Consider the following 115343-nt stretch of genomic DNA (forward strand, 5'->3'; position numbering starts at 1 on the left):
ACGCCCTCAAGATATTCCGCCACCTCTACATACTCATCAATGCTCGTGCCGGCCACATTCACAATTACTGGCGTCTCCCAGGAGGCCCAGACAGGTGCATATTTCTCCACAACTACCCGAACCCCTGGATTTTGCAAACCAATTGCATTGATGAGACCCGAAGCAACTTCTAGCGTTCGAGGAGATGCATTCCCGGCGCGAGCATGGAGCGTCGTTCCTTTGCAGATCACGGCACCCAGGCGCTGTACTTCGGCAATACGGACCAGTTCAACCCCATAGCCAAACGTGCCAGATGCCGTCATCACCGGATTTTTCAGCAGCAATCCAGTTTTATGGCGGGGTGCCAGTTCGACCTGTAAACGAACGAGGCCATCATCCGCCACGCCTCACCTCATTGATTGCATCTCGCAACTCACGCGCTTCGTGTGCCGGATCAGAGGCATACAAGACAGAACGTGATGCTGAAATAATAGCCAGCTCTCCCTGAGCATCGACGCCAGCTTGCACCGACGCCTTCAGATCTCCTCCTTGCGCTCCCACACCAGGAATTAAGATGGGCATCGTCGGACAGATTGCACGCAACTCACGTAACTCTTCTGGATAAGTGGCACCCACAACCAGGCCACAATTATTGTCTTTATTCCAGGATTGGATACGTCGGGCAACAGCTTCATACAATGGCTGCTCCCTCCCATCATCGCCCTGCACACGCAGATCTTGAAAATCACGAGAGCCAGGATTAGAAGTACGGCACAGCAAAATGATACCTTTATCGGAATACTCTAAAAAAGGTAAGACCGCATCGTACCCCTGATAAGGGTTAACCGTAACAGCATCAGCATGGTACACTTCAAATACAGCTTTAGCATAATTACGAGCCGTATTACCCATATCCCCTCGCTTGGCATCAAGAATCACGGGGATATGCGCGGGTACAGCCTTGATGACCTCTTGCAACACTTGTAGTCCCGCTGGTCCCAGCACCTCGAAAAAGGCACTGTTCGGTTTGAAGGCGCAGGCATAGGAAGCAGTCGCCTCAATAATTGCCAGACAAAATGCTCGCACAGCCTGCTCCGGCGACATACCTGCATATTGGGCGGAAAAACGCGAAGGTTCGGGATCTAACCCGACACACAACAGACTGTCATTCATCCTTGAAGCAGCCAGCAATTTTTCAACAAAGCTCATGATATATCCCTCACGCCGTCTTTTTCTTCGCCAGGAACGCTCGACCTTTACCCAGTTCAATATTGATGGGTACATTTTGCTGGCAGAAAGGACAATCTTCTTCTGTGTACGTCTCAAGCGAGACCGTAATCAGCGTTTGTATTGGCACGTTCCCGACATCTTCCGGCTGCACGTTGCCGCGATTACACAAAGCAGTCAATCCCAACACGTTGCCGCCGTGTTGCCGTACCAGATCTATCACCTGACGCGCCGAGCCACCAGTTGTGAGAATATCTTCAACGACCAGCACATTTTTTCCTGCCAGATAGCGATCATAGCCACGATGAAAGGCAAAATGTTTGTCGGGGCCATCGCTCTCTTTTTCGGCAAAGACCGCCAGCGTTTCACCGCTTGAGCGCTTCTGATTCAAATAATAAGCCACCCATTGTGAGAGTACAATGCCTCCCAGAACCGGGCCAACCACCACATCAATCTGATCGGCAGTATAGGAGCGAACCATCAGACGACAGAGCGCCGATATGACGTTGGAATGCACATACAAGGCATCCTTATTGATATAGACCGAACTATGGCGACCAGAGCTATAGACAAAATGACTATCGCTGACTACTGCACCAACATCAGAGAATATCTGCATAATCTTTGGATCGTTCATAATGACACCTCTCAATCCGTTTTCCCAGTGGATCTCCAATTATCTTGCCGTCGCAGTAGGCAAGATTTCCTCGCAGGAATGTTGCTACAGGCCGTCCAATAAACTCCATTCCTTCGTATGCAGACCATTGATTCTTTGTGAAAAGATCGCTCCTTTTCACCTTCCACTGCTGCGTGGTGTCAACGACAACAATGTCAGCGTCTTTCCCTGCCATTAATCCACCCTTCTGTCCAAAGCCAAAGATACGTGCAATATTTTGCGAAGTCACCTGCGCAATACGGATCAACCCTTCTTCAAGTGTCCCGTGACCGAAACGCCTGACCCAATGGCTGATCAGTACAGGCAATGCCTCCTGCAAACCCGGCACGCCCGATGAAACCTCCCAGGCGCTCTCGCGCCCTTTCTCATCAAGAGTATGAGGAGCATGATCTGTCACCACCGTATCGATTGTCCCGTCCCGTAACATCTGCCACACCTGATCCTGCACCTCCGGCGAACGAATGGGAGGCGCAATATTGACCATGTGCCCATACTTCTGATAATCAGTGGTGTTAAACGCGAGGTGAAACGTCGTCACCTCGCCATAGACATCCACATCTATTTTTCTGCCATACTCGATGGCCGCAAACTCTTCCGGCGTCGAGAGATGAAGCAGATAGAGCTTGACGCCAAACTGTCGAGCCAGCGCGATCATCTCCAATACCGAGGTCAGAGCCACCGCCAGATTGCGGGCCTCGCTCCAGGCAGCGGGATCGCTCCGTTGCAGCACATCGCGATAAGTACGCGTAAAATAATCCACCAATTCCTGATTCTCGGCGTGAACTATTGCCATGATGCCGCGACGACCCAGGATCTCAAAAATCCTGGCCTGATCGCTCAGTTGCGCAATCGTCGTCAACGCGGTGCCATGACCTGCCGCGAACATCTTGACCCCGGTAATCTTCTCGACATCCACCCTGTTTAGCTCGTCAATATCGTCACGCGCGACACCCATATTGATCGCGAAATCGGTATACGCCCTGCCGCTATACCGGGCGATCTGTTCTTCCAGGCGAGCAACGGTCGTGGTGGGAGGCTTTACGTTGGGCATATCGAGAATCGTTGTATAGCCTCCAGCCAGGCCAGCACGCGTGCCGTGAGGAATATCTTCTTTATATTCCAGACCCGGCTCACGCATATGACCATGTACCTCGATTAAACCCGGCAGCAGATAGCGACCACGAAAATCATAGCACTGCGATACATCAGCCGGGAAGCCTTCCTCGACCCGCTCGATTTTGCCCTCCGAGAGAGAGAGCGTTCCCTGCACGATACGATCTGGCAAGACAATAGACCCTAGCAACTTCGTTTTCATTTGTATTCCTCCCCCGATGATACTAGTTATACTCGCTCCATGCCTTGATGGAAACCGTCTCCAGATCTTTCTCCACGATAGCTTTCGCAAACAGACGCGCCTGTTTAATCTTCGTGAAGAGGTGAATATTGTGATCGATAGCATAACGACGCATGAGGTAGCCGTCATCAACCTCTTTGGTTGTATGTTGATCGACGACGTTAATTGCCAGATCAACCTTATTCTCACGGAAGTAGGTCAGGATATTTGGCTCTTTGTGCTCATGCAACTTATATAGCATGGTAGCATCAATTCCATGAGCTTGCAAGAACGCCGCAGTCTTTTCTGTTGCATAGAGCGGCACGCCAAGCTTTGCCAGCAGCTGCGCGCCTTCAAGGAAGCGAGCCTTTTTATCGTCGCCGCCCAGACTGATAAAGATGCCCTTCTGGGGAACGCGACCGCCAGTAGCAATAATCGCTTTGAGATAAGCATCTTCTAGATCTTCGCCAAAGCAGGCCACCTCGCCGGTAGAGGCCATCTCGACCCGCAGAATGGGATCAGCTCCGGTCAGGCGGGAGAACGAGAATTGAGGAGCCTTGACTGCAGTAAAATTAAGCGGCGGCAGAGTAACGGTGGGAACCTCCTCAAAGAGCGCATCAACAAACAGCTCGATAAAGTTGACCCCCGTCACCTTCGAGATAAACGGGAAGGTGCGCGACGCCCTGAGATTGGCCTCGATGACATAAACCTGATTATCTTTGGCGAGGAACTGAATATTGAATGGTCCCGTGATCGATAACGCTTTAGCAACCGCGCGCCCAACCTCTTCGATCCGCGTCTTTGTGACATCATTCAGCGTCTGGGGAGGCAACATAATGGTCGCATCGCCAGAATGCACGCCCGCATTTTCGATATGCTCAGAGATTACAAACGCCTTGACCTCACCCCGTTGCGCCACCGCATCCAGTTCAATCTCCTTGACTTTCTGAAAGAACTTGGAGACCGTGATAGGATGCTCTGGCGAGACAGCTGCAGCCTCTCTGGTATAGCGTTCCAGTTGCTCTCGCGTATAACAGACGTTCATCGCGCTGCCAGAGAGGACATAGGACGGACGCACCAGCACAGGATAGCCCACGCGCTCGACAAAGCGCGAAAGCTCCTCCATATTGGCAAGGGTAGCCCAGGCGGGTTGATGAATGCCAAGCTTATCCAGCAACTGCGAGAATTTATAGCGATCTTCCGCCCCATCGATATCGGTCGCCGACGTACCCAGGATGGTAAACCCATAATTATACAGCGCCTTGACCCGGTTATTGGGCGTCTGTCCACCAACGGAGACCACGACGCCATGAGGCGACTCGAATTCACAGATATCGGCAATACGCTCAAAGGTTAGCTCTTCAAAATAGAGCCTATCTGAAATGTCATAGTCAGTCGAGACGGTTTCAGGGTTACAGTTCACAACAATAGAGCGCTTCTGATGCTTCTTCAGAGCTTCGACGGTACTCACGCAGGTCCAGTCGAACTCGACCGATGAGCCGATGCGATACGGGCCAGAACCGAGGATCACCACGCCCTCATCATGTAACGGCTCAACATCGTTGTGCTGCCCATTATAGGTCATGTAGAGATAGTTGGTATTAGAAGGAAACTCGCCAGCAAGCGTATCGATCTGGAAGATGGAGGGAGTCACCTCCAACGCCTTACGCAGCGCCCGTATTTCCAGCCCGGTATGGCCCGTCAGTTCGCCAATACGCTTGTCGGACAGACCCGATTGTTTGAGGGCAAGCAGTCGGGAAGCCGAAAGATCGCCATTGACTTGCAGATCTTGCTCCATATCAACGATATACTTGATCCGCTTTAAAAACCAGGGATCGATCCCGGTGATATCGTAAATTTCTTCAATCGGAAAACCCTGACGCATCGCTAATGGCAGAGCAAACATGCGCTTGGGAGTCGGCGTATAGAGGTATTTCGTGATGATATCGAGTGGCGACTCGCCCTGCGTAAAGAGCTTTTCAGAGGTCACTCCTTCCAGGTCCAGATCGAGCATGCGAATGGCTTTTTGATAAGCTTCCTCAAATGTACGACCAATGCCCATAACCTCGCCAACCGATTTCATGCCAGTGCCAATTGTCTCGTCTACACCCTTGAACTTTTCCAGATCCCAGCGCGGGATTTTTACCACCACATAGTCCAGGCTGGGTTCAAAACAGGCCTGAGTAACGCCAGTTACTTTATTGGTCAGCTCGGTCAGTCCGTAACCCAGTGCCAGCTTCGCCGCGACATAGGCCAGAGGATAGCCAGTAGCCTTACTTGCCAGAGCAGAACTACGAGAAAGGCGAGCATTGACCTCGATTACATAATACTGCGATGTCTGGGGGTCAAGAGCAAACTGCACATTACACTCGCCCACGATACCCAGGCTGCGCACAATCGAGGTTGAGGCCGAGCGCAACATATGATACTCATGGTTCGTCAACGTCTGGCTAGGAGCGATGACGACGGACTCGCCGGTATGAATACCCAGCGGGTCCATATTTTCCATATTACAAACGGTGATGCAATTGTCATAGGAGTCGCGCACCACCTCGTACTCTACTTCTTTATAATGGTGCAGGTACTGCTCGATGAGCACCTGTGGTGCGAAGGCCAGGGCGCCGCTGACAATGCGCTTCAGATCCTCGCGATCCTGAGCAATGCCAGAACCCTGTCCGCCCAGCGCATAGCCGGCGCGAACCATCACGGGGAAGCCGATCTCTTCGCCGATTTGCAACGCCTCATCCAACGTTTCAGTGCTACGACTCTGTGGAGTAGGAATGTTGATACGATGGAGGTGTTCAGCAAACTCCTGGCGGTCTTCGGTCAAGATAATCGCGGAGATCGGTGTACCCAGAATCTCCACGCCGTACTTCTCCAGAACTCCGCTCTGGAAGAGTGCAATTCCACAGTTAAGCGCCGTCTGTCCACCAAAGGAGAGCAAGATACCGTCGGGGCGTTCTTTCTCGATGACTTTGGCGACAAAGAAAGGCGTCACGGGCAAAAAGTAGATCTGGTCAGCGAGTTGTTTTGAGGTCTGAATGGTTGCAATATTGGGGTTGATCAGAATAGTGCTGATACCCTCTTCGCGTAAGGCTTTGAGAGCCTGTGAGCCGGAGTAATCAAACTCTCCGGCCTGCCCAATTTTCAGTGCCCCAGCTCCCAACACCAACACTTTACGGAACGTTTTCACCTTAGTTTTTTCCCTCTCTGGTCTCATTTACACGCTGCAAAAAGTAGTCAAAAATCCACTCGGTATCCATCGGCCCAGGGGTTGCCTCTGGATGGAACTGTACGGAGAAGAAAGGAAGCGTATTGTGCTTCATCCCTTCATTACTGCCGTCATTGGCATTGATAAACCAGGGAGAAAACTCAGGAGGCAGCGTGCCAACAGCAAAGCTATGATTTTGAGTTGTGATGTAGCACCGTTTCTCATTGGGAAGGAGGCAGGGCTGGTTCTGGCTTCTATGCCCAAACTTCAGCTTATAGGTCTCACCGCCAGCAGCAAGGGCCAGCAGTTGATGGCCCAGACAGATACCCATCGTGGGGATTTTGCGCTCCAGTGCCGTCCGTATCGTCTGAACGGTCGTGTCTACCATTTGCGGGTTGCCCGGCCCGTTGGAGATCAAGATGCCATCGAAATCGAAGTTATTCGTGGGAGAGAAGAGATCCCAGTCCCAGGGAACGGTAATCAACTGCACATTTCTGGCGAGAAGGCTACGGCGGATATTGCGTTTGGCCCCGCAATCGATCAACACGATGGTCGTCTCACCAGATCCTTCACGTAACATTTGTTTCACTGAAACCTGTTCAACCAGGTTATCGAGATCGGGATCGTAGAAAGGGATGTCATCGTCAAAAACAATTTTGCCCAGCATAGTCCCATGCGTTCGGATATGTTTGGTGAGGAGACGCGTATCTTTAATTTCCAGGGCCGGAATCCCTTCCTGCTGCAACCATGTAGCGAGCGTCATGGTACTTTGAGCATGTGAAGGGGTATCAACATAGTCAGAAACAATCAGCCCGGCCACATGAATACGGTCATCTTCCCAGGTGGAGCGGTCCTGCACCCCATAGTTCCCAACCAGGGGATAGGTCATGGCTAAGATCTGCCCTCTATAGGAGGCGTCGGTCAAGGTCTCAGGATAGCCAACCATACCCGTACAAAACACCACCTCGCCAGCAATCGGCCCTTCATACCCAAACGAAATGCCCTCGAACACCGTACCATCTTCCAGCAGGAGCGCTCCCCGTGACCTGGCAGGACGATGATCAGTGAACGCTTGAGGGGCTGATTCGGTAGAGTTTGCAATAAGCAGATCACTATGCACAGTATTATGCTGCATTGTCATCCCTTTCAATGTACGTTTAAGCCTTCCCTAGAATCAACGCCAGCAGCGCCATGCGCGTATACAATCCATTGCGGATCTGTGAGCGCAAGTACACCGCCCGCTCATCATCATCGACTGCCGGATCAATGGTGCCAACTCTGGGTAACGGGTCCATCAAGATCGTGTTTTTGCTCGCATAAGTATCGAGCAAAGAAGGTGTTACAGTAAAATTTTTTGCAACGATTTCCGCATAAGCATCTAAAGAAGCAAAGCGTTCTTTCTGAATGCGTGTCCAGTACCAGAACTGACAGTCGTGCGGAATATCCTTTTCGCTGTCGATCTCAATAATTCTGAGACCTCTCTTGACAAATTGTGCCAGATCTGAACGGTCCAGGCGCAATTGTGGTGGTGAAAGTAAGTATACAATATTATTATTGAAGAGTGAGAGACCTCGCATCAATGAATGCAAGGTACGACTATTGAAGACATCGCCTGCCAGCAAGCCAGTTAAATGATCGAGCCGTCCAAACTGCTCATAAATCGTGTACATGTCAAGCAGTGTTTGAGTTGGATGCTCATTATTCCCGTCACCAGCATTGACGACTGGAATATCCTTTGCAGCACGAGCAGCGGCACGTGCCGAACCGGGTACAGGATGGCGAAGCACAATCGCGCTAGAGTATGCCTCGAAGACGCGGATCGTATCTTCAAAAGACTCCCCTTTACTCACGGAAGAGACGGTCTCCGGGTTTTGAATTTCGATAGTCTGTCCTCCCAGACGTTTCACGGCAGCTGCGAAAGAGGAGAAAGTACGACTGGAAGGTTCAAAGAAGAGCAACGAGATCAGATGTCCGGCCAGGAGATGGGATACCTCGTGATTCACCGCCAAATTTTTCATGTGCTGGATGACGGGCAAAAGGTATTCTATGTCCTGTCTAGCAAACTGGTCCAGAGAAACAATATCTTTGCCACAAAAATCACCGTTGATCATTGCAAGCTCGTTGCGAATGCGAAATGCGACCTGGCTCATATAACCTCCAGCATTGTCTGATGGACCTGCTCATCACGCCCTGCGGCAAGTTTGATAACGATAGGTTGACAGGTCATCATTCTCATCTTTACCGTCCCAAATGGGAAGCTCAGCAAGAAGACCCGCCCTTGACGCGTTTATTGAACGAAATCCGCAATCACCAGATTAAAAAAAATCCTCACCCCCGAATCAATGGGGTGAGGAAGAAACACTCTTCCTAACGAGAGAACACCAGGCCCATCCTGCATTTGAAAGAGACAACACCCCCACGAGGTTTGTATTATCTCAATCCACACAGTCAAGCCCATGATGATGCTACACCTTCTCCAGTGTCTGAAAATTATCGGGAAACTTGTCTCAAATTGCTAAGAGTATACCCCCAGATTTTTTAAAAGTCAAGTACAAAATACACATACAAAGGGATAAAGCAGCGTGCAAACGCCGCAGAACAGCCACGCTGCTTTATTTTTCTACAAACAATCACAAATCCCTATTCCTCAGATGATGCAGGCGATTGCACCACCCTCTCTTCATCAGGGTTGCGACCGACAGCTGCATCAGCACTGACCGCCTCTTCCGGCTGGGGATAACGCTCACGGAGAATCTGATAGAGGATAATGGCGGCAAACGTTACCACACCGATACCACCAACTGTCAAATTGCCAATAGTTATTCCCAAATTGCCAACCATGCCAGCACCGATGGTTAACGAAACAGCGGCAGTAATTAAATTACGGCTCTTTGAAAAATCGACCTGATTTTCCACCCAGATGCGGCCGCCGGTAGCGGCAATGAGGCCGAAAAGCACAATCGCCAGACCACCAATCACGCCCTGTGGGATTGTTCCGATCAATGCGCCAAATTTCGGACAGAGGCCCAGTAGCATTGCCACGATACCTGCCACGACAAAGACCAGCGAGGAGTAAATGCGGCTCACAGCCATAGCGCCAATATTCTCTGCATAGGTCGTGACTCCCATACCGCCCCCCAGCCCAGAGATAATGGTAGCAACGGCATCGCCCAAAAAGGCCCGACCAAGATAGCGATCCAGATTGGAACCGGTCATGGCGGCAACCGCTTTGAGATGACCAGTATTTTCGGCGACAAGAATTACCGCAACTGGGGCAATCAGGCTCACCGCGTTCCCTGTAAATGTCGGAGATGCAAAGGTTGGCAGGCCAACCCAGGCAGCTTTTGCAACAGGGGTAAAATCGATCTGTGGGCCTAGGCCAGCCAGTCCACCAAGCCAGCTGACAATATAGCCAATAATGCCACCAAGCAAGATCGGAAGACGACGCAATGTGGCAGGCAAATAGACCGCTACACCAGCAACAGCCAACAACGTAATCAGCGCCATCCAGCCGTTAAACGCGCTACTACTCGCATCGGCAATTGCCGTAGGTGCCAGATTCAGTCCGATTGCCATCACAATAGCACCCGTGACGACAGGTGGCATCAATACCTCAATCCACTTATAACCAACGAGCATGACGATCACGGCGATAATAGCATAGACGACACCAGCGGCAACAATGCCACCCAGAGCTACATCTATATGAGGATTTGGCCCCTTTCCTGCATACTGTGTGGCCGTCACGACGACCGCGATAAAAGCAAAGCTGGAGCCAAGATAGCTCGGCACACGCCCTCCAACGATAAGAAAGAAGAGCAGGGTGCCAATCCCTGAGAACAAAATGGCAGTATTAGGATCGAACCCAAGCAGCAGGGGAGCCAGCACCGTTGAGCCGAACATCGCGACGACATGCTGTAAACCAACCAGAATGGTCTGTCCCCAGGGAAGCCGCTCATCGGGAGCGATCACCCCTTCAGTCTTAAGCTTCCAATGGGGGAAGTAGGATTGAAAGAAGGGCTGTCGCGCATCAGAGTTGTTTGTTACGCTCATCAATAATACCTTTCTTGAGAAGTTGACCGATAAGAGCACAAAAAAAAGCCTCATTCCCTGGCATTGGAACGAGGAAAAAATAAGGAGCGCGCTCTCAAAGATGGAGGAATAGACATAGCACGACAAAACAACGTGCCGTCATCTCTTCGTATCCAATTACAGAGATACATGAGGAGAGACCTCCTTTTTACTCAAGCATACGTAGAATCGGTTGAAATTGTTGAAAGTATACTGAATAGGGCAGGCAAAAGTCAAGGATTCTACAAGCCATCACGTGATTGTGAGAAGCATCAAGGGCGAGGAGCACAAAGAGCATGCCAGTCCATTTTGTACTGGCATGCAAACAAGAGGAAAATCCAGGCGAACCATACGGCCCCCCCCAGAAGCTTACCGGTTATAAGGCTGATTGATGAAAATCATGCCTACTTCACAGCAATCACGGTCACATCAAAGATGAGCGTGGCGTTGGCAGGAATGACGGGAGGAGATCCAGCAGCACCGTAGGCCAGATCAGGACCGATAATCAAACGACGCGTGCCACCCACTTTCATGCCCACCAGACCTTTATTCCAACCAGGAATGACCTGAGCCTGTCCAAGAGGAGTCACATCAAACGGTTGCGCGCCCCGATCATAAGAGCTATCAAATTTTTTCCCATCGCTTTGCAACCAGCCAGTATATTCCACTGTAACTGTGCTACCCTCTTTCGCCTCCGCACCAGTTCCCTGTTTAATATCTATATACTGCAAACCGTCTGCCATTTTGATCGGACTACCAGAGACAGACGGAGGAGTCGCGGGACCGGCTGTAGGAACCGGGGTTCCGTTTGTCGCCGTCAGGATCACTTTAGCAACGGCAGTCCCCGTCGCATGCACTTCCGCCGTCGCTTTCGCATTGGCCGCGCCGGTAGCAGTAGCATCGACAATCGCCGTTCCCGTCGCATGGACATTTGCCGTCGCGGTCGCATGTTGATCGCGAATCTTGTTGGCAGCCTCTGTTTGTTGAGCTGTATAGCGCTCATAGCTCACAAGCCCGGTTACGCCAGCTGCAATTAACACGACAGCCGCAATGCTGGTGATCCATATTCGCCTCCGCCGGTTCCGACGTTCCTGACGCATGAGGCGTTCCTGCTGACGCTGACCAGGACGGCTGCGTCTCTGTGGCGTCTTATTTTGACCATTCACCGTCTGTGTCATAGAAAATGTTTCTCCTCTTATTTATTTATTTCGGGCAAAATTATAGCAGGTCGAGGTTACCATCAAATTCATATTCTGGCAAGAGGGGTAAGACTCAAAGACAGTTTTAGCAGCGTAGTGGCAAGCGTCACATTATATGTTATTCGTTCGTGCTCTTTCTATGCTCGACATAATTGTATGGATGTGATACAATACTACCCAATATCTAAGGTAGTATCAGTATCTTGATACGACAAATACTGTATATCTTCTCCTATAAGTGATCCTGCCCCATGTACTACACAATAAGTACCAAAGGGTAAACACACAAAGAGTCCTCAAATATACAAGGAGGCAGTATGCCATCGCAAGGGTATGTGCGATTCCCTACTATTCATCAAGACCAGATCGTATTCGTATCAGAAGATGATTTGTGGGTAGTGTCGTGTGAGGGTGGACGTGCAGAACGCCTCACGGCTGGAGTCGGTAGGGCCAGCCATCCCCGTTTCTCTCCTGACGGTCAACTCCTGGCCTTTATTGGGCGCGAAGAAGGTGCTAGTGAGGTCTATGTTATGCCAGCACAGGGTGGTCCTGCGCAACGTCTCACATTTCAAGGCGATTCTTCCTGCATCGTGCTAGGTTGGTCGCCGGACAGTACCACAATCCTCTATGCCAGCAGCGCCGGGCAATTCACTCACGACTACAAAGTGATCTACACGATCAGTCTACAGGGAGGCTTGCCTCAACAGCTCCCAGTCGGCATGGCAAACGCCATCTCGTACGGCCCTCAAGGTGGCGTGGTACTGGGAAGAAATATCGAGGAGCCAGCTTATTGGAAACGCTATCGTGGCGGGACAGCCGGGCATTTATGGTGTGATAGCGATGGTAGCGGCACATTTCAACGCCTGTTGCGTTTGCAGGGAAACCTGGCAGATCCATGTTGGGTTGGAGAGCGTATTTACTTTGTATCCGATCATGAAGGTATTGGAAATATTTATTCTTGTACACCTCATGGAGAAAATTTACGTCGTCATACACAACAAAATGATTTTTATGCCAGACATCTTTCAACAGATGGAAATCGCCTCGTCTTTCAAGCAGGCGCAGATCTCTATCTCTTTGACCCTCAAACTGATGAGGTGCATCAGATAGAGGTGATCCTGCCGAGCCAGCGCACTCAATTGAATCGTAAATTTATCTCTGCTGATTATTATCTCGATACGGTTGCACTGCATCCCCAGGGACACGCCATCGCATTGACAACGCGCGGCAAAGCATTCTCGATGAGCAACTGGGAGGGTGCCGTTGTGCAGCATGGAGAGTCGGACGGAGTACGTTATCGTTTTCTGGAATGGCTCAACGATGGGAGACGACTGGTAGCAATCTGCGATCAGCCCGGCAGGGAGGCGCTGGTCATCTTTGATCCCGATAAAGATGATGATCCACACATCTTAACGGACGTGGAATTTGGCCGTGCGGTGGAGATGGAGGTTTCGCCAACCGATGATGTGGTTGCGATCGCCAATCATCGTCAGGAACTGATCGTCGTTGATCTGGCAACGGGACAATCAGGCGTGCTTGACCGTAGCGATTATGAGCGCATCCACGATATCGCCTGGTCTCCCGATGGACACTGGATTGCCTACAGCTTTGCCTGCACAGATCAGAAAAGGGCGATCAAGCTTGGTGATCTGGAAAATGGCGAGACCTATTTCGCCACTGAGCCGATTCTGGAAGATGTCTGCCCCTCGTTTGATCCCGATGGCAAATATCTCTACTTCCTGGGCTACCGCATCTTTAATCCGGTTCCAGATAACATGCAATTTGAATGGAGTTTTCCTCGCGGCGTGATGCCATACGCTATCCCGCTACGACGCGATATTCGCTCACCATTTATCGTCGAGCCAAAGCTGCTCGCGGATAGAGGTGAGAACTCGGTCAGGAAGAAAGAAACAGCAACTGAGGAATTTGCGACATCGGATGCGGTTGTTGAAAAGAGTGCGAACGGCGCAAGAGAAGACAAACCCGAGAAAGAGGATGATTCCAAAAAGTCTCGGTCACTTGTGATCGATTTAGAAGGTATTACCGAACGCGCAATCCCCTTCCCACTAGGCGAGGGACGCTATGGAGCCATTTATGGGATACGTGGCAAAGTTCTGCTCATGATCTTTCCCGTCAGCGGTACGCTTTCACATAGCGGTTCATCGCAAGGCTGGGTTGAGTGCTATGATCTTGATACGCAACGTACCGAACGCATCATTGATGGGGTCAATAACTGGAGCCTCTCGCGCGATAACAAGATGTTACTATACCGTTCCAGTCGTCGTTTGCGCGTCATCAAAGCTGGCGAGAAACCGCCACGTCCAGAGAATAGCGACCATTGGCGCGATACCGGCTGGATAGATCTGCATCGCGTGAAGGTCTCAGTCCAACCGGCAAGCGAATGGAAACAGATGTTTGCAGAAGCCTGGCGTTTGCAGCGAGAACAGTTCTGGGCAGAGGATATGTCCGGCGTAGACTGGGATGCCATCTATGCCCAATATGCGCCGCTGCTGGAACGCGTCAGCTCCCGTTCAGAGCTTTCCGATCTGATCCATGAATTGCAGGGCGAGCTTGGCACCTCACACGCTTATGAATATGGCGGCGATATTCGCCAGGGACGCTTCTATCGCCAGGGCTTCCTGGGTGTTGATTGGGAGTACAATACCGAGACAGAACACTATCGCATAGCACGCATCGTGCGAGGTGATCCGGCCAATAAAGAGGCTACCTCGCCGCTGACCTCACCAGGACTCAATATCGAAGTCGGCGATGCAATTCTCGCGATCAATGGGCAACGCGTGGGACACAAGCGTAATCCACAGGAACTACTAGTCAATCAGGTAGATTGTGAAGTGCAGCTGACCATCGAAGCGGTAAAAACCGGCGAGACGCGTATTGTCATAGTAACCGCTATCTCCTATGCAGATGAGAACAGCGCACGCTATCGCGAGTGGGTGGAAAGCAACCGCCGCACAGTTCATACGCAATCAAATGGGCGGGTGGGCTATATCCATATCCCCAATATGTCAGATAGAGGCTATGCCGAATTTCACCGTAGTTACCTGACGGAATATGACTACCCGGCTCTGATTGTGGATGTGCGCTGGAATGGCGGTGGTCGTGTGTCTGGTTTGTTGTTGGAAAAGCTGGCACGCAAGCGTATCGGCTATAAGTTCTCGCGTTGGGGACAACCAACGCCCTATCCGCGCGAATCACCACGCGGCCCGATGGTGGCATTAACCAACGAACACGCAGGCTCCGATGGCGACATTTTCTGCCACAGCTTTAAATTAATGGGTTTAGGCCCACTGATTGGCAAGCGCACATGGGGCGGTGTGATCGGTATATCACCGCGCCATCGTCTGGTGGACGGCACCTATACCACACAACCAGAGTATGCGAACTGGTTTAAAGATGTTGGCTGGGATATCGAGAACTACGGCACCGAGCCAGATATCGAGGTTGATATTGCGCCGCAAGATTATATTCATGCGTTCGATCCGCAGTTAGAGCGCGCCATTGCCGAAGCACTGCATCTGGCTGATGAGTGTCCAACCCTGGAACCAAAGCCCGGCGAACGACCACATCGAGGACGCATTCCTCATCCGCAAGCATAAGTCAAAAGGAGGTCATGAAAGCCATCACTTGCTTTTCATGACCTCTTTTTAGTTTTCAGACACCCAGGCTTTGCTGCTGCCGAAACTGGACGATTTGATCGCAATGCTCACAGGTATGTTGATAGAGTATGCCGATAAAATCCTTCAGGCAATGCTCTGGACCATACCAGGGCAATGTACCCACCTGCTGCACAACATCGGCGGGAATTTGCGCCAGTAACGATGCACTCTGCACTTCGGCGTCGTGATACTCGTTCATGATCTGTTGCGCCGTGAGATATTTGCGCGCCTCCACCTGAGCTTTGTTGAACTCATCATTATCAGCAAAGTAGCGCAGCAGATAAGGTGTTGGCTCATCGCCCTGGAACGTCTTCAGCACATCAATGACCACGCGCTCATATGAAGCCAGGTGAGCTACGATATCCTTCACCGACCACTCGCCACAAACGCCCGGCACATCCCATAGCGGTTCCGACAGATCATCTAGCGTCTCAAGTACTCTTGCATGGCTACTCTCCAATATTTGCACGGCATCCATAACAATCCCCTCTTTTCTTCTTTGTCAAAAAGTATGTGTCTAGTAACTTACACTGTGGAGAGAGGGGAAACGTAGACATGCAAGGCGCGATCACAGTGTCTTTCAGGGCTATTGAGCTGGCTCATCCTTGATCCGAATAGCCACCTCAGTCTCCCATTTTGCCTGATCTGGCTCGTCTGCGGGATCGGTAAGGAAAGACTCGACACGCGCACCGAATGCGTCGCCCTTTTCCGTTGTCCACTGATCCCACACAAGTCTCTGCTCTGCTCCCCAGTTGAGCAGCGCAGCGTTTAGATGCGTCCCCACATATTTTGTCCGCTCAATGTACCATCATATGTCTGTAATACAACTTCTAAATTTGTCGTTCTCTCCGCCACCCAGTGCAACAGATGTTCACCTTCCGCTCGTAGCACCTCACAAGTGCTGTTTGTCAACTGCTCAAATGGTTGAATCAATAGCTTTGCTCCTGTTGTGGTGCGTTCGATTTTCCATACACCACGCACAAAGCCATCAATGAGAAAGGTTGGCAGCACCATCGAATTGCCAGGAAAGACAAATGGACGGTATGTATCCGCTATAATACGCCGGCGGTCATGATGGGCGAGGAGGAGGTTGTCAAAATCTGGCATGAAGCGAACAGGAACGGGCGTCTCGGCCGCGGGCAGCGGAGCGCCTGGCACGTCAAAGAGTTCGCGCCCCTGCTCATCGCGCAAGACCATCAGTTCTGCCCTCAGCGCATCGACGGCTGGCTGAAGTCTGGTTAATCCCGACCAGCTCTGGATATCTTTGACGCTGGCGGGGCCAAAAGCCGTCAAATAGCTCAGAATAAGAGAGCGCAGGCCCATCTCTGAGGAGGCAAACGAGCGCCCGAGCCAGGCCGGGGCTTCCGTATAGGCCGGACTACCGCCAACGCCCCAGACACCACCGGGAAAGACCTGAATCAGTGGAATGCTCATACGCACTATATAGAGCAGGCGCTCATCCATACCGGGGGCCATCTCCGCAAGTTTTGCGCGTAGATCAACATTTGTGCGTGGCTTTTCTTGCAGGTACGATCGCATGGTGACCTCCAGATGTTCCTTTTCGCAATCATTGATGCGGTACTTGCTAAAGTAGGTGTGCAGAAGGCGGTGATACATTATCTGGAGGGCAGGACGAAAGTGCATGTAATCCTCTGCCGTCGTCAGATGGAGGGTTCGACGCATCATCGACGTTCTTACCACCAATCGCTGCTCAAGCAAGCGAGTTAGATCGTCGCGCTGAAAAGAGTGCAAGCGGCTCCACAGGCCAATATATGGGGGATTGGCTAACTGAGCTTGCAAGCCAGCAATCTGCTTGATAGCATCTAGAGTGGTTAATGATGCTCGCTCCAACAACAGTTGACGGGCAAGGGTGGCGCGGTTGAGTTCGTGCAGCGTCAGAATCCGCTCTGCCATACTGTCCTCCTCATTAATGATGTATTTCACATATCCACCAACAGAGAAAGTATACTTCTGAAGAAGGACAGAATCGGTCACTCTTTTAGTCGAATAAGCTCACTATCAACTGATCTGATCGGCTTTCAGTTGAGTTCACAGCAGATGATAAACGATGTGATACCATAGTAGAAAAGATATTCAATTTGGGGAGAAGAGATCATGCCGGAAATCGATAGCGATCATATCTTTGGCTTCGACACCCTCTCAGTCCATGCTGGGCAGCGACCAGATCCGACGACGGGAGCGCGTGCTGTGCCAATTTATCAAACCACCTCATTTGTTTTTGATGATACGGAACATGCGGCCCATTTATTTGCACTACAACGTTTTGGCAATATCTATACACGAATTATGAACCCCACAACGGCTGCTTTTGAAGAGCGTGTCGCAGCATTGGAAGGTGGAACAGGTGCCCTCGCAACCGCTTCCGGTATGGCTGCACAGATGGCAACGATGATGACGCTCCTGCGACCGGGCGATGAAATCGTCTCCTCCAGCAGCCTCTATGGTGGCACCCATACTCAGTTTGACCTGACGCTGCGCACCTGGGGAGTCAATACCATTTTCGTTGACAGCACCGATCCTGAAAATTACCGCAAGGCAATCACGTCACGCACACGCGCCCTCTACGGTGAAACGATTGGCAATCCGCAGGGAGATATCCTCGATATTCGCGCTGTCGCCGATATTGCGCATGAAGCCGGGGTTCCCTTGATCATCGATAACACCTTTGCCACGCCGTACCTCTGCCGCCCATTTGAACACGGGGCAGACATCATTGTGCATTCGGCAACCAAATTTATTGGTGGACATGGCAACTCCATAGCGGGCGTCTTGATCGAATCGGGCAAGTTCCCCTGGGATAATGGCAAGTTTCCACATATCGTTGATCCTTCGCCCGGCTATCATGGCGTACGCTTCTACGAAACCTTCGGGGATTTCTGTTTCTGTATGAAGGCCAGGTGCGAGACAGTGCGCGATACAGGTGCCTGCCTCAGCCCCTTCAATGCGTTCATGCTGCTACAAGGCCTGGAAACGCTCTCGCTCCGCATGGACCGGCACTGTCAAAATGCTCTGCGCGTTGCTCAGTTTCTCCATGAGCATCCCGCCGTCAGTTGGGTTCGCTATGCTGGTTTGTCCGATGATCCCTCCCACGAGCGAGCGAAACGCTACCTACCGCGCGGGGCTGGCTCAATCTTTACCTTTGGGGTCAAGGGAGGCTATGAAGCAGGAAAGGCGCTCATTAATAGCGTTCAGCTCTTCTCCCATCTCGCGAACGTCGGCGATGCCCGCAGCCTGATTATCCATCCGGCCAGCACGACGCATCAACAGTTGTCAGAAGAAGATCAATTAGCGGGTGGCGTAACTCCTGATCTTATCCGTCTGTCGATAGGCATTGAAAATATCGAGGATATTTTGTGGGATCTGGATAAAGCGCTGCATGCTGCCTCAAAAGCATAGTCACATGAAGGATAGTTGAATGGGTATAGAAACATCGCCAACTCCGCTCACGCCTGATATGTATGAGCGGCTGAAATTGTTACAACGCTATCGACATGTTGCCATTGTCGGCATCTCTGCGGATCAGTATCGTCCCAGCCACTTTGTCGCCATCTATCTTCAAGCAGAGGGCTACAATATCGTGTTGATCAACCCACGCTATGCAGGGCAAACGATTCTGGGCAAACAGGTATATGCTTCGTTGAGCGAGGCAAAAACTGCCGGGGAAGAGATCGAGATTGTCGATGTCTTCCGCAAAGCCGAAGACACACTTCCAGTTGCAGAAGAAGCCATAAAGATTGGTGCAAAGGTTGTCTGGCTGCAACTGGGTATTCGCAATGATGAAACCGGAAAAAGGGTACAGGATGCGGGATTGATCTTTGTTCAGAATAGATGCATAAAAATGGAGCATGCTCGATTCTTTGGAGGATTGCATACGGTAGGGCTGAATACCGGGGTGATTTTGTCGCGCAAATTATAGTCATGCAGATTTGCTCTCATGCAGAATAGCGAGCCAACAATATTACTCAGTTATATATTGCTGACTTGCTATTCCGTATGCAGTGGCTTCAGAGAAAGTTTGGTACAACACGAGCCACAAAATGTTTTAACGACTCCATATCCAGAATGCGGAACATAAAATGAGAAATGCCAAGCGCACGAAATTGCTCTATCTCCTGCGTCACTTCGGCGGCATTGCCAGCAATATAGTGCTTCTGTGGATGTCGTTGCACTTTCGTAGGATCTTCGGAGACGCTGATCGTACTCAGATAGGTGAGCTTGATCTCAGCAGGATCGCGGCCAATCTGCGCACAATGCTGCTTGAGAATCGAAAGCTTGTGAGCATATTGCTCAGGTGGACAGGAATTGAAATTCCACCAATCTGCATAGCGAGCAACCAGAGCCAGAGTACGCTGCTCGCCGCCGCCGCCGATCAACAGTGGAACAGGGGCCGCTGGCTGAGGAGCGCAATAGGCGTCCTGAATGTGATAGTGATGTCCTGCAAACGTTGCTGGCTGGCTACTCCACAAAGCACGAATGATCTGGATGGTATCCTCCAACTGTTCCATGCGCGTCTTAATGGAAGGAAATGGATAGTCATAAGCACGATATTCATCCTCCTTCCAGCCGGCTCCCAATCCAAGAATGACGCGGCCCCCGGAGAGAGCATATAAATTGGCGACCATCTTTGCCAGCAACGCCGGATTACGATAAGATTGTGCAAGCACGAGAGATCCAACTTTGAAGCGCGGATACTGAGCTGCGAGATAGCTAAGTGTCGTAACACACTCCAAAGCATCGGTAGTTCCCACCTGTAAATGATCCTCCAACCACAACGTAGAGAAGCCCGCCGTAAGAGCTTCAATACAGCTCCGGTTGAAATCCATCAGTTCATTGAACGAATACTCAGGATCATTTTGTCTGAGCATCAAGCCGAAATCGATGCTGTTCACCAGAAAGCTTCCTTATTTCAATAGTTACTTGTCGTCCCGCTCGATAATAATACGCTCTATCTCCGGGTCGGTATCGCGTGATACGTCCTGCAACATATCGCGCTCGCGCTCCTGAAGAAAGAGCAACGTCTGACGATAGGCGTTAATGAAATCAAGCAGCCCTAATGTCTCCTCCGGCGTCAAATCAAAATTGATGCCCGATGCATGCCTGAGAACAAGCCCACTCTCTTCCATACGCGCTCTGTACCGTCCAATGATTGCATCCATCATACAGCCCTCCTGCAAGGAATACTTCACTGCCCCATCCAGGCAATGAAGACCTCTACACTAACAGTACACCCAACACTCCTTTAGAAGTAGAAGCCAGGTGCGCCAACGTCAACGAACAAACGAAAATAGCCGTGATGAGAAGCCCGACCGCAAAATATGGTAAAAGTTTGTCATCGGTTACACGCTATGGCCGATACTTTGGTACACATACTTTGCACTAATGAGAAGCTGTTCAGGGCAATCCTCTTTCTACTAAGAGAACGTCCCTGCTATATTCGTAAAATTGCAAGCCCTACTATCTAAACGATGAAAGCAGTGACATCGTCAATAAAAAACCTGCAAATTTGAATGGAAGGGTTAAAAAATTGCCTAAACAATAGGCCATTCATGACCAGCCGCCTGATAAATAGCCTCAATAGTTGCCATATTTTCCAACGTTTCGCTTAAACGCCGGGCTGGTTCCTCCTGAGAACGGATGCAATCGGCAAAATGCTCTACTTCCAGTTGATATTGATCGATAACAGCGAATGTTTGTTCGTTCATTTGTCCATTTTTTGTCACGAAGACAGTTGTTTCACGGATACCTGGTACAAAAGGAACAGGAATAGTGATCGTTCCCAGTTCACCGATAATTTCAGCCGATTGCCGACCTGTTAGCTCAAAACTAGAGTCGATCAAACCAAAGCGACCATCGCCAAAATCTAACACGGCATTTGTTGCCATATCGACGCTACCAACTCTGGGGACATGGACGCGAGCAGCGACCGCCTGTGGAGGGTGCCCATACACAGCACGACACAGGTTGACAGGGTAACAACCAACATCCATGAGAGAACCGCCAGCCAATTCCGCATTCATGCGAATATTCTCTGGATGTGAGCGCAGATCAAAAGAGAACGAAGCTCGCACAAGCCTGATAGGACCAACAACGCCGCTATGTGCCTGCTCTAAAGCCCATACAATTTGCGGATGGAAACGATACATAAACGCTTCCATCAGCAATACATTATGTGTATGCGCTGCCTCTACCATTGAAGTGGCCTCCCGTGCCGTTACAGCAAGAGGCTTTTCACATAAGACATGTTTTCCCGCTTGCAATGCCCTGATAGTCCATTCGGCATGCAAACTATTGGGTAAAGGATTATAAATAGCTTCTATTTCTGGATCTTGAATGACTTGTTCATAATCACTATAAATACGCACCCCAGGTGCAAAAGCATATGCCTCTGCCGCCCGTTTCTCATCACGGCTAGCAACGGCCACGAGTTGACCATTAGAGGAGGCTATAATAGCGGGTGCCACAGCTTTGACGCCAATGTTGGCCGCACTCAAAATGCCCCAACGTACAGGGTTGCGATGAATGGCTTGAGAGCCTTGCATGCTACACACATCCTTTCATCTCTCAAATATGCCTCTCATTATAGCACAATCCCCTCAGAAAATATCTCATCAAGCACTCGCCACACGTCATTTTACCGGGCTTACCTCACTCACTCCACTAAAAACAGACTTATAGAAATATGCATACAAATACCGGTAAGATTTGACAATTTCATGTTTCAAGAGTATCTTTATTAAAGGCCGACAGAATAGATTTTTAGTCTATTTCTATTCGTTCAAGTATTTTGAGGGACAGGTGGAAGTAAGGAAAGGTTTATTACACATGAGACGGCTTCTCATCCATTGGAAAAGCGTCACAGGTATTTTGCTGATGCCTGCGCTGTTTTTCGGTTTTCTCACCAGCATCGCCCTGCCACATACAATTGTCAACGTCCAGGCAGCTGGATCTGAGCAATCAACAAACACCTATCAAAACTACGTCTCTTTGATGGCAAAACAGCACAAAGCTCCGTTCTTTTCGCAACAACTGGTGACAGATGCAACCATGCAGGCATTTGCCAGGAAGATGCAGCACACGCCAGCCAAAAAGCCCGCTACGAACGCAACGACAAATATCAAAGTGAATCAAGACCATAATGGATGGCCGAAAGCGGGAGTAAGCGCTGCCATCGACCCCATCAATGGCAACAATATGGTAGTTGCCACCAGCGATTTTCGCCAGAATTTTAACCATGTGTATTACCATATCACAACCGATGGTGGACGGACATGGAGCGACGATACGATGGCAGCCGGCATAGATACAGCGACATTTGCTCCATACGACTATCAAAGCAATCCAGGAAGCGCATTTGATCGTGAGGGGCATGTCTTTTTCAGCAATATATCCGGGAATACATTCTCTGACGCCACAACAGGATACTTTAACTTCGATAGTGAAATTGAAGTGGTACAGGGAACCAATAATGGAAACAACACCAGCATCGTACCAACCAGTATCGATTACGCTCCCTGTCATGGCATTGGCGCGCTAACAACAGATAATTGCGCTGCCGCAGTCGATAAGCCACTCATTACAGTTGACACAGTCAACAGCAGTCCGACAAAGAATAGCATCTATGTCTATTACACCTACTTTTGTCACGCGGCACAACCATGTAAGCATGATACGATCACCGTTCCAGCTTACTCTTCGGTTATCCTGGAATCTGATGCCGCAGGAGTGAATCTGCCCTTTTCTCCCCCTAAACTGGCGAGTGGCCCATTCACGCAAGCACAATTTGCCGATATGGTCATCGATAGTCGCGGAATGGCGCATATTTTCTTTGAGGATTTTACTAATTATCCCACCATTGCCATGTACGAGTCATCGCTCGTCGCAAATACCTGGACGGTTAACCCGACTCCAGTAACCACCTTCCAGTATTCAGGGCTGAGCAATCCTAACTGGCAGTTTCGCGACCGAGGAACGATCGCTCCAGGATGCAGCATCTTTAAAAATACCGCCTATTGTGCTTTTTCTGCCACTCAAGTTGGTTCGGGCAAGGTGAGCGGAGCGCCAAGCGTTTATCTGGCTACCGTGAATACAACAAATAGTGCTGCAACTATCGCACGCGTCAATAACGATGCTTTCGATAGCGGGAAAGACCACATTTTTCCCTGGGCCTCAACCGATACACGGGGGAACGTCTATGTAGGCTGGTATGATGGCCGCAAAGATCCGCTTAACATCAAGCTGGAATACTTCGTGGGCAAATCGACAGATGGAGGACAAACATTCCCAAAACAGCAAGCTGTCAGCGCGACGCCGTTCAATCCCTGCATTGGCACGCCCAATTGCGTCTTCTTCGGCGATTATAACCAGCTCGTCACCGGGCCTGATGATGTTACTCATGCAATCTGGTCTGACACACGCGATAGTGCCAGCATGCAGATTTATACTCAGGCGCTTAAATGGAACTGATCATTAGCATAGACCTCTCTGACGAATTTAAGCATAGGGGAAGCATGTTTTCCCCTATGCCTCACTTTCTACCAGCTTTACCTGCTGCATCGCGGGGAAGCGGATGCTAAAACAACTGCCTTCGCCGGGGACGCTTTCAACCGAGACCATTCCACCCATTGCCTCCACCCACTCCTTCACCAGCGCCAATCCTAATCCGCTGCCGCCCCCCATCCCCGTTCGCGCACTTTCGGCCTGATAAAAACGTTCCCAGACATGAGGAAGATCATGTGGAGCAATTCCCTCGCCAGTATCCTTCACCTGAATAACCACAACCTCTGCTTCTACCAGCACAACGACCGCAATAATGCCGCCAGGAGGCGTATGACGCAAGCCGTTATGCAGCAGGTTTTGTATTGCCTGTTCCACGCGAACAGGATCAACGAAAACAACGGGAGTGTCGTCTGGCACTTCAGCCACCAGATCAATCTTGCTCTTTGTCCAGGCTAAGGAGACGCTGGCATCCACAATACGCCGAATCATATTGCCAACATCGGTAGGCTTACATTGTAATGCAAGCCTACCAACCTCCGATCGAGCCAGCGTGAAGAGATCCTCCACCAGCTTTTGCAGATGTACCACTTCATCTTCCATCACCCGCAAATCATGATGCAACGTCGCAAGAGAAATGTCGTCCCAATGAATCAAGGTTGTTTCCAGATAACCACGTAAAGTTGCAACGGGCGTTCTTAACTCATGGGAGACGCTGGCAATCAGTTCACGACGCGACTGCAAGAGCGAGGAGACGGTGTCGCGTTCTTCCTGCAATTCATGCATAGCGCTTTCAAGATTGGCGGCCATCGTATTGAAATCTGCCTGTAACTGTGCCACTTCGTCTTCTCCCTTGACGGAGACACGCACGGCATAATTGCTATCGCGCAGCGAGCTGGTCGCCATAGTGAGCGCCTGCACGCGGTTAATGGTACGATGCATCGCGAAGTATGAGAAAAGCGCTGACGGCGGCACAATGGCAATCATCGTGATGACGCTGACGATCAACAGGCCCACCGTCGTAGATATGATCCTGAAACCGGGTCCACTGTGCGTCAAAATCAGGATCAGGTCGGCGGCAATAATCAACACACCAGCGCCAAACGCCACTACCATGACCTGAGCATGAGTCAAGGCCCAGATCAAGCGTGTACGTCTGAGTTGATCCCAGAACATGAGTATGCGCGGCCCAATACGTCCGGCAAAATAGGCTCCAAAATTGAGGAGGATAATAGCAAATGTAACGGGAAAAGCCAATTGAGCATACTCGCCTGGAAAGCGAGCATACGTTTTATCAAACAGAAATCTGAAGACGGCGGCGAGAGCAAGGCTCATACCACCACCTATCAAGAGTGTGATGATGGTCTGTCGCCACCAGTGCCCTTTAAAAGGTCGTAAACGCAGGGCAAACCAGAAGAGAAAAAGAGGATCAGCCAGCACGTGAGCGTTCATAAAAGGCGCAATCCCCTGTCCGCTCCCGGCAAAGACCGATATGATCCCCCAGACAAGGAAGCTTAATACAAGCGCTTCGAGTAGCGCTCGTATAGGGCCAACTCGAAAGAACAAAGAGGACCAACGACGCATCATGATGACCTTTCAGGGCGTAATCGATAACCTATTCCCCATACGGTCTCTACTGCATCGCCAAGCGCGCCCAACTTTTTGCGCAGGCGCAGAACAGTGTTATCCACTGAGCGATCACCACCAGCATACGTTTCACCCCAAACTGTATCGAGCAAATATGAGCGGCTAAAAGCACGACCAGGACTCCGCAAGAGTAAGTGTAACAATGCAAATTCGGTGGGGCTAAGATCCAGTTGAATACCCTCAAGTGCGACCTGATGAGCCTGGGGATCAAGTTGCAGAGCACCATAGGTTAACATCGATACAGAACCGCTATGGTCAGCATGGAGGATCTGCTGGACCAGTTCGGCTCGACGCAACAATGCACGCACGCGCGCAATGAACTCGCGCATGCTGAACGGCTTGGTCAGATAGTCATCGGCTCCCAGCTCCAAACCAACCACGCGATCAGTCTCCTCGCCACGAGCCGTGATCATCAGAACTGGAGTAGGGGCTGTTTGACGTAAACGACGCAATACTTCCAATCCGTCCATCTTAGGGATCATCCAATCGAGAATAACCAGCGCGGGACGCTCCCTGGAGTGGAGCCGCAATGCCGTCACACCATCAGTGGCGTGCAACACATGATACCCACTCGCTTCTAATTCTCGTATGATTACCTGTGCCAGATCATAGGTATCTTCTACCAGCAAAATTGTTGTCATACCCAGGTCTCACCTGAAACATGCATCGAACATAAACAATAAAGTTCGGATTACAGTGTATCGTACCATAGAATACATCTGTCACCCAAACTCTCCATGTCTATGTCAGGTCTATTCACTGCTTTTTCATATATTGTCTTTCATATGTGAAAAAGCCTGTTTGTATTATTTTATCGTATTCCAGTTCATGCGCCTTGTTACATATTCGCCAACAAAAGGCAGTTTGTAATATGTACCTCTCCCAGCCTGGATAATGCCCACAAGCCAACCAACGAAACCGATGAGATTCACCACCATCAGGAAGAAAAAACTCAGGAGAAACAGCCAGGGAGCATGCAAACCTCTCATTCCTACCCAGAGCAGAGGAACTATCATATCAAGTAAATTAATAGCTCCAAAAAACGCTATCGATTGCAATGCATGGAAGCGAATATAGCGATTTTCACCGGCAAAAAGGAAGAAAAGCAGGCCAGAAAGCCAACCCAGGCCATAGCTTAAAGCAGCGCCAAGCCGCGCTCCATCCATCGGTTGAGCCGACGCAAACAGAGGAGGATAACCCGGCACCTGTCCATTCATCTGCGCGGATTGAAACTCTGGTCGATAGGCTTCCTGTTGCTGTTGCTGCGATTGCTGCTGTTCAAACACTTGAGATGATTGTTCGTAATTACCTGTATAGCCTGAATATTCACGTTGAGTAGCGAAATCCTGTCGCGGTTCGTTATTCCAATTCATTTTATTTTCCTTTTTGATATATCTTGCAACGTGCGCAAGCAATTTGAGCGATCACCCCTCCCCTCAAAAAATACTACTGACCCTGAAACTACTGTACCAAAGACTTGTCGCAGTCACATCACGTAATTGTCGCAAATTTGTCGCAAAGAACTGAGAGGGAAAGTTGGTCGATATATTGATAAAACGCGGCAGTGTAGCCTCTTTTTGCACACAAAAAACCGGAGGCATCGAAATGCTTCCGGTTTTTGTTTGTTTCGGGGTGACCGATGGGGCTCGAACCCACAACCACTGGAGCCACAATCCAGAGCTCCACCTATTGAGCTACGGCCACCACACTGCGCCTCTCAGCACAGCGACAGTATAGCGAACTAGCAGCAACTTGTCAATAGCCAGAGCGAGCAAAATGAAATCTCTTTCGGATATATTGAAGAACATATATTTTATGAGACAGTACTAAACAATGTGTCCTATCACCTCTCTTGATCGGCAACTGTGACGGCTCGATCAGGCAGCACAACCAGAACATTCCCCTTGACAAGCATTACTCCCTGCCATACACTCGATACTAGAGTGGATGAAAGCATTACTAGCTCACGGTTGAAAAGGATAAAAGTACCCATGTCGCAGGGACCACAAAGCATTTCAGGGGAAACCGAAAATCAGATAGAGGAAACGGATCTTTCGCATCTTCCAGAACTGCCTCCGGGCGTCTTTATACCAGCCCCAGGCGAAACACCACGTCGCCGCACGCGCTGGCCCGATGCTATCGATGTTATTTTTGAGAAAGATCCTGCCTGCCACAATATCTTTGAGGCGCTGCTCTACCAGGGTCTTTGGGCAATTTTTTATCACCGCATTGCTCATGCCCTCTACAATGCCCATATTCCACTTCTACCACGCCTGATATCACAATTTGCTCGTTTTATGACGGGCGGTATAGAGATTCACCCAGGTGCGCAAATAGGGAAGCGCTTCTTCATCGATCACGGCGCGGGCATCGTCATTGGCGAGACAACGGTCATTGGCGACAATGTCATGCTGTACCACCAGGTAACGCTGGGAGCAACCGGCTGGTGGCGTCCCAGTCCAGGCAGCAAACAGAAGCGTCACCCTACCATCGAAGACGACGTACATATTGGCGTTGGCGCAGCAATATTGGGACCGATCACCATTGGTAAGGGCAGCAAGATAGGCGCGATGGCGCTTGTGCTTGAGCCGGTTGCCCCCAACTCAGTCGTTGCCGCCAAGCCTGCCGAATTGCTTGTTAAGGGTGGCGAAGCGCTCGTGAAGCACGAAGAGTTGACGCAGGGTTGGAATGGTGAGATGGATTACCAGATTTAATCATAGGTCAACAATGTCGTAATAAGCATTTCCCAGAAGCGCGGGACATCAAGAGCGTAGCCAACCTGCACATTGGCCGCCATTCCCAGTTGCCCATACACATCACAGATCGTTCTGCCCGCCGTCCATTGCCCCACGGTCTCGATCTCAACATGCATCTGATGTGATCGCAAGATGGTAGGATCGATGACGGCAGCAACAGCGCATGGATCATGGACAGGCGGAGAAGAGAAGCCAAACACATTGCGATACGTCTCTGCAAAGAACACAAGCAAATCGGCAACGACGCTGGCGATAGTGCGACCAGAAGCGCGTAACCTCTGCACAATATCTTCAGTAGCGAGGGCTTGATGCGTAACCTCCAGAGGAACCATCGTAATTGGACAGCCAGAACCAAAAACGATAGCCGCCGCCTCCGGGTCACACCAGATGTTAAACTCGGCTGCGGGAGTCGTGTTCCCCAGGCCAATCGCTCCCCCCATTAATGAAATAGCTTTGATACGCGGAATGATCTCTGGTTCCCGGCGCATAGCAGCGGCAATGTTGGTAAGCGGACCTGTAGGCACTAGTGTTATATCGCCAGCAGAAGCCATCACGAGATCAATAATCAGATCGACAGCATGTTGTGAAGTCAAGGCAAGATCAGGATCGGGAATATGTGGACCATCCAGGCCCGACGCGCCATGAATATTCTCAGCGTAACGTGCTGGCCGTAGCAACGGACGATCCATCCCCTTTGCAATCGGTACATGGCGAATATTGGCAAGAGAACAGATTTTCAGAGCATTGAGCGCTGTTTTTTCAACTGATTGGTTGCCAGCAACCGTAGTAATAGCAAGAAGATCAATGGCAGGATGATGCGCGGCAAGCAATAGAGCAATGGCGTCATCATGGCCGGGGTCACAGTCAAGAATAATTCTGTGTTTCATCATATTATTCACGTTGATAGATGTAATATTTGAGTAAAAGGCACCCGTAGTATTTATACTAACACGTCAGCAAGGAAAACCACAAGCGAAGAAGCATTTCCACTCGACGCTTATCTTCTCACTTGCTATAATGGCATTGAAAAGGCTATTTTGAATCTGGGGGTATCCATTGACACCAACACCAAGAGGAAACCTGATCATCGGGCAGTCAGGCGGCGCAACAGCCGTCATCAACGCAAGTCTGGTTGGAGTCGTTGAAGCGGCTCTGGAAGACAAACGAGTTGATGGCATTTACGGCATGTTGCATGGCATCGAAGGATTGCTTAAAGAAGATATCATAGATTTACGTCAGCAACCGGCCTCGCTCTGGCCACAGCTCCGACATACACCATCGGCAGCGCTAGGCTCCTGTCGCTATAAATTACAGGATAACGACCTTGAGCATGTTATAGAGATATTCCGTCGCTACAACATCCGCTACATGCTCTACATTGGCGGCAACGACTCAGCCGACACAGCTCATCGTCTGAGCAAGGCGGCACACCAGAGCAACTACGACCTCTCCATTATTAGCGTTCCCAAGACCATTGATAACGACCTCCCGCATACCGACCATTGCCCAGGTTATGGCAGTGCAGCGCGCTTTCTGGCTCTGGCAACGATGGATTCGACGATGAATACGATCTCCATCCCCTGGCATTACCCGGTCAAGGTGATCGAAACAATGGGGCGCGATGCTGGATGGCTCACCGTTGCTTCGGCGCTGGGGAAACGCGATGAGATAGATCCGCCGCATATCATTCTCACACCGGAGCACCCATTTAGCGCGGATCGTTTTCTGACGCAGGTCGAGGAAATTTATCGACGCATCGGATATGTTATTATTGTTGCCGCAGAAACCATTCGCGACGAAAAGGGACAGGCGCTCGGCACTGTTGGTCAGGTTGGCACCGACGCTTTTCAACACCCTTTGCTCAGTGGAGCGGCACAAAATCTGGTAGAGTTAGTCAAGCAGCACTTAAAACTGCGTGCACGTTTCGATAAACCCGGGGATCTACAGCGCATGGCTTCCACATGTATTTCAGTGACTGACCAGCAAGAGGCCTATCTGGTAGGTCAAATGGGAACGCTGGCTGCGCTCAGTGGAGAAAGCGATAAAATGGTCACGCTCGTTCGTCACGATCAGCCGTCATACCACTGTACGACAGATCTGATTGATCTGACAGAGATCGCGAACGTGCAACGTTTGCTCCCGGCAGAGTACCTGGACGAGAGCAAAACAATGGTCACGCAGAGCTTTTATGAGTATGCGTTGCCACTCATTGGAGAACCGTTACCACAGTATAAACGCTTAGAAACAACGAGGTTGACAAAGCGATGACACAATTAAGAAGAGCGATAGTTGTTGTGCTTGACGGTGTTGGCGCAGGGGCCAATCCCGACGCTCAGGTCTATGGAGACAAAGGTGCAAGCTCGCTCGAACACTGCGCTCAAGCAATTGGAGGGCTGGAACTTCCTCATCTGGGCAGTCTCGGATTAGGGAACGTCACTCCGATAGCTGGCACCCCACCACGCGCAGACACAGCAGGAGCCTATGGCAAAATGAGGGCCATAGCAGCAGGCAAAGATAGCGTTGCCGGTCATTGGGAAATGATGGGCGTTGTGCTACAAAAGCCGCTCCCCACCTATCCACATGGCTTCCCACCAGATATCGTGCAGGCATTTGAACAGGCAATTGGACGACGTGTGCTGGGTAACAAAGTGGCTTCTGGCACCGAGATCATCAAAGAGCTGGGCGAAGCACATATACGCACTGGCTCTCCCATCCTCTATACCTCAGCCGACAGTGTTTTCCAGGTCGCCGCTCACCAGGACATCATTCCACTTGCCGAATTGTATCGTATGTGCCAGATTGCACGTGATATGTTAACAGGCGAACATGCCGTTGGGCGCGTGATTGCTCGCCCATTTATCGGCACCCCCGGAGCGTTTCAGCGCACAGAGCATCGCCGAGACTTTGCCCTGGCTCCGCTGGGAACAACCTTGCTGGATCTCCTCAAGGCAGCCGGGAAAGAAGTGGTTGGCATCGGCAAAATTGAAGACCTTTTTGCCGGTCGTGGATTGACGCAAAGGGACCACACAGAAACCAATCGCGAGGGGATGGCCGCGACGTTGCGCTGGCTTGAGCGAGACTTTGAAGGGCTGCTTTTCGTGAATCTGGTAGAATTCGATATGCTTTGGGGCCATCGCCGCGATAGCGAGGGTTATGCTCAGGCGTTGCGAGATGTCGATGCCTGGGTTCCCCAGGTGCAACGTCTGATGCAGCCAACCGATGCACTCTTTTTCGCCGCCGATCACGGCGTAGACCCAACCTATCGCGGAACGGACCATACACGCGAATATGTACCGCTGCTTGCCTATGGACAACCGATACATCCAGGGGTCAATCTGAAAATACGCTCAACATTTGCCGATCTCGGTCAGACGTTGGCACAGACCTTCGCTGTGGGCACTCTCAAGGCAGGTACAAGTTTCGCGCACGAAGCGGGGTTATAATGACAGAAATACAACGCGACAAACGAGGGCGACAAACAACACAAGAGCCTCTTCACGGTGAACGGGTCTACCTGCGTCGTCCTGTCCTGAATGATGCGCCCGATGTTTTTAAATGGGAACGGGATGATGAAGTCTGGCGGTATGATCCTCATAGACCATATTCACGGACGATGAAAGAGTTCCTGCCAATATTTGAGCGCAACTATATACGCGGGAATGGCCGGCAATACTGGTTCATTATCGATGACGAACAGCACACACCGATTGGTACCATTACCTATTTTAACCTCGACTATCGCCTCGGGCAGGTTGAACTAGGATTGGGTCTGGGCGAAAAACCGCGCTGGGGTCAGGGCTACGGACCGGAAGCCATTCGCACGCTCGTACGGCACCTCTTCACCTTCCCAAATATTGTTCGCGTGTATGCAGAGACCGCGCTGGCGAATCATCCATCACGCCGCGCATTTGCCAAAGCCAACTTCGTTGAAGTTGGTCAAATTTATGATCCTCGTAGTGGTGGCGATCCCTGGGTGCTGCTCGAAATCTGGAAATCTCAGGCTCCCTAAACCGGGACGAGATCTAAACGATCAATACAAACCCTGACCACAGCATCACGTTGTAAATAGAGAAAGGAGTCGTGCATTTGCTCCGGTAACAACAATGTGGCAAGAGCAAATGCCTGATTGTAAGATGAATATACCCAGCACAAACGTTGATCCAGCTCTCTTCAAAGCCTACGATATACGCGGCGTATACGGAGAAAACCTCACAGACGACGTTGCCTATAAGATTGGGCGAGCCGCCGCGCAATATCTTAACGTGCCAGAGATTGCAGTTGGACGCGATATGCGTCTCTCATCGCCGCAGTTGGCCACCGCCCTCATTCGTGGCATCACCGACCAGGGGGTCAATGCCGTTGATCTTGGCATGGTCACGACCGACGCACTCTACTTTGCCGTTGGCAAGTTCAACTATCCTGCCGGGGTCATGATTACGGCCTCCCATAATCCGGGGAAAGACAACGGCATGAAATTCTGTCGGGCGCAGGCTGCACCTGTAAGCCTGGATACCGGCCTGGCCGATATTCGCGATCTGGCCGTTAGCGGCAACTTTAGCGAGCCGGACCACAAAGGTCAGGTCAGCAAGCGAGACATCATCGAAGATTATGTTCAACACGCGCTCTCCTTTATCGATGTCAGCAAGCTCAGGCCGCTCAAAGTCGTGGTGGATGCAGGAAACGGTATGGCGGGTTTGATGTTGCCACGCGTCTTCAAGCATCTACCATGCCAGCTCATCCCACTCTACTTTGAGTTAGACGGCAGCTTCCCCAACCACCCGGCCAGCCCGATTGAGCCAGAAAATAAGGTCGATCTGCAAAAGAAGGTACGCGAGACCGGAGCAGATGTGGGGGCCGCCTTTGATGGCGACGCCGACCGCATGTTCCCGGTTGATGAGCATGGCGACCTGATTGATGGCTCACAGGTAACGGCGATGGTGGCGAATAGCCTGTTGCATAAATATCCGGGTTCGACCATCCTCTATAATCTGATCGTCTCGAAAAGCGTGCCCGCGCTGGTCGAGGATTTGGGCGGTAAAGCCGTACGCACCCGCGTCGGACACTCCTTCATCAAAGCTGATATGCGCAAACTCAATGCCATCTTCGGTGGCGAACACTCCGGCCATTTCTACTTCCGCGACAACTGGTTTGCCGACTCCGGGCTGATCGCGCTCTTGATCGTCCTGGAACTCATTTCTGTAGAGAATAAGCCGCTCTCAGAAATCATCAAGCCGCTCGATCGAGGAATACGCAGCGGCGAGATCAATAGCAAGGTCAGCGACGCGCAGAGCAAATTGCAGGCGCTAGAGGAGAAGTTTGGCAAAGGCGCGCAATCGGTGGATCACCTGGATGGCCTGACCGTCGACTACGGCAATTGGTGGTTCAATGTACGTCCCTCCAACACAGAGCCACTTTTGCGCCTGAATCTCGAAGCCAATAATCAAGCACTGATGGAACAGAAACGAGACGAGGTACTCGCGTTTATCCGTAGCTAATGCTCCGCACGCTACTATCGGGACAAGGTGCCGCATATGACGAATAGCACCTTGTCCCTCCGCTTATTTCATCAGGCGCACCACATAATTCTGCTGTGGACCGCCAAATTGAGAGCGAAAACCAACCGTTATCGTTTTCATCCCCACAGGAGCCACAAATACCACGTTTCCACTCATCCCACGTGTTGCATGTTTGAATGTCGCGGACAACGTGCTATCGATGGGTGGCTGGCTATACCCCAGCACCACGAGCCGGATATAGTCGTAGCCCAATCCTGGCGACGCATCAACGCCGTTTGGATTGTCAACCAGGAAATGCAGCACATAAAATTGTTGTCCGGCCCTTGCCTGCCTTCCCTGATAAGCATACGCAACATCCACGCTTTTGAGATAATAGGATAAGAGGTTGCCATTAAAATTATAAGAGATAGCAAGAGATTGAGGGGAAGATTTCGTAATAAAGTGTTTGGGGTCAAATTTTGCCTTCAACGGGATAAGAACCATCGTTTCATGCAGGGCGCTGGAACCTAATTGTAATGTCAGTGTATCGAGTTGCAGGTGATCGGAGAATGGAAAATCAATCCACCCACTGTCCTCCTTCCCTGGCTGTGTGGCGGCTGAGAGATGGACGTTGAGAGGGGCAATTGGCTGTATATGGGGAGCAAGCAAACGTGCAATCTCGTAATACAATAGTGAAATTTGATTGTTCGTAGGATTAGCTACATGCATATTCAGCCGCACAACTTTAGATGAAGAGGGAACGGTATCATCTACAAAAGTTTGAGCAGATTGGGCGTTCTTAATGGTCATCTCCAATCCGGCATACAAGGAGGCACGCTGCACATCCAACGTAGCGATGATGGAGGTTGTAGCATTTGTGGAATTGGGAGTGAAGCGCGTACTGTTGAGCCAATAATTAATAATCAGGGCGATCACCCCTGAAATCACCAGGCCAACAATAATCATGAACGTAAGCGAAAACCACAGCCTCTGCACAGGAGTCCATCTGCCGGGAAACAGAGAAGCAGGTGTGGCAGCCCTTTTTGTAAAAGATGGAATGGAAGCTGCCGACGTTTTTTTCGTCATAGGCTATTACCTTTTCAACAAGGACGCTGCAATACGATAGATTGAAAGTGAAAGGCATCTGTCTTAGACACGGGAACGACTTTGAAAGAGCGTAGGATGAAGAACTTCGCCGTCATATGACGCATATAATCATCGGTATGGTATGCAAAAAAGCGGCGCGGTTCATGGTTATCTTCAGGCCAAATACCCTCGCGTTCAATGCCACCATAGACACCCAGGTAAAAGAGACCACCAGGCCGGAGCAAATCATACAGCTTTGTCAATACATCGGGAAGGGTTTTCGTCGGTACGTGCAACAAACAGTTCAGCGAATAAATAGCGTCAAAAGATGCCAGGGGGAAATCCAGGTTGAGAAAATCCATCTCGTAGGCGGTCAACCCCTTCTGCTTGCAGAGACGCACCATCTCTGGCGAAAGATCGGTACAGATGACCTCCAGACCGTGATCCTGAAAAAACTTACCATCTCTGCCAGGGCCGGAACCAACCTCCAGCAAACGCTGTTTGCCCTCCTGTTGCAATAAAGAGAGAAAGTGCTGCCGCTCTTCCACTTTCCAGGGGGCCACCTCGCCTTTGTCTCGCTCCTCCACTCGATTTTTATGGCTATATGAATCTCTTAACTTCGCAATAACGTGATCGTACATACTTCTTCCTCGTACCATCTAGCTTCAAATTGGATGTAAACAAACTTTTCTTATTATAGCAGAGTACCAACAACAAAAGAAACTATTTCGGCGCACTTTTGGATAGAAGTTGCAACTTTTACGCGTATATTTCGATTTATATTACGGGTGAACGACAGTTTTACAGAGCAATATAGTAATGAAAGCAGGAGTACATGATTTATATCTCTCCTTTCGATCCCAATGCTCAGCGCGACGAACGGAAGAAACCACCACTACGAGAAAGGCTCCACAACCTCGCACAAAGCATACGTGGTTCAATCGTTGGCATAGGACAGGTACTCAAGCTGGTCTGGGAAACCAACCAGCTGCTAACGCTCGGCCTCGGCCTCTTTACTCTTTTACAGGCAAGCACACCTGCTCTATCAATCTATATCACGAAACTTCTTATCGACACTATTACAGCAGGCATTCAACATGGGTCAGCAGCAGGAAGCTATCTGCCCACAATTCTGCTCCTCGCTATTATTCAGCTTATCATCAGTGGCCTCAGCAACCTCTTCAGCACACTCTCGAATACCTATCGGCAACTGCTGCAAACTGCTACCGCCAATCGCATCCAATATATGATTATGGAGCACGCCAACACGCTCGATCTCACCTTTTTTGAACAGGCACAATTCTATGACAAGCTGCGCAATGCTCAACAAGAGGCAGGATTTCGTCCCGTCGTTATGGTAGACGGGGTTTTTGATCTGCTCCGCAACCTCTGCACATTTCTCTCGATGGTCGCACTACTTGTACAACTTCAATGGTTTCTCGCCGTTATCGCGCTGCTGACCCCCATTCCAGCCTTCATCTCCGATGCCAGATATGGACGCGAAGGGTTTAAGCTCACGCAGAAACAGGCAACAAGCCAGCGATTAATGTATTACCTTACTCATCTCATGACCACAGACACCTACCATAAAGAGATCAAAATCTTCGATCTGGGCGGCTTTTTTCTCGAACGCTTCCAAACAACCGCAACACGCTTTTACAATGAGAACCGCAACCTGCTGACCCGACGCTCTCTCAGCGGCTTTCTCTGGGGTTTGCTCACCGTCCTGGCAAGTAGCGGCACCTTTCTCTATGTGGCAATCCGAGCGCTTTATGGTTTGATTACGCTGGGAGATGTCACGCTCTATACGCAAGCGGCCAATTCGGTGCAAAACACCTTCCAGAGCTTACTCAACGATATCAATTCCATGTATGAAAACAATCTCTATTTAAGTACCCTTTTTGAACTGCTAGCTTTTACGCCCGATATCACCAGCCCGGAGCGTCCCGAACCGCTTCGACAGCCGTTTGAGCAGGGGATCGAGTTCCGCCACGTGACGTTCTCCTATCCAGAGGCAGAACAACCAGCATTGCGCGATGTCAGCTTCGTCATCAGTCCAGGCGAGACACTGGCCGTTGTTGGACGCAACGGAGCCGGTAAAACTACTCTGGTCAAGCTCCTGGCCCGGCTCTATGATCCCCAGGAAGGACAGATATTCGTGAACGGACGCGATATCCGCGACTATGATCTGAGCGAGTTGCGCACAGAAATCGGGGTCATCTTTCAGGATTATGTGCGCTATTACCTGACGGCACAAGAAAATATCGGGATAGGTAAGCTCGCCTATCTCGAAGATCATATCGCCGTCGAGACAGCCGCCGCGAAAAGTGGGGCAGACGAGATTATCGCGAAGTTGCCCGATGGCTACCATTCAATGCTGGGCAACTGGTTTAAAGGGGTGGGTGGCAAAGGACATGAGCTATCCGGGGGCGAGTGGCAAAAAATCGCCTTAGCACGCGGCTTTATGCGCAACTCTCAGTTGCTCATCCTGGATGAACCGACCGCCTCCCTGGATGCCAAAGCTGAGTACGAACTCTTTAGCCAGATTCGCGAACTGACCAGAGGGCGAACGGCCATCTTCATCTCCCATCGCTTCTCAACGGTCCGGCTCGCCGATCACATCATAGTGGTAGAGAATGGGAGCGTGATTGAATATGGCAATCATAACGAACTCCTGGCTCTGAATGGTCACTACGCTGAACTGTTCAATCTGCAAGCAGAAGCGTATCGGTAAAGGATGCTCCTCGCTCGCTACCCGTCACGTTTGTAGCGAGCGAGGATGGCGCGCAGGGCTTTCCAATTCTCCCATCTAGCAGGAGTGCAGAGGGCGGCAGCCCTTTGCCGGGGTGCGGGGTGTCCCCGCAAAAACCTTTTTTCTTCTCTTTTGCGCGCCGCCTGCGGCGGCGCGCGAAGGAGGGAAGGAAACTGGGGACGCCCCAGGCCCCGGCAGGGAGACCCCTGCACCCCTTTGAGCGGAGAACTGGAAAGCCCTGGGATGGCGCGGGCAATCCTTGACACCCCTGCAAGATAGTGCTAGCATGGTTCCATAACTTGACGCTTCTTCTTGCCCAATAGGGGCATACAGCAGGTAAAGATGTAGCACAAGGAGCAATATTTCGGTGAAAATTCACGAATATCAGGCCAAAGAAGTCCTGGCACGTTACGGCATACCAGTTCAACCTGGCCGTGTCGCATATACGCCAGAAGAGGCCGAAGCGATAGCCCGTGAGCTTGGCGGCCCCGTTGTCATCAAAGCCCAGGTTTACGTAGGTGGACGAGGCAAAGCTGGCGGCATCCAGTTTGGAGATACACCAGAAGAGGCACGCGCAGCCGCAGCGCGCGTGCTGGGCATGGATATCAAAGGATTGAAGGTAGAAAAAGTTCTGGTTGTCTCAAAAATAGACATCAAAGAAGAATACTACCTCGGCATTATCCTCGACCGCAAAACACAAGCCCCTGTTGTCATGGTCTCGAAAGAGGGGGGTATAGATATTGAAGAAGTGGCGGCAACCACGCCAGAGAAGATTATCCAGTATCCAATCGATATGCACTGGGGGCTACGCCCCTTCGAAGCCATCGATATCGTTGCGCGCGCAGGGTTCCCCAAAGCAATTTTGCGCCAAGCAGGGGCCATCCTTGCAACGCTTGCGAAAGCCTTTATTGAGAGCGATGCAAGCCTGGCAGAGATCAACCCGCTGGCCCTGACAGCCGATGGTAAGGTCCAGGCCGCCGACGCAAAGATCCTCATTGACGATAACGCTCTCTTTAAACATAAAGAAATTGCTTCGTGGGCCGAGCCAGAAGAATCGAACCCCATTGAGTTCGAGGCCAAGGAGCAAGGGCTGACCTATGTCAAACTGGACGGCGACGTGGGCATCATCGGAAACGGTGCTGGTCTGGTTATGACAACGCTTGATATGGTTGCTCGCGTTGGTGGCAAACCCGCGAATTTCCTCGACATTGGCGGTGGTGCGAAGGCCGAAGTGATGCGTAAAGCGCTTACCTTTGTAGCACGTGATCCTCAGGTCAAGGGCGTGCTGGTCAACATCTTTGGCGGCATTACGCGCGGCGAAGAGGTGGCTCAGGGTGTCATTCTGGCCCAGGCCGACCTTCCCGCTGGTATGCCCATCGTCGTTCGCCTGTCCGGTACCGGGGCAGAAAAGGGGCGCGAGATGTTGAAAGATGCAGGACTGGACTGGGGTAAAGACATGCGCGACGCAGCACAAAAAATCGTAGCCGCATTGAGTGCGAAGGGATAGAGGGTATCAGGATGAGTATTCTATTAGATAGCACTACGCGAGTGATTGTGCAGGGCATTACGGGGCGTGAAGGACAGTACCATACTCGCAACATGATTGCCGCTGGAACCAATATTGTTGGTGGCACCACACCAGGCAAAGGCGGTCAGACCGTCGAAGGCGCACCCGTCTTTGATACCGTCTCGCAGGCCAAAGCCGCCACCGATGCCAATGCAAGTTGTATCTTTGTCCCACCAGCTGGAGCAGCCGACGCCATTGCAGAGGCAGCCACCAACGGCATCGAGCTGATTGTCTGCATCACCGAAGGCATTCCTGTAATAGATATGACCAGAGCGATGCTTGTAGTACGCGAGCACGGGGCGCGCCTGATTGGACCAAACTGCCCTGGTATGTGTGCGCCGGGCAAAGGCAAGATCGGGATCATTCCTTATCAGATCTTTACCCCCGGTCCCGTTGGCTTCATCTCACGTTCCGGCACGCTAACCTATGAGGTGGTCTCACTGCTCACAGAAGCTGGTATCGGCCAATCGACTTGCATTGGTATCGGAGGAGATCCCATCATCGGCTCAACCTTTGTCGATTATCTCAAACTGTTCGAGAACGACCCCGACACACAGGCAGTAGTGATGTGCGGCGAGATCGGTGGCAGCGACGAAGAAGATGCAGCCGAATATATCAAAACCATGAGCAAGCCTGTTGTCGCTTTTGTCTCTGGGCGCACAGCACCTCCGGGAAAGCGCATGGGGCATGCTGGCGCGATCATTTCTGGCAATACTGGCACCGCTCAGGGCAAGGTCGCAGCATTGCAGGCCGCTAATGTCCCGGTCGCCGATACCATCTTTGATATTCCAGGACTGGTCAAAAAAGTACTTTAAATCCAGGTACTCTCCGAAAGAGTACTCTATTCGTCAATCAGCGCGATTCTTTCATCACCGGGTATCTCTTTGATGAAGAGGTACCCATTCAAGGACAAGTTATGACCACCGCCCTCATTTATGATCCGATCTTTTTAGAACACATCACGCCGCACAAGCATCCCGAACGCTGGCAACGCGTCAAGGTTGTGATGGAGATGCTGGAGGCGCTGAACTGGCTCAAGCGTGATGAGCTGGTACAGCTGGCTCCACGTGCCGCGACAATCGAAGAACTGGCGGCTGTACATGAACGCGAATACATTCAAGAGGTTGAGGCGGCAAGCTATCAAGCAGAGCAGGAAGAAGCGCGCAGTGGCCGCCAGACGCTCTTCTTTGCGACCGACACCTACGTTTCTGCAAAATCCTACGAGGCCGCGCTCAAAGCGGCTGGAGCGCCACTCGTCGCTATCGATGCCGTGATGAAGGGTGAGGTAGACAATGCTTATTGCCTGGTACGTCCTCCTGGTCATCACGCCGTTGCAGAATCCGCGATGGGCTTTTGCCTCTTCAACAATGTTGCGGTCGCCGCTCGCTATGCCATCGATCACTATAACCTCGAACGCGTAATGATTATCGATTATGATGTTCATCATGGCAATGGCACGCAGGAAATGTTTTACGACGATCCACGCGTTCTGTACTTCTCGGTCCATCAGGCTCCTTTTTATCCCGGAACAGGACTGGCGGATGAGCGCGGAGAGGGCGCGGGACATGGTACTACCATCAATGTTCCATTACCTGCTCAGACAGGCTTTGATGCCTATGAGTCCATTTTCCGACAGGTGATGGTCCCGGCGGCGGATCGCTTTGATCCGCAGTTGATCCTGGTGTCGGCTGGCTTTGATGCCCACTGGACCGATCCTATTGGCGATATGTATCTTTCAACAGCCGCTTTTGCCAAGCTGAACCAGATCATTATCGATCTGGCCCGCCAGATGTGTCAGGGACGATTGGTGATGGTACAGGAAGGTGGCTATAATCTGGAGGCGACAGGCTCGTGCGCCGCAACCTGCATCAATTTGCTGTTGGGAGACGAATCAGCAGTAGATAGCCTGGGTCCGGCCCCAAAGGGCGATTATCGCCTGAATATGGATGTACTGATCGCCGAACTGCGCCGTATCCATGGATTAAGCGGCTATCGTATGCGCAATGCAGTGAAGCCAGATATTGAGCGGATACGCCGGGAATTCAAAGGGCCAGCTTCGGAAGAGGAGAAAGCCTGAGAAGGTGCAATGAGATCCAGCGTGAATGACGTGCGATTGTTGACGTATCATGATTTACCATTCATTGAACGTCTTCTGCGCAATTCCGAATACATCTATCAACGATTTACTCTAGAAGAATTGCCCCTGCTCCTTCAGCGCTATCCAGCTGTGGGAGCCTTCGCCGGGAGTTCATTGCATGGCATCCTGTTATCCCAGACGGTGAACCCGCCTATTGGCTGGATAGGCGGGTTTGGCGTCAGCTGGGCAGAGAGCAACGCCTATCTTACCATCCTCGACATGCTCCTCGAACCGCTCTCTACGCATCTCCGCGCGCAGGGAGTCCACGCGCTTCATTATTCCGGCAACGATCTGCAACAGGACTGGCTCAGGGAGCCTCTGCGAAAACGAGGGTTCAAACCGCACTGTTTACTCTATGCGTACGATAAATACGACTACAACATCCCAACCAGCGGCAATCAGGAGATCATCGTTCGCCCTGTATCCTTGCAACCAGGAACGGCAGACAGCGACATGGCGGCTCTGCTTACCATAGAGGAGAAGTGCTTTGAGAGCCTCTGGCGCTACGATACGACCGCATTTATGGACATTGCCGATACGCATCCGTACTTTGTGGTGGCAGAGCTGCATGGAAAAGTTGTCGGCTATCAATTCAATGCAGTGGACAGCGATCACGGCTACTTGATTCGTATTGCCGTCCACCCGTCATATAGTGGTCAGGGCATCGGCGCTCGCTTGATGGCGGAAGCAATACAGTTTTTTGCTCGCGAGCATGTAACACGCATCATGCTCAACACGCAAGAAGACAACATGCATGCGCATCGCCTCTATGAGTGGTTCGGTTTTATTCGTTTACAACAACAGGGCTTTGTGCTGCGAAAAGAACTGCAATCATAGCAACCTGCCTTCACCTACTCTTTGAGTGGAGTATCCGTTCCATGCACGCCCATCAGGTAGCGGACGATGAGGGGAGTTGTTTTATTCTTCACGGTCAATGGAAACGACTGCCCCGTCTGCACATAACGATACACTTGAAGGTACGTGGGATCATTAATCAGGATATTATTATCAGCCACGTTGTTCTGAAGGCGAGAGGCAACATTGACGGCATCGCCAATCGCAGTATAATTTTGTAAACGATTCTGCGAGCCAAGGTTGCCAACGGTTGCCAGTCCGGTATTGACGCCAATGCCAAAGGAGAAGAGCTTCTCTTCCCTCTCCGACTGCTGATACTGCTGTACGGCCACGCGCATCTTCCAGGCAGCACGAACGGCGCGCAGGGCATGCAACTTTTGCGGTAGAGGAGCATTAAAGATTGCCATTAGCGCATCACCTTGAAAAGCGGTCAGCGTCCCTTCTTCGTCCCAAATAGCCTCACACATGATTCTGAGATAGCGATTCAAGAGATCCATGACCGCGCCAGGGGCCATGCTTTCGCTCAAGCGTGTAAAGCCACGAATGTCGGCAAAAACAACAGAGATCTCTTTCGTCTCGCCGCCCAGCTTCAACGCCTTCGGGTCTTTCATCAACTCCCGCACCACGTTTGGGTGGACATAGCGCTCAAACACGCGCCGAACCTGCTTGGTCTGCGCCTCAGAGCGCTTCAATTCGGTACGATCATCAATTACCAGAGCAGTACCGATATAGGTTCCCTGCGTATCGCGCAAGGCCGACACATAGATATTGAGGTTAAATATACCTGGCCCACGCTCAGGGATCTCACAATCAACGGTGCTGGGAACAAAGGTGCCATGCAAATGCTGATCGCGTTGCGCCAGCACATCTCCAATCAATTCGACCAGGCCAACCTGGGGTCTCTCTTTAAAAACCTCATGGTAATGCCGCTCGGCCACCAACGCGCCATCCAGATGTAAGATCAAGCTTGCGCCATAGTTAAACGTGGTAATAATTCCATTGGCATCCGTCGTTATTACGCCATTTGCGATAGATGCAAAGATATTATCCATGTATTGTTTATCGTCCTGAACCTGCCGCATTGCCCGATTCAGGTCAGCAAAGAGACGCGCGTTATCAATCGCAATGGCCGCTTGATTGCAAAATGCTAATAGGAGATCAAGATGCTGCTGTCCAAACAGACCTGCGCTGAGGCGGCTATCAACATAGACAGCACCAATACAGGTATCGCGTACGATCAGGGGGGCGCACATAATCGAGCGGATGCCAAAGGCCATAATGCTCTCTTGAGCTTTGAGCGCATTGTCGATTTTCGCGTCGCTGGTCAGCAGCGGCTCGCGTGTGCTGATAACGCGTTTGACGGTTCCCCGGCTAATCGTTGCCTCGCTAAACGCGCTTTCAGAGATGGAGCGAGATTCTTTATCACGTGCGGTCGCAAATTCAGGTTCGCCAGTTGCCGGGTTCACAAGCATCAGATAGCCGCGCTCAGCTTTGACAAAACCGATCACCTGATCCATGACGAGACGCAATACCTCGTCGAACTCCAACGTCGAATTGAGCGTTCGGGCAATATCGGCCAGCACGCTTTGCTGGTCGCGCTCTTGCTTCAGATGGATAATGCTGGCCTCCAGGGACTCCTGGTGCTCAAACGTCGAATGATGTCCATTGTTTTGTCCCTGTAACGCTTGAGAAATACGCTGAAGCGACTGATTGAGCCGTCCCAGTTCTAGATCAGCAACCCGGCTCACATGTAATGCGTCGCTGAGCAAGCGGACGCGTGGATCGCCAATTTCGCTGGCATATCTGCCTTCAACAGCAACCTCCAGGCTGTGCGTAGATTCGTGCATCTTTTGGGAGATACGATTCAGCGTCTCGCCAACCTGTCGTAGATCGGCGCTCATTTTCAGTACCCAATCAAGAGGCTGTGTCACCGGGTTCCCTCCATCCGTCCTTCAGGATTCGAGTTGTTTGACAGCATGAAAATTGACACAACAAAAGCAAGCATCATCTTAATCAGAACAATGTCTATGTCCAGATACCTTATAATGTATAACGTGGAGAGCTGAATTTTTCATGGCATAGAGAGAGAACGCCATCCACTTTTACACATCTAGATAGACCATTACTAATAAGAGTGCAGGCAAACATACGAGAAAAGAGCTGCAAGTGCTCGTTCAGCAACGAAACTTTCTGCTCACATTATAACACGGCAGCATGAGCGATGATGAATATCAAATTTTGTGTTCGTGCAAGTAGCGTGAAAACGACTGAGGTTGAAAGCCAAAATCACGCTCCACGCTATTGATATCTGTAATATTGTCGAAAGAAAAGAGCGTCATAGCGGCCTTTGTCAGAGGCGGCTTCGGCAGCATTGCTTCCATCACAGCAGCGCCAATAGTAACGAGAGGGGTAGGAGCATACACTTTGGGGCGTTTTTTCCCGGTGGCTTTGAGCAGCACATCAAATATCTCGCGAAACGAATAGCGCTCAGGCCCACCGACCGTATAGACCTTTCTAGCGGTACGTTCCGGCTCGGCAAGCACTTTAAGAATGATCGTGGCAACATCCTCCACGTAGATTGGCTGAAATAGCGTTGTGCCACCACCAATCAACGGCAAAACAGGGGCAGAACGAATCAAATCGACCAGCCCTTTTATGAAAGGAGCATCTTTGCCAAACACCACAGAGGGCCGAATAATGGTCCAATTCAGGCCGCTATCGATCACCAGTTGCTCAGCCAGATAGCGGCCTTGCATATAGCTGCCTGCCTTACCCGGTTTCGTGCCAAGCCCGCTCAACACTACAATACGCTTCACACCAGCTGCTTTAGCTGCCTTCACCAGATTAGCGGTTCCACTAACGTTCGTTTCTTCATAGTGAGAGCCAGATTTTTCTTTGCGATCAGCCGTCACGAACGCGGCATGCACGATGGTATCAACACCCTGAACAGCAGTTTCTAGCGATGCGGGTTGAGTTGTATCGCCAGCGACAAACTCCAGTTTGCCAGCAGGTAAGACACGGGTGGCACGGTTGATATTACGCACCAGACAACGCGGTCGCTCTCCCTGGCTCACAAGGCGTGCGACCAGATGGCTTCCAATATAGCCGGTTGCGCCGGTGATGAGGATAGAACTCATAATCATTCCCCCTTGCCGTCACGATTCAAAAACTTCCAGCTATCACAGATTTTAGTGCTATCCTGACTCGAAAAGCAAACATACTTCGGCAAACAGAATAATAATAACGTGTTATCGCAACGCCTCAACAGGCAAGAGAATACGCACAGTCACACCGCCTTCAGGCCAGCTCTTCACCGCCAAGCTGCCGCCCGCAATTGCCAGCAAAGCACTATGAGTGAGCAAACCTCCACCTGTGCCTGTAGTAGTGCTGCTTGCAGCCATAATGCCTACGCCATCATCGGCTACAATCACTTCGAGATGGGGTTGGCAGGATGCAGAGAAGGTCAGGCACAATCGGCGGTGTACATCGGAGCCGCGACCATGACGTGCCGCGTTACGAAGCGCTTCCTGCACGGCAGCAAAGAGCAATTCGGCGATGGCGGGAGGCACTATCTCATCAATGCACTGCGCCGTCTCTTCAGCAACCTGCCATCGCACTTCATCAAAAGCCTGTTGAAAATCATGCTCAATCATCGTCCGAATAGCATGCATCAATCCATCGCGTTCCAGACGCAGAGGCGCTCCAGTCGTCGTGGTTCGCATCATGGCGGCAAGACGACGATGGGCATCGCTGATTGCTCCAACCACCTCGTCGAGCGCCTCGTTCGGCTCGTGAGAGCGCGATTGCTCATTCGCATGAACAAAAGGACGCAATGATTCCAGCTTTAGCAGCGCCAGATGCATATGAGGTAAAATCTCGTCGTGAAGTACGCGCCGCTGTTGCGCCCCTAACAATTTCACATCAACTGTGCGACGGCGCAGTAAACCGGCAATCGCCAGTACAGCCTCATGATCGCGCAACGTATCCAGAATACGCTGTCCGCAGGCATGAGCCAGTTCTATATCCTCATTGGTGAAGACTGCGCCGTCCTGACGTGGCCCCAGATATAACTTTGCTACCAGCCCAAGATCATCGTAGATGGGCAAAACCCAGCAGATCGTAGAGAGTCCCTGCCGCACCATTCTGATTCGATAAGCATGTACACTTGCCTCCTTCGCTTCATAGGATGGTTGCTCCTGCTGATTGGCAGATAGCACAGGTCGTTTACCCTTCACAAGCGGCGGCTCATCATCATCAATAAGATCATCGCTCGACCAGCGATAATCAAAACTGCGCTTGGCAGGCCCAGATAGCACTATCAGGCGGGCACATTGGATATCCAACACATCCTTACAGAGGTGAAAAAAAAGATCCTCCATGCTCCGCTCAGTCTTCTGAAGATCGGTGTTGAGCCAGTAACGCAGCGTCGTGCTACGCAAAAAGGGGCCAAGCAGCGCGATATAGCGATCATGAGCGGTATAACTACTCCAGGTAAACAGTGCATAAGCACCCGTCGCAAGCGAGGTAATCAACAAGAGACCGCTCAAACTGCTGCTTGTCAACTTGATAAAAACAGCAATAAACAAGGCAACTGTCGTGGCAACGATCACGATGCCGCGCCATTGCTCAAAGAAACCACGCCTTGCCAGAGGGCGCTCGATCAGGATGCCGTGTCGCACGATGGAATAGCCAAAAAGCAAGACGATCACCGCGACCAGGCCAGAGGAAAAGATATCGAGCAACACAAGGTTGGGAGGGATCATAGAGAGTGTGGCTGGAGGATGCAACAGCGAATTGGATGAAGCAGTATCATGTAATTGAAACCAGTGGATCATCGAGCGCACACTTAGCGTTCCCAGACAAACGACAAGGCCAACCATTAACAGAGCCGCCAGCAACAGGATAGGCCGTGCCAGATGCCAGGAAAGCTCAGGCTCGCCCGATAGATCGAGACTGCGCCGACCATCCCAGAAGGCATCGACCAGACGTTCTCGTAGTGATCTCTTCTCCATGCGCCCACTCAAGGCCAGCCAGAACACCTTTAAGAGCTGGCCCATGCGCCCGGGCGTAAACCAAGGTCCGATAGCACAAAAAGCCAGGTAGCACAAAAAGAGCATAGGGAGAACAAGCGGCGAGAACAGATTGACATTGGCCCCATCGACCACATCGCCAAATGCTAACAGGCGTATCGTTCCAGCAAACGTAAACGTGCTGCGATTGAAGATCAGCGAAACCAGCACAGCACACCCTAATAAGCCACTACACATTAAGAGCAAGGGGCGACGACGCCTCCATTGTTCACTGATGAGCGAGGCATAATGGAGGCCAATTACAAACCAGATGTAAGGTACACCCAAAGCAGGAAGCCAGATGAGCCGCCACAAAAAATCGGCCGACACTAATCCTGGCGTATGCGCAAAAGGGTTAGCTATAAGCAAGGCGTGAATAAAGAAAAAGAGGGCTGCCATCCCAAGCCCGACAAACCCGACACGCGCAATCATGCTGCGGCGATCACTATTGAGCCAGACAGTAAAGGTCAGCCAGAGAAACGCAACCAGATTAAACACGGAAAGTGCAACGGCCATCGTCTGGAACAGATAGGCAGGCTCAAGCAAAGTAGTCAGTGACATATTATTCTTCTTTGTAGAAAGGAACCCATTCGCCGCGTCGATCCTGGATCAGTGCAACACCATTTTCGTCCCACATAATCATACGATTATGCAGATAAATCAGAGTTGCTCTGGCACGTGCGACTTTATCATCAACGGCATTCTCGCTCAATCCCCAGGCTGCATAGATGCGCCCGTTCGTACGGCTGACCGCGCGCTTATCATGCAAATTCAGACGAGCAGCAATTTGTTCGTTGGTCATCCCCTGAGCCATTAGTTCGGCCACACGTAGCTCGTTTGGCTCTAAAAGTGCGCGAGGCGACTGTTCATCGAGGTCGCGCACCTCCTGCACTCGATCTTCAATCTCTGGATCAACCAGGCTCCTCCCATTAACGGCATCGCGCAATAGTGGAACTAGCATACCAGGCAACAAATAGTTACTTTTGCGCACATAGGCATAGTGGGTCAAAATACCAGAAGCACGAAACTCGCGATAGTACTCATCATCATCTTGAATCGAGTAAAAAACGACTGGCATGCGCGGACGTTCGCGGCGAATTGCAACGGCAGCTCCTACGCCGCTGCGCGCATTACGACCGATAAGCGGATCTTGCAACTGCACATCCATCAGGATCACATCCATATCCAGTTCGAGCGCGCGCGCGATCGCTCCCTCTCCAGTGGCCGCCTCACCTACCACCTGCACCTGCCCGGTCGCCTCCAGGCCTTCTCGTAACGCCCTGCGGAGTGGTCCATGATCGTCAACCAGCAATAATTTTATTTTTGACATGCTTATCTCGCCATATCAATAGTATTTGATCTAACTCTGTGAATAGATAGAGTAGAGCAAATTTTCTCACGAGGATTATAACACATCATAACATAGACAGGCACAGAGGAAGGATATATGCTTTTCCATTTCTTAATTTCAGGAACTAATATCCCACCGTACGTTCAAGCGCAGCCGCAATCACACCATAACCTGTGTTGGTAGCATGAATATCCTTAAAGACGCTGCACATCCAGGTGTAGGTGCAGATATGGGGGTTAGGGGTTGTGCTCCCACCGAAGGCGCTAAAGGTATCTACAACGATCCCATAACCTCTCACGTCCTTGATAATATGTTGATTGAATTGCTGCACATATGACACTGTTTGAGGACAGGTATTCTGAAACGGATCATAGTAATTGTTGACGATCAGGTCGCCTGTCACCTTGCCACCAACCAGTAGTGCATCATGTAGTTGAGGCAAAATTACCTGTGTGAGATTCATATCAAATGATGCCAGAGCCGTATCAAACACTTCTGTATCAATGCTACAATTCTGAGAATCGATCCCGGTAATAAGATCATTGGCTCCAATATCGAGCGTAACAGGACTAACAGTCCTGCTATGAGCATGCAGGTAGTTCACCGCTGCATCTAACTGCGCTCCCTGGTAGGGATATTTGCGCAGGACAGCATAAGAGCAACCGCCATGAATCATCGTGGAACTTGTCTCCCCTGGACAGCCAAGATTCACGTATGTTTGCGCCCCATGCTGTTTCAAATCCTGAAAGAAATCGCTGGCATAGCCGCGAGCGAAGTTCCAATCGGGTTGATAGCCAAAGGCCAGAGAATCGCCCAACGCCAGATAATAGCGTTTCGGTCCCACCAGCAGAGAGGATCGCAGATGTGTAGCAGCATGGACATTCGTTACAATGCAAACAAATAACAGGCAAGCGAGCAGAAATGAAATTCCACCACGCTTGCAGAACAATGATTTATTCCTCATCACCATCTCCTTCAACCAACAAAACCCATTTCCACAAAACTGCACATTTTGTTATGGTCATATGATTTATAGATTTAAAGCAAAGTATGGAAAAGCATATTCTATTTTCAGTATAAGACAATAGAAAAATCGGGCTAATAGGAGATGAAGAACGAACAAATAAGCAATTGCGAGAGATGAAGATAGCAGCCCAACCACACGATATGGTATAGTGAAGAGAGATGGTACGGTAAACCTCGAATGCTGGTCTCTAAATATGTTGCTGCTTTAGATAGATGAGGGAGAATATGACAACAGGGCGCATGAACAGTATCCATCTGGGCCTCTTACTGCACAATCACCAACCGGTAGGCAACTTTCCCTGGGTATTCCAACAGGTCTATGAAGATGCTTATTTACCCATGATCGCGGCACTGGAGCGTCATCCTGCAATCCGTCTCTCTCTTCACTACACAGGATCGCTGCTTGACTGGCTAGAAGAGGCGCATCCCGAATTTCTAGAGCGAGTGGCCGCCCTGGTACAGCGCCATCAAGTGGAGATGGTCAGTGGAGGGTACTATGAACCAATCCTGCCATCAATCCCTGATGCAGATAAAACGGGGCAGATTCGCCGCCTGACGGAGCGCGTTCATAAAGATTTCGGGGTCAAGCCTGATGGAATGTGGCTTGCAGAACGCGTGTGGGAACCCGGATTGCCGCGCCTGCTACGCGATGCCAGCATAGAGTGGACCATTCTCGACGATGTGCATTTTAAAAATGTCGGACTGGAAGATAATGACCTCTACGGCTATTATGCAACGGAGGATCAGAGCAGCGTCTTGAAAGTCTATGCCACCAGCAAAGCTCTGCGGTATACGATCCCCTGGCGTCCAGTAGCAGAAACGATAGAGACGCTTCGCAACCTGGCAACATTTGACGGGAAGCGCATTTTGGTGATGGGCGACGATGGAGAAAAGTTTGGAAGTTGGCCTGAGACCAAACCTTATTGCTGGGGATCAGATGGCAAATCCGGCTGGGTGGAAGCGTTTTTCACGGCGCTTGAGCAGAATAGCGACTGGATACATACGATCCCGCTGGGAGAATACGCGCGCACAAATCCCGCACTGGGACGCATCTATATTCCCACCTCCTCTTACATCGAAATGACCGAATGGTCACTACCTCCACAAAAAGCCTATACATTTAGCAAAGTTTATCATCAATTGGAACAGGACAGGCAATACGAGCTTCTGCAATTTATGCGTGGAGGCTTCTGGCGCAACTTCCTCGTGCGTTACGCTGAGGTAAACAATCAACACAAAAAGATGCTACGCGTCCATGACCATGTGTATGCAGCCGGAGCAACAGAGGAACATGGGCTGATCCACTTATGGAAAGCTCAGGCTAACGATACTTACTGGCATGGCCTTTTTGGTGGAATCTATATGACGCATGTACGCTCGGCCATCTATCATCACCTGCTCAGAGCAGAAAACGTTGCCGACCGTACACGCTACGGAACCGAATCCTGGCAGCACTACGAATTCACGGATTTTGATCGCGACACCCATAACGAATTGATCATTGAAAGTGATCAACAGAATCTCTACATTGATCCACAACGAGGCGGGAGCATCTTCGAGTGGGATATACGACGCAGCGCCCATAACCTGACGAGCGTTATGACAAGGCGCGAAGAGAGCTACCATCAAACGTTGCGTGAATATGAGCAGCGGCGACGCGCCTCCTCGCAAACAGGCAATACGCAGACAGGAGGCGGTGAGCCGGGATCGCCACACACCACCGTTCGCACCAAAGAACCGGGTCTCGATCAATACCTGATCCTCGACCGCTATCGTCGCAGCGGTCTGATCGACCACTTCTTGCCGCCGGGCCTGCCGCTCGAATCGTTTGAACAGATGCGCTATGAAGATCAGGGCAATTTTATCGATACTCCCTACGAGATAACTGTAGAGCAAAATAGTGATGGAATCAGCGTTCTATTATCGCGAGATGGTCAGATCAAGCGAGCCGGAGCACTCGCGCCGCTACCAGTACGAGTGCGCAAGACGCTGTTTCTTCCTATTGGTGAGGAAAAGTTAATCGTTCGCTATAACATCAAAAATAAGGGGCAGTCGCGCCTGCAAACCTACTTTGCCAGCGAATGGAACTTTAACCTGCTAGGAGGCGGGGGAAACGATCAGGCCTATTATCACATAGAAGGCCACAAACTGGAAAACAGTCACTTTGACAGTACAGGAGAAGTTCCGCTGGTCCGCTCATTTCATATTGGCAACACCTGGCTCCAACAGGATCTCGCGTTTCATGTGAACCAGGAGACCACGCTCTGGCGCTTCTCCATCGAAACGGTCACTGGATCAGAAGCTGGCTTCGAGCGTACCCACCAGGGCAGTTGTGTCACGCTTGTCTGGCCGCTGATACTAGAGGCCGGGCAGCAATGGGATGTAGAACTGACCGTTACGGGTAGCGCATCCATTTCCCGATCATGAAAGGGCCAACAACAGGATGAAACGGATACTACTACTGGAACATGAGAAGGATAACCCGGAAGGGTATATAGGAACGCTGCTTGAGGAACATCAGATTGCGACAGATGTTATCCGCGTCGATCAAGAAAGATTGCCTGCTCCCGATCACTACAGCGCGATTATCGCATTTGGTGGTGCGCAACATCTTTACGAAGCAGAAAATTATCCCTACTTTGGGCCAGAAAAGGCACTGCTACGAGCAAGCATCGAGCGCGAACAACCAGTACTGGGCATTTGTCTGGGCGCGCAATTGGTCGCCAGCGCGCTTGGTGGCATAGTCAAGCGCCATCACACATCAGAGTTGGGATTTTACGATATTCCATTGAACGAGGAGGGAAAAAAAGATCCGCTCTATCAAGGCTTGCCTGGATACCAAAAAGTCATACACTGGCACGAGGACACATTTGATCTTCCGGCAGAAGCCATCTTGCTGGCCAGCAATGAAATTACAACCAACCAGGCATTTCGTTATGGGAAGCGGACGTACGGTTTACAATATCATATAGAGCTTGATACACCGATGCTCGATAACTGGCTTTATCACTGTGGGCTACAACGTGATATAATGGACAAGTTGGGGGTCGAGGCGTATCACACTTTCTCAGAACAACTTCTGGTTCAGTTCACCATCTATCAGAGACATACACGTATTGTGCTGGAGAATTTTCTGAGAATAAGCGAACTGATCTAAAGTGATGGGACAAAACCCTTTTCTTTTTATCCTTCTATCTGCTATACTTGCATGCATAGCTTATTCTACCAGGGTGCGGGGCTTCGCTCGTCATGCTACAACACAGAGCAACGCTACAGATAGCAGGAAAGTGGACGGTTATTAAAACAGCATGTATGTACAGAGTACTATAATCTAAAGAAAATGTTGAGATTAAGCAAAGAGAATTTACGCGTCTATAGTATATGTGTTCGGGATTTCAGCAATGAAATACCCGCTCACGCAATGTCCAAACATCTTTTGAAAGGCAGCATGCGACGAAGATGCCGCAACATAGAATGAGCCGACATATTCATACCGCTCTACATAATCATAATACTACGCTTCCTCATTTCATCTTTGCGCATCGGACGCTCGCATGCGAACGTCATCCTGATCGTAACGAGGATAGCATCCTGATCGACCAGCCAGGAGGTCTGGCAGGCGTCTTTGATGGCGTCGGGGCAGCGCCGCTGGTGAAATCGCTTCACAAACGGCTGCTCATGCCACACATCAACGCTGGCGACAAATATTAGAAAAACTGCAAAAGAAACGCAAAATCCCTACCTTGCTTGAAAATTGTGACGTGCTGCATCTTTGTACCATTCTCGAAGAACTTATACGGGACGCCGACGAGCAAGTTCGCACTATTGGGGCGCAACGAGCTGGTACCGACGACCTGGCAACCACTGTGGCGCTAGCTGCGTTCAGCCACCACCCGGAGACGCGAAACTACACGATGGTCTTCGCGCATGTGGGGGATAGTCGCATCTATCTGCTCCGCAACGATGAGCCGCTTACACGACTCACCAACGATGACGGATTACTTGCCAAGCTGATAGAAAACCAGATCATTAACGAGACGGACGCCTTTCGTATCGATCAGGCGATGACCGCCGAACAATTATCCGATACTGAGATCAGCTACTTCCGTCTGCGGGGCGGGATCACTCAGGCGTTAGGAGGTCCACTTCCCCCCACGATTCATATCGATCAGGTAAGCATACGCCCCGGAGATCGCATTTTGCTTTGTACCGATGGTATTCATGATAACCTGACCGACGCAGAAATTGAAGAAATTCTGAGAAAGGGGCCACGCACAGCAACCGCTCGTTTACTCGTCGAACGTTCTATAGAACGCTCTCATGATCGTACTAATACAGTACGTGCCAAACCCGACGATATGAGCGCTATTGTGCTATCGTGTCGTTTCTAACTTCTCATTCATAAATAGCAAAACAGCGTATAGATGGTAGTATTGGCCCGAAAAGGAACTGTCATTTCAGTGAAGAATAAACTTCTGAAATTGCTTTCTCCATTGTCGTAGAAGGAATCCCAAAAGTACCAAAAAACGCCATACGTCCGCATATAGAAAAATATTATATGTTACTCTCCCTAGAGGATCAATTGTTGTTACGAAGTGCTCTAGGAGGAGTCAGGTTGTTTTGGGCAGATCTGTCTGGATTTTGCTAGTATTGCTTAGTATCGTGGTACTGTTCACCGCATGTACATCTCAGACAGGCTCATCCCCTCGTCTGCTGGGCGATGCAGTTCATAATAAAGACACACAAAACAACGCACCAACCACCAGTGGAAATGATAGTGGGAGCGGTAACAATGTGCATGTAGGGCAACAGCCTACACCGCCCCCTATCGTTGTCCAGGGCCATGAGCCAACGCCACAAACCACGCCTGCACCGACCATGCAACCGACGCCCGGGACGCCACCACCCACAAGCGCAACACCGACCAACATTCCCGCCACCGGAACTGGTGTTGCTCCCTATGGATCTCCGCCACCGCTCACTGCGGAAGAAATCCAGTTAACGCAGAAGTTGTTCGCGAAGATTAACAGCGATCGAGCGGTAAGCGGTCTCTATCCGTTCCAGTGGAACGAGACGCTCTCAGGAGGTGCTCGCCTGCATAGCTGGAATATGTACCATTGCGGTTTCAGCCATACCTGCCCCGATGGGAAGCAACAGTGTGACCGCATCGCAGCAGAAGGGTTTGCTGGTTATACGGATTGTGGCGAAAACATTGGCTACGCCGGTCCCTTCCCCACTGCCTGGGAAGGAACCGCTAAGATCCAACAAACAATGGTCGATGAGCCGCCAACGGGCTGGCATCGTATCCATCTCTTTAGCAAGACGTTGAACCACGTCGGCGTCGGCGTTTACGTTGATCCCAATGGGTACATCTGGTTTACAGAGGACATGGTTAGTTAGTCTGGCCTCAAGGAAGCTGAAGGGTATGTGGCTCGCCCCATGCGCCATCCCACTCCCATTGCTGTTCCACTGGTTCGCGAGAGAGCGCATCCAGATCAAGTTGTTGCCCATCAGATACAATGAGAGGCACAATACATTTCACCTGCATGTGATAGCGCTGTGAATTCTGAACAGTGCATGTCGTGTGAAGCTCGTATTTGCCCCAGGGAAGCGGCCCTACTTGATAAACAGCACCTGCGCGACGGAGCGCTTGTGGAAAAGCTGGAGCGAGAGTTATTTTGCCAACTTCCTCCTCACGCAACCCTATGATGTAACGCATCAGCAAATAGACGCTCAAAGCACCCCAGCCATAACCCTCAATGCCTGCGTTCACATACTCCTGAGCGCCCCATTTACCAACAGTGGCAAGTTGCCGATATTCGCGCGTTACGCCAGGCAATCCACCATGCGCGTCTATGTCGTGGCTATCAGTGCTGCGATAGGAAGCATCGATAAAACGCGCCGCGACTTCGGCAGCATCGACGGGCATGGCAGCAGCGGCGATAGATCCTGCCAGCGTCATCATAACGGGAGGCCACGAAAGAGGCATCCAGCCGCTATGGTTGGGTGGCTGCACCAGAGCCGGACGCAACTGCTCAATATGTCCCCAGCCGGCTGCGCCACAAAAGATGGGAGCCAGATGCATCGTATCCTGTTGCGTTGACCATTCCTTTGTTACCGAGTCGTAATCGCGAAACCAGCCATCCTGCCACATCAGCCGCGTTTTGACAGTGAATTCATCGGCAATCAACCTCCACTGCGCCGCCTCCGCCGCAAAATCGATCAGACTCTCGCTACCTGTAAGTGCAGCGGACGAAGCGTCTGGTGAGGCCTCAGCAAGCAATGCAGCCCAACGTGCCAGGATTGCGGCGCTCTGTACCATGCTGGCCTGGAGATCAACCGGGCGCACATGTTGAATGATAGAGCCGCCAGTCTGTTGAGGACCAAAGCGACTGGAGACATCCTGCCCGCTCTCCCAGGAGCAATTGTAAACGAGCCATCCCTCAGCATCGCGACGATGTTCCAGCCACCAGCGAATATAGGCAGCTACGCCTGGATAGAGACGACGCAACCAATGCAGATCTCCCGTTCGACGGAACAACTGATCGCAACACCAGATGGGAAAGCCCCACTCAGGCGCAGTACCACAGACCTCTCCGTCGTCGGCAACCATATTGTAGCTACCATCCTCACGCATGCAGGGCAGATTGGGGCGAGGAGCCGACTCGAAATGGCCCAGGATTACTTCAGCAGCCAGGGCGGGATCGGCATAGCTCAGAAAGAGGACATCCATCGCAGCTTCGGCCAGTACCAGGCGTGGTGCCTGTATCTGCATGCCATCATAGCTACTCCCCACGATACCGGCAGAAGGGCGCATAACCATACGCAACGTCTCCAGATCGTAAACCAGCCCACGCCGCCAGCTTGCGGGCCAATCGCCGGAGAGCTGAGGAGCACGGTGCCAGAAATCCTCGTCGTCGGCGCGATGATCCGCATCCGCACGCGCAATCTCCTCCATGCTATCGAGCCAGCGTTGATATGATTGATCCTGCGAGACACCCCGCGCCAGCACAGCATTGATGACTCGATGCGCGGAACCCGTTGTGTCGCCTTCGAGCGTCAACGTACTGGGGACAATCACCGTTCGGGCCTGCCATCCTGTGCTTTCCTCATGTTCCGTTATATTGGGCGAGGCAACCGCAATATCATGTGCCCAGATAGCAGCATCTTCCAACGCCACCACATGCCCCATTTCGCCAAATGTCAGTGGACCAGCATCGGCGGAGCGCATACCATGTACAAAGACATCGCCCTCGCTGGCAAGACCAAGCATTGCAACTCCTTGCTGCGGCCCCCTGATAGCATAGAGACCATGTTCCCAGAGGCGACTGGTGTGGGGATTGTGTGTATGCACATGAATCAAATAACAGGTAATGGGGAGCGGCTGCTTCACTTGAGCATCAAAAGCGAGAATACAGCCAAGCGCGTCCTCATTGACGAGAAAATAGCGTACCGTGAGGGTCAACTGGTATCTAGGGATGATACAGGTGTATTCAAAGCGATTCTTCGTATGTAGATGACTGATAATCGTACAGTTATGGCGTTTGAAGTCTTCCGGGGTGATCAGAACCATCTTGCCAATTTTGAGTCCAATCATGAGATGAGCCGTGTACTGAAACTGGTTGCGTGCATAGCTGCCAAGATTGGGGACATGCCACCCCATACCGAGTGGAACACGTGAGCGCAACACGCCACTGGGGTTCAGCTTCCAACTATGGTAGGGGTTATCCAGATAGCCATGCGGGGTAAAATCGTCATGCGGAACCATTGTCCGTTACTCCTCTCTGGCTCAGGTAGAATGCTGAGAATTGGCCTCATTGTATGATGCTGTGAGCAAAGAGTCAAAGTGCTTTTCTCTTCGATACTAGAAGATTCCAGAGAGAAGAGAACTTAGAATCTATTGAACAAAAACTGAATACCCCCTCGGCAAGTCCTCGTAGCCTATAGTATAGCTCCTAAAAGCGCTCGAATCACGCATTCTCAATGCATAAACGTGCAGATTTTCACAAAAAAATGGTTAACCACGCATTGACATTGCACGAAACGTGCATTATAATAGAATCATCCTCCTGAAGCAGGAGGAGCACCACTCTTCTTTCGTGAAGAAACAGCTAAGGCATAGGGAAGCGTCTTGACTGCACTTGTCACAACCTCCCCTGGCTGTTCTCAAGCACTTGCATGCCTTTTCGCTAACCATTTCTCTTGCATCCTGGCCCATATAGCCCTGGCGCAACATCGTTCCCAATGTCTTCGTCACACTTCACGACTCTGGCTTCGGAGGAATCGAGTCAGACAAACACTGATGAATGGACAGACTTATAGAAATTCTTTTCTATAAGTTGTTCTCTCTTGGAAAGGACACAAGGACGTGAAATGCTCTCCCTCATCCACTCACCGGCAGCAAGTTCGCAGTTGGAGAACCCTCCTGGCACTCCTTGCTGCATTAGGAATCATCGCAGGTGCGCTTGGTCTTGCTAGCGCACCCGTGCATGCGGCCGGATCACTACCCTGCGACATTTATGCGTCTGGCGGCACACCATGTGTTGCTGCCCATAGCACGGTGCGCGCCCTGCTCAGTGCCTACAATGGGAACCTGTACCAGGTCAGACGCGCGTCGGATAACGCCACATTGAACATCGGCGTCCTGAGCGCAGGCGGCTATGCCAATGCAGCCGCGCAAGATTCATTCTGCGCTGGCACAACCTGCGTCATCACCATCATCTACGACCAGTCCGGGCACGGCAACAATCTCACCCAGGCACCCGCTGGTGGGGCCGCCGGCGGTCCTGATAACCTCGCGAACGCAAGCGCGCTACCGCTGACGGTTGGCGGGCACCACGTCTACGGCGTCTACGTAGCCCCTGGCACCGGTTATCGCAACGACCATACATCAGGCATCGCGACAGGTGACAATCCAGAAGGCGAGTACGCAATCCTCGACGGCACACACTACAACGGCGGCTGCTGCTTCGACTACGGCAACGCTGAGACAAGTAACAATGATACTGGCAACGGCCACATGGAAGCCATCTATTTTGGAAATATCAAAGTGTGGGGCTACGGCTCTGGCAACGGTCCCTGGGTCATGGCGGACCTCGAAAATGGCCTTTTCTCTGGGGTCAACGCAGGTTTCAACAGTGGCGACCAGAGCATCACTTCCCACTATGTGACAGCAATAGTGAAGGGAGCACCAAATCTCTGGGCAATCAAGGCTGGCAACGCGCAATCTGGCGGCCTGACAACGATGTACAATGGGCCGCGTCCTAACGTCTCGGGTTACAATCCCATGCACAAGGAGGGTGCAATTATCCTGGGCATTGGCGGCGACAACAGCAAGAGTTCAGCCGGTTCATTCTTTGAAGGCGCGATGACTTCCGGCTACCCATCGGACGCAACCGAAAACGCTGTTCAGACCAGCATCGTCGCGGCAGGCTATGGGAGCAACGTCGGCAGCACTCCTACGGTGGGAACAACCCCATCACCTAGCCCAACCACTGGAACAACCCCAACGCCTACACCAACCAGCGGTAGTAGTGCCTCCTGTAAAGTGTCTTACACGGTAACTAACCAGTGGTCGGGAGGCTTCGGTGCCAACATTGCAATCACCAACACCGGCTCAACAGCCTGGAGCAGTTGGACCTTGAAGTTTACTTTCCCCGGCGACCAGCAGGTCACTCAACTCTGGAATGGTAGTGTCTCTCAAAGTGGATCGAGCGTAACCATCACCAATGCTACCTATAACGGGCAAGTGGCCGCTGGTGCCGCTGTCAGTCCCGGCCCTGGCTTCAACGGCTCTTTTACCAGCAGCAATCCCAACCCCATCTCGTTTACGGTCAACGGCGCAACCTGTACAACGTCCTGAACTGTGTTCTCCAGCCTTGACTATTAGATGGCTGGACCCTGAAACGTCATCTGACCAATAATCAAGCAATCATACAGAGCTGTAAGGTGAACGGCTCAACGAAGTGGAGGTAAGCACATCTCTCTCTATACAGGTAAGAGAAGCGGAAAGCTTGCCTCTCTTATGCATGGAAAGACGGCGCTACTCTAAACCATCTCGAGAAGAAAGGAATAAGAGAATGTCTAGCGACAATAAATACGGCTCGGAAGTCGCGCATCTACTCTGGCAGATCAGCGTGGAGTACGAGGCAGCCCAACAGGGACTCTCTGGCTTAACCCAGGGGATCAGCCAGCATCGCTTCATCACGCAGCGAATGGAGCGTATGCACGAATTACACATCCAGGTACATGATCTGGTTGGAGAAGAAGCTATGAGCCTGATCGCCGCCCACCTGGATCAGATAGAGCAAAACGCAGCAAACAGTGCTCCCACAGAAAGGGAAACAGCAATAACTCGCATACCCGAAACATAAGAAGAGCAAACAAAAAAGAAGCCTATCCAGGTTGGATAAACTTCCCTTTTGTTTTAGTTGAAAGAACCGGGTATTGTTTCAGTTAAAGAGACTCATTTTCACAGAGCAACGACTCAAATTGTTGACGATCAAGATGCTCATGTTCTAGTAATGCATCAGTGAGCCCTATCAACTGATCGGCATGCTCGCACAGAATTTGACAAGCCATCGCCTTACCCTCATGCAGTATCCGCTGCACCTCTGCATCAACAAGCGCATTCATCGCTGCACCTCCGCTACTTCGAGCCGCATAGGTAGACATAGGAAGGTACTGGCGCTGTGGCAAGGCTCCATTCAATTGTAAGCGACCATCGGCATGAGCTGCTAACGAACGAGCATGACCAGGAAAAGCATCAAGATCAATTTGTCGCATGTTAAGAGCATAGTCGCCTTCGGATGGCTGGTAGTCGGCGAAGACAACTCCGACCTGCTCGCTCATGCCCCAACGCGTGACCATACGCCTTGCAAGATCCGTCACCACCTGGAGATCATTTTCAGCCCCGGTTGTAATCCGTTCTGACCCAAACGTCAGTTCCTCAGCAACACGACCACCCAGGCCAACAGCAATACGCGCCATTAACGTCTCTCGACTGTAGTTGTATCTGTCCTCTTCGGCTGTAAACTGAGTGACGCCCAGGCTTTGCCCACGAGGAAGGATCGTCACACGATTGACAGTATCGGCCTCTGGCAAATGATAGGCAACGAGAGCATGACCTCCTTCATGCACAGCAATGATTCGGCGCTCTTTTTCGCTCATCACCAACGGACGCAGCGCACCGAGTTGCACACGGGCCAACGCATCCTCAAAACATTCGTGGGTGATGACCTCCATATCACGCCGGGCAGCAGTCAGGGCCGCCTCATTGACGAGATTCGCCAGATCAGCCCCGCTCATGCCGGTTGTCATACGAGATAGGCGCTCTAAGCTCACCTCAACATGTAACGGGGTTGTACGTGTATGCACCTTGAGAATCGCTTCACGGCCCACACGATCCGGCACTGAAACGGTGATACGACGATCAAAACGACCCGGACGCAACAATGCTTTATCAAGAATATCAACACGATTGGTCGCGGCCAGCACGACAACAGCCTTGCGCGCATCGAAGCCATCCAACTCAACCAGCAATTGATTGAGGGTCTGATCGCGCTCATCATTGCCAGTTAAACGTACTGAACGCTTGCGCCCGACAGCATCGATCTCATCAATGAACACCACGCAGGGAGCCGATTGACGCGCCTGATTGAAGAGGTCACGCACACGGCTGGCACCGATTCCCACAAACATCTCGACAAATTCGGAAGCGCTGATACTGAAGAATGGCACATGCGCCTCGCCCGCAACCGCCTTTGCCAGCAGCGTTTTACCGGTCCCGGGAGGGCCAACCAGCAACGCGCCGCGCGGAATACGTGCGCCCAGGCGATCATAGCGCTCTGGACTGCGTAAGAATTGCACGATCTCTTCCAATTCAGCACGCACTTCATCGATACCAGCAACATCAGCAAAAGTCACAGGGATCTCAGTACTGACGCGCGCGGTGGCCGATTTGGAAACTGGCGTATTCTTCAGAACTGGCCCCGACTTCTTTGCATCAGAAGCAGCACTCCCGGCCTCCCTTACGCGTTCAAAGCGGCGGGCGCGGCTTTTGCCCATTTGCGAAACACGATCATCGGTTGAACGCATCGAGCGCGTCCCGTTACGAGCAGCCAGAAAGACCAGCAGGAAGATGATCAGAAACACAATGGGCAAAAACTTCCACGCCAGAGACAACCAGGTAGCCGTTTGATTCGCCGGAAGGACATTGACAATCACATGCTTCTGCAATAAGAGAGGGAAGAGCTGAGGATCGCCATCTTTCGACATAAGAGTATAGATAGCCCGTGAAGGATCTATAGTAGAAGTACCAACCGAGGTGGCTGGATTTGCCGAAGGTGCACTACCCATACCGATATAGCGACTCCAGGCAATATAATCAGCCATAGCACTCTGACTGGTAGGCTTTTCTGCGTTAGAGACGCTCCCCTTCCCAGTAGCAGGGCTGGCTAAGAGCGCATTGACTTCATTACCGCGAGTAATAACCGCCAAAACATTCCCATTCGAGACCTGAGCCACAAAAGTACTATAGTCAACGCTGGTAACGCCGTTAGGTGCAGCATTCATAAAGGTTGGAGGCTGCAATTGGCTAAAAACACCAAATAGCAATGCTACCGATAGAAGAAGTAGAAAGCTATTAAACAATGTACTTTTATACTTTTTTGTCCATCGCCAGAATTTACGTCCGTAATGACGTGCCTGTCCGCGTCGCCGCCCCTGTACCTCTGCCCTATAGCGGCGACCAGCCTTGTCGTCCATTTATTCACCTCACCTGGAAAGGGCCGCGCTCAGTAAATTTGCGGCCCCTCATGTCCACACATGCGAAGATCACAGGAGGATGTTCTGCATAAGACCAGACGATATCCACCTACTTTGTCATCAAGAATCGCATGCAATAAGCTAACCTGCCCAAAAATGCCTTCCTTTCGATGCTCTTTGCCCCCTCTGGCAAGCTGCTATGACTATCGCTGTCACAGTCCAAACGCCGTCCTGTCACCGAAAGAAAAGCCATCCATCCCTGCCAATAACAACAGGAAAAAGACCAGTGTCCCATCTTCAAAAGATAAATAAAATAAACAGGCGCATCTTCTACGGACAATAGAAGATAGTGTACAGCTTATTGAAGGGAAGATCAGCCCGGTAAGTACTTTCTTCTCATATCACATATTATACCAACGTATATCTACAGTAATCATTATAGTCAGTCGATTTTAAAAAAACAGGGCCAGACATCATAATATATGACGGAGTTATTACAGGTTTATGGGCTATCACAATCCAACTGCTCTCCTCTGTCCCCTATTCCTATTACGCGATGCAATACCCAGCCGATACAAGATTCGCCACGTTTTAAGCAAGCCATTCTATGAGAGATCAAAAGTCATTTCCCCTAAATGGCTATAGCATGCTTTTCTATGGGCAAGCAGCCTAAAAAGAATGAAGCCAAAATCACCCGTTGGTGTGATGCATTAGCCCCTGCCACCATTTATACTTGCCTACAAACGATGCTAAAAGACAATAGTATTTTTCTTCACTTGTGGAGCATACTATGCAAAACACAACAATAGAATCGCCGCGCAAGCGTCCAACAGGAGTAACTATTATCGCAATCCTGCTAGGAATAGAGGGAATACTGGCGATCATTTTTGGCATACTGATTCTGACAACCTCGTTTCTCATCAGCCATAGAGTGACCGTCAATGGACATGCAGTTGTGGCAACAGCCGTCAATGTCGTTGGTGGATTTCTCGGAGGCTTTCCTCTGATTATAGGTATTCTTTCGCTGATTTTCACGTGGGGACTGTGGATGCTGAAGCGATGGGCATTCTGGGCCACAATAGTTATTGCGGCGCTGAATATCGTCATTGTACTGCCAGAGCTGTTTCAGGCGCACCCTAATATTTTCTCCTTCATCATCAGGGTCATCGTTCCCATTATCATCCTCCTCTATTTTCTCCTCTATCCTCAGGTTCGCCACGCCTTTCGCATGTAAGCATTTATCTTTACGAATTCACACTTTTTCTGCGGTTATTCAACTTTATTGGATAGCAGCATTTTTCTTTGAGCGAGGCAAAGAAAAGGCATCCTGCCGCTTCCTATCAAGATCTGACACAAATGTCTTCTGACTAACGTGCTAGAGAGTAGATCCATAAAAACAGGCATAATCATTGAAGAAAGGGGGCATAAGATGCCCGGTTCATTTCGCATCGGCAGTATTGCCGGTATTGACATCTACGTGCATATTAGCTGGCTGATTATTCTTGTGTTTCTGACCATTTCGCTCGCCAACGGCTGGTTCCCAACCCTCTCGCCTGGCTATCCAACATCAACCTATCTCTTGCTCGGTTTCGTTGCAGCGATCCTTTTATTTGTATCCGTCCTGCTACACGAGCTTGCACACTCGCTCGTTGCTCGCTCACGGGGATTGCCGGTTAAAAATATCGTCCTCTTCATCTTTGGCGGAGTCAGCAATATTGAACAGGAGCCACACTCGCCCGGTACCGAATTTTTTATGGCCTTTGTTGGTCCACTCGTCAGTCTCATCATCGGAGCTGTTTGCTTTGGCCTTTTAACGCTCGTACGTGGAACTCATTCGCCCACAGAAGATCTCCTCACTTATCTGGCATCAGCCAATATTTTGCTTGGCATCTTTAATTTACTGCCCGGCTTCCCACTGGATGGAGGGCGAGTTCTACGCTCCATCGTCTGGAAAATCACAGGGAACGCCTATCGCGCTACACAGGTCGCAACGATTGTCGGTCAAGTTATCGCGTATCTCTTTATTTTTGCCGGGATCTGGCTCTTCTTTTTCTCGCGCGATCCCTTTGACGGCATCTGGCTCGGCTTCATCGGCTGGTTCCTGTTAAGCTCTGCCCAGTCTGCCCGTGCGCAAGCTACATTGGAAACAACCTTTAAAGGCGTCACGGTTGCACAGGTAATGAATGCACAGCCGATGACGGTGCCAGCGAATATCTCGCTGCAAAAGCTTGTCGATGAGCACTTTTTGCCACAAGGGTTACGTTCGGCCCTTGTGCTACAGGGAGACCAGCTGGCGGGGCTGATCACGCTGAGCGATATCCGCCATGTGGCACGCGAAGAATGGCCGCAAACGCCGGTGGGCTTCGCAATGATCCCGGTTGACCGCATCCATACAGTCACCTCACAGCAAAAGCTTACCGATGCTCTCCCATTAATGACCGGCAAAGATGTCAATCAATTACCAGTTGTGGACAATGGCAAACTGGTAGGAGTTGTGACGCGTGATGCTATTATACGATCTTTGCAGGTACGGCAAGGCCTGGGATTGGAGGAACAGAAACAGCGCGTATAGTGCAGGCATAATGGGCGTTTAACGGGCCTCAAAATGCTGTGCAACTACTGGTGCCAGTTCTTCCCATTCGACGCTCGTCTGTCGCCCATTATCGAATTCTGTCATCAACCAGTCGTAAATTTTGAGCAAACGCGGATCGTCTTTGGCGAGATCCAATCCCATACGCTGGCGAATCAGAAACACCAGCCCGGCAATACCGCTCTCCTTCGTGAGAGAGACCTCCAACGGCCTGTTAAGCAGCTGCGGCACATTGAAGGGTGCGTACATCCACCAGAATTTATTCAAACCATCAGCATGCACGCCAGCACGCGTACGATGAGCATCGCGACCATATAAGGGATATTTGGGTGGAACAGGCTCATTCATTTCGGCGTAGAGATCGACCAGCTCATTAAGCGCGGTAAAATCTGGTCGCTGCTCAGGGAAATAGCCCATACCAAGCAAATGCATCAAGACGGCTTCCAATGGTGCATTCCCCGTTCGCTCTCCTTTCCCCAGCATGGTCCCGTTAATAACACCACAACCAGCGCGAATGGCAGCCAGGCAGTTTGCGAGAACCAGCCAGGTATCGTTGTGAGGATGGAACTCTAGATCCGCTGGTTGAAGCCCTAGCGCGCGCATCTCCTGAAAGAGTCGAGGAATGCTGCGCGGCAAAGCGACATCATCGTAGGGCAAGCCAAGCCCCATTGTGTCACAGATGCGAAACTTGGGACGCAACTCCGGGTCATATCCCGCGCTCATGGCAAGCACCGCTTCAATAAAAGGGCGCATAAAATCCATCGGCGCTCTTGTCGCATCTTCGAGGTGCAATCTGGGACGAATGCCAGCGTCCAGCGTCATCTGCACAGCTTCGAGATAGGTCTGAGCCGCCTGATTCCTTCCGCCCGGCTTGAACTTATGAAATGTGTGATAATCCGAAGCTGAGGCCAACATCCCGGTTTCACGCACACCCAGACTGCGGATCAATGCAACATCTTTTGCAGCGGCACGAATCCATGTTGTCGGCTCGATAGGTGCTCCGCCTCGATACCGCTCCAACGCTCCCTCAAGAGCTGCGCGATCAGAGGGACGATAGGCAAAAAACTCCGCTTGACGAATGCTTCCCGAAGCGCCTGTAAAATTGCAAAGGATATCATAGATTTTCAAGCTTTGCGCAACAGAAAGCGGCAATCCTCCCTGTTGTCCGTCGCGATGCGTGGTCTCCGTCGTCCAGACCTCAGTCGGCAAGTTTGCAGGCCGCTCAATCCAGACGTATGTGGGGAATGCATCGCGAGGAAAGCTTTCAACAAAATATTGGGGTTCCGCTGGTTCTGGAAGGGAATACATTTCATGCCTCCTGGCACCTGATAATTTATCACCTATAACGCTCAGTAGTTACTACTGTATGAAACGACATTAGTGTTGTCAAGATTGATTACAAAATCAATATGTTGTACGATCAAGCCATTGATACAGAGGAGGAAGTAGTGAAACAATCACGTTATCTCACCGCAAAGGAAGCTGCCGAAACGCTTGATGTCAACGTGGCAACAATTTATGCATATGTTAGTCGCGGCTTGATCCGTTCGGAACCTGCGGGGCTGAACCAGCGGGCACGACTCTACGTGGCAGAAGACGTACAGAAATTGCTTGAGCAGAAAGCGTATCGGCATGATCCAGCCAAAGCAGCTCATGCAGCTATGCAGTGGGGCGCGCCCATCCTCGAATCAGCCCTCACCCTCATCGATGAAACGGGCCTTTATTACAAAGGGCAGGATGTCACCAGACTCGCCACGACGCACACTATCGAACAGGTAGCGGCGCTACTCTGGACCGGCGACACGACGCAGGAAGCGAGCATCTTTTCGCTGTATCCGCAGATTGATAACTATTTAGATGCACTGAGTAACTTACAGCTACGCCAATCCGATCTCCCAGTCCTACAGCAGCTCCAGATAGCCCTCACGCTCGCAGCAGCTGACGATCTGGCCGCCTACGATCTGCACACAGGATTTCACCACTCTGGACAAACAGGTACACGCATCCTGAAACTAATGACCGCAGTAGTCGCCCACAATCACGATACAACGATGCCCATTGCCCGGACGCTACAACGCAACTGGTGCACAGACGACGAACAAACCGTCCATCTGTTTAATGCCGCACTGATCCTGTGCGCCGATCATGAACTCAACGCCTCGGCATTCGCGGCGCGTGTTGTTGCCTCAGCTGCGACACATCTCTATCAAGTGATCATAGCAGGATTGGCTGCCCTCCAGGGCTTCAAGCATGGCGGGAACACTATTCTTGTTGAGGATCTCTTCCGTGAGATAACGTCACGCGGCTCTGTACGCGAGGTGATCGCGTCTCGCCTGCGGCGTGGGGAACTGATACCCGGCTTCGGCGGACATCAACTCTATCCACATGGTGATCCTAGAGGAGCCTGCCTGCTCTCTTTGCTTGTACAGATGTACCCGAACAGTCCAGATGTTCAACAGGCACAAACGATGGTTGCCATCATGGATGAGATTACAGACAGGAAACCAAATCTGGAATTCGCGCTGGTGACGCTGGCGCAAACACTACATCTACCAGACGGAAGCGCTCTGGCCCTCTTTGCAACTGGGCGCACGGTTGGCTGGATAGGACACGCCATTGAGCAATACAACAGCGGACACATGATTCGGCCACGAGCAACCTATAGCGGTCCACGCCCCGATACTCCTACCCCATAGATCAAAGCCACAAAAATCGTGAAGATATGCCAAAGAAAATGCTGCTACTAGCGGGGAAGCTTCTACGAGGAGGTCTAGCTGCCCTCCGCTCATTTTCATTGACACATCCTGATTCACATGGTACATTATTCATACGTACGATGTAAATAGTACGTTCGTTTTTGATCAGACATATGGATTCAACTACACATGGACACACACAACAACTCCATCACAGAAGACGTTCCGGTCTTGCCAGATCACGTTCCAGTGGTTATGCCAGAGTTACCCGCGCGGTTAGCAATTACCACAATGGAGCAAATGAAGGCAGTTGCCGATCCCACACGTGATCGCATTCTTGGCATCATTCAACAACAACCAGCTACCGCCAAACAGGTTGCGGATAGGCTCAAAATGGCCCCAGGCACGATTAACCACCACTTACAGGTCTTAGAAGCAGCAGGGTTGGCAAAAGTCGTGGCACGCCGCCTGATACGTGGCATCGTTGCCAAATACTACACACGAACGGCCCGCATTTTCGAGTATTGCTTCGCGCCCGAAATTGTGGATCGTGAGTCGATAAGTTTGCAAATATTGACAAATGCCAGAAGTGATCTTGCAGAAACCCTTGCCGCAGGTGAAAATGATCTCGTCGTTGTCAATGCCGCCAGCCCACGCACACGGCTCTCACCGGAGCGCATCAAGGCATTTAACGAGCGGCTCAAAGCCTTGATCGATGAATTTATCCACGAACCCTATGATCCTAACGGGGAAGTCTATACGCTCTGCGCCGCATTCTTCAAAGCACCGCCCTATCTGCAACATGTACAGGATCCAGCAGATGTACCATCCAGCGAACAGAACACAAGAGAGGATCGCTCATAAAGGAGAGATAGTGTTATGGAAGCGACACATGCAGGAAAGTTACGCAGCGATTTCTGGAAATACTGGACGGGGCAAACGATCTCAAACCTGGGCAGTTCTATCACGCTGTTTGCGCTGCCGCTGCTGGTCTACAAGCTGACCGGCTCATCTATCAATCTTGGTATCTCCACCGCCGCTAACTTTCTCCCTTATCTACTCTTCGGGCTGCTCCTCGGTGCCTGGACAGATCGGGTCGATCGCAAACGTATGATGATCTTCACCGATGGTGCGCGTGCTGTTGTTATCGCCTTGATCCCCATCCTGGCTCTCTCAGGCAGCCTGAATGTCTGGTGGATTTATGCAGTTGGATTCGTTCACTCCATATTGACGATCTGCTTCGAATCCGGGCAGTTCGCCGCTATCCCTAGCCTTGTGAACCAGGATGATCTGGTCACAGCCAACGGACGCATCCAGGCCAGCTATTCAGGGGCAAGCATTCTCGGTCCCTTGCTAGCTGGTGCGCTGGTGACGATTATGTCGCTCCAAATGCTGATGTTCCTTGATGCTGCTTCATTTCTGCTCTCTGCCCTTTCGCTCTCCCTGATTGCAACAGGTTTCAATCAGCAACAAAGCCAGGAACGCAAACATATCTGGCACGATGTCAGTGAGGGGTTGCGTTATGTTCTGGGCCATCCAGTATTACGCAATATTTCAATCATGATGGCGCTGGTCAACTTCACCGCAGTCACAGTTGCCGCGCAGATTGTCCTCTTCGCTCAAGAACGCCTGCACGCCACCGATACACAGATCAGCATACTCTACGCCGCTGGCAGCATCGGCGTCGTCGTGCTCTCGCTGGCAGCGGGACCGTTACGCAAACGCTGGTCCTTTAGCACTGTGGCCCTGACCGCGCTGATGATCGAGGGTCTCCTGACGGTTGCCCTGGCCTTTACGCAATGGTACTGGCTAGGCGTCTTGCTCTGGGGCATAGCGTCGGGTCTGGGCATCCTCTTTAACATCAACACTAGTAGCTTGCGACAGGCCATCGTCCCCAATCACATGCTAGGGCGCGTCATGAGCATTGCTAGCGTCCTGGCGTGGTCAGCGATTCCCGTTGGCTCCCTGTTGGGAGGATATGCTGTGGGCTGGACGCAAAACATCGTGCTGGTTTATGCTGTCATTGGTATAGTGATGTTCCTCATTCCATTATGTTTTTCGTTTACAGCCCTGGGGCGCGCCAATGATTACATCCAACAGGCTACGGAACAGGAACGCACGACAGATGCCGCTGCACCAGATAAGGCTTGAGGCAGACGAGCAAAAGGAGGCTCAGGAGGATGAGCATAGAACTGAATTGGCAATGGGATGCTGTGGTTGGCAATAGAATGGTAATCACCACTATCGATGCACATGCAGCAGGTGAGCCATTGAGAATTATTACTGGTGGCCTCCCTCCATTGCCAGGTGCAACCATACTGGAAAAGCGGCGCTATCTGCAAGCCCACCTCGACACGATCCGGCAAGCGCTGATGTGGGAACCACGAGGCCATCGCGACATGTACGGCTGTGTGCTCACTCCTCCAGTCACATCGGAGGCCGATCTGGGCGTCCTGTTCATGCACAACGAAGGCTACAGTACCATGTGCGGGCATGGCGTTATCGCCCTGGTAACAACCCTTCTAAAGACAGGGGCAATAAAGGCGAAGGGGTCACAAACAGCCGTCAACCTTGATACGCCCGCCGGATTGGTGCGGGCAACTGCCCATCTCGATCAATCTGGAGCAGTCGAACGTGTCTCGTTTTTGAACGTACCCTCATTCGTCTATGCTCGCGATGTTGAACTAGCAGTACCAGAGTTGGGAAAGGTGTGTGTCGATATCGCCTTCGGGGGGGCCTTTTACGCCATTCTTCCGGCCGAGCAAGTGGGATTACAGATCGAACCGCGACAGAGAGAACAACTGGTCGCAGCCGGAGAGGCGATCAAACAGGCGGTTCATGCAAAGCTGGCAATCAAGCATCCATACGAAGAAGATTTAGGATTTCTCTATGGCACAATCCTGACTGGTCCACCTGAAAATCCGGCCCATCACAGCCGCAACATCTGTATTTTCGCCGATGCAGAGGTAGATCGCTCACCCACAGGCACCGGCGTTTCGGCACGGCTCGCGTTGCATTATACAAGGGGCGAAATCGCGGAAGGGCAGCAGATCGTCATTGAAAGCATCCTGGGAGATGTGAGCACATTTGGAGGGAGGGTGGCAGGCAAGGCGCAAATAGGACCATATGAGGCCATCATCCCAGAGGTGAGCGGGACGGCCTTCATTACTGGCCGCCACGAATTCCTTATCGATCCAGATGATAAGCTGGGTCAGGGATTTTTCCTAAAATAAAGCGTACATGTATCAAACCGAGCAGTGAAATCGTGTCCGGCATTAACTCTGCCAGACACGATTTCACCTTCTGGCCGAATAAGGTTATTGCTGAACGCCGCGCATGCTCAATTGCACGCGCCCACGCTGCATATCTACCTTCAGGACGCGCACCTGCACCACCTGACCAACCGACACCAGGCTCAGTGGGTCTTTGACAAAGCGATCAGCCATCTCGGACACATGCACCAGACCATCCTGCTTGACGCCGATATCAACGAAGGCACCAAAAGGCACAACGTTACGTACCGTTCCCTGGAGGAGCATGCCTGTTTGCAAATCCTCCATCTTCAAGACATCGTGGCGCAGGATAGGAGCAGGCAAAGCATCGCGCGGATCAAGGCCTGGCTTTTCCAGGTTCTCCAGAATGTCGTTGAGTGTGGGCAGACCAACGCCAATCTTCTTCGCAAAATCGGCCCATGCCGCCTGTTCACCGTCGCCGTTGGCGGCCCTATTGCGATTACTACGGCCAAGACTATTTTGCAGTTTGATTAACTGGCGAAACTGTGCGATGCGCTCTGAAGGTCTGGCCGATTGACCGTTCCCTGTTGGAAGCAGTTGTAAGAGCGCGCGGGTCGCAGCATAGCTTTCGGGATGGATAAACGTATTATCGAGCGGTTCAGCGCCATTGGCAATCTTGAGGAACCCAGCTGCCTGTACAAATGTTGCCGGACCCAGCCCCGACACTTTATGTAGCTCCTCACGCGTCTTGAACGGGCCGTTCTGCTCCCGGTACTTCACAATTGCATTGGCAACACGTGTATTGATGCCCGATACGTGCTTCAAAAGCGCAGCAGAAGCTGAATTGACCTCCACACCGGCAAAGTTGACGCAAGAAACTACCACGCGATCCAGCATCGCCGCCAGCTCCTTCTGGTCAACATCATGCTGATAGAGACCGACACCAACCGCTTTCGGATCGATCTTGACCAGCTCTGCCAGAGGATCTTGCAAACGGCGGGCAATCGAGATAGTGCCACGCTGCGTTGCATCCAGCGTCGGAAACTCTTCACGCGCTGCCTCAGAAGCAGAATAGACCGATGCACCCGCTTCATTGACAATGACATAGCCGATCTCGCCTTTTTTCTCGCTCTCTTGCTCCAGATCGCGGATCAAACCCGCTACCAACTGTTCCGTCTCACGCGAGGCAGTACCATTGCCAATAGCGATAACACCGATATTGTATTTGGTCAACAACTGGCGCAACAGCTGGTTCGCTTTTTCCGATTGATACAGATACATGGTATCTGAAACGATATATTTCCCGGTCTCATCAACGACGGTCAGCTTACAGCCAGTGCGAAAGCCAGGATCAACGCCAAGTACCTTTTTGCCACGCAGGGGAGGCTGCAAGAGGAGATTGCGCAAGTTGGTAGCAAAAATATTGATCGCATGCTCCTCCGCCTGACGGGTCAGCTCCACGCGCACCTCGCGCTCCATCGAAGGGGCAAGCAAGCGCTTGTAGCCATCTTCCATCGCATCGGAGAGATGATGGGCAAAGGGCGAGGTCGTTTTGACGGGATAATGGTGGGTAATCTTGGCCTGAGCCTGTTCATACGGCAACGTCGCACTGACCCGCAAAACATCTTCGCGCTCAGCCCGGTTCAATGCGAGAATGCGATGTGGCACAAGCTTGGTGATAGTTTCGTCGAACTCGTAATAGAGCTGATACACTCCATTCGGATCTTTCTCAGCCAGTTTCTCAGGATCAACGGGTTTGGCACTGATAGTGGAGTGTTTGAAGAAGGTGGTACGCACACTGCCGCGCACATTGGCATCTTCAGAAATCACCTCGGCCACGATATCGCAGGCACCTGCATAGGCTTCCAGGCTGGTAGCAACGTCCTTCTCGGCATCCAAAAAGGGGTGAGCATGCTCCTCCAGTATAGCCTCGACATCGCCGGTCGCTTCAAGCTGTTGCAAAATAAGATCAGCCAGAGGAGCCAATCCCTTCTCCCTGGCAACGCTGGCACGCGTCTTGCGCTTGGGACGATAGGGCAAATAGAGATCTTCCACTTCCTGCAAGGTTGTCGCAGCTGCAATAACAGCAGCCAGTTCCGGCGTCAACTTTCCTTGTGTATCGATCAACCGGTGGACATCCATCTTGCGCTCGTGCAATGCCCGTAAAGCCGCTGTTTTATCAGCAATAGCTTGAATCTGGACCTCATCTAGACTGCCAGTTACTTCTTTACGATAACGAGCAATGAAAGGAATGGTGTTTCCCTCATCCAACAAACCGATAGTACGTGCAACCTGTCCCTCGCTCAGGCTTAATTCAGCCCCTAGCGTTTTTGCTATATCTGTAATTGATAAAGCTTCATCAAGAGTTGTCGTCTGTTCCTGAGTAGTCAAACTGTGTAGCCTACCTTCCCTAGCAGCTTGCTATTAATAGGATTCTGCAAGGGAAATCGTACCATAGCGGTCAAGACAGGACAGCACAATTGGGACATTTGTACTTGTTTTTTGTTACAGGCCAGCATCAATATTGTTGCTGACTGGCAGCAGCTTTTTGTTGAGATGCTCTATATCTGGATTTCTTATATCTCGATTTTCCTAATATCCCACCAATCCATCCCAGTGTAAAGGCGACGAGCAGGCCACCACCCAGCCAGAACAGGAGATTTGTTGAAGAGTGTTGAGACGACGTTGAAGGGAGCAGAAAATCAGGCAGCACAGAATGCCAGACGCGGCCAGCCAGATCGGAAAAAGCGCGTGCGCCATGAGCACGAGCCAGCGCGACCTCCCTTTGCCAGCGCTGCACAAAGCTCACCACCAGGCCAACCAATAAGACCAGCCAGAATATCACAGTACTGTTGATCCCAGCCCATATGCCAGTCCAGCCTCCGCGCAAAGATGGACCACCCTGGCGCGTCGTCAAGAAGCCCGCAAACACATAGAACACAAAGCCCATCAACATCGTCAGGTAAAAGTATTCTGTTCGCTTCAACGAAAGCACAATCAGAGCGGCCAATGCTCCCTGCACAATGCCCCACAAACAGCCCTGACCAAAGGAGGTCGGCAACGGACGAACAGGTCTTTTGTCATAGCCAGACGAGGGAGCAGGAGTAGAAACCGGCGCTGGGATATATGGCGAACCAAGCGGCGATCCTGCCACTCCTGTATAAGAACGTGGAGGCGGTGGCTGCATGGTTGGGACAGCAGACGGCACAGATGCTACGGATGGAACATTTGCTGTGACGCGCACTGGCCGTACAGCAATCGTAGGGTCGGCATGAGCGGTAAAAGCAGGTGTCCGCAACGCTTGAGCGAACTCATCCATGCTTTGATAACGATCATCTGCGTATAGAGCCAGCGCTTTGAGTAGAGCACGCTCTACCTGTGGCGAAAGCGCGGGATTCAACAAGCGAGGGGCAATTAATGTATCTTTCACTGAACGAGACATCGCTGCTGGTGGCAACCTGTCGGTAAGCAGCAGATACATCGTCGCCGCCATCGAATAGATATCCGACTGTGGGCCAGTTTTCCCGAGATATTGTTCGAGGGGACTAAAGCCTTCAGAGACGGCCCGCACCATTGTCTGTGTGTCCCGATCAGGATCGTAGAGCTTGGTCAGACCAAAATCGACCAGCACCGCTGTTTGTTGCGGAGTCAAAATGATATTGGCAGGTTTAATATCGCGATGGATAATGGCAGGACGGCGGCTATGCAGTTCTTGAAGCACATCCATAATCGGCAAAAGCCAGGATAACACTTCTTGCTCGCTGCATGGTCCACGAGACTGACGATGAGGCTCCTGCTCTCCAATAAGTCCTCCCGGCACACGGCTACGCAACAACTGTACCAGGTTTTGCCCCTCGATCAATTGCATAACCAGATAGAAACGTCCTCCCGCCTCAAACGCATCATAGACAGCGGGCAAGTGTTTACTTTTCACGGTAAACAGAATCCCCGCCTCCATTAACGCCTGGCGACGCGCGGCTGGCGTCACATCATAGGTCTCTTTAATCGCACAGGGACGATTACCCTCGCTGGTATCAACGCCACGATAAATGGCACCAAATCCGCCTCGATTGATGACGGGGCCAACGATATAATGTCCACCGATTCTCGTTCCCTGAACAAGCGATAGTGGTAAGCTCATAGCAGGGTCAAATCCTTTTCTCTTTGCATAGTTCCTGCAACAAAAAGCTATCTTCTATAAGATAGACGTGCAAACTAATCTACGTTATAATCGGCAGGATAGTTACACACCCGTTTGTCGCTAGAAGCCTGCATACATCATATATAGACACACCCACATACAAATATCAATGTGTTACCATAACAATTATCTACAACATAGAGGTAAAGCGAAAAGAGGTAATACCGATGAACGAACATCACGAAACGTCATCTAACCCATATGAGGATGAACAGCAGATCCCGTATGCTTCCTGGGAAGAGAACAAAACGTCTGAGCAGGGAAAAGAGGCTGCGGCACCATCTACGCCTCAGCTTCCACCTTCAGCCGCACAGAGCTCGCCCGGAGTCGTACCGCAGGCGCAGCAATGGTACGGACACTATCCTTACGCGCCACCAATGGTCCCACAACACATTGCTCCACCCAAACAAGATAGTTACCTTCAGGGTCTCGCTATCACCACTATCATCTGTTCTGCACTACTACTCATCGTTGGCCTGGTGGGAGTTCCCATCACTCTTCTTAATTTTTTCAACTCCTACTTCTCCATTGATCAAACAAACGCAGCTGCTTTTTTTAGTCGTCAGGCATTATACCTCACAGGAACCATTGTCTGCTTAGCAGGTGGAGGACTTTCCCTCTTTCACGCCATTCGCTCCGTTTTAAAAAGACCATCTACAGCCGTTGCTCTGCCGCCAGCCTGGGTTCTGCTGATCCCGTATGTGATCGTGCTGGGAGGACTCTTCGCTATTGAGGCTATCAACGGCGAGATACCGCTGGTTCTCTTAGCCATCTTGTTCCTGGTAGCTGTCAGCCCACTGGCAGGAGCCACGTTGCTAGCCATCAGCCTTCGAGCATTACCATCCAACGCCGCTGCAATCACCTGGCGACGCCTGACGGTTTCGCTCGTCAGCGGAGCAACAGCGCCCTTTTTCCTCATCGCCCTCCTCTATTCCATTGTCAATACGGGCCTTTTATACGCTCTCTATAGCTGTACAGGAGCAAATCCTGCACCTTACTGCACAAACGGCGATCAACTACTGACAACCACTTTTATTCTCATAGCAATCATCGGGCCAATCATTATAGCTACTATCACGCCGCTGTTGCTCGCATTTTACATCCGTAAAGTGCAAAAAGCAGGAGAAGCATTGTTGCTCGGCCTGGCCTGTGGAACGGGTTTTGGCATCATGGAAGGCGCGTTTATGTCCGGCACAGCTTACCATAATTGGGTAGGAGTTTTGCTTACCAGTTTTGGGATGATTATTATCAATGGAACCGGAGCAGCACTGGTCACTCTGGGGTGGTATCATGTTCTTAATCCCGATCATCGCCATTTGCCCAAAGCCTTTGGATATTGGCTCTGGGCAGTCGTATCGCAAATAATCTTCTACCTTCTGTCGATAGCGATTCCGGTGATTGAGCCAATCGATACATTTTTGAATGCCTGGAAAGTTTCATTAGGTACTGGCATCGTCTCTTTGTATGAGATAGGATATATGGCGGTGGTAATTGTAGTAGCAGGATTGTTTTTGTATTTGATGCAAAGAGTAAGAAAGGAAGACACACTCTCAGCAGCGGTAGCACCACCATCACCCGAAGTGGTAGCACCACCATCACCCGAAGTGGTAGTACCACCATCAGAAGTAAGTAGCGACGTATCAGAAATGAGTAGCGACGTATAGAGAGAACGAGCAGAAAAACCCGAAGAAGTCTCTATCTCCCTGTCGAGAAACCCGGTTTCGCCGACAAGATGAGTAAACCCAGAAAATACGGCAGATCTATGAAACAATAGATCAAGTTGCTTGCAATAACCTATACGTATGATACAATAAGCCATGACCGAACTGATCTACGTCATTGTTGCAGGAGAAGAGAGCAAGCCCGTGGAACGAAATGTAATGTTTGACGGTGAACGCGACCGTAACAAGCCGGCTGAAACCGAACGCGAAACTATACAAGAAGCAGAGTTAAGTAGTCTGGCGCAAAGCGACAGTCTGCGTCTTTACCTTCGCGAGATTTCGCGTATTCCTCTGCTCTCTGCTGCTAGCGAATCACGCCTTGCAGAACGTGCAGAGCAGGGCGACAGAGAGGCACGTAATCACCTGATCGAGGCGAATCTGCGCCTGGTAGTGAGTATCGCTAAGAAATATGTTGGACAGGGCCTATCCCTGGAAGACCTGATTGGCGAGGGGAATATCGGTCTCATTCGTGCGGTCACTAAATTTGATTACAGAAAAGGCTTCCGTTTTTCCACATATGCTACCTGGTGGATCAAGCAAGCTATTACACGAGCGATCCTGGAAGGTACGCGTGTCGTGCGGCTCCCAGTCTACATCATGGAAGAAGTGATGCGCGTAAAACGCACGACGCGTCAACTCTACCAGGAATTAGGACGTGAACCAACACCAGAGAGCATCGGAGAACGGCTGGGCATGACTCCGGAACGCGTAAGCGAGCTGTTAATCTGGGCCGAGAAAGTCTTCTCCCTGGACGCACCACTTTCAGAAGAGGAAGAGAATACGCTTGGTGATATTATCGAAGACATCCGCGAAAGAGGGCCAATGGAGATCACCGATCAGCAATTGCTGCGCGAGGAGATCCGCAAAGTCCTCGGACAACTCACGGTACGCGAGCGACAGGTCATTGAGCTGCGCTTCGGGCTGGTGGATGACCACGATCATACCCTGGAAGAAGTGGGCAAAAAATTGAAGGTCACACGCGAACGTGTACGTCAGATCGAAGAACGTGCAATTCGCAAGTTACGTCACCCACAAGCAAGTCGTCTCCTCAAAGACTATCTCGACTAAAACCAGAGTCATTCTGCCGGTGAGGATAGCCTTCACATATGCATGAATGCACAGTACTCTATAGGATAGGTATCAGACATCTACCAGAGTACTGTGCATTCGTGTTCACTACCGATACATTTTTATCTTATAAGAAAAAAGGGGAAAAGCCTTTCCGAAACAGATCTATCCCTCAACAGAGGCTTCATACGTTCATCCATGTAAAGAGTGCTTTCTATTTCTTAATGCGCATGCATGCTGATGAGGTTCCGTAAACTATGAATGAACTGGCTGGTCAGAATCTTGGTGGATACCAACTGGAAGAAGAGATCGGCCGAGGCTCAATGGGAGTCGTCTACCGAGGAAAGCAAATCGCGCTCGGACGCGACGTTGCAATCAAAGTGCTCCCCCAAAGCCTGGCACGTGACGCTTCTTATATAGCACGTTTTATTCGTGAAGCCCAGATCATTGCGGGTCTCAATCATCCCAACATCGTCCATATCTATGATGCTGGCCAACAAAATAAACTCCTCTATTTCGTGATGGAATACGTCGAAGGGCCAACGCTCGCCAGCCTGCTCCACATAGATGGCATCATTCCCGAATATCTGGCCGCCGAATATGCCGCCGAAATCGCTGACGCTCTGGATGCAGCGTATAAAGAGCGCCATGTGATCCATCGCGATATCAAGCCAGAAAATTTGATGCTCAATCGTTGGGGCAAAATCAAAATCATGGACTTTGGGCTGGCCCGCGCCCCTGGCCTGCAACAGATTACCATAGCCAAAACGCTCGTCGGCAGCATCTACTATGCCTCGCCTGAACAGGTGTGGGGACATGCGCTGGATAATCGCAGCGATATTTACGCGCTAGGCGTCGTACTTTACGAGATGGTTTGCGGACAGCGCCCATTTATGGGACGTTCCATGCCAGAATTAACCAGAACAATTACACAGGGCATCTTGCAACCTCCTAGTGTACATAATCCTTCAATACTTCCTGAGTTAGAGACCATCATTATGACAGCACTGGCAAAGGATCGCGAACAGCGCTATGGAGAAGCCAGCATCATGGCTCGACAACTGCGCGCACTCAATTTACAGCCACCACAACTCCCGCAATTGCCACTGCTGTCACCACCTTCGGCGCTTCCACAGTCGCCACTCGCGCCACACGCCGGGAGCAAACGGGTGGTGGTTCAACCTCCCAAACGGCCAACAATGCAACAGCCACGCTATTTTGATATTGACATAGAGCGGTCGCAGCCATCACCGCTTTCCAGATCACTACCCGGTAACGATGCAACCAGCGCTGCTCCAAATCTCCCCGGCTCCACAAGCCTGCTCACATCGGCAAACGCAGAGAAGGGAGAAGTACCGCACCATATACCGCCGACTGTTAATAACAATAAAAGCCTTGTTGTCTATCAGGGAGAGGCACAAAAGACGCTCCAGAAGCGCTCTTTCTGGCAATTGCTCCAGCGTTTTTTCAAACGACCATCTCGATGAGAAGACAGCAACATTGCACAGTTCCAGCCCAGCGCCTATACTATGAACAAAAAGAGAGAGTATTTTCAGGAGATAGAGAAAAGTCGCATGAATTCATCGCAATTAAGTCTAGGAATCGCCTTTATAGCGGGGCTGGCATCGTTTCTTTCGCCATGTGTACTGCCGCTGGTCCCAATTTACCTGGGTCAACTTGTTGGTCAGAGCATCTATCAATCGACGACGAAGCAACCAGCACTATCAACACGCATGGTAACATTTTTCCATGCGGCAACATTTGTCTTTGGTTTTACACTGGCATTTGTCGCACTGGGGGCAACGGCGAGTACGCTGGGGAGTTTTTTGCGAGAGCATCAGGTCATTGTACGTCAAATTGGCGGAGTGATTCTGGTCATGGTCGGATTACATCTGGCAGGCATCCTCAAACTGCCTTTTCTCTACTGGCAAAAGCGCATTGAATATCATCCAGCGCGCCCCGGCTATCTGGCATCGTTGATTATGGGAGTGATTTTCGCCATCGCGTGGTCGCCATGCATCGGCCCGATCCTCGGCTCGATCCTTGTGCTGGCCGCAAACGCAGCAACGTTGAAGAGTGGCGTATTTCTTTTATTAGCCTATTCGCTGGGCCTGGCGATCCCATTCCTGTTGCTCGGGCTGGGATTAGACCGCGTCAGCCGCTTGCTCAAGCGACTTCGTCCCTATCTAGGGAAAATCGAGATAGCAACAGGTGTCATGTTGATCGCCGTCGGTCTTATGATCTTCTTCAACCTGTTTATCCTGCTCAATTCTTACCTGAACGTGGGCTTTATTCTCTAAAAAGCAGAAAGAAAAACCGCGATGATAGGACAGAAATCAACAGCAAATACAGGAATAACCGGTCCATCGCCCTGGCTGACGGGATTCCTGGCCGTCTTTTACCTCGGACTTCTGGCGCTGGTCATCTTTCTTCCCGGAGCCTCACTGCTTGATCGTCTCCGCTGGCTGGATAGTGGAGTATGCGCTCAGATGCCTACCCACTCATTCTATCCAGGTGGCGAGCGCCTCCCCCTGTGTTCTCGCAACACGGGCATCTACCTCGGCTTTATCACCACGCTCATACTCCTCTATAGCACAGGACGAGGACGCGCCAGACTAGTGCCCCCACGATCAATTATCGCCGTCCTCGCTGCCAGCGTACTTGCGCTGGCGATAGACGGCTTCAACTCGCTGGCACTTGATCTCGGTTTCCCTCATCTCTATCAGCCACATAACCTGCTACGACTGGGTACAGGGCTTATCACGGGGCTGGCAATGGCTTCACTAGCCCTGCCGATCCTTAATCAACTATTCTGGCGGGAAAGCAATCAGCAGAGCAGCATCCCCACCTGGAAAAGCCTGCTTCTCTTTGTCCCGGTCCTCATTCTCTGCTTTTTCGCCGTTGCATCGCAAAGTAGCATCGTCCTCTATCCGCTGGCACTGCTCAGTACGATAGGCATTCTCACAGCAATCAGTAGCATCAATTTGATCTTTATTATCGCGCTCAGCAAGCGCGGCGAAACCTTTGAATACTACCGACAATTATTGCCATTTTTCGGCCTGGCCTTTGCGCTCGCCATAGGAGAAATGCTCGCACTGGCTCAACTCAAATTTACTCTATTACAAGCACTTGGCATCCCGGGTTGATCGCTCCGCCCTTTATTCACGACTTTCGAGGTCTGCCCTAATCTCCATCATCAACTCGGGATCTAGCTTGACCCGCTCACCAACAGGCATGTGTGCAATACGCATTACCGCCTCGCGCAAGTGAGCAGGGGCATGTTCAATAGTACAGCGCTCATGGATCAACCGCTTCAACTGCTGATCAAAATGGAAGCGGCAGGTGCAACTAGGGCAATCGACCATATGTTGTTGTACAATCGAAACTTCCTCAGCGCTGAGTTCCCGATCTATATAAAGATGGAGACGAGCAGTGACTTCAACACAATTTGAACAATCCATAAAACCTTCTCCATACGCTAGCTCGCCGTTATATCTGTTTATTCTAACATAATCTGGGGGGCTTTCATTCCCGAAGCCAGTGCGATATACTGATAGTACTTTCTTATGGAAAGTACTGGCCCCGGCATGGGACCGCACAAGAGGAGAAGTTGATGTCGGAACAGTCAAGATTTGAAGATGCACCCGAACAACCAGCAAATACAGACGTAGAATTGGAGCAGACACTGCCTGAAGAGACCACACATACAACAGAGACCCCAGAACAGACACAAGCGAACCCGGACCAGTCTCAAGCCCCAACGGAAGACTTTGAAGCTGGTGTCCTGGCTCAGTTGGATAGCCTGTATCGCACAGCTTTGCGTATGACCAACAATCCGCAGGAAGCAGAGGATCTCGTGCAGGAAACGATGCTCAAAGCATTTCGTTTCGCCCACACATACCAGCCCGGCACAAATTTGCGCGCCTGGCTCTTCCGAATTCTGAATACGTCAGCGATCAACCGCTATCGTAAGCAGGCTACTCATCCTACACCTACATCCTTACCAGAAGGAGAGGAGTTTTATCTCTATAATCAGATTAGAGACCTGAGTGGACAGGAGCTAAGCCAGGGGGCAGAAGAAGAGGTACTCAACCAATATCTGGACGAGGATGTCTACAAAGCGCTCAATGATCTTCCACCTAATTTCCGCATGGCGGTCATTCTCGCCGATATTGAAGGGCTTTCCTACAAAGAAATTGCAGAAGCGCTGCAAATACCGATCGGGACGGTCATGAGTCGCATTTCACGAGCTCGGAGACAACTCCAAAAGTCTCTCTGGCAGTATGCAAAAGAGCGAGGATACGTCAAAGCCTCCTGATTCGGGCTATTGATGCGAGAAAAAAGAGTATCTCTCTGCTACATAACAAGTGGAATTACACAAACAAGGCTCCCTTACCATAGCGGAGCAGCTTGTTTATACCCGTTTTTTGTCTCTTTTTCCTCAGTTTATAGCCATCTATACAATCTCCAATCATTGCAGCATATCATCCATATTCTTGGTATGCTCCATTTCTTTCAAAAAGATGAACTCTCTAAAAGAGTCGAGGACGATACAGAATTTCTTTATCCCCTCGCACATACACAATCTCTACTGTATCCACCTCTACAAAAATTTATTGGCTAAAACGAACTGGCATATTGCAATAAGCGTAAAATGAGCAAACAGCAACACTGGATAACGCGCTATCAAGTGTCCAATGATACTATTGACGAATGAATACATTCCCTGTAGAATCAAAGAACCATGCAAGAAAGGTTTTTTATGGTAGACATCGCAACTTCCTACGACGCCGATGATGAAGACCTCTACTCATTGCCAGCCTACGACCCGGCAGGCATCTTTAGTAGCACGCGGGTAGTTCTCGAACTGGGAGAACATGTCTGGATCAATCAGAATCAGGTGGAATCGTTAGCCCAGCGATGGCTACAAGAAGAGCAGGAGGCCGAAAATAGATCAAATGAAGCCCTCTGGGATGCCCGGTATCACTTCCATGATGGTAGCGAACGGACCGTCAATTGGCTCCTGCTGCTAGATGCATTAAATTTTTGCTTCTGGGCAGAAAAGGATCAACCTCGCTGGACCATTGACTATCAAGGAGAAACCCTCAACGGTTACTGGGCAGAAGCGGCGGCTCTAAAGCGAGCTGTCGAAGAAGGTCTTCCCCTCTGGGATGCCGAGTATCTCAGCACCATTAGCAACGAAACCATTGCGCAAATCTTTCGTGGCACCCAGACTATCCCTCTACTCGAACAACGAGGCAATAATGCTCGTGAGGTGGGCAGAATACTTCTAGAACGCTTCGATGGGCAATTTACACGCGCTCTTGAACAGGCTAATCATAATGCAGTCGAGCTAGCCCTGCTGCTCGCCAATACCTTCCCATCATTTCACGATGTCGCATCCTACCGTCAGCACGAAATTCGTTTCTTCAAACGTGCGCAAATCTGTGCTGCCGATCTGCATCATGCATTTGGCGGGAAAGAATGGGGCAATCTGGCCGACCTGGATAAACTTACAGCGTTTGCCGATTATAAATTACCGCAGGTTCTCCGTCACTACAATGTGCTGGAATATTGTCCCCCGTTGGCGGAACAGGTTGACAATCAAGAACTGATCACGGCTGGTAGCGAGGAAGAAATAGAGATTCGCGCCGCCACCATCTGGGCCTGTGAATTGTTGCGCAGAAGATTATCTTCTCAAGGCCATATGGTGAATGCAGCCGAGATCGATCAAAAACTGTGGCTCCTGGGGCAACATTCAACAGATATGCGGCCATATCATCGTACACGCACAATCTATTATTAACCCTGTCAGGCATACACAGCCAAGAAAGACCGATAATGGCACGAAATCATTCATCGAGCCATTATCCTACACCATAGGCAATTATTTATGGAATTAGCAACATTACTCGCAGCGTTAGAACAAGAACCGAAACACATTTATTCATCTGATGCATTAAACATGCATAGCTCGATCACAGCGTTAGCCTATGACTCACGCAAAGTTGTCGAGGGTGGATTATTTATTGCGGTACCTGGAACGCACACCGATGGACAACGCTTTTTAGGTGAGGCTGTACGTCGGGGTGCAACTGCTGCTCTGGGTGATGCTCTTCAAGGGCAAAGCGCCCCCCTTCCATATATAGAAGTTGCGGACGTACGTATAGCATTAGCGAACCTGGCCTGCGCGTTTTATGAGTATCCAGCAGCACATCTCTGCACTATTGGTGTGACAGGCACCGATGGCAAAACCACCACCTCCAATCTGATTTCCCATCTCTTAGAAGCAACCGGGCATCGCACCGGGCTGATGACCACTGCCAATTTCAAACTTGGCGGACAGGAGTGGGAAAACACCACCCGCCAGAGTACATTGGAGGCATTGGAGGTACAACAGATGCTCCGTCAATGCTGTGATGCAGGGGTCACTCACGCCGTTATTGAAGCCACCTCACATGGTCTTGAATTACAGAGAGTACGCGGATGTAATTTCGATATCGGCGTGGTCACAAACATAACTCATGAGCATCTCGATTTTCATAAAACGCTGGCAGCGTATCGACGAGCAAAAGCCCGTCTTTTTGAGATGCTCGATCCACAGCGCGACAAAGGGATAGGCAGCCGTCCAACTGCCATTCTCAACCACGATGACAGTAGCTACGAAATCCTAAAGCCCTATTGTAGCGTGCCAATTCTCGATTATGGCATCGACACACCAGCCTCAGTCCGTGCGGTCGATCTTCAGCTTAGTGCAAATAGCACCTCTTTCCGGGTTATTTTTCCAGACGCCGAATGCCATGTAGAAACTCCACTCGTCGGGCGTTTTAATGTTAGTAATTGTCTGGCAGCTATCGCTACCGCTTACAGCCAGGGAGTTCCTCCCGCTGATATTGCACAAGGGCTGGCGACGGTAACAGGCGTTGCGGGACGTATGGAAAGTATAGATGAAGGACAATCATTTAGCGTCGTTGTTGATTACGCTCATACGCCGGACAGCCTGACAAAAGTGCTGGGAACATTGCGCCCGGTAACGCAGGGGAAATTGCTGATTGTTTTTGGATCAGCAGGTGAGCGAGATATCCAGAAACGTCCAATTATGGGTCGTATAGCTGCGGAGATGACAGATTTTTTCGTTATTACAGATGAAGATCCACGCGACGAAGACCGCGAACAGATCTTGCGCGAGATTGCATCTGGAGCGGAGGTACAGGGAAAGCGAGAGGGAAAGGATTTCCTTTGTATTGCGGATCGTAGAAAAGCCATTGAAATAGCATTGAAGCGTGCAAAGGCAGGAGATACAGTTCTGCTTGCTGGTAAAGGACACGAACAAAGTATTATTATAGGGAGAGAAAAACTGCCCTGGGATGACCGACGGGTAGCAAGGGAAGTTTTGCGAGAAAGTCTATAGGAAACACAAACGGGTACCTCTCTCCTAAACAAAGGGCACCTGGTTACTCTGTCTATCGATACCACGTTCCAAAGAATGGAGCGTTGAGGTTATCATTTTGTGTTGGGAGTATATATGAATCCTATCTGGACAAATCCTATATGGTTATTACTGATTTTTATTACCTGCACAGCAGCAAGTCTTCTTTTATGCGGCCTCGCCGGACTATTGTTCCCAAAATTCCGCAGTGGTGAACACAAACCAGGTACCCACCGACCAGATCTGCCAGCCGGGGGACGAGAGATTAAAACGATTGAACTCCCTCTAGTAGGAGGGCCGGCTTTTACATTAGCAATGATCGGCACCGGGGTTGGCGCAGGCTATCTTCTCAATTTTAATAACGATCAATGGACACTTCTCCTCATCGGCCTCGGCGCAACGCTGGGCTATGCAATCGTTGGTTTTATTGATGACTGGAACAAAGTTTATAGCAACGAAGGTCTTTCAGAACGAGCAAAATTCGCCGGAGTATTTCTCGTATCAATAGCGGCGGCGGCCCTCTACTTTTTTCTGCTCCCAGCAGGGCGCGAATCCTATAGCCCCTACATTGATATACCGTTCCTAAATAAACTCATCTGCACACCTCAACATACCTTAGCAATAGGAAACGCCTGTCAGGTGGTAGCTGGCGAACTTCCCTTTTTCGGCTGGCTGATCTTCTTAATGATCTGGACTGGCATTATCGGCAGCCTGACCTCCCTCTCAGTCGATTTCAGCGATGGACTTGATGGTCTGGCAGGCGGGCTTGTCTTTAGTGCGGCTCTGGCGTTGGGTATTGTTGTTGTAGGGTTGATTGATCCCAAACACCCCGATGGCGGCGGTATTGTACTAGAAGTCCTCTCGCTCCTTTGTGCGGGAGCAGCGCTGGGTTATCTTCCCTGGAACTGGCCTTCATCGTGGGCCGCACGCCATAGAACCTCAAAACGCCGTGCAAAACTGATTATGGGAGATAGTGGAGCGCTCGGCCTGGGTGGTATCCTGGCAATGATTGCGATTTTCTCGCGCAATGAGTGGCTTTTGCTCATGATTGGCGGCGCATTCGTGCTGGAAGGTCTCTCGGTCGTAATCTCTGCCCGAGTAATGACACGTATATTTCGTCACAAGTTGCAAATACTACGCTTTGCCAACAGCAAAGATTTTGTGCCACATACCGAATTTCCGCTCCCTTTTCTGGCAACGCCGCTCCATCATCACTTCGACCTGCTCGGCATTGATCGCCGTCGCCTGGTCTATGCAGCCTGGGCATTGGGTGCCTGCTTCGCTGCACTCGGCGTCATGGTCAGCTTCGTTGAGGTTTCCTGGCAACGTTATCTGGGCCGCATTCTGGTGCTGCTGCTGGCAGGTATCATCTGGTCGAGCGGCAGCTGGACGAAATGTTATTTTGTTGGGAAACATCCAGCGGAAAGAACACGCCGCCGCCGTCTGGCCCTCTACTATGGCTATCCCTACCGTCTGATGGGGATCAAACTATATCATCTAGTAGAGATTATCGAGGCCAGCGAAGACGTGATTGAGACCCCAGCCGAGGAACTGGCGCTGTGGCAACGAATGAATATCTGTGATGCACGCTCAATGCTGGGCCTCTACTGTTATCGCGCTGGCTACTATCCGGCGGCCCTGGCCCAATGGACCCGCATCCCCGAACGCAACCGCACGCTTCGTCCAGAAATTGCACGATTGTTGACAGAGGTAGATACACGGCTGGCATTGGAGAATCAGGCCACTCAGCCAATGAGACGAGACCAGATATTACATCAACAAGAACCTATTCTGGCTGGCAATCTTCCACCCGCTGATCTTCCCAACCCACATGAGCCGGTGCGCAGCGAAGAGACAGGAGGAGATGGACATAGCGGTTCATGGCCCGCGTCTTCCTATGCTACAATCACTGAGGATGAGGAGAATCAACGGATCACCTCGCCACTTCGTAGCGATAAATCAGCAATTCTTCACTTTAATGGACACGCTAACAATACTCCTCCTACTACCCCTTCCTCCAGGCATACCAGTCAGGAAGCATTAGCGCTCGAAACACTACAAGCTACCCAACGAACTACAATTCTGCCACGATGGTTAGCCCGCCTGCTGGGTCCATTTCTGAAATAATGCTCTACAAAAAAAGGGCAATGGCAAAAGAAAAAAGAGGGTATCAAGACAAAATACTCTCTTTTCTCTTTTGCCTACCTGCCAAACGGCTCAAGCATCTCAAATATGTTTTTAACACCGCCATTACATAATTTGCTGTCCCATTAATCCGCTCTATCCTCGTCTATCCTGTATAGATTGGCACCACTTTACAACACCAGAAGGAAAAGGTACACTAGCATTGGTATTTTCTTAATATATATTTAACGTATCTTTAAGCGAGCCATTACACAGAAAGACTGTGTATCAAAAGATAGTTATTGCTGTATGGTCTCGCTATACTTATCGGTACGTACTGATATTCCCGTTAATTAGCAAGCCAACAAGGGAGAAGCTCTCATGCGCTTCTGCTTCATCATTGAAGAAGAATACCGTAACGATCCAATGCCAATGGTCGTCGCGGATCAATTATTGCAGTGGGGACATGTAGTGGATTTGCTTGAGCCCCAGGATACCGTAACCTGTCTATCAGATATGCATCTACAAAACTACGACGCATATGTGTTAAAGACCGTTGCGGATGGACCAGGGCTGAGCATTTTAGAAGCAGCGGAGGCCGTAGGTATTCCTACCATTAACAACCCACGCGCCATTCGTCTTGTACGAGATAAGGCGGTGGCCGCTGCCTTTGCCCACGCTCACGGTCTTCCTATCCCTCCAACCTATTTTGTTGCCCATCCACGGCTATTGAAACAGATTCCACCAGAGGACTATCCTATTGTCGTCAAGCCCAGTAACGGTAGTTCTTGCCGGGGCATTTATCGGCTGGATCGCCCGGAAGATCTGGACGCGCTTGTGATAGCTGAGCCGGAGGATAGTTTCTTCCTGGCACAGCGATATGCAGAAAACACCGGCTTCGACATCAAGATCTATGTTACTGGTCAAGAGGTGTATGCCGCCATTGCGAAAAAGTCACCGCTCCACGCCGAGGTTGCAGAAGAATTCATTCCTTTGACCCCACAGCTCCGCAAGCTAACTCTGGATATCGGCAAGATTTTTGGCCTGGATATCTATGGCATTGATGTTGTGGAAACGCCACAAGGTCTGGCGGTGCTTGATATCAATGATTTCCCCAGCTTCGGTCGTGTGCCGGGAGCCGTCAGGCGTGTCGCCGAATACATTCTGCACGCAGCAAAACGAGCGGAAATCAACAGACAGGCACGCAGCAAAAAGCATGGTCGCCGTCTATCAGTACATGAAGCAAACGAGCTATCAGCGTCTCCTGGAGAGCGCCCGGGGCTGACCCCATACACGTTATCAGATCGATCAACAAACAGAGAGAAGATACATGATGAACATCTGTCTTATTATGGATAACCCTGAGACACCTCACCATCCAGTGATCGGTGTAGCGCTACAGAAATTGAGCCAGGCTCACACTGTGCGTTTGCTCGATGTGCGCTCCTCCACAGGAGAGCAGGCCATCGCTCAGGAAAAAGCCTTCCCACTGGCTGATCTCTACCTGTTGAAATCTCATGCGCCGCAGGCATTGGAAGTGGCTCATTACCTGGAACAACAGAGAGCAACAGTTGTGAATAGTTGGGCATCGTCGGTTGCCTGTCAGGATCGCGTTCTCATGGCAGAGCGCATGAAAGAGGCAAATCTCCCCTGGCCTCAAACGACCTTCTTCCCTTCACTGGAACATCTGCTCTCCCAATCTCTCTCTACCCTGACCTTCCCACTGATTATCAAAAGTCATTATAGCCATCGCGGAGATCTAGTTGGAAAAATCGATTCAGCTGAAGAGTTGCAAGCGCTGGCTCCACGCTGGAATAACGAGCCGGTGGTGATACAGGCATTTGCGGCGAGTGATGGATGGGATATCAAGCTCTGGGTCATCGATCAACAGATTTTTGCGGCTCGTCGCCGTACTCCATTAACCCCTGGAGCCTCAAAAGAAGATATTCCTCTGAGCGCCCAGGAACTTCCAGAGGAATGGGTACATATTACACGAGCAATCGGGCATGTGTTCGATTTGCGGCTCTATGGAGTAGATCTCCTTATGAGCGAGCATGGACCAGTAATTGTGGATGTAAACTCATTCCCTGGCTTTCGCGGTGTGCCAGGAGCCGATAATGCGCTGGTGGCACTGGTAGAAGATCTGTTGTCAAGTGCAGAAAGTGCATCATAAAATCGTATCATATTAAAAACGTAGCTATGCATCTGATCGGGAAAGGCAGGCTCTCTATGGATCGCTCAACCACTGAAACGCACCTGTCCATCATGGATCTTCCCCTAATACTGACGCAGCTTTTCGAGCGAGCGCAACAACCGCTCTTGCCCGATGTTCAGGGACCGCTCGGACTTTTTGTCCGCTATTTACGACGCAAGCCCGGCAGAGGTCTTGCGGTTATCTATACCGTTGATGCAATCACCACAGCTCACAAAGCCCGTGTGAACGATCCCAATCGAGCTGTGAGCTTAACCCTGGATGAACAGGCTCTTCACGGCGCACAAATCATTTTTACTGCTCAACAAACACATCAAGCCTCACTTGCTGTTGAACCAACAGGGGTGCTCCATATCGCTGATCTGGGAATCGCAGTACAAAAATTTCCGGCAGACGCCAGTTTATCCGCTCTTGCCGCAAGCTGCGATACGACGCTTCAGAGCCAGTTATTTCCCATGCTACAAACCGCCGCACAGACTCAATTACAAGATGAAGCATGGCAACTCACATCGGCTGATGCGGAACCCGTCCGCTACAAACCCGCCAGTCGTTGTGTGATCCGCTATCGCCTCTCGCTACAACATCCTATGACCGGGGAACAAAAAACGCTCACTATCTTTGGGAAGGTGTACGCGGCAGCTGAACAGGCTCAGCGCGTGCAGCTATTGCAGCAGCGCCTCCACGAGGAACAAACACAGATGGGAGTACTTCCCCTGCTCCCTCGCCCACTAGCGATCTTGCCCTCCCTCGGCTTGACCTTCAATGAGGCCATTCAGCCCTCAGCCAATCCTGTGACCAACGATCAATGGGATACGCTACGCACGGGTGTACGCGCCTTACAGCCACAGCTAGAGCGTGGACGAGGAGGAAGTGTTACGCGTATTCTCCTACCCGAGGAGGAATTACGTCTGACCGGTCAGGCGTTAGCACGGCTCCACTCCAGCACGGTTATGAGCAAAGATGCACCACGTACGGGAGCAAAGGAGGCAAAGCGGGCAAAAGAACGAGCCGCGTTGATTGCATCGCGCAATCCGACACAGGCGGAAAAGGTCCAAACTCTTTCGCAGCAACTTGCAACGCGCCTGGAGGCTTCACAACCAGACAATTACAGGCCAGCACATGGAGGCTTTAAGGCCAGCCAGCTTCTCTTTCACAGCCATCAAGTATTCGTCGTGGATTTTGATGGCTTCTGTCTGGCAGATTCAGCCCTTGATGTCGGCTATTTCCTGGCCTATCTACGTCCCAGTGGTTTATGGTATCACCAGCAAGGCATGCGTCAATGGTTTGAACAGGCAGCAGAGATTTTTAGAGCCAGCTATCGGGAAGCAATGCACGAAAAAGGGGTAGCAAGCGAAACGCTGGATGCAATTATGGAGCGTTCGCGGTTGTATGAAGGTGCGCTCATCTTCAAAATAGCTACCCGTCGTGTGAATCGTCTCAATAGTCCTAGGCCACAAGAACTCTCTGCCATGCTTGAGGAAATTACAACTTGTCTCGCGTGAGAAGCGGGGAGAAGGCAATGTTATTCCAATTTCTCTATCGCAACTTGAAAGGATATCGCGTCCTGGTTGCTCTTGCGATCATCATCACGGTCAGCCAGGTTGGTTGCGATATTATCACAGCATTTCCTCTAAAATTTATTCCTAGCAAAATTAGCAACCCGGGATCGGACCCGGCTTGTACATTTCCATTTCTGGACCCGATCCTGGATAAATTTGATACTCCAGCCCTGGACCCCTCGCTGAGACCGCTACCGAGCGATCCACCAGGGACCATCATTGAACCACCTGTAGCCCAATGTCCAGTCTCTTCAACCGATGCCAAAGCTGCGGCCAGCCCCAGGCTCACTCACCATAGCATTATCGGCGTGGTCGTCTTTTCAGTACTGATGCTGATTCTTTTTGGAGCATTAAGCGCAGGGTTGGCCTATCTCGATCTGTTTATGGCAGCCTATATTGCGCAAAATCTGACAGCAAGGTTGCGCAATCAGCTTTTTGAGCATTTGCAACGCCTCTCGCTGGATTGGCATGGCAAGCAGAAGAAAGGCGATCTGGTACAACGCATCACCGGCAACATCGCCGATATCGAGAAACTGGTCACTGATGGCCTTGTAGATCTCATGGCGGCCTGTCTAACGCTGGTGGGTGTTGCTTCTATTATGCTCTTCATCAGCTGGCAATATACCGTCATCTCCCTATCCATTGCTCCAGCCCTCTTTCTGATCGTGCTGGGCTACACACGCAATATCAAACAGGCGGCAAAAAAGGCTGCGAAAGCCGGTGGACAGGTTGCAGACGTTGCCACCGAAGATATCAATGCTCTCACGGTCATCAAGGTCTTCACACGCGAAGAGCGCGAGGCCATGCGCTTTGGGAAAAGGGTCAGCGAGCATCGTGCGGAAGGCTTGCGGGCCAGCGGACTGCAAGCGCAATTTACACCGCTGGTGAGCATTCTTGTGATTGTTGGCACAACCATTGTCATTGGTGTTGGAGGCTATGTAGCGGCAGGCAATACCTTCGCACTCGCTTCTTTTGTGATACCAGCAGGAACTGTTGATATCGGAACATTGGTCCTTTTTCTCACCTATCTGAAATTGCTCTACCAGCCCATGCGAGATCTCTCCAAGCTTGCCAATCTTTCCAGCACTGCTGGCTCAGGAGCAGAGCGCATACAGGAAGTGCTGGATCAAGCCCCAGAAGTGATAGAAAGCCAGCAACCCTATTATGGTCCAACCAAATTACACGGAGATATAGCCTTTGAAAACGTCCTTTTCGGATATACCCCTGAGAGACCAGTATTACAAGGAATGAACTTACATATCACTCCCGGGAAAAAAGTAGCGCTGGTCGGCCTCTCAGGAGGCGGAAAAACAACGCTTGTCAAGCTCATTCCCCGCTTTTATGAAATTCAGCAGGGGTCGGTAAAAATTGATGGCGTTGATAATCGCCGATACCCTCTCGCCGTACTACGTCAGAACGTCAGTATGGTATTACAAGACTCGGTGCTCTTCGAGGGAACGATCCGCGAAAACATTGAGATTGGACGTCCGGGAGCGCGTATAGAAGAGATTGTTGACGCGGCAAAAAAGGCGAATATTCATGATGCGGTTATAAACGAGCTTGGCGGCTATGAACGGCTGGTACGGGAGCAAGGCAAAGATTTATCAGGCGGACAGCGGCAACGTATGGCTATTGCGCGTGCCATCCTGCGTGATGCCCCTATCCTGATCCTGGATGAGCCAACTGCCGCACTCGATGTCGAATCCGAAGCCGAAGTTATGCACGCCCTGGACAAGCTCATCATTGGTCGAACGGTACTCATGATCTCTCACCGCCTCAGCACGCTCGGCAATGTCGATGAGATTATTGTATTAAAAGAGGGACGTATTGTTGAGCAGGGAACGTATAAAGAACTCAGGCATCGTGGCGGTGTGTTCGCAGGTTTACTGGAAGAACAAAATCGCTATAACATCGAAAAAATTGGCGAGAAGTCGATTATCCGCTCAGCGTTTGCTATTCCCGCCAGACAGATATCATCTATGCCGACAGGCCAGCAGCGAGTGGGATCGCCAATCTCACAGCCAGGCTTCGTCATGCCAGCAAATCAGCCGCCCCCCACAGGTGTCATCAATGAACCGATGATGGATGGCAAGCAGGCAATGATGCCAAGACAACCTCATCCGCATTCAACCCCTTTACGTAGTGGACGCGTCATTATCGAATTAGAAGGGAAAGTTATAGGAGAGCGCCCTCTCAACAAGTCAGTATTAACGGTTGGGCGTCTTTCCGGTAACGATGTACAGATTCCCAATCAGCGCGTCTCACGTCTGCATGCCAAGATTCGATATGAGAATGGCCTCTGGATCATCGAAGATGCCGATAGCGTCAATGGAGTCGTCTATCAGGGACTACGGGTTGACCAGCATGTCCTCTCAGATGGCGATCGAATTTATATTGCCCCAACGGTTATCTTGCATTTCCAGGCGGCAAAAGTTGGTGGACCTTCACAAGCTTAAAAAGGTAGGAAAGCAAAATACACACGACCTGACCATTATCATAACGAGAAGCAAAGAGAGATCCTCCATAAGATGTCTGAGGGTCTCTCCTTGCTTCTCCAGGCTTTTACACGCCATCAGGATGATAGAGGACGACGCGCAAGGTTGGTCTTCCTCCAATATCGGGCTGAGGGAGGTAGATTTCGTTCGTGTCTTCGTTGACCGCCAGCGTATGTGTTCCTTTCCCCATAATATAGTCGCCCAGTTTCTTCAACGTTCCCCCCTGAATATCAAACACTGAAATGCCTGCTGAGCAAGCGACAAAAAGCACATGGAGCTTGTGATCCAGTATGATCATATCCGGCTTCGCTGCCAGGGATTCGTAAGCACCAGGGATCACCTTCATGGTACGCAGATCAACACGAATGAGATTCTGGGCAAGATTCTGCTCTTCAGAAATCTCCACACAGGCAATAAAGGCGATATTATTTTCGGCATCAATGCCAAGACCATGCGGTGTCCCACACGTATCAGGTAATTGCAAGCGGTTGACAATCTTCAACGTCACCGGATCAATGGCCACGAGTTCGCCTGTGCCGGCTGGGGGATCATCTGGAGATGGGGCAACCCCTTGATCAGTTAACTGTGAAATATTCACAAAGAGACGATGCAAACTATGATCGTACTTATTATGGCCGATGTCATAGCCAAATTTCACAAGATCAGCATGTTCAGCAGGTAATCTTGGCAAACGCCCAATAGCAACTTTCGTAACCTTATGCGTTTTCAAATCGATTACCGCAATATTCTGATTATCAGGTGACGCATTAGACTGATCCTTTGCGTCCGGCGCAGGAACGCCAACATCGGAGGCGAAGATTTTATGATCATCTTGATCATACTCAATGGCATCAGGATTTTCGTTATCACCTACCTGGATCTGCGTAAAATCGAGTGTTTTCTCATCAATATCATAGATAATATTATCGTTAGAGTCGGCAGCGTAAACATGGCCCAGATCGGAAGCAACGACCATACCGGCTACCTGTGGAATATCGAGTCGTTTGATTAATTCCTTCTTCACAGTGTCGAATACCAGCACATTGCCGTCAACATCGCCATTCTTCTCGGCATTAAACCCCGTATCAAAGGTCTCTACGATGTCAGTACCGGGACCGGTATGGGCAATAAACAAGAGCTTCGTTTTGGGGTCAAGAGCCTGAAAGTCAAAATGGTCAAAGCGCACAGCAACCCCTGGTGTCAGCGGATCGGTGGTCGCAGGAGTTGAGCGTAAATCTGGTATATACTTGTATGGAAGCGAACTTGGCAATGGATAATCATGCTCAACAACCAGCCTTTGCACAGGAGGGGGGTTCAATATTTGAAACGTAACCAGTATGAGTAACAATACAAGTGAACCACAACAGACAATGCTACTCAACCAGACAGCAATCTTGCTCCCTATCCTGGTTGGCTGGTGAGATGAACTCATGGGTTGCGTAGCCATCGAAACTTTCCTCCCCGATATCCCAACAAAAGCGACTTGCTATCATGTGCCTCACTAATCATTATAATCAAAGTCTATCAGTAAATTAACGCTTGAAACCTTCATTATTCAGGCCATGAATTTATCCAATATAGAGAGGGACGTGAACGTTTAGACATCCAAAGCACACTACATATTGACACATATGATGTTGATAAGCGTAAATATAGAGAATTGATCAACCTTGACACAGATAGGACATAGACACCCATGACGGTAACACGCTCGGAGCAAAAGCCCGATGACCTTTCAGCATCGGGGAAAAGAGAATTGCAAACGTTCAAGGCGCTACGCCACCGCAATTATCGTCTCCTCTGGATCAGTCTGATTGTTTCAGCCATCGGCACATGGATACAAATCGTGGCTCAAAGCTTGCTGGTGCTCGATATCACCCATAATTCTGCCCCTGCGCTGGGAGCTGTTTCGCTGGCTCAGGCCGCTTCCTTTTTCCTCTTCGCCCTCATCGGAGGAAGCATCGCAGATAGAACAGATAAACGCCGCTTCCTTTTGATCACGCAAAGCCTCTCAATGCTCCTTGCCTTTCTCCTGGGCATCCTGACGATTACAGGAATGATACAGGTGTGGATGATTGTGGTCCTGGCATTTTGCTCTGGCACCATTTTGAGCTTCGATCAACCAACTCGTTCATCGCTTGTGCCTATTCTTGTGCCACAGGAAGATTTGATGAACGCTATTTCCCTTCAGGCCATCGTCTTTAATGGTTCCGCCTTCATTGGGCCAACACTGGCAGGCCTATCGCTTGGCCTCTTTGATCTCCTGGGCAAACAGGCGGGGTTACACGTCAACCATCTCGGCTATGCGGGTAACTTCTTCCTCAACGGGATCAGTTTCTTTGGCGTCCTTTTTGTCCTTTATCGGTTGCGCTTGCCAGAGGCAGATGTACAGGCCAGCACAGAGCGGAGGGGACCGCTCCTTAGCTCCATTCGCTCCTCTTTAGGGGTGGTGAAACGCGACGCCGTACTTCCCTGGGTACTCTCCGGCTACGGCGCACTGCTCTTTTTTGGTCCATCGACCTCGCTCATCCTGCCAATTTTTGCCAGACAGATATTACATTTGACGGCCTTTGAGCTTGGTCTGCTCTTCTCTGCTTCTGGCCTGGGCATCATCCTGGGAGCATTGATTGTCGCCTCTTTAGGGGATATCAAATATAAGGGCGTCCTTCTGTTGGCAGCTTTCCTGCTCTGGTCGGGGCGCTGATAGTCTTTGCGCTCAGCCGCACACTCTGGCTCTCAATCTTTGCCTTACTGCTTCTGGGCATCGCTCAAAACGGTGTGAGTACTCCCACTATGACGCTGATGCAAACACGCGTGCCGCCACAAATGCGAGGAAGGGTCATGAGTTTAAATTCGCTGCTCGTCATGGGCCTGCGCCCTCTCGGAGACTTCCCTGCAAGTACTTTGATGAGTTTTATTGGTGGTCCTTTCACCGTCCTGATCAGTGCAGCAATCGTCGGCTTCTACACACTTTACCTGCTACTCGCACGCCCAATCGTCCGCACGTTGCAAAATACTTGAAAGGTGAAGATTCTGATCAGGGTTCCGGCTGATCTGCCCATTTCGATGTACGAGGGAGTGGCTGATAGGTCGCAAAGCTATCAAGCAACTCCCCGGGCTTCTCTGTATGCAGGATGCTCTGGGCGTGAGCGGATGCAATAAAACCTGCCGTGCTAGAATGAGCAATAAGCGCCAACAATGGGGCAAAGAATCCCGCGACATCGAGCAGACCCACAGGTTTGGTATGCAACCCTATTTGGGACCAGGTAATGATCTCGAATAGCTCATCATATGTGCCGAAGCCGCCGGGGAGCGCAATAAAGCCATCTGCCAGATCCGCCATCATCGCTTTGCGCTCATGCATGCTCCCAACTTCGTGAAATTGAGTGAGGTGATTGTGCGCGATCTCACGCGCGAAGAGCGCTTTGGGCATAACGCCAATGACCTCTCCACCTGCTGCCAGCACTGTCTGCGCCACTATGCCCATCAAGCCCACACGCGCTCCCCCATAGACCAGACCTAGACCTCGTGCCACAAGTTCATTACCTAAATCACGTGCGGCCTGCTGATATTCCTGCTGTACTCCAACATTTGAACCGGCATAGACACAGATACGACGCACACCAGACTCCTTTCAAGAAAGCGTATAAGAAAAATACAGATTACAGACCATAGCGAACGCGCAGCTCGCGATATGACTCTTCAAGGTGCTGCTCCGCAACGAGTTGATCAATCCTCTGTTGCAGGTCGACCCGCACAGGATGTCCCAGGCGTTGATCGAGTGCAAGCGCCTGCACCCAACAATCAAGTGCCTCACAATACTTTTCCTGGAGCGTATAGAGCATGCCGCGTCGTCGCAACACAGCGCACAGTTCGGCGGGAGTATCAAGGTCCGAGGCAATTGCGGACGCTTCTTGATAACAGCGCTCAGCTTCTACAAAACGACGCAAAACACGCGCTACATCGCCCAACCCGCGCAAAGCACGACCATCAATCTGGCGCGCTCCCTGCTCATGGGCAATCATCTGAGCCTGCTCATAGAAGCCTTTCGCCGCCAGATACTCTCCCCCATCAAACACCAGGGCGCCAAGAGAATTGAGTACCCGCGCCTGATCCACGCGATCGCCAACGGCATTAAATTTTCCCAGCGCATCTTCATAGAGGGCATGCGCCTGGATAAAATCATGCCGTTCGCGGAAAATATCACCCATGGCACGTAATGCCCAGCCTTCACCACGAGGAATAGTCAACTCGCGGAACTGTGCGATGGCAGAACTGCACAGCCGCTCAGCTTTCTCCAGATCCCCCTGATCCGTGCAAACGATGCTCTGATCAGCCAGAACCCAGGCCTGGCTCGCTTGAAGATTCAATGCTTGAAAGATACGCAAAGCTGCTTCGTAATCGTTGGATGCTCTACTATATTGCCCCAATGCCTCATAGACTGTCCCACGATCACGTAAAACGGATGCAATTCCCTCTTGATCTCGCAGATTGCGGAAACTGGTGAGAGCCAGTTCAAAATGTCCCAGCGCCTCATAATACGCTCCACATCCCCGGCTCACTTCACCCACCACCGTCTGCATCCATGCTTCGCCTTTTCTATCATTTGCCTCACGAAACGCTGCTAATCCTTCCTGAGCGTAGAGGCTTGCCTGCTGAAAATTTCCCTCTTCCCGAAAGAGCATAGCCAGCTCATACAGTGCCCATCCAGCATACGCGTGTTCATGCTGCTGTCGATGATATTCCAGGCTACTGCGCAGGCAGGCCTCAGCTTCTATAGCACGACCAAGCACGCGCAAAATGGCTCCCAGGCAGCATTGTATCTGCCCCTCGCCAGTTTTATCGTTCAAACGAGATGCATGAACTCCGGCCCGACGCAACATTGCCAGCAACTCAGAAGCGTGGCCGCGCCCGTTGAATGCCCAGGTAGCCCGAACTGCCACTTGTACCGCCTCCTGCAAATCTTCCGGTTCCCCAGCACTCTCCAGGTGGTCAAATGCAGCAAGCCACTCCTCTAAAGCTGGCTGCGGCAGATTACTATAATAAGCTGCAACAACGCGATGGACCCGACAACGCTCAGCAATCGGCAGATGAGTAATGGCAAAATGGCAAATCTGAGGATGAATCGTATAGACACGCCCATCAAACTGCATAAATGACGCCTGCACCAGTTCATCGCGAGCAGCACGCCAGTTTTCAGCCAAACCGGTCATCACATCATCTTCTGAGAACTGCCTTGTCTGTGTAATCTGAACAGTCGTTTTGAGCGTCTCTGGTTTTACCAGTAACATGATCTGTTCACGACTAAATGGTAGCTTAAAGGCTGCAAGATAAGAAAGTAATAAACGAGCAAGTGGGGTTAAGCGTCGATAGGATACATCCAATACGGCAAAAATGCCAGCAAGAGGGGAGCTTCGTAGCTCGTCGCGAACCTCTTCGAGAGAACGCGTTGCAGCTTCGGGAGTAAACACCTTACCACCTATTGTACGAGCCGTCCCAAAGATCAGCTCTGCGCCTAGCGGATAGCCATCCAGCAGTGTACAGATTTCGTGGAGAATCGCCATTTGTTTTGGATCGTCCAGATGAATGCGCTGATCGAGGCCACTTTCCGCTGCTAACTCGATAAATAGCTTGAGCAGATCGGCATTGATCATTTTGCCTACACGATACTCGTACCAGCGACAATGCAACCCTTCCATCACCATCATCGTCTCTGGGTTTGAACGCGAGGAGACTAGCACCACTACCCCTTCTGGCAAAGAGCAGAGAAATTGCAGCCACGTTTCTAATTCTGCGTGATCTTTTACCTCCTCAAATCCGTCCAACAACAGGAGAGAGGGCAACTCACGGCTAGCGAGCGAGCGCAAGGTGCCAGTGACAAGACGCATGCGCTGATTGATATCTGACGTGGGAAGAATACGCGTGGGGATATGCAAATAATGCACAAGCTCGATCAAAGCGTCGCCGAATGACTTGCCATCCTGCAAAGAAATGCCAATAATTCCCCCAGGAAACTTCCCCTGATTGCGTCGCACGACTTCAAAGGCCAGGGCGCTCTTACCTATTCCGGCAGCACCCGTTAACGCAATATGATGCGTCCCCGAACGTAAGCGTTGGCGACCTGTCACCTCCCCACGCGACTCTCCCGTTGCGGCGGCGGTGAGAAGCTGATCCAGGTCTTGTATCTCCTGTTCACGGCCAACAAAAATAGACGAAGCCCCAAGATGAGCAAGAGGGTGATCATGTTCCTCCGGTGTATCATGGCTGGCAATCAAAGGAACCGGACTCTCATCTCCTTCTACCACCCGTCTATACAGCACAGGGATAAACCAGCTCTTTTGTTGCATAGGTAATAACGCCTGACGAGCGCGGGATAGCGCCTCCTCCAGCATGCGTCCATCGGCCAGAGCTTCGTAAAAATGATACATAAACGTCGGGCTAAGATCGTCTTGCAAAGAGAAAGGCATCGCCACCACTGCTGGCACCTGAGCAGTCACCAGGGCCGTTGCTAGCGTGGTATCGATAGCGATTTTCTGGCGCTGCTGACGGGTCGCCTCAACGGAGAGGGTCGCGGTTTCACAGGCCGAAAACACGGCCAGTCGCACATCGCTGCTGAGAAACAGGTCGCGCAATGACTGTGTATCAATGAAACGGTTATACCCTTCATCATCGCAAAAACAGAGATACGTCTGTGGCTTCACACGACTGAGCGAAGTTCCGCACTCAACACATTTGCGGCTCTCAACTTCGTTCACGGTCTCACAGCCATCGGCAGGACAGAGACGACCATACGCTCCATGTCCATCAAAATGCACGACATAGCAGGGAATCGTGGTATCGCTATCATCCAACATGCCAGCACCACCATAAGAACTAAGATAGCGCACAAGCTGATCAAATGTTGGTGGTTCCAGACGATCCAAAAAGACCTGTCCCGTTTCGATCAGCGGAGCTAGCCCACGCTCAAGAGCAGCAAAACTTTGCTCCGTCTCTAAGGGAGCGCAGTTGACCGGCGAGGCACCAATATAGAGGACACGCATCGGTGGGTGAACAGGGAGTTCACATCCAACAGGCATATCAGGGCGCAGGAACGCACGTGTGAGGGTAAAGATACCGGAGACCAGCAAAAAGTGATCGCCGTTATGCAGGAGTTCCCAGGGATAACGCACAAATTCATCGCAACCAGGACTGAAGCAAAACGTGAGAGCCACCGTACCTCGACGCTTTAAGGTACGCTGAATAACGCTACGCAGTACAGCCTGGACAGATTGTTCGGAAGATTCGGGACGGTTAGTGCCCGGAGTTTCTGAGCCACACAGAGCAAGGAAAAGACGCTGCCCAATCTCGCGTAGCTCCTGGTAGCTGCTATCCAGATTGTTCAGCTTTTTCAGTACTGCATTTAGCTGCTTGCTTGTATAGGGAGGAACAAAACTGCCACATACTGTACGCCCGGACCAGTTCTCCTTCACCTGTAGCTCATACGTGCCATTCTCGCGGCTCCGAAACAATAAGTTGAGTGTCTCTCCCATGTACCAGGCATCTCTCGCATTCTTAAAAATATTCCGGCGATGGCGCTACACGGTCTATCAGGCAGTACCGGCAAGTAGTACCAGAACTCGGCACCATATCTACAACTCATCCAGGCCAGTATAACACACTTTTCCTATTCTATGCGCCCGTTATCCAGAATAACACAAAATAGGTAATGATCGTAACATACTGAGAGTACGCATTTGACAACATTACCTACTCTTCACCCCAATACAATTCTACTTTTCCAAAACGCACGAAGTCACCCGGCTTGACGCCAGCCGCTTCCAATGCTTTCGTCACTCCCATTCTGGCAAGCCGCACCTGAAGACGAGCCATACCTTCTTCGCTCTCCGGGTTGGTCATACTCACAGCTCGTTCAGCCATCTTGCCGCGCACAATAAATACGCCTTGCTCTTTCGTCACCGTAAACGCATCTTCCGCCTGGGGCCGCAAGACCGGTCCTTCCATATCTATTGCCTGAGCAGCGGCTCGTTCAGCCTCTTCCTGCTGGATCTCTCGCAAGCGTTTGGCAGCATGTTGCATGAGTTCTTCTGTCCCTTGATGAGCGGCGGCAGAGATGGCAAAAGTGGTATAGCCTGCTGCCTCTGCTTTCTCTTTCAGTTCGGGCCAGCGCTCTTGAGCTTCGGGAAGGTCGATTTTATTGAACACAACGATTTGAGGACGCCCAGCCAGTTGTTCATCATATTCGCGCAACTCACGATTGATCGTTTGCAAATCCTGCCAGGGATCGCGCTCTAATGATGCGCCATCTAACATATGAATAAGCAGACGTGTGCGGCGTATATGGCGCAAAAACTCGTGCCCAAGCCCCACGCCCTGTGCAGCTCCTTCGATCAAACCGGGGATGTCAGCCAATACAAAGCTAAAGCCATCGCCCTGTCGTGGTTGCCCAACCTCTACAACGCCAAGATTAGGTGCAAGCGTAGTGAACGGATAATCGGCAATTTTAGGATGAGCCGCCGTTACAACGGAGAGCAGCGTCGATTTTCCTGCGTTGGGATATCCCACTAGCCCGACATCGGCAATCAGACGGAGTTCTAGAGTCACCCAGCGCTCCTCGCCCGGCTCCCCCTTTTGCGACTCTTTAGGTGCCTGATTGGTGGAGGTCGCAAAATGCACATTGCCTAACCCACCACGTCCGCCACGCGCGACCATTACACGTTGCTCATCTTCGATCAGATCAGCCAGTACTTGATTGGTATCAGCATCGCGGATAATGGTCCCTGGAGGAACGCTCAATACGAGATCTTCCCCCTTCGCGCCATGCATTTTTTGTCGCGCCCCTGCTTCACCAGAACCAGCCTTAAAGCTATGTTTGTAGCGATAATCAATTAAAGTATTGAGATTATGTGTGGCCTCAAAGTAGACACTACCGCCTCGACCACCATCACCACCGTCCGGCCCACCGAACGCAGCGAACTTTTCACGCCGAAAATGCATCGAGCCATCGCCACCATCGCCTGCCTTGATATAAATCTTTGTATGATCAAATAACATGACCGATCCCCAATATCTATGATAAAAAAGAAGAGTGCTTCACAAGAAAATGAAAATGCAAAAAACCAACCCGCAGCATGCATCTTGAGGGCAGTACAAGGCAGTATATCATATTGTGTACAAAAGAACCACGATCAACAGCGTGTTCGCTCAGTTCATTATGGCTGCTGATCCTCGAAGTCACACTGATTGCTCAATCATGTCCAAATCCTAGACTTAGCTGCCTCTCTCCTGGGAGTTAATCGTCACATGCCATGTGCCATGTCCACCAGCTAGATCATTACAATGACCATTTTGATAACTACAATATGTGCCTGACATACTGCCATCATTACGAATTGTCCCCTGGAAGAAGAGAGGAGAGTTGTTTTGATAACTATTTACGGTAAACTGAACCTTGTTATCAGTTGTAACGTTGCCTTGAAGATTCCCACTCCCATTGAGTTCAGAGCTTACAGAAAAATAACCACGCAGCGTGGCACCATTCTGACGCACATTCTGCAATTGCATCGTCGCTTCAACAGCAGGATTGTACGCCTGGTCGCTGATAGAACCTGTATAGGAATCAGCCAGCGTAGGATACTGGTTCACATTGGGTGTTGCTATTTGTGTTGGTGGAACAGTGGCAGTAACGGCTGAATGGGTGGGGGTGGCAGTTTGCACCGGAGAAGACGCAACTGGAGAAGCAACCCTGTGCGAAGAGGTCGTGACTGTTACCACCGTGGTTGCTCTCCCTCCAACAGTGACAGGGGGATGATGTACAGATTGTGGCATGGACAATAAACCATTCCCCAAGACGATACCACCAGCCAAAGCGAACAGGGCCAGAGCAATGAAGAGAAGAAGTAGTGCAAGCTTTCTCTTCTTTCTAGCATCATCAAATGGTTGGCGCACAACAACCGTAGGAGCATTATGCATCATGGAAGCATCAGCAGGCTGTTGAACAGGTTCAGCAGTAAGTGCTTGCCAAAACTCTTCAACCGAGGCAAAGCGATCTTTGCTATCGATAGCCATTGCCTGCTGGATCGCTGCTGATATGGATGGAGGAATAGCTGGAACCAATTGATGCACAGGGGGCAAGGGATCAGTATGCTTACTCCCCAGTTGTGTCATACGATAGACAGCATCAGTCGGTACTTCGCCGGTCAAAAGGACATAAAATGTTGCGCCCAATCCATAAATATCAGTACGAGGATTCGTGCCTTTCGCATACTGTTCTGGAGCGCCGTAGCCAGGAGAGCAGCGTCGAATAGCGGTGGTTGTTGCATCCTGATGATATTCTTTTGCGATACCCAGGTCCACCAGCACAGCTTGCCCATCATCATCCGGCACAATAATATTAGCAGGCTTAATATCGCGATGGATAAGGGGAGGGTGCTGCTGATGCATATACTTTACTGCATCAACGATGGGGGACATAATGCCGATAGCGCGGGCAAGCGAGAAACGTTTTTGCGGCTGTTGATGTCGCAATACCTCTAGATTGGAACCATTCACATAATCCATCAACATATAAGCGCGATTTGTTTTCGTGTCTTCAAATGTTCTATAGACACGAGGAAGGGCGGGATGATCTAATCGTTTCAGCACTTCGCATTCAAACCTGAAACGTTCTCGCTCTTTCTTGCTGGTATCGACAATCTCTTTCAGGGCAAACAAATTGCCTTTCACACGGAGATCTTTGACGAGATAGACGGCACCGAAGCCCCCTTTTCCCAACAGTTCTTCCACACTATAGCGATCTTGAATAATGCTTCCGATGGGAAGATTTATCTGTACATCTTGCACCCACGCACCTCGCAGCATCTTTTATGCAATGGAACCAGAATAATAAGTATCTACCTGCTGCTAATACGGCTTGCAAAACATTGGAGTTTCACAACCAGAACAAAGAGAAAAAGAGTCCCATCGCATTTATGAGGGGGTTACATACCAGTTTCCATAGCCTCCACTGGCATAATTGCAGCGATTATTCTGATAACTGCAATAGGAGCCTGAGATACTGCCATCTCTCTGAACCCGTCCATCAAAAAAGAGAGGTAAGAGGCCGCCGTAGCTGGGGACAAGAAAGCGCACTTTACTATCAATGGTGACGGTGCCTGCAAAATTTCCGTTGCCCACCAGACCCGCACCAACGGAAAAATAACCGTGAATAACCATCCCATCCTGTTGCAACTGTGACAGAGCCATGTCTGAATTCGTCGAGGGCGTTGTATATTTATTGCTGATCGTACCATTATAACTCCTGGTGAGCGCTGGATATTGAGGGGGAATTGGTGATGGCGTTGGTTGCATTGTCGGCGTGGCGCTAACCGATGGCTGTGTATGGGTGGCAGTGGCGAGTGGCGAGTGGACTGCCGCCAGCGTTGCAGTTAGCACAATTTTATTCGCCTGTTGCCCTGAAGAAAGCAAGCCCGCGCCCCAAACTGCACCACTCACCAGAGCGATCAGTACGATACAACAAAGGAGCATGATCAGTGATCGCGAGCGTGGGGAAGATAAGGGCATGCTGCGAACAGCAACAGAAGGAGTCACCAACTCGGGAGGTGTGGGAATTGTTATAACCGATGGAGTTGCTAACGGCTGAGAAGGCTCCTCATCTACTCTGACATCATTCTCGGCTTCATCAATTTTGCAGTTCTGGATCGCCTGCCAGAACTCCTCAACGGATGCAAAGCGATCATCGCCATTAATAGACATTGATCGGGCAATAATTTCTGCCAGTTCGCCAGACAGCGTGGGAACCAACTCATTCACCCGCTGAAGGGGATCGACGCCCTTGCTGCTCATCTGGGTCATACGGTGCAGAGCATCAACTGGTATCACACCAGTTAGCAGGGCATAGAAGGTTGCACCGAGACTGTAAACATCCGTACAGATATTGGTTCCTGTCGCATAATGCTCTGGCGCGCCATAACCCGGCGAGCAATGCCGCACAGCGGTTGTCGTTGAATCCTGCACATACTCTTTCGCAATGCCAAAATCAACGAGCACCGCATCGTCGTCGGTGCGAGGGACAATGATGTTGGCAGGCTTGATATCGCGATGAATGATCGGTGGCTGTTGAGTATGCAGATAGATGATGGCATCGACGATTGGTGCCATGATGGTTATGACGCGAGAAAGAGAAAAACGTTTGCCAGACTGTTGCTGACGTAATTTCTCCAGATTGGGTCCATCAGCGTAGTCCATCAGCATGTAGATGCGATGATGGGTGTGGTCTTCAAAGACGCGATAGACATGAGGCAGGGCATAGTGATCGAGCCGCTTCAAAATTGTACACTCGGACATAAAACTATCAAGCTCGTGCTTATTCGGGTCAACCACTTCTTTCAGGGCAAAAACGTTGCCCTTCACCCGCCGATCTCGCACGCGATAGACAGCGCCAAAGCCGCCGGTGCCCAACAACTCATCTATTATATAACGATTGGCAACAACTGTGCCTTTTGCGTATTTGGTCGATACGTCTCGCATCCCTTCACCTCACCAACATTGATCACACGTCAATATTATATTCAAGAGGAGGGACGGTAGCAACCCTTCTAGACAAGTTCTTTAAACAGTTCTTTATCTTTCGTTGCTGTTGGTGAATCAAAGGTAATCAGGCGGGCGCCACGCTGAAATGTCAAATACGCCCAGGCCCATTGGAAAAACACAATCACACGATTGCGAAAGCCGATCAGGAAAAAGATGTGTACAGCCAGCCAGAGCACCCAGCCCAGAAAGCCGCCAAAGCGGAGCCAGCCAAAGTCTGCAATGCCATAAGAGCGTCCAATTGTGGCAAGATTCCCTTTATTGCGGTAATGAAAGGGCCGCATCTCTGTTTTACCATCCACTCTCTGTTCGATCCGGGAGGCCACATAGTACGCTTCTTGCATAGCAACCGGAGCCACTCCAGGCAGTGGTTTATCGTCCTGCATGACTGAGGCGGTGTCGCCGATTATAAAGACGTTGTTATGATCGGGCAGCGAAAGATCGGGGTCAACCTTGACGCGCCCAGCTCGATCGGTCTCAGCCTGCAACCACTTACCAGCAGGAGATGCCGCAACGCCGGCGGTCCAGATCACATTTCTGGTTGCGAGTTGTTTGCCAGCAATCACAAGGCCATCAACATTGACCTGCTCGACCGGAGAATTTGTCCTTACCTCTACTCCCAACTGATTCAAGCCTTGTTTAGCTTTTTCAGAGAGCGATTCTGGGAATGCAGGCAGGATTCTTGGCAATGCCTCCACTAGGATGATGCGCGCGGAGGCGGGATCAATATGGCGAAAATCGGTTGCCAGCGCTTTATGAGCCAGCTCAGCGATTGCTCCCGCCATCTCGACACCTGTAGGACCGCCACCGATCAGGACGAATGTGAGCAGTGTTCGCAATTTTTCAGGATCGGTCTCCATCTCGGCGGCCTCGAATGCCAGCAGGATTTTGCGGCGTAAAGAGGTGGCATCTATGATCGATTTGAGGCCCGGGGCATATTCCGCCCATTCATTGTGACCAAAGTAGCTATGACTGGCACCGGTTGCAAGAACAAGGTAATCGTAGTGGATCGAACGATCAGGAGTAAGCACCTCCTGCCGCTGAAGATCAATGCCAGTTACTTCGGCCATCAACACGGTTGTATTCTTCTGTTTGCGCAAAATATGGCGAATGGGTGCCGAAATATCGGCGGGAGAGAGGGCAGCTGTTGCCACCTGGTACAATAGCGGTTGAAAAAGATGATAGTTATTGCGATCAATCACTGTCACCCGCACTGGAGCGTGACGTAAAGCGCGTGCAACGCGTAGCCCACCGAAACCTGCACCAACAACGACGATGTGAGGCATGATTTCCTCATCAATAACTTTATCTTTTCTCTCCTGGAGTACTCTCTTCATAAAGCAGGTCTCTTTCCTTGCTACGCTCGATTGCGCACACTATTGCAACACATCAAAAGATGTTCTACCTTTTAGACGTATCCGGGAACAGGTTTGTGACAGAGACGTATTGTCGTCTTCTGAAACACGGATCACAAAAGGTAAGAAGTTGATGACTATAGATATTTTATCGCTCTTGCTCCAGAAGTGCCAGAACTGATTGCTCTTCAGGCTGAAGGGCGTAGGACGATTGTTCTCCAGACTTCTCGTTCTGCTGAGGCTGAGCATGGTGCAGTGTGCCTGCAAGGTAAGCATCTATGATTTCAGGATGGACGTAGCTCTTGCGGCAAATGGCCGGTGTATTGCCAAGATGCTGGGCAGCGCTTTCAATAGCCTGAGCAACATTCTTTTTGGCCTCCGTCTTTGTTTCACATTCGCCACAATCGAGCAGAGCGCAGGCTGCAATGATAGTTCCAGCCCAGGTGCGAAAATCTTTGGCGGTAAATTCCTGTCCCGTCATTTGTTTGAGATATTCGTTCACGTCCTCGGAGGAGACGATATGCGCCTCTTTCTCATCATCGAGATAGTGAAACAATTCTTGTCCGGGTAGATCCTGACATTTTTTTACAATTCGGGCCAGGCGGCGATCTTTAATATCTAGCTTGAACTCTTTCCCTCCTTTGCCACGAAACTGGAAATGGATGATAGCCCCCTCAACATCAACATGGTTTTCACGCATCGTTGTCAATCCAAATGATTCGTTATCGCGCATATACTCCTCGTTGCCAATGCGAATCGAGGTCTCATCCAGCAAGCGAACCAGCGTGGCGAGAACTTTTTCGCGTGGTAGCCCGGGGAGGGCCATATCATGAGCAACATGTTCGCGGATGTGGGGCAGTGCATGACCAAAGGCTATCATGCGATCATATTTCGTCTCGTCGCGAACCTTACGCCACTCGGGATGGTAGCGATACTGCTTGCGCCCTTTTGTATCGCGTCCCGTCGCTTGCAGATGTCCGCGCGGATTGGGACAGATCCATACCTGCGTCCAGGCTGGTGGGATGGCGAGAGAGCGAATATGGTGCAACACTTTTTGATCGTGAATAGGCTTACCATCAAACCCTATATAGCTAAAATGCTTCCCAACCCGTTTACGGTGAATACCTGCCTTTGCATCAGAGACGTAGCGCAATCCAGCTGCCTTCGCGGATTCAATGGGAGAGAGGGGTTCCTGAGTATCTTTGCTATCTGTTGCAGATTGTTGATGAGACGCTGTATGTAAAACTGACATAGGTGACCTCCTGGAGGATACCGGCTGGCCAAAAGAGTATATATCAACTATTCTACGTAGAATAGATTATCTCAGGAGACTCTGCAATACACGATAAGCAATCTCCTCTCACCTCTTACATCTATCCTGCGTGTTGAAGCTCTCGTTTACCTGTCTCATATCCCATACTAGAGAACGAGAGAGGTTCTATGCTATCTGCTGCCTGTCTTCTCACAGGCAATATCATACGTATCAGAAGAAGACAATGCAAGCAAAACCCCACCTAATAGCAAATACCAGGGGTGTGTTTGAATGGAATTCTGGCTATAAGAATTCCATGGAAAGTAGAGTAGAATAATGTTTAGATTTTTCAGTAGATTGACAAAAATTATCTTCCGCCTCTTTATAGCGCTGATCAGGCGTATCATATTTGCGCAAAAACAGAGAAGAGTGCGGGCTAGGATGATCGCCTCCTATAAAACGCAACAACAGATGAATGAATTCCTGAGTATTGCCAGCCATGAATTCAAAACACCATTGACAAGCATTAAAGGGAATATTCAGCTGATTGGTCGGAGGCTACGCAACAATGTAGAAGTGCTCAGCCTTCCACGTCAGGAGCTTTTGAATAGATTGGCAGAGGCACAGGAGCTTCTTGAGCATACCGATCAGCAGCTTACTCGCCTCACCCGTTTCATCAATATATTGCTAGAAAGCACGAGAATCAGCAATAACACCATCGACCTGTTTCTTGAACAGTGCGAGTTAAACCAGGTGCTTGATGAGGTAATACAGAATAGAAAGCAGTTCTCTACCAACCGCACGATTCGTGTAGAGCATCCTGACAATAAAGAGATATCTATCCTGGTGGATATTAGCCGTATTAAACAGGTCATTACGCACTATCTCTCGAACGCGCACAAGTTCTCGCCAATGGATCAACCTATCGATGTGCTTTTACGCAAGCAAGAAGATTATGCCTACGTCTCGGTCAAAGATTATGGGCTGGGGATTCCGGCGCATGAACAGGAGCATATCTGGGAACGCTTCTATCGCGTATCGGGGATTAAAGTGCTCAATGGCAGCGAAGTTGGGTTGGGATTGGGTTTACACATTTGCCGTACTTTTATCGAGCGCCACAAAGGACAGGTCGGCGTACAAAGCGAACCCGGCAAAGGCTCCACCTTCTGGTTCACGCTCCCCCTGTTCTCACGAAACTAATATCAGGCTCTCCATAGAGCTGCGATGCTTCGTTGTATCGCTTCACACACCCCTGCAAAAAAACGCCTCTGTATTTATCAGGCTAGGGATAGGCCATGAATACCTCATTTACCCTAAACAAGCCATACATGCACAACCTCATCGATCCTCTTCGCGCCGAATTCCGTTAATCTTTTCATAAATATCCGTAATTTTAATTACGCTATTTTCATTTTAAGCATATTTTTGTTACATATGCAGTCATATCTAGTCATTAATATTAGAGTATTTCCAAACAATAATTTGTTATGTGGCCTGGAGGGGAACACAGATGTTAACACCTGGAAAACGTAAGCGTGATACCAACGCGATTGGGGAAATCAGCGAGTCAGCCATTGCCACCCGCTTCCTACAGCTTGGCTATATGCTGCTCCTGCCTTATGGCGGGAATCAACGCTACGATATGATGATCGAAGACGACGAAGGGGAAACGTGGCGCATTCAATGTAAAACCGGTCGGATCAATAAAGAAGGTACGCTCATCAAGTTTGATACGGCAAACCATAATGTCACAGGGAAAAATCGACAAATGCGGCACTATCGGGGGCAATATGACTATTTTGCTGTATATTGCGAAGCCCTAAATAAGGTTTATCTTATCTCTGTAGACCAAGTTGGCACAACAAGAGCGCACCTTAGAATAGATGCCGCAAAAAATAATCAGGAAAAGAATGTGCGGTGGGCGAAGGATTATGAAATATAAGACGAATAGCCCGACTTATCCGAAATGGGATGAGTCGGGCTATTCGGTTTTTCGCATGAAAAATGGACCCAGCTGGGATCGAACCAGCGACCTACCAGTTATGAGCCGGCAGCTCTAACCGCTGAGCTATGGGTCCGCTTGCGGAATGCATTGTACCATATCGCGTTTCTCTTGTGAAGAGGGGAAAAGGGCAAATTTGGTATTCACAATTTCTGAAAATCTATTCATATTTCTAGAGGATGTGATAAATCAGGCCACACTGTCGGTAAAGTGTGCTATAATAGCAACAGCCACATGTACGGTTCTGTTTTGAACCGCGTATGACGGGCTTGATAGGCCATTAGAGGGTACACAAGAGCAGATAGGAAACTCGTAGATCAAAATAGCGGGCTTACGAAAAATGTTTCACTGCTGCCTGGCGAGTGGAAGAAGAATAGAGACATATAGTACTTATATCTCCTCATCTACTTCGGAAGAGATATACACAGGCGCCTCTTGTGACAAAACTCTCCAATCCAGGCAACTCCCGCTACATATAAAAAACCGCGCTAGAAGAGAATGCATAGCGCGGTCTCACATTTTCAAGGGAGCATTCAATGGAGAATGAAGTAACGATCAGAATAGGAGGCGAATCGGGAGAAGGAACGATCTCCGGTGGAGACATCCTGGCACTGGCCGCCTCACGCTGGGGGTATCACGTTTATACCTTCAGGACGTTCCCTGCCGAAATTCTCGGTGGGCCTTGTATGTTTCAAGTTCGCATTAGCGACCATCCTGTCAAATCAATGGGTGATGCCGCCGATGTACTCATCTGCTTAAATAAAGAAGCATATGATCGCAACATCAGCGACTTACGGCATGGAGGAGTTCTCATTTACGATCCCTCCGACTTCACCCCTGAGACAGGTGATTGTATTACTTACGCAATTCCGTTTAACGAGATCGCCCGCAAAGAGATCCAGCTCTTCCAGACGAAGAACATGGTCATGCTTGGCGCAATCTCGGGATTGTTCGGCCCGCCATTAGAGGCGATTACTCAAGTGGTGCAGTCCAAACTTTCTAGATCGAGAAAAGCTAATGCCACATTGATGGAAAAGAATATGCTGGCATTAGATGTTGCGAAAAAGTACGTCACCGAAAAACTATCCAAACATGATCCTTATGTCCTCGGTCCTGTCGAGAAGGCGGACCGAGTCGTATTGAACGGCAACCAGGCAGTCGTGGCTGGTGCATTGGCGGCACAATGTCGCTTCTTTGCAGGCTACCCCATCACACCGGCAAGCGACATCATGGAAGCCCTGGCGAAAGAGCTTCCTCAGGTAGGCGGCACCTTTTTGCAGGCCGAAGATGAAATGGCAGCACTCGCCGCCGTCCTGGGAGCTTCTTATGGCGGCGTACGCGCAATGACCGCAACCTCCGGCCCCGGCTTTTCACTTATGACAGAACTCATTGGCCTATCATCAATGGCGGAACTACCAGCCGTCATCGTCGATGCGCAACGTGCTGGCCCCAGCACGGGAATGCCAACCAAAATGGAGCAATCCGACCTGAGCTTTGCTCTGCATGCTGGTCATGGTGATACCCCGCGCATGATCGTCGCACCGGCCAACGTTGCCGATTGCTACAACCTCATGATCATGGCCTTCAATATGGCTGAACGCTACCAGATGCCCGTACTGTTCCTCACGGACCAGTCCCTCACCGCACGTGTGGAAAGCGTCGAGAGCAGCGTCTTCCAGCCAGCAGAAATCCAGCCGCGTCTCCAGCATGAAGCGAATGGCCACGACGATGCGAACAAAGCGCTGGTTGGCGCGGGTACGGCCCACAGCTATGCGCGCTATGCCTACACAGCCAGTGGCATCTCGCCCATCTCCGCACCCGGCGTTGGCGCAACTCCATACTCGGCAACGGGATTGGAACACAACGAGCATGGTCATCCCGACTACGAGCCAGAAGACCACACAGCGATGATGGAAAAGCGCTTCCGCAAGCTGGACACAGCAGCAGAAGAGCTACCCAAACCAGAACGCTACGGCGACGAAGACGCCACAATCGGTATCATTGGCTGGGGATCGACAGAAGGAACGATTCAAGAGGCAGTGGATCGGGCACGCGCGAAAGGCTACAAAGTGGCCTCGCTGCACCCCAAGATCCTCTCACCATTGCCAGATCGTACCATTCGCGACTTCATCCGCTCGGTGCAGAAAGTAATTGTACCAGAGTGCAACTACTCGGGACAGTTAGCCAATCTGCTCGGCGCAAAATATGGTTTGCAAGCCATTCGTGTCAATAAATTTGGAGGTATCCCGTTCACCGCTGGCGAAATCCTGCGCGCCATTGAGGAGGTCAGTTAATCATGACGCAAACGATCATCAATCCTACACCGAAAGACTACAAAAGCGAGGTCAAACCAACCTGGTGTCCGGGGTGTGGCGACTTTGGTGTACTCAACGCGACAATGCGCAGCCTGGCAGGGTTGAAATTGCCTCTCGATCAAACAGTCGTGGTATCTGGTATCGGCTGCTCAAGCCGCTTCCCACACTTTCTGAAAACATTTGGATTTCACAGCGTTCACGGACGGGCATTACCAGTGGCTCAGGGATTGAAAATGGCCCGTCCCGACCTGAACATTATCGCCGTTGGTGGCGATGGAGACTTTTTTAGTATTGGTGCCGGTCATCTCGTTCATGCAGCATTGCGCAACATTGACATCACAGTAGTCGTCATGGACAACGAGATCTATGGCCTGACGAAGGGACAGACCTCCCCAACGTCTCCACATGGACACGTCACCAAATCGACCCCTTATGGCTTGATGGCCTCGCAGTTCAACCCGATTGCAACGGCCCTCTCGCTCAACGTGAGCTTTGTAGCGCGTGGCTACTCAGCCAAGCCGAAGGATCTGGCTGCCTTAATTGAACAGGGCGTCCAGCACAAAGGCTTCTCCTTCATTCACGCGCTCAGCCCTTGCCCAACGTTCTACCATACGTTTGACGCATGGGATGCCGCCGTGACCCCGATGCCAGCCGATCATAGCACCAGCGATCGGGCAAAAGCTGTCACCCTGGCAATGGAGACAGAGAAACAATACATCGGCCTCTTCTATCGTGAAGAGAGGCCAACAATGGATCAGGAAGCATACCAACTGGCCCAGAAAGCCAAACCGTTCGACATAGAGCAGTATATGAAACGGTATGCATAACAAAAAGCGGGCAGGTGTACTAATCTCTCCCAGAGAGATACATCTGTCCGCTTTTCTTTTTGTTTTCTCGCAAAGCGAAAGCTATCGCACTTGAGACAGTTCAAGCGTTCTGCTGTGGATCTAATTGCACAGCGGTAGCCGCTTGAAGCGAGTTCATCACTGACTGAGAAAACTTTTCTCCGCAAGGGCGGCAAAACATCCCGCTTTCGTTATGAAAAACTCCGCCAATCGCCGTCAACTGGCGTTCAGCAGGCTTGCCACACCACTCGCAGAGGCTCCCACGAGGAACAAAATCGACGGAGACAGGTCGGCGAAACTCATTCCATTGCATAAGATATATCCTCCCACTGCGGATTCGTTAAAATTGCGCTCATTCACGTAGCAATTACAACAGGAAATAGAAGACGGCACAGAAGAGGATTTTCGTATCTGATGGGGCAACAAGCAGGCAGCCCCGGCGATACGGCATCCATAAAACAAACACGTCATCGCCAATGAGAGCCACGTTGCTCATCAAGGAGAGAGATAACCCATAGTGATCGATTTACTGATGTAAAAATACTATAGCATACTTTTTTTCAAAGTGCGAGTTTTTTAGCGGAGACAAACTCACAGTCACCACACAGATCTTTTGCAGTAGCGGCCAAAGCATTTCATCATTTATGCAGATGGGGAAGAATCAGTAGAAGGAGTATCTTCAACCTGCTCTTTTGCACGAAAGAATTTCATGGAGAGCCGCTCTCCTATGATCCAACCGATCAGGCCAAGCCCAAGCGTCACCCCTAACCAGACGAGCAGCACTATATTCAATGCCACATTGAAGGCAGAGGCTAACACACCCGCCAGAACAATACCTACAATCAGACCAGCAGTGATACCTATCAAGCAGCCAGGATGTGCAAGGCTGCGTCCCTCAAATTGTTTTTTCATAGACCCACATGTTTACCTTTATCCAGCATTTTCTTGCATACGGATAATAGCGCGCTGAACCGAGAACGTCAAGACGGATGGTGACTTTTTTTTGCTGGCAATCGTATCACCTACACAGGCTGGAAGCTGCTTTTCTAGAAAAGATAGCATACTCACATGCTCATTTTGCACTCGCAGTGGGAAAGACTATCAGGCGCGAAATAGAAGAGAGACAATGACACGACAGAGCGAAAATACGTTAATTGTAATGCGTGGCTATCCTGGCACGGGGAAAAGCACTATTGCACGAGCACTGGCGAGAACATTACAGGCACCACTTCTCGATAGAGATATTATTCGACAGATGGCAGTTGATC

The 115343-nt window shown here is 50.7% G+C and carries 89 protein-coding genes and 2 tRNA genes (2 of these 91 running past the window's edge); 47 read left to right on the forward strand and 44 right to left on the reverse strand.

The genetic code is table 11. The annotated features are described in order from the left end of the window. The 9 genes from K3T83_RS06145 to K3T83_RS06185 form a co-directional block, all read right to left on the reverse strand. Positions 1 to 383, reverse strand: the beginning of a protein-coding gene (locus K3T83_RS06145; RefSeq protein WP_220202097.1) for a dihydroorotate dehydrogenase. 571 nt of this gene lie to the left of the window's left edge; the window shows 383 of its 954 coding nt (coding positions 1–383); its start codon is at positions 381 to 383; the stop codon falls past the left edge of the window. Continuing rightward, positions 373 to 1188, reverse strand: a complete 816-nt coding sequence (gene pyrF, locus K3T83_RS06150; protein ID WP_220202098.1) for an orotidine-5'-phosphate decarboxylase — start codon at positions 1186 to 1188, stop codon at positions 373 to 375. The genes K3T83_RS06145 and pyrF overlap by 11 nt, the downstream gene beginning before the upstream one ends. Before the next feature lie 10 nt (positions 1189 to 1198). After that, positions 1199 to 1843 (reverse strand): phosphoribosyltransferase family protein, encoded by a 645-nt coding sequence (locus K3T83_RS06155; RefSeq protein WP_236064834.1) that lies wholly within the window; start codon positions 1841 to 1843, stop codon positions 1199 to 1201. Further along, the gene (locus K3T83_RS06160; RefSeq protein ID WP_220202099.1) at positions 1809 to 3197 is read right to left on the reverse strand and encodes a dihydroorotase; all 1389 of its coding nucleotides are present in this window, start codon (positions 3195 to 3197) and stop codon (positions 1809 to 1811) included. Before K3T83_RS06160 ends, K3T83_RS06155 begins: the two co-directional genes overlap by 35 nt. A 22-nt stretch (positions 3198 to 3219) precedes the next feature. After that, on the reverse strand, positions 3220 to 6435 hold the full coding sequence (gene carB / locus K3T83_RS06165) for a carbamoyl-phosphate synthase (glutamine-hydrolyzing) large subunit (protein WP_373324468.1): 3216 nt from the start codon (positions 6433 to 6435) through the stop codon (positions 3220 to 3222). Next, a complete protein-coding gene (carA, locus tag K3T83_RS06170) occupies positions 6410 to 7561 on the reverse strand; it encodes a glutamine-hydrolyzing carbamoyl-phosphate synthase small subunit (protein ID WP_220202101.1) in 1152 nt (383 codons plus the stop codon). Before carA ends, carB begins: the two co-directional genes overlap by 26 nt. Before the next feature lie 22 nt (positions 7562 to 7583). Next, positions 7584 to 8576 carry an aspartate carbamoyltransferase gene (gene pyrB, locus K3T83_RS06175; protein ID WP_220202102.1) on the reverse strand — a complete coding sequence of 331 codons (993 nt, stop codon included), beginning with the start codon at positions 8574 to 8576 and terminating at the stop codon, positions 7584 to 7586. A gap of 490 nt (positions 8577 to 9066) precedes the next feature. Continuing rightward, positions 9067 to 10479: a solute carrier family 23 protein gene (locus K3T83_RS06180; RefSeq protein WP_220202103.1), complete on the reverse strand. Its 1413-nt coding sequence runs from the start codon at positions 10477 to 10479 to the stop codon at positions 9067 to 9069. 422 nt (positions 10480 to 10901) lie between these two features. Continuing rightward, positions 10902 to 11675 (reverse strand): FKBP-type peptidyl-prolyl cis-trans isomerase, encoded by a 774-nt coding sequence (locus tag K3T83_RS06185; RefSeq protein ID WP_220202104.1) that lies wholly within the window; start codon positions 11673 to 11675, stop codon positions 10902 to 10904. A gap of 338 nt (positions 11676 to 12013) precedes the next feature. On the opposite strand from K3T83_RS06185, the gene K3T83_RS06190 reads away from it, so the two are divergent. Next, positions 12014 to 15313 carry a S41 family peptidase gene (locus K3T83_RS06190; protein WP_220202105.1) on the forward strand — a complete coding sequence of 1100 codons (3300 nt, stop codon included), beginning with the start codon at positions 12014 to 12016 and terminating at the stop codon, positions 15311 to 15313. Positions 15314 to 15368: 55 nt separating this feature from the next. Here the strand turns inward: K3T83_RS06190 and K3T83_RS06195 are convergent, their stop codons facing one another. From K3T83_RS06195 to K3T83_RS06205, 3 genes are all read right to left on the reverse strand, one after another. Next, the gene (locus tag K3T83_RS06195; RefSeq protein WP_220202106.1) at positions 15369 to 15851 is read right to left on the reverse strand and encodes a DinB family protein; all 483 of its coding nucleotides are present in this window, start codon (positions 15849 to 15851) and stop codon (positions 15369 to 15371) included. 108 nt (positions 15852 to 15959) lie between these two features. After that, the gene (locus K3T83_RS06200) at positions 15960 to 16157 is read right to left on the reverse strand and encodes a GyrI-like domain-containing protein (RefSeq protein WP_220202107.1); all 198 of its coding nucleotides are present in this window, start codon (positions 16155 to 16157) and stop codon (positions 15960 to 15962) included. After that, the gene (locus K3T83_RS06205; RefSeq protein WP_220202108.1) at positions 16142 to 17287 is read right to left on the reverse strand and encodes a winged helix DNA-binding domain-containing protein; all 1146 of its coding nucleotides are present in this window, start codon (positions 17285 to 17287) and stop codon (positions 16142 to 16144) included. The genes K3T83_RS06200 and K3T83_RS06205 overlap by 16 nt, the downstream gene beginning before the upstream one ends. A 201-nt stretch (positions 17288 to 17488) precedes the next feature. On the opposite strand from K3T83_RS06205, the gene K3T83_RS06210 reads away from it, so the two are divergent. Together K3T83_RS06210 and K3T83_RS06215 are read left to right on the forward strand one after the other, a co-directional pair. Beyond that, positions 17489 to 18790: an O-acetylhomoserine aminocarboxypropyltransferase/cysteine synthase family protein gene (locus K3T83_RS06210; protein WP_220202109.1), complete on the forward strand. Its 1302-nt coding sequence runs from the start codon at positions 17489 to 17491 to the stop codon at positions 18788 to 18790. 19 nt (positions 18791 to 18809) lie between these two features. Beyond that, complete coding sequence (locus tag K3T83_RS06215; RefSeq protein WP_220202110.1) at positions 18810 to 19310, forward strand: CoA-binding protein; 501 nt, start codon at positions 18810 to 18812, stop codon at positions 19308 to 19310. An 88-nt stretch (positions 19311 to 19398) separates the two neighbouring features. On the opposite strand, the gene K3T83_RS06220 is transcribed toward K3T83_RS06215, so the two are convergent. The 3 genes from K3T83_RS06220 to K3T83_RS06230 form a co-directional block, all read right to left on the reverse strand. Beyond that, positions 19399 to 20283 carry an LLM class flavin-dependent oxidoreductase gene (locus tag K3T83_RS06220; protein ID WP_220202111.1) on the reverse strand — a complete coding sequence of 295 codons (885 nt, stop codon included), beginning with the start codon at positions 20281 to 20283 and terminating at the stop codon, positions 19399 to 19401. Positions 20284 to 20307: 24 nt separating this feature from the next. Then, positions 20308 to 20553, reverse strand: a complete 246-nt coding sequence (locus K3T83_RS06225; RefSeq protein ID WP_220202112.1) for a hypothetical protein — start codon at positions 20551 to 20553, stop codon at positions 20308 to 20310. Positions 20554 to 20922: 369 nt separating this feature from the next. Further along, positions 20923 to 21933 (reverse strand): Gfo/Idh/MocA family protein, encoded by a 1011-nt coding sequence (locus K3T83_RS06230; protein ID WP_220202113.1) that lies wholly within the window; start codon positions 21931 to 21933, stop codon positions 20923 to 20925. A gap of 283 nt (positions 21934 to 22216) precedes the next feature. Between K3T83_RS06230 and K3T83_RS06235 the strand changes: the two genes are divergently transcribed. Beyond that, entirely contained in the window at positions 22217 to 23857 is a 1641-nt protein-coding gene (locus K3T83_RS06235; RefSeq protein WP_220202114.1) for a hypothetical protein, read from the forward strand. Positions 23858 to 23911: 54 nt separating this feature from the next. Here K3T83_RS06235 and K3T83_RS06240 read toward each other — a convergent pair whose 3' ends face one another. The 4 genes from K3T83_RS06240 to K3T83_RS06255 form a co-directional block, all read right to left on the reverse strand. Further along, positions 23912 to 25474 carry a sensor histidine kinase gene (locus K3T83_RS06240; protein WP_220202115.1) on the reverse strand — a complete coding sequence of 521 codons (1563 nt, stop codon included), beginning with the start codon at positions 25472 to 25474 and terminating at the stop codon, positions 23912 to 23914. After that, positions 25471 to 26175: a response regulator transcription factor gene (locus K3T83_RS06245; protein ID WP_220202116.1), complete on the reverse strand. Its 705-nt coding sequence runs from the start codon at positions 26173 to 26175 to the stop codon at positions 25471 to 25473. Before K3T83_RS06245 ends, K3T83_RS06240 begins: the two co-directional genes overlap by 4 nt. A gap of 165 nt (positions 26176 to 26340) precedes the next feature. Next, entirely contained in the window at positions 26341 to 26907 is a 567-nt protein-coding gene (locus K3T83_RS06250; RefSeq protein WP_220202117.1) for a DUF4870 domain-containing protein, read from the reverse strand. A gap of 258 nt (positions 26908 to 27165) precedes the next feature. Then, positions 27166 to 27238 (reverse strand) — tRNA-His (locus K3T83_RS06255). Between the two features lie 287 nt (positions 27239 to 27525). On the opposite strand from K3T83_RS06255, the gene epsC reads away from it, so the two are divergent. Beyond that, on the forward strand, positions 27526 to 28248 hold the full coding sequence (gene epsC, locus K3T83_RS06260) for a serine O-acetyltransferase EpsC (protein ID WP_220202118.1): 723 nt from the start codon (positions 27526 to 27528) through the stop codon (positions 28246 to 28248). On the opposite strand, the gene K3T83_RS06265 is transcribed toward epsC, so the two are convergent. Then, on the reverse strand, positions 28245 to 29180 hold the full coding sequence (locus tag K3T83_RS06265) for a nucleoside hydrolase (protein ID WP_236064835.1): 936 nt from the start codon (positions 29178 to 29180) through the stop codon (positions 28245 to 28247). The two genes, epsC and K3T83_RS06265, sit on opposite strands and share 4 nt — an antisense overlap. A 166-nt stretch (positions 29181 to 29346) precedes the next feature. On the opposite strand from K3T83_RS06265, the gene K3T83_RS06270 reads away from it, so the two are divergent. The 4 genes from K3T83_RS06270 (at position 29347) to K3T83_RS06285 (ending at position 33785) form a co-directional block, all read left to right on the forward strand. Then, positions 29347 to 30558 (forward strand): 6-phosphofructokinase, encoded by a 1212-nt coding sequence (locus K3T83_RS06270; protein ID WP_220202119.1) that lies wholly within the window; start codon positions 29347 to 29349, stop codon positions 30556 to 30558. Then, positions 30555 to 31733: a phosphopentomutase gene (locus tag K3T83_RS06275; protein ID WP_220202120.1), complete on the forward strand. Its 1179-nt coding sequence runs from the start codon at positions 30555 to 30557 to the stop codon at positions 31731 to 31733. Before K3T83_RS06270 ends, K3T83_RS06275 begins: the two co-directional genes overlap by 4 nt. After that, the gene (locus K3T83_RS06280) at positions 31733 to 32299 is read left to right on the forward strand and encodes a GNAT family N-acetyltransferase (RefSeq protein ID WP_220202121.1); all 567 of its coding nucleotides are present in this window, start codon (positions 31733 to 31735) and stop codon (positions 32297 to 32299) included. The genes K3T83_RS06275 and K3T83_RS06280 overlap by 1 nt, the downstream gene beginning before the upstream one ends. Positions 32300 to 32408: 109 nt before the next feature. Beyond that, entirely contained in the window at positions 32409 to 33785 is a 1377-nt protein-coding gene (locus tag K3T83_RS06285; protein ID WP_236064836.1) for a phosphohexomutase domain-containing protein, read from the forward strand. Positions 33786 to 33848: 63 nt separating this feature from the next. Here the strand turns inward: K3T83_RS06285 and K3T83_RS06290 are convergent, their stop codons facing one another. Together K3T83_RS06290 and K3T83_RS06295 are read right to left on the reverse strand one after the other, a co-directional pair. Then, a complete protein-coding gene (locus tag K3T83_RS06290) occupies positions 33849 to 34871 on the reverse strand; it encodes a hypothetical protein (protein ID WP_220202122.1) in 1023 nt (340 codons plus the stop codon). 14 nt (positions 34872 to 34885) lie between these two features. Beyond that, positions 34886 to 35512, reverse strand: a complete 627-nt coding sequence (locus K3T83_RS06295; RefSeq protein WP_220202123.1) for a class I SAM-dependent methyltransferase — start codon at positions 35510 to 35512, stop codon at positions 34886 to 34888. Between the two features lie 194 nt (positions 35513 to 35706). Between K3T83_RS06295 and K3T83_RS06300 the strand changes: the two genes are divergently transcribed. From K3T83_RS06300 to K3T83_RS06320, 5 genes are all read left to right on the forward strand, one after another. Then, the gene (locus K3T83_RS06300; protein ID WP_220202124.1) at positions 35707 to 37605 is read left to right on the forward strand and encodes an ABC transporter ATP-binding protein; all 1899 of its coding nucleotides are present in this window, start codon (positions 35707 to 35709) and stop codon (positions 37603 to 37605) included. 385 nt (positions 37606 to 37990) lie between these two features. Then, entirely contained in the window at positions 37991 to 39130 is a 1140-nt protein-coding gene (gene sucC / locus K3T83_RS06305; protein ID WP_220202125.1) for an ADP-forming succinate--CoA ligase subunit beta, read from the forward strand. A gap of 11 nt (positions 39131 to 39141) precedes the next feature. Beyond that, complete coding sequence (gene sucD / locus K3T83_RS06310; protein ID WP_220202126.1) at positions 39142 to 40005, forward strand: succinate--CoA ligase subunit alpha; 864 nt, start codon at positions 39142 to 39144, stop codon at positions 40003 to 40005. Positions 40006 to 40106: 101 nt separating this feature from the next. Next, entirely contained in the window at positions 40107 to 41267 is a 1161-nt protein-coding gene (locus K3T83_RS06315; protein ID WP_220202127.1) for a histone deacetylase family protein, read from the forward strand. A 21-nt stretch (positions 41268 to 41288) separates the two neighbouring features. Then, positions 41289 to 42164, forward strand: coding sequence for a GNAT family N-acetyltransferase (locus K3T83_RS06320; RefSeq protein ID WP_220202128.1), 876 nt, complete (start codon positions 41289 to 41291; stop codon positions 42162 to 42164). A 14-nt stretch (positions 42165 to 42178) separates the two neighbouring features. Here K3T83_RS06320 and K3T83_RS06325 read toward each other — a convergent pair whose 3' ends face one another. From K3T83_RS06325 to K3T83_RS06345, 5 genes are all read right to left on the reverse strand, one after another. Further along, a complete protein-coding gene (locus tag K3T83_RS06325) occupies positions 42179 to 44113 on the reverse strand; it encodes an adenylate/guanylate cyclase domain-containing protein (protein ID WP_220202129.1) in 1935 nt (644 codons plus the stop codon). A gap of 300 nt (positions 44114 to 44413) precedes the next feature. Beyond that, on the reverse strand, positions 44414 to 45319 hold the full coding sequence (locus K3T83_RS06330) for an SDR family oxidoreductase (protein WP_220202130.1): 906 nt from the start codon (positions 45317 to 45319) through the stop codon (positions 44414 to 44416). Positions 45320 to 45430: 111 nt separating this feature from the next. Further along, positions 45431 to 47812, reverse strand: coding sequence for a sensor histidine kinase (locus K3T83_RS06335; RefSeq protein WP_220202131.1), 2382 nt, complete (start codon positions 47810 to 47812; stop codon positions 45431 to 45433). Position 47813: 1 nt separating this feature from the next. Then, positions 47814 to 48581: a response regulator transcription factor gene (locus K3T83_RS06340; protein ID WP_220202132.1), complete on the reverse strand. Its 768-nt coding sequence runs from the start codon at positions 48579 to 48581 to the stop codon at positions 47814 to 47816. Between the two features lie 145 nt (positions 48582 to 48726). Then, entirely contained in the window at positions 48727 to 49566 is an 840-nt protein-coding gene (locus tag K3T83_RS06345; protein WP_220202133.1) for an SGNH/GDSL hydrolase family protein, read from the reverse strand. A gap of 287 nt (positions 49567 to 49853) precedes the next feature. Between K3T83_RS06345 and K3T83_RS06350 the strand changes: the two genes are divergently transcribed. From K3T83_RS06350 to K3T83_RS06370, 5 genes are all read left to right on the forward strand, one after another. Next, on the forward strand, positions 49854 to 52055 hold the full coding sequence (locus K3T83_RS06350) for an alpha-amylase/4-alpha-glucanotransferase domain-containing protein (protein ID WP_220202134.1): 2202 nt from the start codon (positions 49854 to 49856) through the stop codon (positions 52053 to 52055). Positions 52056 to 52071: 16 nt separating this feature from the next. Then, a complete protein-coding gene (locus tag K3T83_RS06355) occupies positions 52072 to 52785 on the forward strand; it encodes a type 1 glutamine amidotransferase (protein WP_220202135.1) in 714 nt (237 codons plus the stop codon). Between the two features lie 317 nt (positions 52786 to 53102). Next, positions 53103 to 53339, forward strand: a complete 237-nt coding sequence (locus K3T83_RS06360) for a hypothetical protein (protein ID WP_220202136.1) — start codon at positions 53103 to 53105, stop codon at positions 53337 to 53339. Beyond that, entirely contained in the window at positions 53333 to 54019 is a 687-nt protein-coding gene (locus tag K3T83_RS06365) for a PP2C family protein-serine/threonine phosphatase (RefSeq protein ID WP_236065102.1), read from the forward strand. Before K3T83_RS06360 ends, K3T83_RS06365 begins: the two co-directional genes overlap by 7 nt. A 229-nt stretch (positions 54020 to 54248) precedes the next feature. After that, on the forward strand, positions 54249 to 55028 hold the full coding sequence (locus K3T83_RS06370; RefSeq protein ID WP_220202138.1) for a CAP domain-containing protein: 780 nt from the start codon (positions 54249 to 54251) through the stop codon (positions 55026 to 55028). 7 nt (positions 55029 to 55035) lie between these two features. Here K3T83_RS06370 and K3T83_RS06375 read toward each other — a convergent pair whose 3' ends face one another. Next, a complete protein-coding gene (locus K3T83_RS06375; protein WP_220202139.1) occupies positions 55036 to 57396 on the reverse strand; it encodes an MGH1-like glycoside hydrolase domain-containing protein in 2361 nt (786 codons plus the stop codon). 600 nt (positions 57397 to 57996) lie between these two features. On the opposite strand from K3T83_RS06375, the gene K3T83_RS56165 reads away from it, so the two are divergent. Both K3T83_RS56165 and K3T83_RS06385 read left to right on the forward strand, forming a co-directional pair. Next, positions 57997 to 59490, forward strand: coding sequence for an arabinofuranosidase catalytic domain-containing protein (locus K3T83_RS56165; protein ID WP_236064837.1), 1494 nt, complete (start codon positions 57997 to 57999; stop codon positions 59488 to 59490). A 217-nt stretch (positions 59491 to 59707) separates the two neighbouring features. After that, on the forward strand, positions 59708 to 60001 hold the full coding sequence (locus K3T83_RS06385) for a hypothetical protein (protein ID WP_220202140.1): 294 nt from the start codon (positions 59708 to 59710) through the stop codon (positions 59999 to 60001). A gap of 82 nt (positions 60002 to 60083) precedes the next feature. Here K3T83_RS06385 and ftsH read toward each other — a convergent pair whose 3' ends face one another. Continuing rightward, entirely contained in the window at positions 60084 to 62393 is a 2310-nt protein-coding gene (ftsH, locus tag K3T83_RS57590; protein ID WP_308441664.1) for an ATP-dependent zinc metalloprotease FtsH, read from the reverse strand. 790 nt (positions 62394 to 63183) lie between these two features. Between ftsH and K3T83_RS06395 the strand changes: the two genes are divergently transcribed. Together K3T83_RS06395 and K3T83_RS06400 are read left to right on the forward strand one after the other, a co-directional pair. Then, positions 63184 to 63627 (forward strand): hypothetical protein, encoded by a 444-nt coding sequence (locus K3T83_RS06395; protein WP_220202141.1) that lies wholly within the window; start codon positions 63184 to 63186, stop codon positions 63625 to 63627. A gap of 195 nt (positions 63628 to 63822) precedes the next feature. Further along, complete coding sequence (locus K3T83_RS06400) at positions 63823 to 64965, forward strand: site-2 protease family protein (RefSeq protein ID WP_220202142.1); 1143 nt, start codon at positions 63823 to 63825, stop codon at positions 64963 to 64965. An 18-nt stretch (positions 64966 to 64983) separates the two neighbouring features. Here K3T83_RS06400 and K3T83_RS06405 read toward each other — a convergent pair whose 3' ends face one another. Continuing rightward, positions 64984 to 66291 carry a hydroxymethylglutaryl-CoA lyase-like TIM-barrel protein gene (locus K3T83_RS06405; protein ID WP_220202143.1) on the reverse strand — a complete coding sequence of 436 codons (1308 nt, stop codon included), beginning with the start codon at positions 66289 to 66291 and terminating at the stop codon, positions 64984 to 64986. A gap of 140 nt (positions 66292 to 66431) precedes the next feature. Between K3T83_RS06405 and K3T83_RS06410 the strand changes: the two genes are divergently transcribed. The 4 genes from K3T83_RS06410 to K3T83_RS06425 all read left to right on the forward strand — a co-directional run bounded on the left by K3T83_RS06410 (position 66432) and on the right by K3T83_RS06425 (position 70912). Beyond that, on the forward strand, positions 66432 to 67679 hold the full coding sequence (locus tag K3T83_RS06410) for a citrate synthase family protein (RefSeq protein ID WP_220202144.1): 1248 nt from the start codon (positions 66432 to 66434) through the stop codon (positions 67677 to 67679). A 189-nt stretch (positions 67680 to 67868) separates the two neighbouring features. Further along, complete coding sequence (locus K3T83_RS06415) at positions 67869 to 68543, forward strand: ArsR/SmtB family transcription factor (RefSeq protein WP_220202145.1); 675 nt, start codon at positions 67869 to 67871, stop codon at positions 68541 to 68543. Positions 68544 to 68558: 15 nt separating this feature from the next. After that, the gene (locus K3T83_RS06420) at positions 68559 to 69830 is read left to right on the forward strand and encodes an MFS transporter (protein ID WP_220202146.1); all 1272 of its coding nucleotides are present in this window, start codon (positions 68559 to 68561) and stop codon (positions 69828 to 69830) included. A gap of 29 nt (positions 69831 to 69859) precedes the next feature. Beyond that, the gene (locus tag K3T83_RS06425; RefSeq protein ID WP_236064838.1) at positions 69860 to 70912 is read left to right on the forward strand and encodes a proline racemase family protein; all 1053 of its coding nucleotides are present in this window, start codon (positions 69860 to 69862) and stop codon (positions 70910 to 70912) included. Positions 70913 to 70996: 84 nt separating this feature from the next. On the opposite strand, the gene K3T83_RS06430 is transcribed toward K3T83_RS06425, so the two are convergent. After that, complete coding sequence (locus K3T83_RS06430) at positions 70997 to 73303, reverse strand: Tex family protein (RefSeq protein ID WP_220202147.1); 2307 nt, start codon at positions 73301 to 73303, stop codon at positions 70997 to 70999. 127 nt (positions 73304 to 73430) lie between these two features. Then, positions 73431 to 75053 carry a serine/threonine protein kinase gene (locus K3T83_RS06435; RefSeq protein ID WP_220202148.1) on the reverse strand — a complete coding sequence of 541 codons (1623 nt, stop codon included), beginning with the start codon at positions 75051 to 75053 and terminating at the stop codon, positions 73431 to 73433. A gap of 227 nt (positions 75054 to 75280) precedes the next feature. Here K3T83_RS06435 and K3T83_RS06440 point away from each other — a divergent pair, with 227 nt between their 5' ends. The 5 genes from K3T83_RS06440 (at position 75281) to K3T83_RS06460 (ending at position 81048) form a co-directional block, all read left to right on the forward strand. Beyond that, positions 75281 to 76777, forward strand: coding sequence for a hypothetical protein (locus K3T83_RS06440; RefSeq protein ID WP_220202149.1), 1497 nt, complete (start codon positions 75281 to 75283; stop codon positions 76775 to 76777). Positions 76778 to 76978: 201 nt separating this feature from the next. Beyond that, complete coding sequence (locus tag K3T83_RS06445) at positions 76979 to 77902, forward strand: sigma-70 family RNA polymerase sigma factor (protein WP_236064839.1); 924 nt, start codon at positions 76979 to 76981, stop codon at positions 77900 to 77902. Between the two features lie 257 nt (positions 77903 to 78159). Then, positions 78160 to 79389, forward strand: coding sequence for a serine/threonine protein kinase (locus K3T83_RS06450; RefSeq protein ID WP_220202150.1), 1230 nt, complete (start codon positions 78160 to 78162; stop codon positions 79387 to 79389). An 87-nt stretch (positions 79390 to 79476) separates the two neighbouring features. Then, positions 79477 to 80202 (forward strand): cytochrome c biogenesis CcdA family protein, encoded by a 726-nt coding sequence (locus K3T83_RS06455; protein WP_220202151.1) that lies wholly within the window; start codon positions 79477 to 79479, stop codon positions 80200 to 80202. Between the two features lie 21 nt (positions 80203 to 80223). Beyond that, positions 80224 to 81048 (forward strand): DUF2085 domain-containing protein, encoded by an 825-nt coding sequence (locus tag K3T83_RS06460; RefSeq protein ID WP_220202152.1) that lies wholly within the window; start codon positions 80224 to 80226, stop codon positions 81046 to 81048. Between the two features lie 12 nt (positions 81049 to 81060). On the opposite strand, the gene rsrA is transcribed toward K3T83_RS06460, so the two are convergent. Then, the gene (rsrA, locus tag K3T83_RS06465) at positions 81061 to 81363 is read right to left on the reverse strand and encodes a mycothiol system anti-sigma-R factor (RefSeq protein WP_220202153.1); all 303 of its coding nucleotides are present in this window, start codon (positions 81361 to 81363) and stop codon (positions 81061 to 81063) included. Between the two features lie 152 nt (positions 81364 to 81515). Between rsrA and K3T83_RS06470 the strand changes: the two genes are divergently transcribed. From K3T83_RS06470 to K3T83_RS06505, 8 genes are all read left to right on the forward strand, one after another. Next, positions 81516 to 82220 carry a sigma-70 family RNA polymerase sigma factor gene (locus K3T83_RS06470; RefSeq protein ID WP_236064840.1) on the forward strand — a complete coding sequence of 235 codons (705 nt, stop codon included), beginning with the start codon at positions 81516 to 81518 and terminating at the stop codon, positions 82218 to 82220. A gap of 444 nt (positions 82221 to 82664) precedes the next feature. Then, entirely contained in the window at positions 82665 to 83708 is a 1044-nt protein-coding gene (locus K3T83_RS06475) for a queuosine 5'-phosphate N-glycosylase/hydrolase (RefSeq protein ID WP_220202154.1), read from the forward strand. A gap of 87 nt (positions 83709 to 83795) precedes the next feature. Beyond that, entirely contained in the window at positions 83796 to 85313 is a 1518-nt protein-coding gene (locus tag K3T83_RS06480; RefSeq protein WP_220202155.1) for a UDP-N-acetylmuramoyl-L-alanyl-D-glutamate--2,6-diaminopimelate ligase, read from the forward strand. A gap of 114 nt (positions 85314 to 85427) precedes the next feature. Then, positions 85428 to 87458, forward strand: a complete 2031-nt coding sequence (locus K3T83_RS06485) for an MraY family glycosyltransferase (protein ID WP_220202156.1) — start codon at positions 85428 to 85430, stop codon at positions 87456 to 87458. Between the two features lie 378 nt (positions 87459 to 87836). Next, on the forward strand, positions 87837 to 88814 hold the full coding sequence (locus K3T83_RS06490; RefSeq protein WP_220202157.1) for an ATP-grasp domain-containing protein: 978 nt from the start codon (positions 87837 to 87839) through the stop codon (positions 88812 to 88814). Continuing rightward, on the forward strand, positions 88786 to 89628 hold the full coding sequence (locus tag K3T83_RS06495) for an ATP-grasp domain-containing protein (protein WP_220202158.1): 843 nt from the start codon (positions 88786 to 88788) through the stop codon (positions 89626 to 89628). The genes K3T83_RS06490 and K3T83_RS06495 overlap by 29 nt, the downstream gene beginning before the upstream one ends. A gap of 56 nt (positions 89629 to 89684) precedes the next feature. Further along, positions 89685 to 91169, forward strand: a complete 1485-nt coding sequence (locus tag K3T83_RS06500) for a phosphotransferase (protein WP_220202159.1) — start codon at positions 89685 to 89687, stop codon at positions 91167 to 91169. Between the two features lie 17 nt (positions 91170 to 91186). Further along, a complete protein-coding gene (locus K3T83_RS06505; RefSeq protein ID WP_220202160.1) occupies positions 91187 to 93682 on the forward strand; it encodes an ABC transporter transmembrane domain-containing protein in 2496 nt (831 codons plus the stop codon). A 106-nt stretch (positions 93683 to 93788) separates the two neighbouring features. On the opposite strand, the gene K3T83_RS06510 is transcribed toward K3T83_RS06505, so the two are convergent. Then, entirely contained in the window at positions 93789 to 95168 is a 1380-nt protein-coding gene (locus K3T83_RS06510; protein ID WP_220202161.1) for a YncE family protein, read from the reverse strand. A 249-nt stretch (positions 95169 to 95417) separates the two neighbouring features. Between K3T83_RS06510 and K3T83_RS06515 the strand changes: the two genes are divergently transcribed. After that, positions 95418 to 96425, forward strand: a complete 1008-nt coding sequence (locus K3T83_RS06515; RefSeq protein ID WP_220202162.1) for an MFS transporter — start codon at positions 95418 to 95420, stop codon at positions 96423 to 96425. Positions 96426 to 96562: 137 nt separating this feature from the next. Further along, on the forward strand, positions 96563 to 96742 hold the full coding sequence (locus K3T83_RS06520; RefSeq protein WP_220202163.1) for a hypothetical protein: 180 nt from the start codon (positions 96563 to 96565) through the stop codon (positions 96740 to 96742). 16 nt (positions 96743 to 96758) lie between these two features. Here K3T83_RS06520 and K3T83_RS06525 read toward each other — a convergent pair whose 3' ends face one another. From K3T83_RS06525 to K3T83_RS06555, 7 genes are all read right to left on the reverse strand, one after another. Next, positions 96759 to 97343, reverse strand: a complete 585-nt coding sequence (locus tag K3T83_RS06525; RefSeq protein WP_220202164.1) for an LOG family protein — start codon at positions 97341 to 97343, stop codon at positions 96759 to 96761. A gap of 40 nt (positions 97344 to 97383) precedes the next feature. Then, positions 97384 to 101250 (reverse strand): tetratricopeptide repeat protein, encoded by a 3867-nt coding sequence (locus K3T83_RS06530; protein ID WP_220202165.1) that lies wholly within the window; start codon positions 101248 to 101250, stop codon positions 97384 to 97386. 217 nt (positions 101251 to 101467) lie between these two features. Beyond that, complete coding sequence (gene obgE, locus K3T83_RS06535; protein WP_220202166.1) at positions 101468 to 102772, reverse strand: GTPase ObgE; 1305 nt, start codon at positions 102770 to 102772, stop codon at positions 101468 to 101470. Between the two features lie 216 nt (positions 102773 to 102988). Further along, positions 102989 to 104560: a serine/threonine protein kinase gene (locus K3T83_RS06540; RefSeq protein WP_220202167.1), complete on the reverse strand. Its 1572-nt coding sequence runs from the start codon at positions 104558 to 104560 to the stop codon at positions 102989 to 102991. Positions 104561 to 104686: 126 nt separating this feature from the next. Further along, positions 104687 to 106246, reverse strand: a complete 1560-nt coding sequence (locus tag K3T83_RS06545; protein ID WP_220202168.1) for a serine/threonine protein kinase — start codon at positions 106244 to 106246, stop codon at positions 104687 to 104689. 68 nt (positions 106247 to 106314) lie between these two features. Then, complete coding sequence (locus K3T83_RS06550; protein ID WP_220202169.1) at positions 106315 to 107643, reverse strand: NAD(P)/FAD-dependent oxidoreductase; 1329 nt, start codon at positions 107641 to 107643, stop codon at positions 106315 to 106317. Between the two features lie 166 nt (positions 107644 to 107809). Further along, on the reverse strand, positions 107810 to 108913 hold the full coding sequence (locus K3T83_RS06555; protein ID WP_220202170.1) for a DNA topoisomerase IB: 1104 nt from the start codon (positions 108911 to 108913) through the stop codon (positions 107810 to 107812). A 441-nt stretch (positions 108914 to 109354) separates the two neighbouring features. Here K3T83_RS06555 and K3T83_RS06560 point away from each other — a divergent pair, with 441 nt between their 5' ends. Beyond that, positions 109355 to 110113: a sensor histidine kinase gene (locus tag K3T83_RS06560; RefSeq protein ID WP_220202171.1), complete on the forward strand. Its 759-nt coding sequence runs from the start codon at positions 109355 to 109357 to the stop codon at positions 110111 to 110113. Between the two features lie 310 nt (positions 110114 to 110423). Next, positions 110424 to 110855, forward strand: a complete 432-nt coding sequence (locus tag K3T83_RS06565) for a group I intron-associated PD-(D/E)XK endonuclease (RefSeq protein ID WP_220202172.1) — start codon at positions 110424 to 110426, stop codon at positions 110853 to 110855. A 63-nt stretch (positions 110856 to 110918) separates the two neighbouring features. Here K3T83_RS06565 and K3T83_RS06570 read toward each other — a convergent pair. Continuing rightward, positions 110919 to 110991, reverse strand: a tRNA-Ile gene (locus K3T83_RS06570). 460 nt (positions 110992 to 111451) lie between these two features. On the opposite strand from K3T83_RS06570, the gene K3T83_RS06575 reads away from it, so the two are divergent. After that, positions 111452 to 113209, forward strand: coding sequence for a 2-oxoacid:acceptor oxidoreductase subunit alpha (locus K3T83_RS06575; protein WP_220202173.1), 1758 nt, complete (start codon positions 111452 to 111454; stop codon positions 113207 to 113209). A gap of 2 nt (positions 113210 to 113211) precedes the next feature. Beyond that, positions 113212 to 114057, forward strand: coding sequence for a 2-oxoacid:ferredoxin oxidoreductase subunit beta (locus tag K3T83_RS06580; RefSeq protein WP_220202174.1), 846 nt, complete (start codon positions 113212 to 113214; stop codon positions 114055 to 114057). Between the two features lie 100 nt (positions 114058 to 114157). On the opposite strand, the gene K3T83_RS06585 is transcribed toward K3T83_RS06580, so the two are convergent. Together K3T83_RS06585 and K3T83_RS06590 are read right to left on the reverse strand one after the other, a co-directional pair. After that, positions 114158 to 114388, reverse strand: coding sequence for a hypothetical protein (locus K3T83_RS06585; RefSeq protein WP_220202175.1), 231 nt, complete (start codon positions 114386 to 114388; stop codon positions 114158 to 114160). 329 nt (positions 114389 to 114717) lie between these two features. Then, entirely contained in the window at positions 114718 to 114987 is a 270-nt protein-coding gene (locus tag K3T83_RS06590; RefSeq protein WP_220202176.1) for a hypothetical protein, read from the reverse strand. Between the two features lie 214 nt (positions 114988 to 115201). Here K3T83_RS06590 and K3T83_RS06595 point away from each other — a divergent pair, with 214 nt between their 5' ends. Continuing rightward, positions 115202 to 115343 carry the 5' portion of a P-loop nucleotide/nucleoside kinase family protein gene (locus K3T83_RS06595; protein WP_220202177.1) on the forward strand. It continues 410 nt past the right edge of the window, so 142 of the gene's 552 nt are visible here — the first part of the coding sequence; the start codon lies at positions 115202 to 115204; its stop codon lies off the right edge, out of view.

The sequence above is a fragment of the Reticulibacter mediterranei genome, from assembly GCF_016587455.1.

Bases quoted from the DNA above. Each gene is read 5' to 3' on its own strand.
- K3T83_RS06250 (WP_220202117.1), bottom strand. From the start codon at position 26,907: ATGAATTGGAATAACGAACCGCGACAGGATTTCGCTACTCAACGTGAA.
- K3T83_RS06335 (WP_220202131.1), bottom strand. From the start codon at position 47,812: ATGTCACTGACTACTTTGCTTGAGCCTGCCTATCTGTTCCAGACGATG.
- K3T83_RS06495 (WP_220202158.1), top strand. From the start codon at position 88,786: ATGATGAACATCTGTCTTATTATGGATAACCCTGAGACACCTCACCAT.
- K3T83_RS06375 (WP_220202139.1), bottom strand. From the start codon at position 57,396: ATGGTTCCGCATGACGATTTTACCCCGCATGGCTATCTGGATAACCCC.
- K3T83_RS06340 (WP_220202132.1), bottom strand. From the start codon at position 48,581: ATGTCAAAAATAAAATTATTGCTGGTTGACGATCATGGACCACTCCGC.
- K3T83_RS06530 (WP_220202165.1), bottom strand. From the start codon at position 101,250: ATGGGAGAGACACTCAACTTATTGTTTCGGAGCCGCGAGAATGGCACG.
- rsrA (WP_220202153.1), bottom strand. From the start codon at position 81,363: ATGGATTGTTCAAATTGTGTTGAAGTCACTGCTCGTCTCCATCTTTAT.
- K3T83_RS06210 (WP_220202109.1), top strand. From the start codon at position 17,489: ATGCCGGAAATCGATAGCGATCATATCTTTGGCTTCGACACCCTCTCA.
- K3T83_RS06490 (WP_220202157.1), top strand. From the start codon at position 87,837: ATGCGCTTCTGCTTCATCATTGAAGAAGAATACCGTAACGATCCAATG.
- K3T83_RS06190 (WP_220202105.1), top strand. From the start codon at position 12,014: ATGCCATCGCAAGGGTATGTGCGATTCCCTACTATTCATCAAGACCAG.
- K3T83_RS06405 (WP_220202143.1), bottom strand. From the start codon at position 66,291: ATGTATTCCCTTCCAGAACCAGCGGAACCCCAATATTTTGTTGAAAGC.
- K3T83_RS06455 (WP_220202151.1), top strand. From the start codon at position 79,477: ATGAATTCATCGCAATTAAGTCTAGGAATCGCCTTTATAGCGGGGCTG.
- K3T83_RS06230 (WP_220202113.1), bottom strand. From the start codon at position 21,933: ATGCAAGGCTCTCAAGCCATTCATCGCAACCCTGTACGTTGGGGCATT.
- carA (WP_220202101.1), bottom strand. From the start codon at position 7,561: ATGCAGCATAATACTGTGCATAGTGATCTGCTTATTGCAAACTCTACC.
- K3T83_RS06435 (WP_220202148.1), bottom strand. From the start codon at position 75,053: ATGAGCTTACCACTATCGCTTGTTCAGGGAACGAGAATCGGTGGACAT.
- ftsH (WP_308441664.1), bottom strand. From the start codon at position 62,393: ATGGACGACAAGGCTGGTCGCCGCTATAGGGCAGAGGTACAGGGGCGG.
- K3T83_RS06240 (WP_220202115.1), bottom strand. From the start codon at position 25,474: ATGATGCGTCGTTGGTCCTCTTTGTTCTTTCGAGTTGGCCCTATACGA.
- K3T83_RS06245 (WP_220202116.1), bottom strand. From the start codon at position 26,175: ATGACAACAATTTTGCTGGTAGAAGATACCTATGATCTGGCACAGGTA.
- obgE (WP_220202166.1), bottom strand. From the start codon at position 102,772: ATGTTATTTGATCATACAAAGATTTATATCAAGGCAGGCGATGGTGGC.
- K3T83_RS06470 (WP_236064840.1), top strand. From the start codon at position 81,516: ATGTCGGAACAGTCAAGATTTGAAGATGCACCCGAACAACCAGCAAAT.
- K3T83_RS06155 (WP_236064834.1), bottom strand. From the start codon at position 1,843: ATGAACGATCCAAAGATTATGCAGATATTCTCTGATGTTGGTGCAGTA.
- K3T83_RS06550 (WP_220202169.1), bottom strand. From the start codon at position 107,643: ATGAAGAGAGTACTCCAGGAGAGAAAAGATAAAGTTATTGATGAGGAA.
- epsC (WP_220202118.1), top strand. From the start codon at position 27,526: ATGTCGCAGGGACCACAAAGCATTTCAGGGGAAACCGAAAATCAGATA.
- K3T83_RS06460 (WP_220202152.1), top strand. From the start codon at position 80,224: ATGATAGGACAGAAATCAACAGCAAATACAGGAATAACCGGTCCATCG.
- K3T83_RS06360 (WP_220202136.1), top strand. From the start codon at position 53,103: ATGAGCCGACATATTCATACCGCTCTACATAATCATAATACTACGCTT.
- K3T83_RS06450 (WP_220202150.1), top strand. From the start codon at position 78,160: ATGAATGAACTGGCTGGTCAGAATCTTGGTGGATACCAACTGGAAGAA.
- K3T83_RS06300 (WP_220202124.1), top strand. From the start codon at position 35,707: ATGATTTATATCTCTCCTTTCGATCCCAATGCTCAGCGCGACGAACGG.
- K3T83_RS06205 (WP_220202108.1), bottom strand. From the start codon at position 17,287: ATGGCAGAGCGGATTCTGACGCTGCACGAACTCAACCGCGCCACCCTT.
- K3T83_RS06295 (WP_220202123.1), bottom strand. From the start codon at position 35,512: ATGTACGATCACGTTATTGCGAAGTTAAGAGATTCATATAGCCATAAA.
- K3T83_RS06265 (WP_236064835.1), bottom strand. From the start codon at position 29,180: ATGATGAAACACAGAATTATTCTTGACTGTGACCCCGGCCATGATGAC.
- sucD (WP_220202126.1), top strand. From the start codon at position 39,142: ATGAGTATTCTATTAGATAGCACTACGCGAGTGATTGTGCAGGGCATT.
- K3T83_RS06215 (WP_220202110.1), top strand. From the start codon at position 18,810: ATGGGTATAGAAACATCGCCAACTCCGCTCACGCCTGATATGTATGAG.
- K3T83_RS06560 (WP_220202171.1), top strand. From the start codon at position 109,355: ATGATCGCCTCCTATAAAACGCAACAACAGATGAATGAATTCCTGAGT.
- K3T83_RS06275 (WP_220202120.1), top strand. From the start codon at position 30,555: ATGACACAATTAAGAAGAGCGATAGTTGTTGTGCTTGACGGTGTTGGC.
- K3T83_RS06180 (WP_220202103.1), bottom strand. From the start codon at position 10,479: ATGAGCGTAACAAACAACTCTGATGCGCGACAGCCCTTCTTTCAATCC.
- K3T83_RS06420 (WP_220202146.1), top strand. From the start codon at position 68,559: ATGGAAGCGACACATGCAGGAAAGTTACGCAGCGATTTCTGGAAATAC.
- K3T83_RS06315 (WP_220202127.1), top strand. From the start codon at position 40,107: ATGACCACCGCCCTCATTTATGATCCGATCTTTTTAGAACACATCACG.
- K3T83_RS06225 (WP_220202112.1), bottom strand. From the start codon at position 20,553: ATGATGGATGCAATCATTGGACGGTACAGAGCGCGTATGGAAGAGAGT.
- K3T83_RS06395 (WP_220202141.1), top strand. From the start codon at position 63,184: ATGCAAAACACAACAATAGAATCGCCGCGCAAGCGTCCAACAGGAGTA.
- K3T83_RS06555 (WP_220202170.1), bottom strand. From the start codon at position 108,913: ATGTCAGTTTTACATACAGCGTCTCATCAACAATCTGCAACAGATAGC.
- K3T83_RS06160 (WP_220202099.1), bottom strand. From the start codon at position 3,197: ATGAAAACGAAGTTGCTAGGGTCTATTGTCTTGCCAGATCGTATCGTG.
- K3T83_RS06520 (WP_220202163.1), top strand. From the start codon at position 96,563: ATGAGTTTAAATTCGCTGCTCGTCATGGGCCTGCGCCCTCTCGGAGAC.
- K3T83_RS06385 (WP_220202140.1), top strand. From the start codon at position 59,708: ATGTCTAGCGACAATAAATACGGCTCGGAAGTCGCGCATCTACTCTGG.
- K3T83_RS06330 (WP_220202130.1), bottom strand. From the start codon at position 45,319: ATGAGTTCTATCCTCATCACCGGCGCAACCGGCTATATTGGAAGCCAT.
- K3T83_RS06290 (WP_220202122.1), bottom strand. From the start codon at position 34,871: ATGACGAAAAAAACGTCGGCAGCTTCCATTCCATCTTTTACAAAAAGG.
- K3T83_RS06505 (WP_220202160.1), top strand. From the start codon at position 91,187: ATGTTATTCCAATTTCTCTATCGCAACTTGAAAGGATATCGCGTCCTG.
- K3T83_RS06565 (WP_220202172.1), top strand. From the start codon at position 110,424: ATGTTAACACCTGGAAAACGTAAGCGTGATACCAACGCGATTGGGGAA.
- K3T83_RS06590 (WP_220202176.1), bottom strand. From the start codon at position 114,987: ATGAAAAAACAATTTGAGGGACGCAGCCTTGCACATCCTGGCTGCTTG.
- K3T83_RS06280 (WP_220202121.1), top strand. From the start codon at position 31,733: ATGACAGAAATACAACGCGACAAACGAGGGCGACAAACAACACAAGAG.
- pyrF (WP_220202098.1), bottom strand. From the start codon at position 1,188: ATGAGCTTTGTTGAAAAATTGCTGGCTGCTTCAAGGATGAATGACAGT.
- K3T83_RS06485 (WP_220202156.1), top strand. From the start codon at position 85,428: ATGAATCCTATCTGGACAAATCCTATATGGTTATTACTGATTTTTATT.
- K3T83_RS06355 (WP_220202135.1), top strand. From the start codon at position 52,072: ATGAAACGGATACTACTACTGGAACATGAGAAGGATAACCCGGAAGGG.
- K3T83_RS06510 (WP_220202161.1), bottom strand. From the start codon at position 95,168: ATGGCTACGCAACCCATGAGTTCATCTCACCAGCCAACCAGGATAGGG.
- K3T83_RS06480 (WP_220202155.1), top strand. From the start codon at position 83,796: ATGGAATTAGCAACATTACTCGCAGCGTTAGAACAAGAACCGAAACAC.
- K3T83_RS06440 (WP_220202149.1), top strand. From the start codon at position 75,281: ATGAACGAACATCACGAAACGTCATCTAACCCATATGAGGATGAACAG.
- K3T83_RS06515 (WP_220202162.1), top strand. From the start codon at position 95,418: ATGACGGTAACACGCTCGGAGCAAAAGCCCGATGACCTTTCAGCATCG.
- K3T83_RS06235 (WP_220202114.1), top strand. From the start codon at position 22,217: ATGAGACGGCTTCTCATCCATTGGAAAAGCGTCACAGGTATTTTGCTG.
- K3T83_RS06575 (WP_220202173.1), top strand. From the start codon at position 111,452: ATGGAGAATGAAGTAACGATCAGAATAGGAGGCGAATCGGGAGAAGGA.
- K3T83_RS06345 (WP_220202133.1), bottom strand. From the start codon at position 49,566: ATGAGGAATAAATCATTGTTCTGCAAGCGTGGTGGAATTTCATTTCTG.
- K3T83_RS06545 (WP_220202168.1), bottom strand. From the start codon at position 106,246: ATGCGAGACGTATCGACCAAATACGCAAAAGGCACAGTTGTTGCCAAT.
- K3T83_RS06185 (WP_220202104.1), bottom strand. From the start codon at position 11,675: ATGACACAGACGGTGAATGGTCAAAATAAGACGCCACAGAGACGCAGC.
- K3T83_RS06500 (WP_220202159.1), top strand. From the start codon at position 89,685: ATGGATCGCTCAACCACTGAAACGCACCTGTCCATCATGGATCTTCCC.
- carB (WP_373324468.1), bottom strand. From the start codon at position 6,435: ATGAGACCAGAGAGGGAAAAAACTAAGGTGAAAACGTTCCGTAAAGTG.
- K3T83_RS06585 (WP_220202175.1), bottom strand. From the start codon at position 114,388: ATGCAATGGAATGAGTTTCGCCGACCTGTCTCCGTCGATTTTGTTCCT.
- K3T83_RS06415 (WP_220202145.1), top strand. From the start codon at position 67,869: ATGGACACACACAACAACTCCATCACAGAAGACGTTCCGGTCTTGCCA.
- K3T83_RS06400 (WP_220202142.1), top strand. From the start codon at position 63,823: ATGCCCGGTTCATTTCGCATCGGCAGTATTGCCGGTATTGACATCTAC.
- K3T83_RS06425 (WP_236064838.1), top strand. From the start codon at position 69,860: ATGAGCATAGAACTGAATTGGCAATGGGATGCTGTGGTTGGCAATAGA.
- pyrB (WP_220202102.1), bottom strand. From the start codon at position 8,576: ATGAGCCAGGTCGCATTTCGCATTCGCAACGAGCTTGCAATGATCAAC.
- K3T83_RS06195 (WP_220202106.1), bottom strand. From the start codon at position 15,851: ATGGATGCCGTGCAAATATTGGAGAGTAGCCATGCAAGAGTACTTGAG.
- K3T83_RS06475 (WP_220202154.1), top strand. From the start codon at position 82,665: ATGGTAGACATCGCAACTTCCTACGACGCCGATGATGAAGACCTCTAC.
- K3T83_RS06285 (WP_236064836.1), top strand. From the start codon at position 32,409: ATGCCTGATTGTAAGATGAATATACCCAGCACAAACGTTGATCCAGCT.
- K3T83_RS06350 (WP_220202134.1), top strand. From the start codon at position 49,854: ATGACAACAGGGCGCATGAACAGTATCCATCTGGGCCTCTTACTGCAC.
- K3T83_RS06580 (WP_220202174.1), top strand. From the start codon at position 113,212: ATGACGCAAACGATCATCAATCCTACACCGAAAGACTACAAAAGCGAG.